Below are 115,343 nucleotides of genomic sequence, written 5' to 3' on the forward strand. Positions count from 1 at the left end.
GGCTTGTATTTGTTGGGAAAGGATATCCCAAATGACAATATTCAAGTAATTAAAGGTGTGAGTGCTCAAAACCTAAATGGATATTCTGATCAGTCGACCTATGCAAAGTTGTCATTCCTCGGTGCCTTTCATTACGATTATAAAAGTAAATATTTATTAGATGCCGTATGGAGAGCGGATGCTTCCTCAAGATTTGGTAAGAATAACAAATGGGGGTATTTCCCATCTGTAGGTGCTGGATGGATTGTTTCGGAAGAACCTTTTATGGAATCTAAAGAATGGGTAGATGAATTGAAACTTCGTGCTAGCTGGGGACGTACGGGTGATGAAAGTAGCATCGGTGATAATGATCGTTATAATGCGTTTATTGCTGGAGATGGCTCTTATCCTGGTAACTCTGGAAATACCTACGGCGGTGGTACGGCAGTTATTCCAAACTATTCGGGTATAACCAATGATAATATTACCTGGCAAAAATCGGATACTTGGAATGCGGGATTTGATGCATACTTATTAAAAGGCAGACTTACAGTCAATTTTGATACTTATGTTAGAACAACAACAGGGCAAATGTTGCAAATCTGGATACCGGAGTACTCCGGCTACCTGCAAACTTTTACGAATGCTGCAGGGGTGCGGAATTCAGGGATAGAGATTAATATCCAAGGGAAAGTATTTGAAAAAAGTAAAGAATTCCAGTGGATTCCACAATTGAATTTATCATTTAACAAAAACGTTGTTACAGCATTGCCTAATGGTAACCGAGACTTATACTATGATCAAGGCGTGTATGTGGTGGGTAAACCCCTGAACATGTTCTATGGTTACCTTGTGAATGGAGCCATTAGTTCATCCAACGATATCATTGTAAACCCATATACTGGTGCGGTAGGAGCAACAAAATGGGGTACACTGAAGCCGGGTTACCCAAATTGGGTAGATGTGAATGGTGATTACAAAATTTCAGATGCCATTGGTGAAAATGATATGACCTTTTTCGGCGACCCGAACCCGAAAGTGACCGGTGGTTTTATCAATAATTTTACTTATAAAGGTTTCTCTTTACAAGTTTTAACAACTTTCACGTTAGGAAGAGATATTATCAACAGTACTTTTGCGCGACGCATGTCCAATGGTTTCTTTTATGGAAGTCCAATAGAGTTATCTAAAGCATCGATCGGAGATTTAGACAAGTATGATTTTTGGCAGCAAGAAGGCGATATGGCTAGATATCCTGCAGCAAATCCGTATATGGGATTGTATGCTTGGAGAGCTGGTCAATCGATGTTTATGGAGCCAGGATGGTATGTACGCATCAAAAATATCAACTTAGCATATCGTTTCAATAAAGGTCAAAATCCTTGGATGAATCGTTTAGGAATTAATTCACTCAGATTATATGGTACAGTGGATAATGTTCACATGTTCCAAAAATTCTCAGGTGTTGATGCCGAAATGGTTGATGCGAGAGGCTTTGATTATGGTGACGGTTATCCATTGCCATCTAAGTATACTTTAGGTGTTCAATTCGAATTTTAATAGCTAGCAATATGAAGATTTTAAAAATAACATATAAAAAGATAGGAGTAGTCGCGACTCTTTTCTCCGCTATGGTTCTAGGATCATGTAACAAGCAATTGGAGAATAATTTAATTAATGATACCTACGCCGACACTTTTTGGAAGAATGAAAAGGATTTTACGGGTGCCACGCTGGGAATGTACAGTTTATTCCGAAAAGCCATGGTTACGAATCAAGCCTTTTTCGCATGGGGAGATACCCCTGTTGGAATTTTAACCACCAGCTCGGGTACGCTGCATTCGGATATTTATACGAGCGGTAGCTTTAAATTGCCTTATCGAGAAGGGGGGGGGCTTAACTGGACAAACTGGTACCGAGTCATAAATGAAGCTAATTTGATTATCAAGAGAATTCCTGAGATTTCGGAAGATAAATTTTCAGCTGGAACCAAAAACTACCTTCTTGGTGAAGCGTATTTTATGCGTGCACTTTCCTATTTCTACATGACCAGGGTCTGGGGCGATCTGCCGTTACAAGCTGAACCGACAGAAACAGCTGATCAAGCGGTATTGATTGGCCGGACTTCAACCGATGATATTCTCAAATTTATTGTTAGTGATGCGCAGAAAGCCTCAAGTTTATTGACTTGGGAAGGGGTTGATGGGCTTGGTCGTCGTCGGGCAAATAAAGCTGCAGCTTTGGCCTTGTTAACACATGCGACTGCCTGGCAAAATGATTATGCTAAAACGGTAACGTACGCGGATTCCATCATTAATCGCCCAGACCTTTTCGTATTGCAGTCAAAAGGAAATGTCCGAAACGTTTTTAAGGAAGCGAGCGCGAAGGAAAATATATTTGTGTTTACAAATAAAGATGCAGAAAATGAATCTGCTTCTTATCAAGACATGGGGGTGTTTTCAGGAGCAGTGGGTTTTATTACGGTAAGTAGTAGTATATACGTAAATATGCCGTCGTTGGTTCCAGTCTATTATGTGACGAATACAAAGTTAGAGGAAATGTATGGTAAGGAGGAAGATGGTGACACCAGAAGAACGGACTTCTTTAGAAATATCACCAATTCGCAAAATAATTCGCTGATGAAGTATGCTGATATTGTCTACAAAAATGCGGCGACAAACTCGGATCCTAGGGTTGAAAGTAATTTGGTGATTTTTAGATTGGCCGATATGATCTTGCTAAAAGCGGAGGCTTTAAATGCGCTTGGAAAGGATGGTGAAGCGCTAACGGCCGTAAATTCGATCAGAAGCAGAGCCGGTGCCAAAACCATGATTAGCAGCGGTGGTGCAAACCTTAAGCGTGATATATTGAAAGAAAGACAACGTGAATTGATTGGTGAGGGGCATTGTTATTTTGATATTGTTCGAAATGCTTGGAAAACGAAGAATAATAATCTTTTCGTACAGTTGGCTTCCTGGAGTATGGATGCTACACGTATGGAACAAAAAGGTTATTTGTTCCCAATCGAGAACAGCATTTTGAACTCGAACCGATTAATCTCTCAGAATCCTTATTGGATGGGTAAATATTAAGCGAATCAACATGAAAAATACATTTATATATTTAAGTATTATTGCTTTGGTAACAATTTTTAGTTGTAAAAAAGAAGCGGTAATAGATGGTGGCCTAAGTGATCCACATGTCAATATGACAACCTATGATTTCTTGAAATCGCATCCACAGCACTTATTCGATACGACCTTGATGATTATCGATAAAGCTGGATTAAAAGATAAAGTAAACAGCGCGGGAACCTTTTTTGTCCCTACAAACTATTCCATTCGTAATTTCCTGTTAGCGAAACAGAATGAATGGCGTAAAAAGGATGAGCGGCTTAACTTTAATCTGGATTCATTGTTTAAATATTATCCCCAAAAAATGCTCCAGGACTCGATGAGTGTCTATCTTTTCTCTGACCGCATCGTTCGGGATAATTTAACCGAATCGGGAACTATATTCCAGACACAAGAACCAACGACAAAACTCTTGGTGACATTGGAAAAATCAACTAATGATGATTATTTGGCGGATGGAATTATTTCTCAGGGGCCTAAATTGCTCTATTTAACCAAGATCTATGGTGAGCGTGATGTCATGAAAAATGGCTCATTATCTGATCCTTCAGGAAAAGCAAATCTGAATGACACCAAATTGCTCTGTCAGACATCAGGTATTATTTCAACGACAGGCATAGTACATGTGTTGAACAACCAGCATATTTGGGCATTTAGAAGATAAATTTAATTGGTATTAATATGAAAAATAGATATAAGATATTTGCATACATCGGCGTATTGGCATCCTTAATGTATGCAGGTTGTAAGAAAATTGAAGTTGGCTATCTGAGTGACAATATCCGTTATGGATCAAATCCTATTGCTGTAGATCAGGGAACCTTTTATATAGCAACAGGAATTATTCCTGATGCATCAACGCCACCGTTTACGGTCACTCTTTTGGATGTCCGTAATAAAGCAACTGGCAAGCGAGAAGAAACTTTTTTTAAGGAATATGACGTTACTGTTTGGAAAGAGAAATATGATCCGAAAACAGATACAACACTTGAATTGATTAATAGTAAACGAGGTATAGAGAAGAAACTGCCGTTTACAGTTTTAGAAAAAAGCGGCCAGTTTATGTTTACCCAAGCGACAGATAATGTACCTACGGGAGAATATGAGGTCGATATACGCGTTCAAAATCCAAAGGGTACAAAAGATTATAAGAATATAACAACAATCAAGTTGTCTGCGGTAAAAGAATACACTTATGAAAATGTTCCTTACTTTATCGCGGTTGAGGCAAATAGCGAAACAGGTATCCGTTTCCCCTATGATGATCAATGGATTGATCAGACCAAAGGGCAGAGTACTAGTTTGACCTTAAATATTAAACGTGTAGCAGATGGTCCAAATCAAATTGTATTGAAAGTTTACGACAAAAATGGAGCATTATTTCCTGGTAGTGCTTTGGACAGAAGACCATCTGGCAATGATTTCCTTAAAACATTAGCGACCTTCGCTTATAAAACAACAGTTACAGATACTGCTGTGGTCTACGATTATGCGCAGGTGAGATTCCCGGATGTATATTGGGATAGTCAGTCGAATGGTATCAACTGCTATTACAGAATCCAATCAAAATGGATTCAGTCAATAGACTATGCGGATACTAAAAACTGGAACCCGCCAACGGATATGAAGTATTTGACTTATGATCAACCTGTTAAACTTAACATAAGATTTAATACGAAGATTTACAAAGCCGGAAAGTATATTTATGAGCTACATTTAAAAGCAACGAAAAATCCCACAGCGAAGTAGGAAGCGTTGTATTTAGATTATAATGAATATATTGAGAGGGAGAGTGTGAAATAATACTCTCCCTTTTTTGAAAAAATCATAACCTTTATTGTGTAATACCTTAATTAATGAAAAGAAAATTTCTTGCCGTTGGACTCGGTCTCATGCTATGCGTCAATCTGAAGGCACAAACCGCTCAGGATTTTAAAAAAACCTACGCTGATCTTTCCGTATTCGAAGATCCCATGGCGTTAACACTAAAAAAGGGGATTAAGAAAAAACAGCTCAGTCAGATTGCTGATACCGCCTTGCGCCGGGTTGCGCAGTCTATACTTGATGGCAACTATAACAAGGATTATAAATATGCAACTTATTATGCCTTGTTGAATCCGACAACATTAGGGCATCAATTAAGTATTGGGGACGGTTATAGTAAATATGAAAATATGACCGGTGTGTATCTTCCCAAAGGGAAGCATATTGTTATCGTGGACGGTATTGCAGTCGGTAAAGAGGTAAACCTTGTTGTACCCAACTGGTTGCGAAAAGCCCCTAATCCGCAGGAGCCTACAAAGGACCCGAAAGGTTGGGGACTGGAAAAACAGGAATTCAGATTGCAGAATGGCGTGAATATTATCCAGCTCGATGATTATGGAAGTTTAGCTTATATCGATTATTTCTCGGAAGAGCCTGAAAAGGAAAACCCGATTAGGGTTCATTTTCCAACTGGACAGGTAAACGGTTACTTTGATCTTAAAAAACAGGGGAATAAGGAATGGGATAGTCTGATCGATCATGCTGTATTCCCGATTATGGATGCAAAAGGCGAGCATATTCAGACCGCTTATCCAATAGAGGCATTGAAACAGTATGCTTATGGAAAAGGCGTCGAGCTAATTCGTAATTATGATTCGCTGGTGTATAGGCAACATCGGTTGATGGGACTGGAGAAGTATAATAAAGTACCTAAAAATCGTATTCTAGCACGGGTGAACTATAATTATTACATGTTTCGTGATGGAGATGGTGTTGCCTATATGGGCGATAAAGTTGGTTACGCGATGAAGATGGTGGTAACGCCGGAATCGGTGATTAAAGGGGATCCTTGTTGGGGGTTCAGTCATGAGGTGGGCCACGTGCACCAGACACGTCCAATGTTTAATTGGGGGGGCTTGGGTGAAGTGAGCAACAACCTGTTCTCCTTATACGTAACACGTTCTTTTGGTAATAAAACACGGGTTTCAGAACAGAACAATTTTGAGAAAGCGAAGGCCAATATTATTGAAAAGAGAATTTCTTATTTGTCCGATCCGGATGTATTCGATCGTTTGATTCCTTTTTGGCAGTTACAGCTCTATTTTGAGGGAGAAGGAAAACGTCCCGATTTTTATGCGGATCTATTTGAAGCCTTCCGTCAACAGAATATGAATAAACCGAGAAGACAGCGTTCAGATTGGAGTTCTGATCGAATGATGGGAGAGCGCAATCCTGCCGTTCATCAGCTGAATTTTGTTAAAACAGCCTGTGAAGTGGCTAAATTGGATTTGACGGATTTCTTTGATAAATACGGATTCTTTTTTGTTGGTACCTTGGAATACGACGATTATGGAAAGTATACCTATGCCATGACGCAGGAAATGGTTGATGCCTGTCGCCTGGCAATTAAAAACATGAACTTGCCCAAGCCTAAGGCTGATCTTACAGCATTAAGAGATTAGGGCATGTAAGCTATAATAACGTCTGAGGCTCCGAATCATCTAAATTGATTCGGAGCCTTTTGTTTGGTTGTTATGTTTTTTGAACCTAGTCGTTATTCTAAACGTGTTACAAGCTGAACGTTTTCTCCTGCTCATTTTCTTTGATCCCATAAACCCTCCAAAAATGCCTATATCATGGCGATTCTGGTTGGATGCAGGGACACTTGTAGGGTTATTTACGTAGTGTTATGTTTATTCGCTTTTATTTAGTTCTTCTTTAAGCTAGATTTTAATTGGTATTTACTTAGCTTTTGGTTAGGGTTTGTTTAGCTATAACCTAAGCTATACCTAAACAAACCCTAACTAAACCCTAAGTAAACCCTAAGTAAAGCAGTAAAAGAGTATGATCATTTAATGGGTAATCCGGAGCCTGTATGCTCTCATTCTTTTGCTGTGCTGCGGTATTCTTCTGATGCCATCTTTCCGACGGCACAATTTTCCGTCTTTCCCGGTATGGATTCTACCCGGGCTACACAGGCTTTTGGCAGAAGGTCCCGCCCGGATTGTGCAGCCGATTATACCCTATCACTTTTATATATATCAATCGTATTAAACTATGCGGTTCTCTGTTCGGCTATGTTTGCATTTTCCAATCTCCCTTTGCTATGTCGGTGGGGCCGTAGACCCCGCAGGTGCAATTCAGGATGTTTTCGTTGCCCGAGGCTGCTATGTGGCCAAATCTGCCGGCCGGATCTGCCATTCCAGCCTTCCGGTCACCTGTTTTACAAAAAGAATCTCGCACCGTTACAGGCAGTTAAGGATAAAATGAAAATAATAAGAACAAAAGGCTTGGAAGTTTGTTAGTAATCTCCCTATCTTTGCACCACTCCGCAAGGGAGGGACGGTTACTTCGAGAGAAGGAATCCTGAAAAAAGAAGGGTTTAAGAGAAGCCTGACAGGATTTAAAATCCCGCCCAGTTTATTTTAAACGCGGAAATCGAAAAAAGGGAAAAGAAAAAAAACTTCAAAAAGTTTTTGGAAGTTCAGAAAAGATTTCTACCTTTGCAGTCCCAACGGAAACGAAGGGAAAAACAAAAAAGATAAAGAGGGGCGCAATGCCCATCGGAATATAGCGGATACGGAAGTTGAAGCGACAAAGTTCTTTAAGAAAACACAATCATGTAAGCGTGACGAGTAGACAAACGAAAGTCATGAACAAATTCAAGTAATTCGTTCAATTCGATCCAAGATCAGAGATATAAAAAAAAGAATTCTGATTATTATAAATAGTTGGAATCAAAAACTTCATTTTACAATGGAGAGTTTGATCCTGGCTCAGGATGAACGCTAGCGGCAGGCCTAATACATGCAAGTCGGACGGGATCCGTCGGAGAGCTTGCTCGAAGATGGTGAGAGTGGCGCACGGGTGCGTAACGCGTGAGCAACCTACCTCTATCAGGGGGATAGCCTCTCGAAAGAGAGATTAACACCGCATGACATATCTGACCGGCATCGGTTAGCTATTAAATATTTATAGGATAGAGATGGGCTCGCGTGACATTAGCTAGTTGGTAGGGTAACGGCTTACCAAGGCGACGATGTCTAGGGGCTCTGAGAGGAGAATCCCCCACACTGGTACTGAGACACGGACCAGACTCCTACGGGAGGCAGCAGTAAGGAATATTGGTCAATGGGCGGAAGCCTGAACCAGCCATGCCGCGTGCAGGAAGACTGCCCTATGGGTTGTAAACTGCTTTTGTCCAGGAATAAACCTAGATACGTGTATCTAGCTGAATGTACTGGAAGAATAAGGATCGGCTAACTCCGTGCCAGCAGCCGCGGTAATACGGAGGATCCGAGCGTTATCCGGATTTATTGGGTTTAAAGGGTGCGTAGGCGGCCTATTAAGTCAGGGGTGAAATACGGTGGCTCAACCATCGCAGTGCCTTTGATACTGATGGGCTTGAATCCATTTGAAGTGGGCGGAATAAGACAAGTAGCGGTGAAATGCATAGATATGTCTTAGAACTCCGATTGCGAAGGCAGCTCACTAAGCTGGTATTGACGCTGATGCACGAAAGCGTGGGGATCGAACAGGATTAGATACCCTGGTAGTCCACGCCCTAAACGATGATAACTCGATGTTGGCGATAGACAGCCAGCGTCCCAGCGAAAGCGTTAAGTTATCCACCTGGGGAGTACGCCCGCAAGGGTGAAACTCAAAGGAATTGACGGGGGCCCGCACAAGCGGAGGAGCATGTGGTTTAATTCGATGATACGCGAGGAACCTTACCCGGGCTTGAAAGTTAGTGAAGAGTGCAGAGACGCACTCGTCCTTCGGGACACGAAACTAGGTGCTGCATGGCTGTCGTCAGCTCGTGCCGTGAGGTGTTGGGTTAAGTCCCGCAACGAGCGCAACCCCTATGTTTAGTTGCCAGCATTTAAGGTGGGGACTCTAAACAGACTGCCTGTGCAAACAGAGAGGAAGGTGGGGACGACGTCAAGTCATCATGGCCCTTACGTCCGGGGCTACACACGTGCTACAATGGATGGTACAGCGGGCAGCTACATAGCAATATGATGCTAATCTCTAAAAGCCATTCACAGTTCGGATTGGGGTCTGCAACTCGACCCCATGAAGTTGGATTCGCTAGTAATCGCGTATCAGCAATGACGCGGTGAATACGTTCCCGGGCCTTGTACACACCGCCCGTCAAGCCATGAAAGTTGGGGGTACCTAAAGCATGTTACCGAAAGGAGCGTGTTAGGGTAAAACCGATAATTGGGGCTAAGTCGTAACAAGGTAGCCGTACCGGAAGGTGCGGCTGGAATACCTCCTTTCTAGAGTATCGAAGATCGGTGCTCGTCACGTTACATATGATTGCAAGAAGAAAAAACATCAGAAGAAAGTGCCCGCCCCGAAAGGAGCAGGACCGAGAGAAAGAGATGAACAAGATAAGCTAGTCCCGTAGCTCAGTTGGTTAGAGCACTACACTGATAATGTAGGGGTCAGCAGTTCAAATCTGCTCGGGACTACGAAAAAAAGAGGGGAATTAGCTCAGCTGGCTAGAGCACCTGCCTTGCACGCAGGGGGTCAACGGTTCGAATCCGTTATTCTCCACATCACCGGTGAAGTGTATAGCGATATACTTCAGGATACCGGAAAAAGAGTTCTTTGACATATTGAAAGAGAAAAAAAATTACAAGAGAAGACAACAGTATAGAGACAATACGTGTATGTGTTTGAAGTAAGGGAGAGGCCCTCGGTGAATGCCGAACGATCCCGAACCTAGCATACGGGTATATATATCAAAAGCAGCCGCATAGTAGCAAAAGGCTATGCCGGTGAAGAAAGTAAATAAGGGCACACGGGGGATGCCTAGGCTCTCAGAGGCGAAGAAGGACGTGATAAGCTGCGATAAGCTTTGGGGATTGGCAAATGCGACTTGATCCAGAGATTTCCGAATGGGGCAACCTGACTATTTGAAGAATAGTCGTATAAAACGCGAACGCGCTGAACTGAAACATCTAAGTAGGCGTAGGAGAAGAAAATAACAATGATTTCCCAAGTAGTGGCGAGCGAACGGGAAAGAGCCCAAACCGATCATGTTACGGCATGGTCGGGGTTGTAGGACCACGAGATTGTACAGCGCTATGAACTGGAAGCAGGTGGGAAACTGCGCGACAAGGGTGAGAGCCCCGTACAGGTAAAGAATGTTGACATAGTGGTATCCTGAGTACCGCGGGACCGGAGAAATCCTGTGGGAATCCACCAGCACCATCTGGTAAGGCTAAATACTCCTGAGAGACCGATAGTGAACCAGTACCGTGAGGGAAAGGTGAAAAGAACCCCGAACAGGGGAGTGAAAAGAACCTGAAACCGTGTGCTTACAAGCGGTTGGAGCAGGCAGGTCCTGTGACAGCGTGCCTTTTGCATAATGAGCCTACGAGTTACTCTTGTCTGGCAAGGTTAAGTCCTTCAGGGACGCAGCCGAAGCGAAAGCGAGTCTTAATAGGGCGCATAGTCAGATGAGGTAGACGCGAAACCTTGTGATCTACCCTTGGGCAGGTTGAAGTTGCAGTAACATGTAATGGAGGACCGAACCGATAAACGTTGAAAAGTTTCCGGATGACCTGAGGGTAGGGGTGAAAGGCCAATCAAACTGGGAAATAGCTCGTACTCCCCGAAATGTTTTTAGGAACAGCGTCGGCGTAGAGTTTGATAGAGGTAGAGCTACCGATTGGGTGCGGGGGAGTCAAATCCTACCAAATCCAGACGAACTCCGAATGCTATCAAATATAGCCGGCAGTGAGGCTTTGGGTGCTAAGGTCCAAGGCCGAGAGGGAAAGAACCCAGACCATCAGCTAAGGTCCCCAAATTCGTTCTAAGTTGAACTAACGAGGTCCGGTTGCCCAGACAGCTAGGATGTTGGCTTGGAAGCAGCCATTCATTTAAAGAGTGCGTAACAGCTCACTAGTCGAGCGGCCGGGCGTGGATAATAAACGGGCATCAAGAACGGTACCGAAGCTATGGATTTGCATTGAAAGATATGCATCTGGTAGGGGAGCATTCCATCGCCGGGGAAGCAGTTTGGCAATGAACTGTGGAGGTTATGGAAAAGCAAATGTAGGCATAAGTAACGATAAGGCGGGTGAGAAACCCGCCCACCGAAAGACCAAGGTTTCCTGATCAACGTTAATCGGATCAGGGTCAGTCGGGACCTAAGGCGCACCCGAAGGGGGCAAGCCGATGGACAACTGGTTAATATTCCAGTACTCTTCATAACTGCGATGTGGTGACGGAGTAGTGACACTGCCGCGAACTGACGGAATAGTTCGTTGAAAGGCGTAGGTATAGGGACGGTAGGCAAATCCGCCGACCCTGCTGAAACCCAATAGTACAGCAAAGCTCCGGTGGCGCTGATAGAGCAGGTAAACAGACTTCCAAGAAAACCCGCTAAGCTTCAGGTTATGAAGACCCGTACCGCAAACCGACACAGGTGGTCGAGGAGAGAATCCTAAGGTGCTCGAGTGAGTCATGGCTAAGGAACTCGGCAAAATGGCCCTGTAACTTCGGGAGAAGGGGCGCTGTCTCGTAAGAGCAGCCGCAGTGAAAAGGCCCAGGCGACTGTTTAACAAAAACATATGGCTTTGCAAAATCGCAAGATGAAGTATAAGGCCTGACACCTGCCCGGTGCTGGAAGGTTAAGAGGGGATGTCATCGCAAGAGAAGCATTGAATCGAAGCCCCAGTAAACGGCGGCCGTAACTATAACGGTCCTAAGGTAGCGAAATTCCTTGTCGGGTAAGTTCCGACCTGCACGAATGGTGTAACGATCTGGGCGCTGTCTCAGCCATGAGCTCGGTGAAATTGTGGTATCGGTGAAGACGCCGATTACCCGCAACGGGACGGAAAGACCCCATGCACCTTCACTATAGCTTAACATTGAGATTGGGTACAGGATGTGTAGGATAGGCGGGAGATGTTGAAGTGGCTTCGCCAGGAGTCATGGAATCAACCTTGAAATACCGCCCTTTCTGTATTCGGTTTCTAACTCCCTTATGGGGAGGACATTGTTTGGTGGGTAGTTTGACTGGGGTGGTCGCCTCCAAAAAGGTAACGGAGGCTTTCAAAGGTAAGCTCAGTACGCTTGGTAACCGTACGTGGAGTGCAATGGCATAAGCTTGCTTGACTGTGAGACCGACAAGTCGAACAGGGTCGAAAGACGGACATAGTGATCCGGTGGTTCTGTATGGAAGGGCCATCGCTCAAAGGATAAAAGGTACGCTGGGGATAACAGGCTGATCTCCCCCAAGAGCTCATATCGACGGGGAGGTTTGGCACCTCGATGTCGGCTCGTCACATCCTGGGGCTGGAGAAGGTCCCAAGGGTTGGGCTGTTCGCCCATTAAAGTGGCACGCGAGCTGGGTTCAGAACGTCGCGAGACAGTTCGGTCCCTATCTGTTGTGGGCGTTGGAAGTTTGAGTGGATCTGACCTTAGTACGAGAGGACCGGGTTGGACAGACCTCTGGTGAACCTGTTATGCCGCCAGGTGTACGGCAGGGTAGCTACGTCTGGAATAGATAAGCGCTGAAAGCATCTAAGTGCGAAACTAGCCACGAGATGAGACTTCCTTATAGGGTCGTAGAAGATGACTACGTTGATAGGCCATAGGTGTAAAGGTTGAGAGACCAAAGCCAAGTGGTACTAATAGCCCGAAGCTTTCTCAAGCAGACAGACACTGTTGTCTTCCTCTTTAATTTTTAAGAAACAAACAGGAAACGAACCTCTTTCAATACATATGTCATTTGGCATGAATCACATGATAAGAATATCATAGATCATCCAATAAAGATTTTTAGGTGCCTATATCGGCGGTGTCTACCTCTTCCCATTCCGAACAGAGCAGTCAAGCCCGCCAGAGCCGATGGTATTGCCGTAACAGGTGGGAGAGTAGGTCGGTGCCTTTTTTTACACGGAAGCCCTTGCTGGAAACAGTCAAGGGCTTCTTTCGTTTGGATACTTCCGTATTTCCCTGTACAGGCTATTGCATATCCTCCGCCTATCGGTTATCGCAGCACAGGACCGTCGGTGAGCCCGGTCCATCGGCAGCTGTTCCGCAACTATCCTTTACTAACCTTGTCAAACGCTATTGCTTTTCAGCAGTATCCTATAGCTGCATATCCGGTACGAGAATATCCCTTTTTCAGATTTTTAGGCCATTAGCTTATTTGAACTCTTCCCTTACAGTGGCGATAACATGAATGAGTCTCAGTACGCTCCGTAAAAAGTCCTATTTTTTAATCCTATATTTTTTAAAAGATATGCCCAAATTGTATTCGCATTTGGAGTATTATATAAAATTATGTTCATTTGTTTTTAATAGAGAAATATACCGTGAAAAACAAAGAGGGACAAAGTGATCAAGACTTATTGTTGGCAATGAAAGATAATAGCCGACACGCATTCGATTGTCTCTATCATCGCTATTGGAATAGATTACTGGATGCAGCGTATAGTAAGCTGGGAGATGCTGATGAGGCGCAGGAGCTGGTACAACAGTTATTTGTGGATCTGTATCGAAACAGGGAAGGTGTTCAAGTGCGTACGACTTTAGAAGGATATCTTCTTGCCGCCCTAAAATATAAAGTCATTGACCGTTATCGGAAGATTATGCGTCAGACAGAAAAAATGGATACCTGGCAGTCTTTTACAAGCCAAGATGTCCCTTCTCCCGACGCCTTATTAGAAATTAAGGAAACAAATGAAAAGTTAGTTCGGATAATCAATACTTTGCCTGAAAAATGTAAGGAAGTATTTCACTTGAGCCGCTTTGAACATCAGTCTCACCAAGAGATTGCGCAGCAATTGAATATCTCCGAAAGCACTGTAAAGAAACACATTCATAAAGCATTGTTTATCTTACGAAAAGAGATGAAAACAGACTTTCTATTTTGTCTGTTGGCCACGATTTTTATCTCCAAATAAGCGTCGATCTCATCAATACATCCATCGTCTAAGTTCTTTTAGCAGTCAATTGGAGGTTTTTAAAAGAAATATTCAAAAAAATACTTTTTGAATAGAACCTCGGCCTCTTTCGTACGACTTATCTATAAACAGGCTAACCAAATGTACAACTATCAACGATTAAAAGAGCTTTTTGAGAAGTTTCTCTCAGGGAATCTAAATGCTTTAGAGCAGCATGAATTGGACCATTGGTACGCACAATCGGAAGATAAGACGTTTTTCGAGGAAAATCCACAATATCATCAAGCAGATATTCGGGATAAATTGCTCGGTAGTATCCACGAGGAACTTGGAATTGGTACTGCACACCGGAGTTTGTTAACGATCAGAAGACGTATAGTCCATTATTGGATTGCTGCGAGTTTATTGGTTTTCTTTTTAACTGGATTGGCTGTATACCATTGGTATGGGAAGATCGGAGCCGAAGTCCAACATCAGATAGCTGCAGAAACAGTAATGCCCGCAAGAGACCAGGCATTGATCCGTCTTGCTGATGGTCAAATAGTCGATCTTGATCAACTGAATCCAGGAACCATGTTACGCGTTGGTAATTGTAATGTGATCAAAAACCGGGATGGCCAGGTTGAGTATGTGGCGGCTAACAGCAATTTGAGCCAAGCGGTCATCAATCAGATCGAAACGCCTAAAGGTGGTACAATTAACTTAAAATTACCGGATGGTACAGAAGTTACCCTAAATGCGGGTTCGACGCTACGTTTCTCTCAGGATTTGGCCAGTCAGGAAATCCGTAGGGTAGAGTTGATCGGAGAAGGGCTTTTTCATGTATCTAAGTTGATGGAAAATGGGCATAAGAAACGATTTATCGTCCATACCGCTGAGCAGGATGTGGAGGTATTGGGCACTATTTTCAATATACAGGCTTATGCTGGAGAAATGCTGACCAAAACAGCGCTTTTGGAAGGCAGTGTTGTGGTAAAGTATCAGCGTGGGAATCGGACCGTCAAATTGAAGCCAGGATATCAGGCTATTTGGGATAGCAATAAAATGGATGTCGATGTCGAACCTTTCGACAATACGATTCAACTCGACTGGCTCCATGGCGATTTTGTCTTTGAGAATGAATCCTTGAAGACCGTGCTCGATAAGGTCTCGCGCTGGTACAATGTGGATATAAAATATGAAAAGAGCTATCCAGATGTCACATTCTACGGTAGCGTCTCGCGTAAAAATAGTCTTGCCGATGTTTTGGAACTCTTGGAAAAAACTTCAAATATCACATTTCGCGTTACCATGAGCAGTCAAGGAGAGAAAACGCTGATTGTTGAATAGACCTAAGTACCTAATCTCATTATACCTAAATAACTATGAAAGAACAGTTACCTAATTTATGGACTGAAAGTCCATTAAGCCCCCCTGTTGGGCGAATGCTCAGAAAGGGCGCACTTGCAATGTACCTTATCGTTCCATCTTTTTTTCCTGGAATTAGCTTGGCCAGCGGACAGTCTATTACGCTACATCGGCAAGGTAAGCTATCGCAGATTTTAGAAGAGGTTAAAAAGCAGACTGGATACGACTATATCCTGACGGGAGAACTTGCCAAAAAGGCTGGATCTGTCGACGTGGATCTCAACAAAGCAACGATAAAGGAAGCGCTCAACACAATTTTTGAAGGGCAGAACCTCGACTACCTGATGGAAGGAAAGTCGATTGTCGTGGTAGCCAAAAAGCCAACAGCTGCGCAGCAGCAAAGCGTAAGTGGTATCGTTGTCGATGCAAATGGTAAACCGCTGGCGGGTGCTACAATTCGTGTAAAAGAAAAGGCGACTATACAGACCAGTAGTGGGTCGCAGGGTGAGTTTCGGATTGCAGCAAAAAAAGGGGATATACTGATCGCCACTAGTATAGGATACCGTACTGTCGAACAAAAGGTTGAAGCAGGAAATGTATTAATTAGAATGACGGTCGCGGATAACGTGATTAATGATGTCGTCGTTGTAGGATATGGTACAACAAAACGTAGTGATTTAACAGGTTCTGTAGCTTCCGTAAATCCATCTGAAATAAAGAATGTACCCTTTACGAGTATTGATCAGGCTTTGTCTGGTAAGGCTGCTGGCGTACAGGTGGTACAATCTGATGGCTCGCCCGGTGCTGTAGCACGTATCAGAATCCGAGGAGGTGCCTCCCTGTTGGGTACAAATGAACCACTGTATATTATTGATGGCATACCTGTCAATGTGCAAAATCGCTATGTGTCGAGCAGTGCAGAAGTTGTTAATCCGATGGAAAGTTATTACGGCGATGATATGGGCAGTATGGTATCGGGATCTTTTAACAGGGGGCTCAATAGCTTGGCAGGCTTAAATATCAATGATATCGAAAGCATAGATATTCTTAAAGATGCTTCCGCGACCGCCATATATGGGTCCAAGGCAGCGAATGGCGTGGTTATTATTACCACAAAAAGAGGTCTTGCAGATAGTAAACCAATTTTGGACTTTAATTATTATACAGGGCTTACTTCTCCTTTTAAGGAAAAGATACTCAATGCAGATCAATACAAGATGATTATGAAGGAGGCAGCCCATAATCTCAATATAGCAAGGAGCAACATGGGGCTTCCGCCAAGCGCGACACCTACAGCCATTGAAAACGATCCTAAGTTTTTCGGAAATAATAATACGGATTGGCTAGGCTTGGTTTTACGGAAAGGAATCCTTCAGAATGCTGATTTATCAGTGCGTGGTGGTGGCATGAATACAAAGTATTATACTTCCTTAGCTTATAATAATCAACGGGGAACAATTATTGGTACAGACTTTAATCGGCTGTCGGGTAAAATAAATTTGGACGCGACGATTGCCCCGCGCTTTCGTATGAATACCAATGTTGATTATAGCTATACGACAAATCATATTACAAATGGAGCCTATACGCAGGCGCTGTTTGCACCGCCAACAGAATCCCCTTACAATGCTGATGGTACTTTTTCGAACTTTGGCTTATTGCACGCGGAATATCAGGGCTATCAAAACCCTTTGGCAATGGCCTCGGGGATCAATCAGGGAAAGACGGGTATGTTGCTGGGTTCCTTAGCTGCAGAATGGGATATCTTGCCCGAGCTGAAATGGCGATCCGTGGGCTCAATCAATTATAGCACTTATAATCAATTGAATTATGTGCCCAGCTATGTGATGATGAGCGGCTTTTATGGTGCTGGGGATTCAAATGGGGGGACAGGAAGTCAGGCTCATACCGAATCGATCAATACATTCATTGAAAACACATTAACCTGGGACAAACAATTTAATGAAGACCATCGTCTGAATGCATTGATTGGGACATCATGGGAAAATTATAAGATGAATTTTTTCTCGGCTTCCGGCGCTGGTTATCCGGATGATGATTTTCTGAACAATTTAAATTCCGCTGCGATTCCAGTAGCTGTTAAGGGGAGTAGCCCTGCACAAAGGAATGCGTTGTTATCGTTCTATTTACGTGCTAATTATACGTGGAAAGACCGTTATCTCCTTACATTCACAGGACGTTCTGATCGTTCATCCAAATTTGCTCCTGCAAATCAGACGGGCTACTTTCCTTCAGGTGCTGTAGCATGGAAAATTTCGGAAGAGGAATTTATGAAAAGCGTCCCTTGGATAGACGAGCTGAAAATTCGTGTCAGCGCAGGTAAAACGGGTACACAGAATATTGGAAGTAATCTTTATAGAACCTTATACTCGCCAGTAAGTTATGCCGGTAAAAATGCATTTATTCCGACACAGTTAGGTAATGACAAAATTAAGTGGGAGGCGACCACTCAGAAAGATGCCGGTCTGGATTATGCTTTCTTCAAAGGAAGATTGAGGGGATCCATCGGATATTATGAAAAGATTACGGACGGTTTATTGCTCAATATCACAACGGCGCCTAGCTCTGCCTATTCGAATGTGGTGCTTAATATTGCTAAAATTCGTAATCGGGGGCTAGAGTTTGATATTCGGGGTGACTTGATTAGAAAACAAGATTTCAATTGGAATTTGGCTCTCAATATTTCGAAGAATAGGAATAAGGTCTTAAATATTAATGGTGGACCGTTTTCGAATCCCAATGATCGTGATGGATTAAATCTAGGGACAAGTATTGTTAAGGAAGGCGAATCGTTAGGTTTGTTATATGGTTATGTAACCGATGGCCTGATCCGAACTGCGGATGAGCTTAAGGCTTATAAAGAAAGTTTTCCTTTCCTAGAGTACATGGAGTATTACATCGGAGTGGGGGATATGAAATATAAACTAGACCCCAATGGCATCGGGGAAGGTGAACCTTTTTACAAACAGGATATTATTGGTAATGCAACGCCGGACTTTTTTGGCGGTATCACCAATACACTCAATTATAAAAACTTCGGACTGACCACACTATTTACATTTTCTTATGGTAATGATTTGATCTATCAGGCGGATATTGCGAATGGCTCTGCTGATAATTTGGCAAATCGAGGTGTGAGCGTATTGGGACGCTACAATGAGGATAATACTAGTGCGAAAAGACCAAGGCTGCTTTACGGTACGGCACAGTTTAGACCATTAGCAGACGTCAATGTGTTCGATGCATCCTATCTCAAACTTAAGTCTATTACCTTGTCTTATAATTTTGGAAAATCTTTGCTGAATGGATTAAAGTTGAGAAGTGGCTCGGCCTATGTTTCGGCTACAAATCTCTTTACAATTACGCATTATCCGGGAATGGATCCCGAGGTTTCTGATGATCCTACGTCAGTCATTGGTGGTGGGCGCGATATCTCTGCCTATCCAGCGAATAGGATGTTTTCCTTTGGACTACGGTTTGGTTTTTAAAACATAGAGCTGATTTAAGAAAATAAATTAAACGAATGAAAAAGAGCTTTCTACTATATTTCCTGTTAGCAGCGCTAATAGGAATGAATACATCCTGTGACAAGACGCTAAATGCGTTACCGACACAGGAAAAAGTTGACGACAATGTCATTGTGGATCAAAAGAGTGCAGAAATTGCATTAAATGGGGTGTATTATTTATTTGTCAATGTAACTGAAAACAGGACAACTGGTCTACCTGGCACTACCTGGGCACCGGCGCATGAAATACTTCCGGCCCAGTTCGCAGGTCTCATTGAAAATTATCAGGGGCCCAGTCGCCCTGAAATGCATACGATGACCGCAAAGGATAATGGCGAAGTCCTGCCGATATGGAGCGGAAATTATAAACTTGCGAATGCTGCCAACGGCGTGATAGCGGGCCTTGAAGCATTGAGTGAAGAGAGATTTAGCGGAAGCAGACGTACGCAGATACTTGGAGAAACCCGGTTTTTACGAGCCTATGCCAATTTTAAGTTATTAGCATACTATGGCGAATTTTTTGACAGCAGCAGCAAATTCGGGGTCATGATACGTACAAAACCTGTTACGGTATCGACAATAGCTACTGTTCGTAAAAATGTTGCCGATAGTTACGCGTTTATCCTGGACGATATTGATTACGCAATAGCAAATGCGCCAGAGAATAATCCAAACTACTATGCAACCAAATGGGCTGCCATGCTACTGAAAATGAGGGTTCTGATGTTACGACAAGCTCCCGCTGACTATACCGCCGTCATTACATTGGCGACTCAACTCATTGAACAATCCCCATATGCCCTTGAAGCCCATGTTGAGGACCTTTTTTCTACAAAAGGGTTGGCGAGTAAAGAGGTAATTCTTGGTACAAAAGCTTTTGCTAACCAAATTGCAGAAATGGAAAAGTATTATTTCCGCGCTAATTATAATTATAATGCAACGCCATTTTTATTGGATCTCTTAAAGAATGATCCAAGGGCCAACTGGATGATTGGCACAGTAGACAAACGTCAGGTTTTTAAAAAACATTCCGGCGGACAAGCGGAAGCGAAGTTTGTATTTCGTTTGACCGAAGCTTATTTACTGAAGGCTGAGGCTCTTGCCAAATCGAATGGCAGCTTGACAGAAGTCCGGGATCTACTTAAAATGGTCAAATCGAAAGCTGGTATTACGGATTTTACAGCATTGAATGCAATGAATACGCGAGAGCAATTGACTACGGAAGTTTTTAGAGAACTCATGCGAAGTCTTGTTGCAGAGGACGGTTCGGACTGGATGGCTTTGTTACGTTTACCTTTTGATACGATTAAACAACTGAATGGTAATATGAAAGAGAGATGGCAGTATATCCTACCTGTACCTTATTCAGAATATGAGAAAAATCCAACGTTTGGAGATCAAAATCCTGGATATGGGTGGTAAAAGTTAGTGGACTTGTAAAATTAGCGCAACATACAAATAAAGAAATAATCAAATGAAACATATACTAAAAATAGCCGCCCTTATGGTAGTTCCTATGATGGGAATGGCGCAGAAAAAGTTTGTTCTGGATGGTGAACTTAAAAATGGGACAACCGACAAGCTTTACCTTTTTTATATGGATGGTCAAGGTAAACAAGTAAGTGATAGTGCTTCAGTTCTCAAAAACCATTTTCAATTTAAAGGCGCGTTGACGGAGCCTACCCTGGTATTTTTGACAAGATCGCCACATCCCGAGCGCGCAGCTGAGGGTGATTATACACAAATGTACCTGGAGCCGACCAAAATGAAATTGGAGTTTCAAGATGATAATCTAAAAAACTATACGCTGATAGGATCAAAATTGGATGCTGAACACAAGCAGTTAGAACTCGAAAAGTCAGCTATCAGAAAAGGAATGGAACCCATTAGTAAGGCTTATGCTGCGAAAAATAAGGAGTATAGTCGTGCTGAGCGAGAACTTGAAGCTTTGGAAAAGAAGGTAAAGCTGCTTAGTGAAGAGGCCGCCAGCATCAAGAATCAATTTGAGCCTTTTAATGAAAAAGCGGCCCAGATTGATATGACCTTTATTAAAAGCCACCCACAGTCCTTTTTGAGTCCTTATTTGCTGATGTTCAGCATGAACAGCCTATCGTTGGAAGAAACTGAAACGTTGTTTGCTGGTTTTTCCAAAGAGGTGCAAAATAGTCGTTTTGGAAAAGACATTTCGGAAAAACTAGCGGAAAGCCGAAGTGGTGCTGTTGGTAAGACTGCTCCCGTATTTAGCACGACAGATATCGAGGGCAAAGCTCTAAGTTTGTCGGATTTCAGAGGTAGGTATGTCTTGTTGGATTTCTGGGCTAGCTGGTGTGTGCCTTGTCGTAAAGGGAATCCACATCTTATTAAGTTGTATCAGCAATATAAAAGTAAAGGTTTTGAAATCATAGGGATAGCAGATGATGACAGTAAACCTGAAAAATGGCACAAGGCGGTTGAACAAGATGAGATTGGCATTTGGAAACATATTTTACGTGGGGCAAAATTCGATGGAACAAATTTTGACCTTAGCAAAGATGTAACGAAGGGGTATGGTGTTAGTTCGCTACCAACAAAAGTGTTAATAGACCCGCAAGGTGTTATTATCGGACGTTATGGTGGGGGCAATGGCGGTTCGGACGAACAGTTGGATGCCAAACTTGCTGAAGTATTTAAATAACAGCATATCCTGTACGTAACGATGTCCTGCGGGATCACCGTTACTTTAGTAGGTATATTGTGTAAAAGAAATAAGGGACTGTCTTTGACAGTCCCTTATTTCTTTTACTTACACGGCTTAGCTTATGAAATCCTTGCTATAAGCTGAGCAAGGATAGCTTTGTCCAGAGGTTTGGTCATGACGCCATCAAATTGATGTAGCTGCCCTTCTGGAATCTGTACGGTTACTTGTGATTCATCTGACGTCAGTGCAATAACTTTGCTATTCCATCCCTTTACACTATTGTTGTCTTTGACCGTATTGAGGATATCCCAACCGGTAGGGCCATGCATTTTGAGATCGGTGATAATAATATCCGTTCTATTTTCCTTCAGATAGGCTATTGCAGTAGATGAATCCTGATAGATTTTCACATCTTCGAAATGTTGCAATGCTTGTTTTACGAATAGATTATTGATCGGATTGTCATCAATAACGACAAAGCGTAGCTCTTTTGAGAGCTTATCCAAGCTCGTAATTTGTTTCCTATTTTTCTTTTCTTCGGTGAATGGAACGAGTAACGTAAATGTTGATCCCTTGCCCTGTTGACTGCTAACACTTAACGTTCCGTTTAGCTGTTCGGCCATGAGTTTAGCAATATGTAATCCCAATCCAAAACTATTCTTGGATTTCTGATCGGTCATATAATACTGTTCGAAAATATGCTCCTGATCTTTTGCCGAAATACCTTTTCCTGTATCGTTGACTAATATATGTAATTTGGATCCCTGGTCTCTGCTGATAAAGGCTTTTACCTCTATCTGCCCCTTATCTGTATATTTAATGGCGTTGCTCAAGAGGTTAGAAATAATCTGTCGTACACGATACGTTCCGCTTTTGATTAAGATGTCGGGATCGATATCAATGTAACTGATGAGTTTTAACCCTTTTTTGTCTGCTTGAGCCTGCTGCATTTTTATGAGGTTCGCGAGCAATTGAGTTGGCGAAAAATACTCAGCCTTAATTTCGAGTGTACCAGACTCTAGTTTACCGAGATTCAGAATATCTTCCACAGTATCATTGATCACATGGATATCTTGTGTAATAGAGTCTAATAAAATAGGGTTGACCCGATTGTTTGCCGCATTGCTCTTTAGCAGATCAATAACACTGACCAAAGAATTGACCGGTGTGCGCACATCATGACTTACATTTGCCAGTATACTGGCCTTCTCTTTCGCTGTTCGCAAGGCATAATCTCTAGCGGCAGTAAGCTTACGCTCATACACAAGTGTATTGTAGTGGTAGGACAACAAGAGTGTCACCATAATAATCATGAGAATAATAGAAGCGATGACCTGTTTGCCAAAAATAGAAGAGTTTTCCCGATAAAGCTTGAAATCTTGAATTTCAGCAGCCCTTAATACCTCATCTTCATGGGTCTTAATGCGAAGTAAGGCCGTACTGATCGTACTGAACAAATTGTAGTTAGACTGTAGAAGCTGTCTTTCCTTTTGTTGCAGCTCAGTAAATGAACGACGGATTTTACTGAAATCTTGCCGGTGGAATGTTTCATTTTGTTCGATCAAATTTTGGATCTGGCTATGTATTGCCTTGATTTGATTAACGTTAAAATTCTGCTCCAGCTTATCAGCAACCAAGGTGTCGTTTTTAGCTTTGAAAATACGTGTAAAGAGTTTTTCTTTCTTTCGCACTATGGTATCCTTCTTACTTACATTGAGTGCTGTATCTCGTAATATTTTATTGACAACCGAATCTGCGAGGATACGATTGTTTCCGGGGCGAATTGTTCTATTCGTTTTCGTTAAGAGTGACAGCGAGTCTTTGGCCAAAAAAATCATGTTGTCAACAGATTTTTTAATGTGCGCGAACTCGTCTGAAAGGGAGATATTTTGTTCCAAGGAAGTATTCGTAGAGAAAGTAAGTCCTTTTTGGGAAGATAACTTCGAAAGGGAATCAATATAAAATCGTAACGTATCTAAACTATTACTGTAATTCTTTAAATTTTCGGCACTGAAGTCCACGGTATAAGAGCGAAAGGCATTTCCGGCAGCATTATACGAGGAAAAGAGTTCGTAAAAAAGATTCGTCAATTGATTTTTAGAACTGTAAGCTTTATTTAAACGGGCTTCGGTCTTTTGGTACTCAATATATTGATAGGTAAATATCGAACCGATATAAACCAAGGAAAGAATCAGGAAAGCAATTAAAACTGTCCTGATAATAAATAATTTTTTACTGTTTTTCACGTTATTGTTCTTTCACCCCAATAAGTTAACTATAGCCTATTTTGTTTTGTCTGGAAGTCAAATTTAATACTAAAAAATGATATCCTCTTGGTGTGCCTGTAGCCAACGAGCTACTTTTTGAAAATCTTACACAATCGTTTGATTGAAAGTTGGAGTAGAAGGATCATTTTTTATTTTTTATTTTGCATAACGAAACCAATAAACGGTCTTTTTTTTGTCTGTTTATTTAAAAATAAAAACTTAAATTTTAATGAAAACACTCCTCTGTTCAGTAGCGTTATCCCTTTTATTTGCGCAAGGGCTGCATGCGCAATCTGGGATTGATATTATCCCCAAGCCTCAGGAAATCAATATAGGAGCAGGCCAGTTTCAGTTGAATCCACAAACTTCCTTAAGTTTTAAGAACTGCGATGTGAAAGATGTGTCTTTGTTTGTTGAGCAGCTGAGAAAAGTAACGCATTATCCCCTGAACATAAAAAAACAGGCGAGCAATAGCATTGAATTTAAACTAGACCCTAAATTGACAACGCCTAATGATGAAGGCTATCAGCTTGAGGTTTCCAATCGGGGAGTGGTCGTGACAGCAAAAAGCTCCCATGGGCTTTTCAATGCAACGCAATCACTGCGGCAACTTTTACCGACAGCTTTCGAGGGTAGTAACCCAACCAAAGAAATAAGCTGGAATATTCCAGCAGTGAAAATTAAAGATTATCCCCGCTATCATTGGCGTGGTTATATGAAAGATGTGAGCCGGACTTTCTTCGATGTGAAAACTGTGAAAAAGTATTTGGATGTCATGGCATTATACAAAATGAATACGTTCCATTGGCATTTGACGGATGACCAGGGCTGGAGGATCGAAATAAAGAAATATCCGAAATTGACCATGGAAAATGTGACGGTATTTTATCGAACAGAAAAACAACCTGCAGAACGCAGTGGATTTTATACACAGGAGCAGATCAAGGAAGTTGTTCAATATGCTCGAGAGCGTAATATTACGATTGTGCCCGAGATTGATGTTCCTGGACATTCATGGCCGACAATATTGGCCTATCCTGAACTTGGGGTCAACAAAAATTCCTACCCGAATCACATTTTTCCTTTTGTGTCATCTTGGGGCTATTGGGGAAATCAATTTACCCCCAATACATTGGATCCGACAAAAGAGTTTACGTATGAATTCTTGAATAATGTGTTCACTGAAATCGCTAACCTCTTTCCGGGTAGTTATATCCATTTTGGGGGGGACGAAGTCCGTCATGACTTGTGGGAAAAAGAGGCGCATGTGCAGGATTTTATGAAACAGCACCAGATTAAGGATGTCAAAGCACTTCAGAGCTATTTTGTTCAACGCGTTTCTGATATCATCGTCCAGAAAGGGAAAAAACCGATCGGGTGGAATGATATCTTAGCTGATGCTGAAAACTTGCCGAAGAGTACGGCAATCATGAGCTGGCTTGGTGAGGAAGCGATCAAGGAAGCGACCAAAGATGGATTTAAGGCCGTAGCCACACCAGCATCGCATCTCTATTTTGATATTACACAGGCCGATCGGAATGATGGTACCATGACTGACCTGGCCTATCCGCAGATAAACTCGCTGAAAAGAGTGTATGAATTTGATCCTTCTGCGGGACTTAGTCCGGCTGAGGATCAGCTTGTCCTCGGTGTTCAGGGAAATATGTGGACAGCGTTGGCTCAGGATATTAAAGATCTGAATGTGCAGAATTTTCCGCGACTGCTTGCGGTTGCTGAAATTGGATGGGCTGCTAAGTCAGCGAAAGATTATACAGCGTTCAGCCATCGATTGGATGCCAATCTTCCAAGATTAGATTCCATGCGTATTGATTATTATCGTCCCGGGGGATATATTGCGGGATCATGGGGACCTAATGATATCAAGGAAACGTATAGTTTTCTAACTTTTGACGTGAGCAGGAAGATTTACGATAATGGACGAGCGCAAGCTGGATTTTTCTTTGTGGAGGGGAAGAATTTTCTGGAGATTGATGCCGTACAATTGCTACAGGACGGGCAGGTCATTGCAGAGGATGGACATCATGCGCTTGCGGATAAATTTAGGGGAACCAACAAGATCAAACCTTTTTACTACAATTTTACGGTAACGAACTATAATCCGCAATCGAAATACGAAATCAAAGCCCGCGTCAGAGGCGCTGGCGGTGTGGATTCAAAAGGAAATTTTACATTTAATTTGTCTCCGAATAGGCCTTTTGATAAGATAGAAAAAAAATAAAGGGTATTACCCTTTATTTTTTACTTATTTGAGTTCGATCATCTTTTGATTTGCATTCTCTTCTTTTACTTCTTGAAGGATTGCAATTTCAATAGGTGCAATCAGACTTAAAATAATCAATGCAATGAAAGCTACAGGGAAAATAATTCCGATGATTACAGCTAATAGCAGGGAGATATTTAAGTATTCTTGTCCATTCTTGGAGGAAACTTTTAAACGGGAGCTTTTGAAGGAATCAAAAAGATCTTGAAAAACTTTAGTAATTGTTTTACTGTTGATGCTGAATGTTGTTTTAGTTGCCATGATGTTTATTTTTTAATTTTTTTATTTCTTATTTGATGACTCAAAGATAGGAAGCAAATATGGCCCTGAAGAGGGGCATTAGGCCAGTCTCGAGACAATCTCGGTAAACGACCCGCTTTTATCGGTTAATACTTTTTTGAAATTAGGGTAAGTGATATGATGATCAATATAGCCGAGGGGGATATATCCTTAAACAAAAAACAGGGGTAGCTTTTTAGGCTACCCCTGTTTTTTGTCTATTATTTTGCTAGCGTGATTATAGACCTACGTGCTCTGTTTTCGATTTTGTTTGTCCCGATGGTCCTTGTTTAAACGCTGGGTCATAGTTCCATTCAATCGTGTCGGTTAATACCTTACCGTCTTTTTGGATTACTTTTGCTTCCACAGCATTCTTTCCCGGTTTTAGCTTTACGTTTTCGAAGATGTAGTGTACATTGGTCTGACCAATTTTGGCTCCTTTGATCGTTTGCCCATTGATGATCAATGTTGGCTCACCTCTGTTCGAATAAACCGTAATAGGCGTAATTTCATTACCTCTATTGATCATACGACGCTGTGTAATATATAACACGGGTTCTTTGCTCCAATTGGCTTTGTACCAATAAAAGCCATCCTTCTTCAGTTTACGGTCAAAGGAAACCAGTCCTTTATAATTCCGGGGGTTAACGTTCAGCGCAGTAATGGGCGTGGCAAAATCGAATGTGTTCCAGACATAAGAACCTAGGAAAATTGGACTTTTGGATATCACGCCCCAATGTACTTCATGAAATTTGGTTGCATATTCTTCAGGGAAAAACGATGGATTGCTCCATTGATTTCCAAAATTTCCAACTTCTTCTGCTTGATCTTCGGGAATGGCTTCTGCACCATATTCCGAAAAGATAATCCGGTAATCTTTGAATTCTTCACTGATACGTTTTGCCCAGGAGGCGACATCATCCTCTTTATCTGATTTATCTTCCAGTTCACCATTGTACCAGCCAAAGTAATGATTGATGCCTTGTACATCTGCATTATTGTTAACTGGATGGTCGATAACATTGTAACCGCTGACAGAAACGGTATAGCGATCAGGATCTTCGGATTTAGCGAGGTCATTTAATTTGGTCGTTAGTTCGACGGTATAGGCAGAAGGAGAGTATACCTCATTGTGCATACCCCATATATAGATGGAAGGATGGTTGAAATTTTGGCGGATCAGTTCTTTCAACTGTTGTTGTGCGTTGTTGTCTTCCAAGGTGGTTACCCGATTGACAAACGGGATTTCGGCCCAGATAACGAGACCCATGCTATCGCATTTTGAATAGAAGTACTCAGACTGTTGGTAATGTGCCAATCGAATCGATGTTGCTCCCATTTCTTTGATGATTGCTAAGTCTTCGTCGTGGTCTGCATTGCTTAGGGCCGATCCTTTACCTAGTCGATCCTGATGGCGACAAACACCATATAGCGGATATTTGATATCATTTAGGAAAAATCCTTCACCGGTTCGTAATTCAAATTTACGAAGACCAAGAGGTGCTGTTACCTCATCAATTACCTGGTTGTTCTTTTTGATCTGTGTGACCACCTTATAGAGATAGGGATCATCTAAACCTTGCCATAAATGTGGACTTTTGACTAGGATTTGTTGCGTAACAGTTTGACGACCTTGCGGTAACAACGTGTACTGTGTGCTTTGTTTGGCTTTAATCGATCCGTCTTTTTCGAAAACGGTTGTCAATAACTCAATTGGTTGTTTTTTTCCGGATTTGTTGTCTATTTTTATTTTTACAGCAACATCGGCTGTTTTCTTGGAGACATTTTTTTGCGTGATATAGATTCCTTTAGCTGCAAAATCATTCACCGCAATATGGATGTCGTCGGTTACAATAAGCTCGACAGGTCTATAAATGCCGCCGTACATGGGGAAAAGGGTATGGTTAACAGGAATGACCTGTGGAGTAGCTTCATTGTTTACCTTCACCAAAATCTCGTTTTCTTTTCCAAATTGGAGCATATTGGTCAGTTCGAATACAAATGCAGAATAACCACCCTGATGTCTGCCCACGAAGTTATAATTTCCATTGCGTTTCGTATTGTCGTAGGTAATATCATTTTTGCCTTCTTTGGTAGGAAGGGGCTGATTGTTTACGTATACTTCTGTGTTGGTATTGACCCCTTCAAATCGAATGAAAATGCGTTTGCCTTTCCAAGCTGTTTCGGGAACAAAAGATTTACGATAATAAGCATCACCGGTATAAAAACGCTCATTTTTTCCTAAGCTACCGGACTTAATCTCTTTGGTCTGCATATCGTTTGCATTCCAGGTGTGCGGTAAATTGACAAGTTGCCATTTCCCTTCAAACAGTTGATTATAGTCTAATGTCGAAGTAGAAAAAGGTCCCTTTTTGAAAGTCCAGCTGGTATTAAATGGAACTACGGTTCGCGCTTGTACGTTCAATAGCAGTATTCCAATAAAGATTAAGGTATAAAAGATCTTTTTTATCATACGGTTTTAACTTAGGGTGTTGTATTTGTGTCTTCAAATATAGCTAACAAAATGATAATGACTAATTGGACTAGCCTCGGTAGAACTGCTATTCGATCTTGTTTTTAATTAATAGTGATCAAAATATCGCTATTAATAATTGTTTTTTCTTTATTCGCTTTGTTGCGTCCATCCACTACAACGTTTTCGAGATTTGCGCAAACGATTGACTATACTTAGACTACAGTAATAAATAATAAATTCTTTACCATTGCATTACAAGATAAACTGTGGACAGAACCGATATAAACAGTTCATACGATGGATTTTCGTATTCCTTTTACATCGCGTGCTGGCTGTGGTGAGCCGATTATAGCACAAACTAGGTTTGAATAATGTAGGATCGAACCTCGTTAGAAACAAATACTTTACACAAGCAGATTTAATCTGATCAGTTGAAAATAACTATAGAACGGATGAAACATAGATTAATAGGAACATTTCTTTTGGTATTCTTGACGATACAGTTTGTGGAGGCACAGGTTGCTATTATCCCACGTCCGCAACAGCAGGAAGCGCGGAAGGGGAAACTGATCCTGGGTAGAAATATAGGCATTATAAGCGATCCTTATTTTGATCCCACGATATTGTATTTCAAGAAGCTCCTACTTGGGCGTTTCGGAATTTCGGCCTATGTTGCGACCAAGGTCGACGAAGCCCAGGTTATGGTAAGCTGGGATAAAACACTTGAACATGAAGCCTATCGTTTGCAGATAGATGCTACTCATATTCGAATTTACGCTTCAGATAAATCAGGACTTGTCAATGGAATTGCAAGTTTAGACCAATTGTTGTCCGTTGCAGCCCAAAGCGGTGATCAGCGTGAGTTGGATGCTGTTGAAATTAAAGATAAAGCACAATTTACATGGCGCGGTTTTATGTTAGATGAGTCGAGACACTTCTTCGGAAAGGAAAAAGTAAAGTCATTGTTGGACTGGATGGCTTTCTATAAACTGAACAAGTTTCATTGGCATTTGACGGATGAGCCTGCGTGGCGCCTTAGTATACAACGTTATCCCTGGCTGGCTCAAATAGGTGGGATAGGCAATTATTTAGATCCCTATGCTGGAGTACAGTATTATACGCAAAATGATATCAGTGAGATTATTGCTTATGCTGATGAACGTAATATTGAGGTCATTCCTGAGATTGATATGCCTGGACATGCAACAGCGGCAAACCGCGCGTATCCGTTTTTATCGGGCGGAGGTAATGAAAAACACCCTGATTTTACTTTTCACCCAGCAAAAAATACGACATATTCATTTTTAAGCCATGTGTTGCGCGAAGTAAAAGCGCTTTTTCCTTCGACCTACATTCATTTGGGCGGAGATGAGGTTGCTTTTGGTAGTGATGCCTGGAACAATGATCTAAAGGTGCAGGAGTTAAAAAAGGCAGAAGGGCTGAAATCCAATAAGGAAGTGGAAGAGTATTTTATTCGACGTATGGCAGATTCCGTTGCCCGAATAAATGGAAAAATCATTGTTTGGGATGAGATGGTAGACGCAAAACTGAACAAAGCGCAGACTGTGATGATGTGGTGGCGCCATGATAGACCCGAACAGCTCAACAAAATTTTGGATAAAGGATATCAGGCAATTCTTACACCGCGTTTACCTTTATATTTTGATTTTGTGCAGCAGGAAAACCATCGGTATGGACGGAAATGGGGCAAAGGGTTTAACCCTATTCAAGATGTCTATAATTTTGCAGGCGAACAGTTGGATAGTTTAGGTGGTCGAAGAAAACAGATATTGGGTATCCAGGCCAATCTATGGACTGAAACCGTGACAAATACCAATCGATTGGATTATCTCGTCTTTCCGAGAATTGCGGCATTGGCGGAAGCAGCATGGACATCTGGCAAGCAACGTAATTTTGACCAATTCACTAAAGTGTTAAAGAAACATTTAGCATTGTATCGGGAACAGGGACTCTATTACTTTGATCCATTTCAGGACAGTAACCCTGAACCGGTCGTCATGAAGAAAGTACAGAAACAGTATATTGATCGTCCCGACTAGTTGCGTTTTTGTCTTTGAATAAGTTGGACTATATAGAATCGTGGTAATAAACAATTAGATAAAATATGATAAGCTATAACAGATTGATGATGCCCTTGCTCTTGGCTGGTGCGCTATTGGCCGGGAAAACTGTTTCTGCCCAATGGACTGGGCCACGCAAAAAGGTGGAGCAAAGAATTGACGTAAAATACGGGCCTTTAACACCGGCACATCGAACCGATGAAGCGATGGAACGTTTTCGGACATATGGTTTAGGACAGTTTATCCATTGGGGGCTTTATGCAATTCCTGGCAATGAATGGGAAGGAGTAAGCGCTCGTAAAGGTGCGGCCGCTTCCGAATGGATTCGTACCTGGAGTGGACCTACTGCACCAAAGGACTGGAAAAACACCTATGATAATTTATACAAGCAATTTAATCCCAAAGGATTTGACGCAAAGCTATGGGCTAAGCAGGCTAAAGAAATGGGGGCAAAATACCTGATTTTTACCACCAAGCATCACGATGGATTTGCCTTATGGCCTTCGAAGTATACAGACTATACCATTAAGAAAAGCCCTTATAAAAAAGACATCGTCAAGCAGGTTGTAGACGCTTACACAGCTGAAGGGATAGATGTGTTTTTGTATTTTTCGATCTTAGAATGGAATAATTCAAACTATATGGGTAAGGCGCCGTCTACACCGGAAGAAAAGGCAAAATTCAATAAGTTTTTGGAGTATACCCGTAACCAATTGTTGGAGCTGCTTCAAAACTATCCGCAGATAAAAGGATTTTGGTTCGATGGTACCTGGGATCAGTCCTGGATTCAGTCCTATGACTTTACCTATAAACTGGAGAAGGAACTCCGCGAGAAACACCCGGGCCTAATCATTGGTAGTCGTTTTCGAAACGATGAATTTGGAAAGCGGCATTTCGACTCGAATGGTGATATGTTGGGAGATTATGAGCAAGGCTGGGAACGCAAAATGCCGAAAGAATTTGAATGGCTAGAGGGGCGTGATTGGGATTGTGTGATGACCATCCCGCCTAACGGTTGGGGTTATATGAAAGATTGGTCGGGTATTTATACAAAGACATCCGACGATTTGATCGATATGTTGATGAATTGTGTGTCGATGAACGGGAATTTCGTGTTGAATTTTGGCCCAGATGGAAATGGTCGGATGCATCCAGGAGAGGATAAATTGGCGAAAGAGATTGGTGACTGGATCAAAATCAATGGTGAAGCTGTTTATGGTGTGAGACATGCAGGACTTGCTCCATCTAAATTGGGTTATTTTACAAAAAAAGAGGACAACCTCTATCTTACTGTCTTTAATCGACCGGTCAATAATATTGTCCGCATTGCTGTACCGAAGAATTCAGCTGAGGTTCCGGTAGAGGCTGTTTTATTGCAAAATGGTCAATCATTAGCTCTTAAACGTTCCGATATTGGTTTGGATCTTGATAAGAATACATATTATGATGTTGTTCTTCCGGCAACGTTTAGTACAGATAAAGCTTTTGTTTTAAAAATGAAGCTTGGTAGGCCAAAAGTACAGGGTGATCAACTCATGGATGCAAAAATGTAAATTTTGGCATTCGCGCGAAGGTTTTCGCGATCTCATCGGCATTTCAAATGTATATGTGCGCTATTCCAGACCACTGGGAGTGATCGAAAAAGGCGGGACTTAAATCAGTGTTGATTTAGGTCCCGCTTTTCTTTTATAGAATTTCCAACAGTTCCTGTGGATGGTGGATAATATGCTGTGCACCGTGTTGTCTTAACTCGCTCTCTTCCCGAAAGCCCCAAGTAACACCGATAGCTGTTACCCCTGCATTATTGGCGGTATCCATATCCACGGATGAATCGCCTACATAAAAGCAATCTTGTTTGCTAACACCGAGTGTTTGGATACTGTCGAAGACAATATCGGGATCAGGCTTGGCGGGGCGACCTGTTCGATGCCCCAGGACGAGATCAAATGAAATGTCGGGAAAGTATTCGGCCATCAAAGGTATCACCGCTTCATGGTATTTATTTGATGCTACCGAGATTAGATAGCCTAATGATTTCAGTTCTTGTAGTAGCGGTATAATCCCTGTGTAGGGTCGTGTATGCGATACAGGTTTTTGTTCATAATATGTCTTAAAAGCTGCAAGTAAGACTGTGATCGTCTCTACTGTCCGTGCTTCTTCGGGTAATGCCCTTTCGATAAGTTTCTGTACGCCATTGCCTACAAATTTCTTATAGGCAACGAGTGGATGCGTTGGGTATCCATGTTGTTCAAGAATAGCATTGCAGCTGTCCCCGAGGTCCTGTAATGTGTCTAGCAGTGTTCCGTCCAGATCAAATAGTATAAGCTTCATCTGATAAATCTAGTAAAAATTGCGGTTGAACCATGGTATAATAATGAGATTAAATGGTAGTTTATATCTTGTGTATAATAAAAGATTACTGAAGACTGGGGGAGATCAAAAAAAGATAGGAGCTCATATATAACGAGCTCCTATCTTTAATTCCGCTTAAGAAGAGTTAATCGGATTTCATTTATATTATTTGACCAAATAGATCAATGTTGGAAAGTGATCTGAGTAGCCATTGATAAATACTCCCCCAGAAAATGTTCGGTGCGGATAACCTTTGTTTCGACCTTCTTGTTGCACCAAAAAATCCCGATTGAAGATTTCAGCTTTGACAAAACGTAAACCCTTATTTTTATTGTCCAATAAAGGTCTGGAAATAATGATTTGATCAAAGAGATTCCATTGTCCCTGATAGCCCAGTGATCCAATGCCCTTATCGTAAAACGTCCACATGGTATTATATAAGCCCTGCGCAGGTACATCCTGCGGATTTTTCTTGGCCTTTAATACTTCCTTTACACTTTTATCTTTGGGATCATCATTTAAATCGCCCATGATAATAATCTTGGCCTCGGGGTTTTCGCGATATAACGAATCGCATATGCCTTTGGTAATACCTGCTGCAAATTCGCGAAGTTCAGAAGATTTATTGCCATAACGCGAAGGCCAGTGATTGACAATGATATGTACCGTATCTCCAGCAATCGTGCCGGATACCAATAGTTGATCTCTCGTCTTAAAGCCAGGGTTTTCTGGTAGGTTGAATGGATGAACCTTGTCATTAAAAGGCGTGAAGAATTCCGGATTGTAAAGGAACCCAACATCCACACCGCGACGGTCAGGAGAATCGTGATGAACGATCTTTAATCCCAGCTCACGGAGCTGGGGATCTCGTGTAAGATCTTCCAAAACCCGACGGTTCTCAATTTCGGCTACCCCCAGAGCAATGGGACCCAAACTAGAACTAGGTGAACCGATGGCACGAATCGCTCGTGCCATGTTTTTTATTTTTTGCTGATACTTAGCTTCTGTCCATGTATTGGCACCCTTTGGTGTAAACTCATCATCATTGATCGTTGAATCTTTTACAGGATCGTATAGATTCTCCAAATTGTAGAATGCGATGGGGTAAACCCGACGGTTGGTTTGTGCGAAACTTGTGTGTACAACAAATAAAAGGAGAAGAAAAATACAGCTGATGTGTTTATAGTTCATCTTTAATTTATTTAGTAACGATAATCGTATTGCCAGAACCGTTTCCGCCAGTTGCGCTTACGATTTTAATATTATCTAAACGGAAGCCAAAGGCATTGTCAGCGCCAGTCATTATAAATTCGACGGTACTTGTCGCTGCAGGTGTAATGTTTGGAATACTGACGGTGTAATATTTATTACGATCATCTGTTGAGTTGATCGCTACTGGTGTGCTTGGAATCGTATAAGTTGTTCCGTTGACCTTCACCTTCATAGCATTGAGGTTGGTCGCTTCACCAACATTGTAAATATTAGGAACAAGCTGGTAGCTCAATGTAAGATCCGTTTTGTTGGCCGTTTGTATTCCAGCGATTTTCAGTGTAATATCTTTGTTTGCCGTAAGCCATACTGAGGCACTGATTCCTGTCGCTGTACGAATATCTGCCGAACCACTTTCCTCGCTGTACGTCACCGGAGCTTTCATATCGAAATCGGTGAAATCTGCAATTTTAGGACGGTTGCCACTTGGGTAGGTACCATTTCCAAATGTCTCGTTGAAAATTGTTCCTCCGGTTTCAGGGTCAGTTGGTGTTGTTCCGGCGTCAGTTCCATCAAAGTCAATCACATCTGTTTTATCGCGCAGGAAGAGCTGCCAGCCTCCATTGTAACGGCCCAATATTCCGACTAATGTTCCATTCCCTTTAGGAAGAATATCTTTAGCAAAACTGGAGAAGTTACTGTTGCGGACATCCAATGTTTTGCCATTCGCATCTTTGACTACTTCGCTAACAGTCGCCGTTCCACCTGCGAAAGCATTGATACCACCATTGTTAAAACGCACATTTTTAATGATAATCAACTTGTTGACCATCGAAGCGTCTAATTTAGAAAGATCAACTTCCAATGGCGTTAAATTGGCCGCATTTGGCCATCCGTTTACTTTGGTATGCTCTTTGAAAATTTCCCAGGCGATACGGTTGGCATTTGTTCCACTGAAACCGATCTGTAGCTCACTACCATATTTCACCATGGACAGGCCTTTTAAGTTGATAAACACTTCCTGGCCTGCGCGGAAAGTTGTGTACATGCTATTTTGGTCGACTCCTAGATTGATGGCAGCAGTTTCATCCTGGATGTACAATTGTTTGTAGATATTACCCGAAATGTCGTTTCCGGTCACCAGTGCTTTAATGATCAGATCCTCATCGATTACTTTTGGATCGGTAATGTTAGCATATTTTTCTTTCAATGCGGCTATCGTTGTGTTGGCATTGGGCCCGTCATAGATCGGTTGAGTCAATAGGGGGGCTTCAGGATCACGCTTACAGGCTCCTGTAAATAAGATGAGTCCAATACAGATAACCGATAGCATCGATGTATAGACAGCTTGTATATTTTTTTTGTTCATTATTGTCGAGATTAAAATCTATAGGATACATTCATAAAACAGTTGATTCCCTGCATGTAATAATATTTGGATGCAAACTTATTTGCTGCAGTAATATCCAAACGTGCATTTTCGAAACCTCCAGTTCTGATGTTTTTGTTATTTAAGACGTTATTGACCGCTAAATTGAAGTTCATTGAATTGCGATTTTTCAGGTAAAGAATTTTACCGATTGATAGATCGACTGATGTGCTATTTTTGAACTTTTCTTGATCAGTAAGGATATGATAAGCATTATCGAGCTCTGGATCGTAAGGATTGATGGTGCTGTAGTTAGATGCCAACTGACGAAGAGGAGCTTTCGATAGATACATATCGCCAGCGTAATTTAAATTAGCGCCAAAAAACCAGTAGTTTACGAAATAACGGACTCCTAAAGTTCCTGCGGTCTGTGGCATTCCACCAACATAGTAGTTATTGAGGTACACCATCTCGCGTTCATTATTGATCAATCCATTTTCGGAGTTTTGTGCTCCCATTGGGTTGTTGCTGTAATAGTATTCAGCCTTTGTTGCTGCGAGATCAATGCTCCAATTGTTGTCAACTTTATAGGTCAATCCGAGCTCTATCCCTCTATTGACCTGGTTCATGTCTTTTAGACCATGGTTGATAAAGGTACGGGCGGCATCGTTATAGTAACTTTGTCTGCTGATGAGATCTGTAAAGTTGGTCTGAAATACCGATAAACGACCATTTAGTTTCGGCAAGGAGAAGACATAACTGATATCTGTAGAGAATATCTTGGCACTTTTGAGGTCTTCAAAAGTAAAGTCACTTACCCTTGGTGAGATATAAGCATCATTAGCCAATGGTGCTTTGGTCTGATAGCTGATTTTGGCGTTTAATAAATGACGGCCATTGAATTTGTAGGTCATTCCCCCCTTGAAAGCATAGTCAAAAAAATGGTGTTCTTGCCCTTTACCATATGAATTGGTCGGGAAGCGTCCATTTTTCATGTAGCCTACACGTTGAAAACTGGTGTAAGAAAGCTGTGTAGCGTAGAAAAAGTCGATGTTCGAATACGTGTATTCGTTTTGTAGCCATGCATTCGCAGACTTGATATTGATGTTGTAACGATATCCAAAAATATCATCTTTGCGTGCCTTAAAGTTGGGATTTAACAAGTCGTTTTGGCTCTGACCTGTATTTTGTCCAAAGTCACGTTCAGAGAATTTGTCAATATCCAGTACATATTCAGCGCCCAGCAGATCCGCTACAGTTTTATATTGTTGGGATTGTGATCCTTTGGCGCCGATACCGAGCGTCAATTTAGCATGCTCATTGATCGTTTTGTTGAGTGTTGTATTGAAACTGCTTTCCAATAGGTCGCTATGGCGTTTCTCCAACATGTAGATGGCTGCACCATCGTTGATTTTATTTTCGAGCTTGTTGACGAGGTATAAATTGTCCCAATCCACTTGCGATACTTTTGCCGATTGCCAAAGGTTGCTGTAGTATTGATTTGTGATGGAATCCGTAAAATAGCTCGGCAAATTGCGGTAATAGTCGGGTCTTGGATCCGGACCGTTGTACCAGTTTAATGCTGTACTGGCATACTTGCCATAGTGCAGCGATATACCTGTCGTTAGTTTTGTATTTGGATCGATTTTCCAGATATGTGAAAGGATTGCGGTAGGGTCATAAGCAGTGACGATACGCGAGTTCCTGATTTTTCCGTCTTGGTAGCCCCAATTGGGGTTGTATAGGTTGTTGTCGAGGAGATCATAGGCTTCCTGGAAAGAACCTGATTGTTGGCCGCGCTCTACCGGTGAACCAAAGGTGACCAGTGATAAACTATGTTTGCCTTGCTGGAATTGTTTTTCGATGGAAAGTGCGTAGGAGAAGTTTTTGTAAAATGTACCTTCAATATTTCCTTTGTCTGCATAACGACCACCGATTAAGCCTGTAAATGCCCAGCCATTGTCCATTAGTCCCGTTGAATAGCTCAGCATACCTCGGCTATAGTAATTGCGGTTGGTGTATGTGGCTGTTGCTTTTGCTCCTTTGGCGAAGGCGCTGGCGCGCATATTGATATTTTCGGAACCGCCGATGGAGCCGAATGTAAAGGTCGAGGCGTCCATAGCATTGTCTTGGTCTCCATTTCGGGTCAAATCATTGATGGCACCGATGGAAGCATAGTTGAAGACTCCGCGCAATTGGTCGTTGAAGTGTACGCCGTTGATGTATTTTTGTTCGTAGCGGTTGTTGTATCCGCGGAGGCGAAAACGGAATTGAGAGAGCTGATAACCAATTTTGTTGATGTATATGTCGTTAGAAAGGATAATCTTGGCTGCAATGTTTTGGTCGAAAGATTCGTTGTCATCATCCAATAGATCATCGGCAGCCATGCTTAGTTGTACCATGTTGTCGTTGTCGGTACTTGGAAGGACGTAGATATCGTCCATTTTGAGCAGGCCGGAGGCCGGGATCTGAACGGTAATTTTGATCTCCTGGATATTACCACCTGTGATCAAGATAGTTTCCTCACCCGAGTTTAACTTCGGTAGACTGAAGTTCCCTTTGGAATCGGTGACGACCGACTTTTGATTTTTCTCAAAGACGAGACGTACATTGGAGAAAGGTTCTTTGCTCACCTGGTTGCGGACAATACCCTGTACATTGGCCCTTTGGGCAAATATAGGTGTACTGGCAGCAGATAAGAGGGCAAAAAGTATGTATTTTTTATACATAGCTTGAGGTTAAATAGTGAAATGTATTTAGATGACAAATGCAACACATTTTAGATGTGTTGCATTTGAAGATGTTTTTATTGTATTTTATTTTTGGCCTTTAAGAGAAATATTGTCAATACGGATACCAACAGTATTATTTGTTGCTGTCGTTGAGAATGTTAATTTGGAGCTAGCAGGAACAGATGTTGCCGCCGAAAGATCAACTTCTACCGTGTAAAAAATATTTGCATCATTATTGTCTTTCGACAATACTTTGGAAATGGCGCTGAATTTTTGGCCATTTAGATCTATCGACAAGTCTTTTACATCGAATTTCGTACCTGCATTGAATACATTGGCTGCGATGTCAAATGTAAGTTTCAATTTAGCAGCTTTTTCTGTATTGATGTTGCTGATCGCTAATTCAGCTTCCTTATTAGCAGGTAGCCATACGTGATTTGTTTGATTTTCTCCACTTTTTAAGTAGCGAATATCAGATACAGCAAATTGATCTGCATAAGTTACAGAAGTATTTGACCAGCCGTTGAATGACGCAATCTTAATGTTTGAGACTGTTGTTTCACCAAAATTCTCTTCATACAATGTTTGTTCTACAGGATCAGTTGTACCGTCGTTATCTTCGTCTTTACCGATCACGTATGAACCCGACGGTACATCGGTCCAGTCTGTAATATTGCCAGAAGCCACAATAGCAGCATTGTTTCCAGCCTGCTCTTGTAAAGTGATATTGTAGCTGTATTTTTTACCCGCTTCGTAAGTTGTTGATGATGGTAAAGTCCAGGTATAGATCTCGTTACCAATTTTGAATTCAACTTTTGCACCGGCAACGCTAGCTACAGGTAATAAGATAGTCTCTGCCGCTGTTGTTGTTGTTCCTGCTGTTGTTTTTGCTTTGATGGCAGCTGGATTAGCACCTGCAGCTAGTGTTCCTGTTGCTAGGTCGAAGTTCGCTGTAGTATTAAATCCATTGTAAGTTACGGTAAGACCAGTTAAAGAGCTTACACCAGTTCCTGCAGCAATAGTCAATTCGACTTTGCTGAGTTTGTGGCCAAATTGCAGTTGCGCATTTGGCTTATTCTTGTTGGCTCCAGTTACGTTATTAGCGTATAACAGATCAATTTTATTTTGTTGGGTTTGATCAGCTACATTAACTGGATAAATGTTGTTTGTGATTGTTGTTTGGTAAGGGTAGTAGGCAATAAAATCTACATTGGAGCCATCAGCTGGATAATTGATTTCTTCTGTAGTGCTATTCGCTTTGAAGTTTCCGTCTCCACTTGTCGTTACATACTGTTTGTTGCTTGCTAATGCATTGCTTAAACCGCTGCCGGTTTTCATGAAAACACCGATTGCATCGTTGCTTTCCCAATTTGCGCCAGCAGCCTTTGTGGTCACTTGGTTAGAGATTGTTGACGAAAAAGTCACCGCTTTGGTGATTTCTTGTTCTGAAACAGGTGCCTTTTGGCAGGAGCTCGTTACGGCAGCTGCCGCAGTCGCTAGGAATAAAAGTTGGTTTACTTTCATAATTAAACTGAATTGATATGACTAAATCGTTTATTAATTATTTCCAAATGGAGGTATTTATGTTCCCTTTTTGTGTATCATTTAGATCAGGAAAAAATGTGAAGCCAGTTGCTTTTTCGAGATCGCTTACGGTTAATCTATAATTTTCGAAGGTTACTCCTGAAGGCGGGGTTTCATTGTTTATTTTGTAGGCAATGGTATAAAATTCGGAACCTTTCTTCATGGCTAATGCTTTGAAGTAATATTTGGGTTTGGCGATATCTTTTCCGTCATTGTCCTGAGCAAAATCTAGGCTATTTTCGGTGCTTGTCTTAGGCATTGCACCAGTTACAATATACATGGTGTCGCACTGTGCCGTCCATGTTCTGACTTTGGTTTCCAGGTTTGCCCAAATTCCTTGGTTAAGTCGAGATACCTGAGCTGTCATGTTGGTAAAATAAAACGTTGTTTTATTTTGGGTTGTATTTAAGTTGCGGTCTGCACTTGGTAACTGGTGACCTCTGTCATAGCCTGTTGGCTGGAAACCTTTAAATAGATTGGGTTGAAACGCAGTAGATACTTGCGGATCATATCCCCATGCATCTGTACGATTGCCTGATCCAAGGATGCTGCTGTATAATGGATAGGCTACCCAATAAGCCATTTTTAACTTTTTATCATAGAGCATCGCGTAATTCCTACTGTCGCTTGCATCAGGCATAAAATGTTGAATAAATACCTCGTCATTGCCTAGGTTACTCATTTTTGGGATTTCCAAATAAGCTTGTGAATCACCGATTCCACCACTTGGCTTGCCATTGTCGATTTTAATATCGAAGCTATATTGATTTCCAGCTATTAAATTTTTTAAATTCTGATTTTGCGGGATTGTCCAGGTATAGGTATCTCCATTAGCGGCCATAAACTTAATAGCTTTTCCTGTAATGTCTTCATCAGGGAGTAGTATAAATTCTATGCGAGCCGTTTTATTGGCATTTACTGATACTTTTCCTTGAACATCTTTTTTCTCCGTCGAATTGACCGTCAATTTTCCTGTTGTTAAGTCAAATCCTCCTTGCGTGCTTATGGACGGCATTTTTACGGTAATCTGGTTTGCTTCCAATGCGGCTGTATTGGTAATGGATAGATTAATGCTGACTTTACTCAATTGACGTACGAAAATAAGGGGGACCGTATTGTTACTCTTGTCGATGTTTTTAGCATTGTTTGCGTACATCAGATCTAAAGCTGTGGGATTAGACTGATCACTTAAATCAATTGGATATTGAAAATCTGTAAGGGATTTATAAGGATGATAGGCTATAAAATCTACTTTTTCAGCAGATAGGAAGATCGGGCGGGCACTTTGGAATAGTGAGCCATTGAAAGTAAATAGCTGATTTTTGACCTGATCAACAATGGAAGCTGCTTCCAGAGGCTGGCCTGATTTGGACATAAATACTCCGATCTGGTCATTCTGATCCCAGGAGGTTCCAGTTGCTTTCGTGTTAATTTGACCGACGATAGTCGGGGTAAATTGTACTGCAGCTTGCTCCATTTTAGATTCTGTTTTCTGGCAGGAATTTAATGTAAGCAATGCAATCATAAAGTAAGCTATTCGCAAGATATTCTGTCTTGGAATAGTTATGATCTTGTTAATCATATTGATAGTTAGTGTGTGTTAATAAAGTAATGACAAAAATACTTAAGTTAAGTTAAATTAATGTGAACCTTTCGTGTTCTTTTGTGTAATTAAATGTTTGTTTGATGTATATATTTGATTTTTAGATATATTTGTTGCGATTTTAATTGTATTTTGATGAATTCTAATGTGTTCAGATTATTTGGAGTGTTTTATTTGCTATTTGTAGTGCTGTTAACTAGTTGCAATGACAAAGAAAATGCTGTAAATGAAAGAGATGGCCGTGTTTTGCTGGTTTATATTGGGGCCAATAATAATTTAGTTTCGGATGCTTACAATAGCATCAATGCAATGGAAGAGGGAATGGTTGGATTAGATGCAGATGTGTATGTGTATGCGACTTTGGCAGGTACTACACCTAAAATTTATAAAATTGTTGCTGACCAGAGCCCGGAAATAAAGAGTACGGTCATCAAATCTTATGGGGATCAAGATTCGGCGAATCCAGTGGTGATGAAACAAATTCTGCAGACCATGAAAGGATATGTTGGTAATCGCCCATCAGGTTTGGTTCTGTGGTCACATGCAACAAATTGGCTGCCGAATGTTGGGGTCAAGTTAATGTCGTTTAATGAAGATCGGGGAAATAAAACGGAGTTGCGAGATTTGCAGGCGATCATTCCTTCTGGGCTTGATTTTCTCCTATTTGACGCCTGTTCCATGGCAAGTGTCGAAGTATTATATGAACTTCGGGATAAAGCAAAGTATACGATAGCTTCTCCAGCAGAAGTGCTTTCAACCAGTATGCCTTATCATTTGGTCTTGAAACACTTGGTCGACCCTGATCTTGAACGGGGGCTGATATCTACTGCGACAACATATTTTAATTTTTATAATCAGTTGACAGGACTCTATCGATCTGCTACTATTTCTGTGGTCAATAATGCCTATTGGTCGGATCTTGCAAAGAACGTTCACGTCGCACTGACCAGAGCCCCGCTCACGGTGATCTATCGCGATAACTTACAGCGATTGGATTTTGATGAAAAATCCTTATCGGCTGGCTTTGATTTTCTTGATTTTGTACATCAGAATATGTTGCCGACTGAGACTACCGCTATCGAGGCTACAGTTTCGAAATTGGTTATTTATAAGGCGAATACAGCAACTTTTTTAGGTAAACCCATTTTGCGATTTTCTGGACTGTCCTGTTATGTCCCTAATGATTTAAATAAGTGGGTACATCCCTATTATAATTCGCTCCAATGGGCTAAGGATAGCGGTTTTAATTCCTTTGTGAAGGAGTAATAGCATCGCATTGGTTTTCTTCATTTTTCCCTGAAATCAGGTAGTAAACTGCGTTCTCGTTTTTAATAAATTTGTCAATAGGAAAAAAATAGCACAATGTTTGCTGTTCATGTCAAAACATATATTGATTTGACAAATTATTAATCGTTACAACGTTGTAATGGAAGAAGTACTTAAAGTGAAAGGAAAATTGAAAAGATTTTATACGATGATCTGTGCCGTTTTAATGGCGTTGACATTATCGAGCTGTTTTGATTTTGTTGAGCAGATCGACTTAAAAACGAATGGTTCTGGGCATATTGCAGCGACATTGAATTTAAGTAAAAGCAAGACCAAGGTAGCTTCTTTAATGAAGATGAAAAGTATCAAGGGAATCCAGATCCCTTCTCAGGCCGACATGGAGAAAGAAATTCGATCTGCTGTTCAGCTGCTCAAGCAGACTAAAGGTATTTCAAATGTACAATACAGCACAGATTTTACCAATTATATCGTTAATATTTCATGTGATTTTAGTCAGATAGAATCGTTGAATGCCTTTTCAGATATATTGGCAAATCGATTCAAAACGAAGATATCGAATTCAAACCGCTATTATTATAATGCACCAAGCAATGTTTTTGAACGCAAATTTGTGGCTTCTGCTGACTGGAAGACAAAATTCAATCAGTTGGGAAGCGATAATACGACCCAGTTTGCAGATGCATTCTATACGCAGATTATTCGTTTTGAAAAACCGATAGCATCTCAGGCAAACGGCCTGGCAAAGGTTGCCGGAAATAAGAAAGGAGTTTTGCTAAAGCTACCTTTTATGGATTTGGTATATGGTAAATCGAGTTTGGCAAATAAAATCACATTAACAAAATAACCTAATAACATTGGTGAAACCAGGACCACATTTAGTTGCTGAAAGCGCTTCTATAGAGTAGGTTGGGTGTAGCTGAAAAATTATTTATAAGATGAAATCAAAAATTATACTGGTAGGATTAGCCTGTTTGTCTTTTGGGACAAGTGTAAAGGCGCAGGACTTGATCAAACAGATCCCTGTAGATGCAGAAATGATTGCGGCCTTTAACGTAAAAGATATTGTACAGAAGGCTAATGCAAATAAGCTGAACGAGTTGCTTCAGAAAGCAGGTTTTTTTGAGAAATCGGGAATTTCAGCGAGCAATGATATTAAAAATTTAGGAGTAGACTTATCCCAGACGGCCTATTTTTATACCAGAAAGACCGATAGTATCAGTTTTACGGAATTTATATTTTCCTTGAACAACAAGGGGCAATTTGAGAAACTGCTTCATGAGGCTGGAGAACCCAAGGCATTTGCCAATGGTTATACGAGCATAGGTCTCAAAGCTGGCAGTATGTTGGTCTATAATGATCGGATTGCTCGATTTATTTCGGCGACGACAAATACCACCTTTTTAGACAATGATTCAATTGCTAGTCGATATGGAATCAAAAAGGTTGATTACGTCGCGCGTCCAGCCGACGACGAAGATACTTGGGCAGATACAACAGTAGCCGCTATGGATTCTGCAGCCGTAGTCTGGGATGCGGATGAAAATCTAGCGGTACCGGTATCCCCACCGGTTGCTATAGCTGTGGAGCCTGATACGATAGCGGCCGCAGCGACGGAAGTATTACCTCCGGTTGTTGATATTGCTGTGGGTGATGCCGTTGAAATGCATGATCCTAGTTATTATGATTCACTTTATACGGCCTATGAAGATCAAAATCGGAAAAACGATTCTATTCGTAACAGCCTGCGCGATAAATGGTTGCTGAATGAGGCTACCCGTTTGCTTTCAGGGAGTTATAAGCCTTTGTCAATTGCAGACCAGGAGAAGGTATTAAAGAATCTCGGGCTTATTCGATTGTATGTTCCTCATGTAGAGGATCTGTACCGTGGTCTTATGCCTTATACCACCTCTCTTCCTTATTATTACATGGGGATCAAACTGGATAATTTCAAGACGGGTTATCAAGACGGTCTATTGGATTTAGTGCAAGAGGGGAATGTGCTGAAATTAAAGGGATCTGTGGGTTTAGATAAGGCCCTTGCTGAGATGACCAAAAGAATGTATGCGCGAAAACCTAATTCGAAGTTCAGTAAATATTTAACGGATAAAACCTTAGGTTTTTTTAATGTGAATATTAATTCGGAGGCTTATCTGAGAGAGATGCCTGCTTATATGGCAAAATATTATAGCGGTTTGTTGGGGCCTCAACAGGATGTTGTAGAATGGGGACTGATGGCTCTCGAAATAGCGCTAGATGAAAAGGCCATTGCCCAGGTGATGCCAGGAGACCATTTGGTTGTCGTGAACGGTCTTCGGAAGTTCAAAAAAGACTATATCGATTACACCTACGACGATGATTACAATGCAACCGAAGTGAAAAAGACGAAGGAAGAAACACTTCCAGTATTTATTTGGATGTTCACATCAAAGGATCAACGTCTGATAAAAAAAGGCTTGGACATGGCTGTTTCAAAGCAAGTTGGGCAGGTCTATGACGGCATTTATGCCTTTTCAAAACAGAAAGCCAAGGATTTTCCAATGTATGTTCTCTTGAAAGAAGATTTGGTAATGGTCAGTAATGACTCATTGTCCCTAAATGATATCCGTCAGAATAAGATGAACGCTTCTGTAAATAAGGATTTTGTGAAGCTTATGAAGCAAAATAAGATGTCTGCGGCTATGGATCTGCAAAAGCTGCCTGGAATGTTAAAGGAAATGGGGGTTGCACCTGGTAAACAATGGGAAGCAACGCTGGAGCAACTCAATCAATATGGCAGTACCGCAATTACTTCCAAAGGTGTTGTTGGCAACCGTGCTGAGGTTGAAATGTCGACAAGATTGCCGCAGACCAGTGATGGTGCGATCAGTTATTTACTCGATCAAATTTTGGTGGAATTAAATAAAAAGTAACTAAAGGAGGCTGTAAAACAATTTTATTACACTATTGTTTGGGTGTTTTTTGTAATATTATGGTTATATTTTTATAATGTTAAAATAATATTAAGCTCGTTTGGCTTGTTTATGGTACTTTTGACGTTTAATAAATTAAGTAAGTAGACTAAAAAACGATTTTATACATTACGGTATGGGGATATTCTCAAAACTGTTTGGAAACAAAACTCAGGAATCAAAAGTAAAGGTTGTCGGTAAATTGGCCTTCTTGGAGGTGGATATGCATAACCATATCCTTCCTGGAATAGATGATGGAAGTCAATCAATTGAACAGTCATTAGTATTGTTGAAAGGGCTTGGCCGAATGGGCTTCGAGAAATTTATCTGTACACCACATATTATGGATGGTGTACATCCAAATTCGATTCGTACGATTGATGCTGCTAAGGACAAATTACTAGCTGGTATGGTTGGGCTGCCTAATATGCCGGAAATTCATGCTGCGGCTGAACATATGATTGATGACGGGATCGTGAATCTCATCGGATCAAATGAACTCTGTGTTATGCCGGGTGGATATGTACTTATTGAAATGTCCTATTTACAAGAATCCAAAGCGTTATTTCAAACGATATTGGATATACAAAATCTTGGTTACCAACCTATTTTGGCACATCCGGAACGTTATAATTATTACCATTATAACTTTAATATGTATAAACAGATTAAGGACGCCGGTTGTATGTTGCAGCTGAACTTGTTATCCATAAGTCGGTATTATGGCATTGAGGTAAAATCGGCAGCTTTGACGATGATTAAATCTGGGATGTATGATTTTGTGGGGTCAGACGCGCATCATGAACGCCATTTGGCCGCTTTGGAAGATGTGGTGGCTAAATATCCTGTACGTGATTTACTCAAAACATGTACCATATTGAATCCGTCATTGCAAGACCATTTGGGAAGTAATAAGAATGTGATCGCTACCGGCTAGCATCAAAATATATTAATTGGAGAAAGAGATACCTTTTTAGGTATCTCTTTTTTTGTGATAATTTTATCTTTCCTGGCAGATACCGCCTGCTTTTAGTCCAGTTAGTCTGCTTTGCTGTAAGGACGTATTTTAAAATTTCACGAGGGGTTCTTGGCTGTTATTTGCTGTTTGCGGTTGCTTTAACTTATGTAGATTATTTTCGTCCGCGTTTGTGTTTTGCCCGTATGGATATTTCGAAAATTTGGCTACTTTTGGTTTTAGCATTTTTCATATGAGAGGAAACAGAATTTTTATTCAAGACTGGATAGCACACCATACTTATCAAAAAACAAACGAAATAGATAGTTATTACTTACGCGTTGCAAATGAAATCAATGATAGTTTATCTACACTCTGGTTTGAGGAGCAAGAGACAAATGATCTCATCCATACCGATGCTTTAAAGACATTGAGTATCTATCTAACGTGTTACTTAGAAGACGTTATTGCGAAAACAGGAATTTTTGCTGCTTTTAGAACGATCCATACAGAACTATACAATCAACTTTTGCCTTTTTATAATGATAATGACCTAATGGATTATTATGCTGAGGATATTAATAGTGAAGATATTGCTGTATTGACCTGGTTGTTTTTCAGTGAACGTAATCCACATTTATTTATTGATCCCCGTGGTCGTTTGATCCAATTGGTTACAGATTTGGCCTATTCGATCTTGGAAGAACATTATGAAGTTGCTCCTGAAAATGAAAAGTTAAAACTAGAATATGTTTTGGACGAAGGGGCGAACTATTTTGAAGTCCGTAATTTTATTGAAAAGCTTGTTGCCACAAATTACCTGACAGCGGGTGAATATAACACCAATCTCAATCATTTGATGCAAGTTGCGGAGATAGGGCGATATCAGCACGATCAGAATCAGTTACAACAGATGATCTATCGCGTTCGAGATAACCATTTCAATAATTATAGACTGCATCTGTTTGCATTGAAGGCATCTGAATTTGTAGCTGAGGTGGTTGGCAAAGAACATGCGCTATATGGTATTGTCAAAACTTTAGGAAATCGTATTAATAGCTTTTTTGAATATGTAAAAACGGACGAGCTTTATGTGCATGTAAAACATATCGGTACAAAGACTGCATTTAAAATCTTTAAGGACTCTATACAGCAATTTGTTGAACCTACGGAAACCTTATCTTTCTATATGGAAATTGTGCCATGGAAAGATGCCTGGAATCTCTCTGGAATCATGACCGTTGTGAATAGCGATGAGGTAAATTTTGATTTACCGGAGCAGTATGAGATGACTTATCGTATTGAGGCCTTGAATGGTAAGGATAAGAGCTTAAAGAAAACGGAAAAGCAGCTGAAAGATATGGGCAAATTGTTCCAGTCAGAGCATAAGGCAGCTGTTGCGTTTATGGAAGGAAAAGAAGTGAAGGAATTTGCAACAGATTTCTTTAAGAAGTATCAACAAAAATATCCGAGCAAAGAAGAATCTCCACTTCCAGAATCAAATTTGGATCTTACGGAAGATGCCCAAGTTACGGTGTTCTTTAATCCAAAAACGGGTTTAGAAGTTTTTGGCGGTATAACGGAATTTTTTCCATTAAAGAATAACAACTTTGTGGAGAAAGATGATCAAAGTGAGGTACCTTATGCACGGTATTTTTTGAATCTTTTGGTTGAAGATTTTTTCCCAAGCGAGTTGCCGAAGTACTATGTTAATCTATTTAAGGCGGAGGTGGATAAGCAGTTCTTCTTTCCAGTGGACGATGCGGTACTTGATTTCTTTCTCCGTTTCTATAAGCGAGGAACTTATTTCTTAGGGCCATTTCCGTTGTTAAAATAACTTGTGTAGTCGACTAAAGAAATATAGAAATACATAAAAAAGTTCCATTGCATACCTGCAATGGAACTTTTTTATGTATTTAAGTCAGGCTATTCTTTGTTGTATAAGATTGCGCGGTCCTCTGGCTATTATTTTGTTGATCGAATATCCAATGACACTCGTGTTAATTTAGTATAAATTCATTATAATTAAATTGTTACCACTTGTTTTGCTTGAGCTGACATGTCACACATCCTACGCATTTGATGGGCATATTTTAAAAAATTCTCACTAAACTTGTAGGATCAATTATATGTGATGAAGAATGCCTATTGAAAATAATAATGCCCTGGATTTTAAAACTTTCTTTTTGTCGTATAAGGACAAAGTGTATAAATATGCTTATTTACATCTGAAAGAAGAGCCAGCTGCCGCAGATTTGGTCCAGGAAGCATTCTCCCGAATTTGGAAAAAATGGGCGGAATTAGACGGTAATAAAAATCCGCAGTCTTACCTCTATACGATTGCCCGAAACCTTGTGTTTGACGAATTGCGGAAACAAAAGGTCAGATTCCAATTTCAAGCTTCAGATATCGATCAGACCAAATTGGTAGACAATTCGAATGAGGAAGCTATTCGGTTTAAAGATTTGGAGCGAGTTTATCGTGAGGCCATTTCAAAACTCCCAAAAGCGCGACTCGAAATTTTTCTTTTGAGTAAAGAAGAGTTTTTGGATAATCAGGAAATTGCAGATAGGCTTGGGATTTCCGTTAATACCGTCCGTGATCAATTGGTCAAAGGCAATAAGTTCGTTCGGCAATATATTATTGATCATTTTGAGATTTCAATAGCCCTATTGATTTTTTTAAATATTTTTTAGAGCCGCATCGTCTTTCGGTCATCTAGTTACGTATATGTATTTAAAGATGGGCATAGATGATGAATTCCAAAATAGCTGCTTTATATAAAAAATTCCTTAAGGGAGAACTTAGTCCCGAGGAAAACGCCATATTTCTTGATTTACTGACATCTTGTGACAGGGATGAACTTCCAGGTGTGGAGGAAGTCGTTTCGCTGGACGATCGCGATTGTGAACTAAATAAAACAACTTCCGAGGATATCTTCTTTACAATTACAGGGACCTCGTTGACTCAGCCAGTAATACCTATTTGGAAAAGGCGTTGGTCTGTCATTTCTGCTGCCGCCTGTTTACTGTTGATCGGTCTCGCCTGCCTATTCCAATTTAAATTTAAGGAACAACATGGGACGACAGCTTCTGAAATTGTTTATTATTCCAATCCGACAAAATTTGTTAAGCGCCTTTTATTGCCAGATGGTACACATGTTTCTCTTCGACAAGGGGCAGAGATTGAATTGTTGTCAGATTTCGATACAGACAGTTTACGTCGGATAAAGCTTTCTGGGGAAGCATTTTTTGAGGTAGCGAGGAACCCGGAGCAACCTTTTGTTATTGCCAGTTCTGGCGACTTTGATGTACGTGTATTGGGTACAGCATTTAATTTAAATTGTTCTGAAGGACGTAGCAGCCTGGTGTTGAATCATGGTAAAGTACGGGTCTCACGTGCCGGACAATATTCTGTTGTTAGTCCCGGTGAGAAAGTCGCCTATGATAAGCAACACAAGCAATTTGATGTATCCAAGGCCGATACAACTATAGCCTCAAATTGGAAAAGTGATCTTTTGTCATTTAATCAAGTTCCACTCACGCAGATCGTAGCCGATCTAAATAATCTTTATCCTGATAGTCATCTCGAATTAATCGATTCTTTCCGGACTGAAAGTTATACCGGTTATCTACCGGCTAGCGATTTGGAAAAATCTCTCAAGATGCTTAATACTGCATTTAATCAAACAATTATCCATAAAAAGTAATTTATGAAAAGAACCAATTACTATTTAAAACTTATGGGAAGTGCGCTGCTCTTTCAGTCGCTCGCACTTCAGACCATGGCCTCACAATTTTCAACCAGTGAAGGAATCGGGAAAATCCTCACGCGAATGGAACAGAAATTCAACGTCAAATTTGGTTATGACGCTTCGATCTCGAACCAAAAGATCAATGAAGCCGCTGACCTTGATAAATTGAAAAAGGAGCAAATTGTTCAATTTATCCAGACAATTTCAGACGGAAATCTTGAGGTCAAAAAAATTGATGAGAAGCTTTATGTGATATCGAGAAAAACTGGCAATGATACTAAGGTGAAAAACGACAAGCCAGTTTCTAACGCCGCCAAAGAGATCCGAGGAAAGGTTGTCGATCAAGAAACGGGACAGCCTATCGCTGGTGTGACCGTACGGGTTAAAGGGACTGCCATTGCTGTAACTACCGACGGAAGCGGGATCTTCAAACTGCCAGATACTGCTGACGATGCGATCCTCCAGATTTCCTATATAGGGTATGAAAGTATTGAAATTTTGTCGACACAAGCAGGCACTATTAAACTAGTCAAATCTTCCGAAGCATTAGAAGAGGTTGTTGTTACAGCGTTGGGAATAAAAAGAGAGCAAAGGGCTTTGGGGTATTCAACTCAAAGTGTGAAGGGAGAAGATTTGACTCGTGTGAAAGGAGTAGATGTCGGAACGACTTTGACTGGACGTATTTCTGGTGTACGTGTTATGAATAGTACAGAATTTAACAAAACACCACAAATCGAAGTACGTGGACTGACACCTATTTTGGTCATTGATGGCGTGGCTTACGAAAATATGGACCTAAGGGATGTCCCTGTCGACAATATCCAGGATATGACGGTCTTGAAAGGAGCTACCGCTACCGCCCTTTATGGAAGTAAGGGACAAGGAGGAGCAATCATGATCACGACCAAAAAAGGTCTAGCAGAGAAAGGAACAGAGATTACGGTGAATACCAATAATATGTTCTTTTCAGGCTATCTTGCGTTGCCTGAGGTACAGCATAGCTATTCTTCGGGCGAGTCCGGAAAATTTAACAATGATGATTATGTCTGGGGGGATAAGTTGGATATTGGCCGAACTGCCGAACAATGGAATCCAATTAGCAAACAGTATGAAGTAAGTGAGCTTACGTCAAGGGGTAAGGACAATTTTAAAAACTTTTTGGAACCAGGCTTCATCACCAACAATACAGTCAGCTTTACTAATCAAGGGGACCATGGAAGCATAAGAACATCCATTAACCATATTTATAATAAAGGACAGTATCCCAATCAAAAGTTGAACCTGACAAATATTTCGGTGACAGGAACAACCAAGATCAGCGAGAAATTTGACTTGGAAACTAGGCTTGGTTATAACCGAAGTTCTTCCTCTAATAATTTTGGTTCTGGCTATAATGATCAAGGATACATCTATAATATCTTAGTGTGGACCGGCCCTGAATATAATTTGAAAGATTACAAAGACTATTGGCTGGTGAAAGACCAGTCTCAAAATTGGATGTATAAAGGATGGTATGACAATCCATACTTGATCGCGCACGAAAAAACTACTCCCGAATTAGTCAATAAGGTGAATGCTGCTGTTACCTTGAATTATAAGGTTAACGATTGGGCGAAATTCATGGTGCGATCTGGTTATGATTATTATGGCAAGTCAAGGACTCAGCAAAATCCGATCGGAATATATGGAACACGGGGCGGATTTGAAGATTTTGGTGGATTTGATAGTAAAGGGAAGTATATGAAAGCCGATTATGATGGCTTTGCGACGACGAATGATGCGATCTTTACTGCCAAGAAAAATTTTGGCGACTGGGGAGTTGATGGATTATTAGGGGGGTCTATTTTCTATAGCAAGGATAATAATTTGATCGCGAATACGGTTAACGGTTTGTCAATTCCAGGATTTTATTCATTACGGAATTCAATCGATCCGGCAAAGGCGGTTGAGTCGCGTGTTAAAGAAATGCGGAATGGCCTTTATGGACGTCTTTCTTTGTCTTGGCGAAATGCGATCTTTTTGGAAGCTACTGGACGTAATGATTGGGTATCAACGTTAACGAAGGATCATCGCTCTTATTTTTATCCTTCAGTTTCAGGAAGTGTTGTTGTTACGGACCTACTTCCATCAAAGCCTCTCTGGTTGGACATGTTCAAAGTACGGGGATCTTGGGCTATTACAAAATCTGTACTGAATCCATATGAGATAAATTCAACTTTTACGGTAACAAGCAATGTTTGGAATGGCTTGCCAACAGCCTCCTATCCGAATATTATCAAAGACTATTCGATTTCACCTACGCAACGCGATTTGACGGAGTTCGGGTTTGATTTCGCGGTATTGAACAATCGGTTGTATGGTAATTATACCCGCTACTATCGTTTATTGCACAATCAGATTGTCAAAGCTAAGATTTCAAAAACTACAGGATTTGAGGAGCGTTTGATAAATACAAAGGAAGAGGAGATGACTAAAGGGCATGAAATCACATTGGGAGGTACACCGATTAAGCGTGAAAATTTCCAATGGGATATTACGATGAACCTTTCTCAGAACATGCGCTATTTCCAAAAGTTAGATCCTCAATATTCAAAAGATGCATTATATGTTAAGGAAGGATTGCGGGCCGATTATATCGAATATAAGGACTGGGAGCGTTCTCCGGATGGACAGATGATACTAAATAGTTCTGGGATGCCAATTTCAGCTCAGTATGCCAATCAATTAATAGGATATACTGCGCCAAAATGGTTTTGGGGTTTTTCAAATCAGTTTCGTTATAGAGACTTCTCATTTGGTTTTAGCCTAGATGGTCGAATTAAAGGGATGTCCTACTCAACAATGAATGGTCGTTTATGGCAGACAGGTTCTCATCCTGATTCAGATACACCATACCGTTATGAGGAAGTGGTTAATGGAAATAAAACCTTTATCGCTCCGGGTGTTAAAATTGTTTCCGGTAGTGTGACCTATGATAAATACGGTCAGATTACAGAGGATACGCGTGTATTTGCTCCAAATGATAAAGTGGTTTCATATGAGGGGTATTACAAACGAGCCTATTCAGGCCGATGGAATTATTGGGACGAAACATTCATTAAACTTCGTGAATTGTCGCTTAGTTACCGAATGCCCGATAAGATCGCTTCGAAGTTTAAAGCGAAACGCGCCAGTGTCGGTTTGACTGGGCAAAATTTATTGTTGTGGACCAAAGAGTTCCGTTTCTCAGATCCAGATGTTGGATCTGAAGATTTAAGTTCACCATCGATGCGTTACATTGGTTTCAATATTAACCTTACTTTTTAAAAATTACATGACAAATATGAACATGAAAAGATTATTGACGTATATCACCCTTGGTACTTTGGTGATGTCGACAAGTTGTTCCAAATTTGATGAGATCAATACCAATCCTGAGACACCATCGGTTGTTAAACCTTCCATGTTGGCTACTCGTATAATATTAAATTTGGCACGCCAATCCTCAACTAAAGGTTTTATGCAGCCTTATATGCTTACCAAAGAGATTGCTTGGACAGAATTAACAGAGGGATATCAATACAATAGCCTCGGCGAATGGGATATCTCGATGACCTCGATCAACGATGCTCATTTTATGGGAGAGTTTGCAACAAGCGAAAAACTCAAGAACTCGTATAATGGTCTGATGTATTTTGCTCGTGCCATGAAGTTTTACGAGGGGACAATGAGTGTTGGAGATATTCCCTATAAAGATGCATTAAAAGGGGAAACGGATAAAGTTTATTTCCCTAAATATGATACTCAAAAAGATGTTTTTCTGGGTATTTTGAACGAGTTGGAGCTTGCAGATAAGCTCTTTTCGGAAGGTGAAAAATTTGATGGTGATCCATTGTTCGCTGGAGATGTCACGAAATGGCGCAAATTGGTAAACAGCTTTGCATTAAATGTTCTTATTCAATTAAGCAAAAAAGAAAGTGATGCCGATCTGAAGATAAAAGATCGTTTTAAATCAATCTTGACCAGTAAACCGATCTTTGGTAGTAATGCAGATAATTTTCAAGTCGTTCATGAGGACAAAGCCAGTCAAACTTATCCTTTTTATAAGATTAGTAATAGCTTTGTTATTTATCCTATTGTTTCGACAGAGGTTATTGACCGATTGAAACAATATCAAGATAGAAGATTATTTTATTATGCGAATCCTTCCGCATTACAGATCACAAACGGCAAACAATCTAATGATTTTAGCGCTTACATAGGGACAGATCCTTCTCTTTCCTTTAGTGAAATTGCTGAGTTAAAGAAGAAAAATGATTATTCTAAATTGAATGACCGTTATACGGAACTAGTTAGTGGTGAACCAACACAACAATACAGTTATGCACATCTATGTTTTGTGATAGCTGAAGCTGCCGCACGGGGCTGGGTTGCCGAATCTTCCGTTAATTGGTATAAGAAAGGAATTGAAGCCGCAATGAAATTTATAGCGGATAATACGCCGAATACGGCTCAATATACTCATAATATGCCATTGGATGCTAACTACATCAATACAGCAGTAGCAACTTATGGAAATCAATTTCCGGTCGTACTCGAAGCACAACTGGAGGCTATTATGACACAAAAATATTTAGCCAGTTACTTGCAGGGACGTATGACTCCATATTATGATTATAGAAGAACGGGCTATCCTAAATGGAAAATCAATCCAACATCAAGTTTGAATTCAGTCGCACCGGATAAAATACCGATGCGGTGGCGTTACCCATCATTAGAGTACAATTATAATTCTGCAAATTTGGACGAGGCAATGCAGCGCCAATATAAAGGCAATGATGAGATCAACCAATTGATGTGGCTTTTGAAATAAGTCCTTCGAAAAAAAACAATCCCCGCAAATGAGATCAATCGTTTGCGGGGATTTTTGTTAAAAACGTTACATTAAAAACGACAGCGAATGGATATATTCGCTTTAGACCATTGAATTTAGTAGAGAGATAACAAATTTATTTATGGATAGCAGAAGAGATTTTATCAAGAAGGCTTCATTGTTAGCTGGTGTTTTTGGCTTACAGAGTGCTATGCCAGATGCCATACAGCGCGCATTGGCGATTGAACCTATAACAGGAAGTACCTTTTTAGATGCCGAACATATTGTATTATTAATGCAAGAGAATCGTTCTTTTGATCATAGTTTTGGAACACTTCGTGGGGTTCGGGGATTCAATGATCCACGGGCGATTAAATTACCTAATGGTAACCCTGTATGGTTGCAGTCCTCGGCTGCAGGTAAGACCTATTCGCCGTTTCGACTGGATATCAAAAATTCAAATGCTGCCTGGACCGGAAATTTACCACATTCCTGGGAAAACCAGATGGCAGCCCGTAATCAGGGAAAACATGATAACTGGATCGAAGCGAAGCGTCCGGGGGGAAAGGTCCTGAAAGAGATTCCTTTGACGATGGGTTATTATACACGTGAAGATATTCCTTTTTATTATGCATTGGCTGATGCTTTTACAATCTGTGACCAGCATTTCTGTTCATCTATTACAGGTACAACAACCAATAGGCATTTCTTTTGGACGGGAACCTGTGTGCCTCATAAAGGGGCTAAACCATTGGTGCGGAATTCAGATATCTATTTTAACCGTTGGGCACATTGGAAGACTTTTCCTGAGCGCTTGGAAGAAGCAGGGATCTCCTGGAAAGTCTACCAAAATGAAGTCAGCATAGAAAGCGGCTTAGACGGTGAGGATCTGTTGGGAAATTTTACAGACAATAATTTGGAATGGTTTGCACAATATCATATTGAATTCAAGAAAAGCCATCTTGATTTTATGCGTAAACGTGTTGCAGAATTACCCGCTGAAATTCAAGAACTAGAAAAGGCATTAGCGAATAATAGCTCTGAGAGTGTTCAGAAAACACAGAATAAACTCAAGCAGAAGCGGGAGCAGCTGAATAGCTATCAAAAACATTTGGCACGTCTTACGGATCATGCTTTTCAGCAGCTTCCTAAAGAACAGCGTGCCTTGCATGAACGCGCTTTTCAGACGAATGAGGGTGATTCTTTCTATCGTGAGACAAGCGTGGTGACACAGGAGGGTGAAAAGATTACTGTTCCTAAGGGAGATGTTTTACACCAATTTAGACATGACGTGAAATCTGGGAAGTTACCTGCCGTGTCGTGGCTTGTAGCACCACAAAGCTTCTCAGATCATCCGAGCGCCCCTATGTATGGAGCTTGGTATGTTTCGGAGCTTTTGAATATTCTGACAGAGAATCCCGAAATCTGGAAGAAGACTATTTTTATTCTGAACTATGATGAGAATGATGGTTATTTTGACCATATTCCTCCTTTTGTAGCACCTAACCCAGCAGATAGCCATTCAGGAAAGACTTCGCCGGAATTAGATTATAGTGGTGAATATGTGAGTTTAGCACAGGAGCTTGCCGACGGTGAAGAAAAAGATAATGCAACGGAAGGCCCAGTGGGGCTCGGTTACCGCGTACCTTTGATTGTGGCGTCACCTTGGTCAAAAGGCGGTTGGGTCAATTCGGAGATTTGCGATATCACATCGACGATTCAGTTTATGGAGCATTTCTTTGAGAAAAAGTTGGGCAAGCATGTGAAAGAGGAGAATATCAGTTCGTGGCGCCGGGCCATTACAGGTGATTTGACATCGATATTTCGGAAAGCTGAGGGAGCGAATGCTGTTGATTTGCCTTTCCTTGATCGGAATCAGCAGATTTATGCCATTGATCAGGCAAAATCGAAACCACTACCTAATAATTTTCATGTTTGGTCGAAAGAGGATGCCGCAGGATTGCGGTCTAAAGGTCATTCCACTTTACTGGCAAGACAGGAGAAAGGTCAGAAAAACTCCAGCGCGTTGGCTTACGAGCTTTATGTCAGAGACTCATTTGCTAAGGAACACAATCAGATTCATCTGACACTAGAGGCCGGTAATAAGGTCTTTGGTAGTAAATCGCTAAACAGCCCATTTAATGTCTATAGTGGACCGAGTTATAAAGACGGAGTGAAATTTTGGCCATTTGCAGTTGTCGCTGGTCAGGAACTAAGCTTTGACTGGAACTTGGCGGACTTTAAAGATCACTACTACGATTTGACTGTGTACGGACCTAATGGTTTTATGCGCGGATTTAAAGGACAGGAAGAACCCTTATCTGTTGGAGCGACCTATGAAATCGGGAAGAAAGGTTTGTTGACGGGTAATCTTGTACTGGAGGTTCATAATCACGGGGAAAAATCATTCCGTGTACATGTAGAAGATAATGCTTATAGTACATGGAAGAAATCGATTGTACTTGCGGCAGGGAAATCTACGAAGTGGATTGTGGAATCTCATAAAACCCATGGTTGGTATGATGTGACGCTGCATGTTGAGGGAACCAAATTTATACGTCAGTTCGCTGGTCGCGTAGAAACGGGTAACCATTCGAAAACTGATCCTCAGTTGGGTTGATTATGATTCGTTAAGTATTTAAATAATGAGTAGATGACTCATACGCTGACTTTATAATGGAAGATCCCAGTTTTATCTACTGGGATCTTTTTGTATAGGTAGGCTGTAATTCGGTTTTTATTTTTTACTCCATTCTTCGAGTAGTGCCTTCAATTTAGGGTCGCTTGGTCTCGGACTATCGGCTGAGATCAGGTTGCCAGATTTGTCGATGAGGATATAGCGTGGAATCGAGTTGACTTTATAGGCGTCTGATAGGGTATTTCCAGATCCTGCGTTTAATTGGATACCTTTTAAGTTTTTTTCCTTTACATAAGCCTCCCATTTGGGTTTATCTTGATCAACGGAAACCCCAACAAAAGCAACTGATTTGTTTTTGAATTCCTCGTTCAATTTTTCCCAATGTGGTTCTTCTGCACGACAGGGACCACACCAGGTTGCCCACATATCGATTAAAACAACTTTACCTTTTAGGTCCGCAAGGCTAACTTTTTGACCACTAATATTCGGATAGCTAAACTGAAATGCAGGTACACCAGTTTTTGTCTCTACAAGCTTAGCTTCAACAATCTTTGCACGTTCAATCTGCTCAGGTAAAGTAAAGTATTTTCTATAAGTATTATTCATTTCCTGAAAGTCGCTGTAAGAGCGTGCTCCTTCGAGACGTTGTAGCACATATTGTCCTTTAAGCACATCGGGGCCTATCGCAGTAACCTGTTGATCAAATGTCGGTTTCGTTGCCAAGTCTAACTTCCTGTACACCATATTACTCATGAAACGATCTCCGTAAGGAAATTTAAGAAGCTCAGTTGTGAGAAAGCGATCTGCATTAAATTGCGTATAATAGTCGCTCATTTCCTCTTTGCTCGGGTGTGCCGTACGGGGCATGTATAAATAGGAGATCGCATAATAAGCAAAATCGTAATCTACTATTTCAGGGAAAAATTTATCGAAGTTTGTGTTTCCGGTTTTAACTGCTTTTTTGATACCATCGAGTTTTCCTTTGAATTGTTCCACCTCAGGAAAGAAATCTACATAGGTACTCATACCACCCGGTGTTGTTCCTTTATCATGGAAACTTTTTGAAAGTTTGTCCCAATGATAAAGCGCCTCATTTTCGGGACTATTCTTGCCAATAAGTTCATATTCACTCGGTGTCAATTTTAAATTAAGTTCCTCACTGCCTTTGAAATAGAAGCGGAACAATCCCTGTTGATTTTGTGCGGTTCCGCTACCAATCGAATATAAGCCTTCATACTCTGGTGTGAAACGGAATCCAAATCGGCCACCAGCATCCGGAATAGCTGTTGCAATTTCTTTTAGTCGTCCATTGAGTACTTTGAATAGGCCTACACGTTTTACTTTAATAGGATCTGTTGTTCCGGTAACATTGCTCGGTTGTTGTGCTAACACAACAATCGATGAAACGAATGTCGTCAATAATAAAATGGTTTTTCTGATCATGATTGAATTGGTTTAACTAAGTGTAAATGGAATAATTTTCTTGATATCTTTCGCTTGAAATAAATCTGGATTCTTTTTATCTATAGCATCTTTCAAGGCAAGTATTTCTTTTTTTAGTGTGGAATGATTGGAGCTAGACAGATCAGCGTTTAAGAGTGTCTGCACAGATTTTGTCGCGTTTTTAAAGTCTTTTAGATAGTAATAAAGTAAGGTCAAGCGGTAGTTGTCGATGACATCTAGTCGCCCTATACTTTGCTGTTGCTGGTATTCGGCTAATATTTTATTTAGTATTTTAGGCTCCTTCGCTTGGTCTATGATGACTTGTCCCAATGCATTGCTTCTAAGATCCCAAGTCGTGTAAAGATTGAATTGCGTGATCAATTTCAAATAGGTATCGGCATCTTTGGAGCTTGTGTAATAATTGGAGATAAACGCGGGTAAGAAGGTATCCCATAATTTGTCATTAAAAGTTGGACGAATATAAGTGAGCATACTTTCTAAGCTGTCCAGCTGTTGCGCAGAACCATATTGTTTGCTTTTCTTTGATGCCATTGCTGAAATTTTATTCCGAAGTAGATTACTACCGTACATCTTGATGAGTTGAGGTAGGTGTGTGTAAACCCAATCGTTGTATTTCGGGAATGAGGTAACGCTATTGGCTAAAAATGCTGCTTCGCCGAAAAGGTCTTTTTGTTGATCCAGATAGCCTTCTAATTCTGCAAAATCGTGCTTCTCACCAGTCTTGATAAACCGCTCACTATAGGGCGCTGGATAGTTATTGTCCAGACTATTATTAAAGGCTAGAAATAATTCGGATTTGCTGCGCTGAACGGCTTCTTTTAAGAATGGGACAAATCGGTCTACCCCAAAGAATCCTGATTCGGTCAATAGCGTTTTTCCATCTGGATTTACAATAACATAAGTTGGGAAACCGGGGGCACCGTATTTTCGGGCCAGTCTTTTGCCGTCCATCTCCTTCATCACGTCGGTTTTGTAGAGAATATAATTGGCTTTGAGTTCACTGACCACAGCAGGGTCTGGGAATACTTGCTTATCCATTTCCGCACAGGGCATACATCCGACAAAGTAAAGGTCAATAAGGATAAGCTTGTTCTCTTTTTTTGCCAGCGCTTGACATTCGGCATAAGTTCCTTGAACTATTTTTTCCTGCGCATGCAACAGGCATGATAAGAGCAGACCACAACAGGTTGTGACCATATAGAAGATCTTTTTTTTCATCTAATCTGTGTTTTGAGCGATTGTATATTTAGGGCCTCTCAGTTGTTAAATTGTAATCGTTTTATTGTCGGCAACAGTAATGACAATGGGCTGTTCCTTTGCTTTTAGTCTTATTTCTTCAATCAGCATCGGTTTTTTCTTCAGTTGATCTTCGGTGTAATTGTCGACCCTTTGAATTATGGTCCCTGCTTTTAAACCATCGGGGTTTTCAAGGGCACCTATTATTCCTAAGGCTTTCAGTCGACCAACATTGTCCCATCCAAATTGATAGTTTTTTACCAGAAAGTCTTGCGGGGCGGTATGTAGCTTATTCGGTGAAAAATGGACCTCATTATCTGCTAGATTGATTGTGATATTGTATCTGCTGAGGAGTCGGACGCCTATGGATCCGTCAAATCCTGGCTTCCATTGCTCGTTTGCGGAACTACCTCCCATTAATGTAATGGGTAAACCTTTTACGGCGGGTAGTGGTGAAATAGCAAATTGATAACTGTTACCGGAGAAGGTCGGTGAAGAGACGCCCATGCTTACGGTTGCTGCCTGAGCTTCGGGCTTAAATCCACTAACAAGTAACTTATTTTGGCGTACAAAGGGACGGAAACAGATGAGGTCATAGGATGCTCCGGTATCGAATACAAAATGTCCTGTATACGTTTTGCCTTGTATGATTTCAAGTTGGCCGGGAAGAATCATTACTCCCGCGGGCATTGTAATCGGAACGGTAGTTCCTTTGTCTTTATATTGAAAATCTCCAAAATCATAGAGCGAAATTAAGTTTTTGTCGTAATCGATGTGGGTAATAAATTGACGAATCAATGTATTACCAATGATACCATCACCTTCTTTCCCCATTTCTGGGAATATCGCAATACCCTGTCCGTTTAATTTTAAAGTATCTAATAGAATGCTGTTATTGTCCGATACTTGAATTTTGGTATTGCCACCAACCACAGAAGCATTATTCTCTCTTGTGACCTTTAGGCCAATAGCATTGGCTAATTGTTGATTTACAGCCATGCCGTCCGCTCCAGTATCAAACAATAGTCGTAATGGTTTTTCGTTTCCGTTGATTTTGACCTGGAGATAAATGGAGCCGTTTTTGTTTTCGAAGGGGATAATAGCACGTAATTTTGTTTTTTCCATGCGCTTGACCCCGTAGAGTTCGTCGAATAATGAAAGATGTATTAATTTACCAGATGAATCTAGTAAAGCTTGTGCATGCACCGTTTTATTTTCCGCACTAATTAGGTCTAGGTTTATTAGAGAGCCTTTTTTTGTTTTTTTATCTGTTTTTGACTCAATTTTTGAAACTGGATAATTTTTAACAATTTGGTTCAAACGAAATCTGGCTCCAGCATCTGTATGTCCTGCTATTGAGAAGTTGGGGGCCAATTCTCCAGCTATGAAAGCGGTGTCTTTCTGCTGGAAAGTTTGGAAAAGGGTTTTAGTAAAGGCAGTCCCGGATTGAGCGTGACAATAGAATCCTGTCAACGCATATAATCCAAGCAAAAATGACCTTTTAATTTGTAGATATTGCATAAAATCGCTTATAATCTCTATCATGCCCCTATGCTCATTGGCTTGAAGGATGATTTAATCTGTTTAGTGTAATACAAGGGTTATTGACTTATCGATCAAGCTCGTAATCCATTTCGGACTGAAGCTTGTTGAAATTCATACTATTCCCTCAAATCGATATATGGGAATAGTATGAAGAAAAATATATTTTGACATTTAGCGTTCGCGATAAGTTAAGCTTTTGATTCGGCCAAAACCTGTATATGATTTATCTAGCACAATGTTTGCATTTAGCCCTGGAACGTTATAAATGTTTAAGCTCCCTTCGGTACCATCTGCTTTGCTAGGGTTATAAAAGCCTACCATGAGTTTATTCCCACTAGTATATTTTGTAGTATTTTTGAATTCATAGAAATTCAAATAACTAATTTTTTTATCCCCTAGGTCCACCATTAGTTTGGAGGTTTTGTAGGTCATGTCGTATTCATAAATTTTACTACCAACATTGTAAAATAGGTATCCGAATTCGGGGTTAAATGCAAAGAGTTCTGCTTTATCTATGTCTGTGCCAATTATTTCGCTGTAGTAAGTTTGTGCGGTGCTGACAGCGTTGAACCTCACAAGGTATTTTTTTGACCCATTGGGCTCTTTTAGGATAGCGAAGATCTCACCACCATTGTAGGCCATCCAGCGCATATACAGCATATCTAGACCTGTATTAAAACTGAATAACCTAAGATCTTTTTCTGGGTCGAAAAGAGTAGTACAAGTTGAGGCAGTGGATACATGACGCACAAATCTTCGATTCGTTTTATCATATAATATAATGGGATTGGAGATGTCTGTATGCCGTCCCCCTATGAAAGGGGCTACCTCAAATCCTTTTTCTTCGGCAGCAATGTAATTGATCGGAGTCGAGTAAAAGATATTGAGTGCCCGTTCGTAAAAGTAGGCATTTCCGTCACCTAATAAATAGGACGATCCGCCATTTCTTTGTTGGATTACATCGGCATAAAATCCGGCTGGAATTGTGCCAATCATTTCATAGGACAGTCCCATGGTATTTGTCCATTTAAAGGTATTGGGATCTACCTTGGTTGTGCCGGTTGTTGTGCCCAAATACAGCCCATAGCTGATCTTGTCTGGTCCGAGCAGTAACCCCGTTGCGTATGTGTAGGTCATGACAGGTTTGCCTGTTAATGTGAGCTCCGATCCAGTATATGCTAAAATGTCGTTATACACATCAAAGGTGTTGGATGAATTTAACACGAGCATATCAGCTCTGGCCTTTCCATTGGCTTCGTTCATCATAATCCAACCTTCATTGATTTCGTTGACCACTTTAAGTTTGAAAGGACGTGTATATTTTATTCCAGTCTGTTTGTCTGTGACTGAAAAATATGCCTGATAGCTTCCTGCAACGAGATTCATTTTAATGTTCAGATCTTTTTCTTCACTTAGTGAGAATATTTCCTGACCTCCCAGACCATTGGAGCCAATGTAAGCCCACTGGTATTGATAATTATCTTCAACAAACTTACTGTCTTGCGTAAATTGTATTTTGGGGTTTAACTTCAGGTCCTTGCCGATAAGGGCAGTGACTTCATTGGGTAGTTCTGTAATCGTATCCAATTCATTTATTTGAGAATAATTATAATTTCCAAGATCCTTTTTACAGCCTCCCAAGAACATACATGTGATCAAGAAGCTAATAATTGAATATGAGATGTTTATTTTCATTTTTTTTATTTTAAGTCTGTAAGCTATTGCGCGGAACTACCCATGTTCATCGGTTGGCCATCTTCGTCTAAGATGAGGTTGCCCGCTGCTTTCTGCTCATTCAGATACCGTTGCATAAATTTACCATAAGCCAATGTTTCAGCAATTGAAATATTGGTATCCATATATTGTGGGTCGACATTAAGGACTTCAACCATTAAGTTGAGTTTTTTACGGGAAAAAGTCCCGAGATAGAAGTCCAGCCAACGCGCCGGCTTTTTTATTATATCATTAATAAACCATCTATAATTAATAAAATGCAGCTTTTGACCAGTTGTCTGGTTCGTCACTTTATACTGCATATCGGCTGAAAAATTTTCATTTTCGAGGAGGTCAAAACTGAGTATGAAATTTTGATCCTTCATATCAGGAGTTCTCATAAATCTGAGCCATATCGTATCCCGAAGTTGATTCTTTTTGATCGATAAATCTTTGGTTATCATTTGATAGTGCTTGCCTTCGATTGCAGTAGAAGATGAATTTATGGCTATTTTATAAGGCCGATCTTTATCTACTGAGTTTCCTATTGTGGCAATGACCATATGCACAAGCGAATCGACTGTTGTTCCTTTAATCAGGCTGAAAGAGATCACTGTAGAATCTTTAAGGACCTCTGAAGAATAGGCGAGGGGCCGTGCAGTTTCATTAAAATAAACGGTAGGTTTTCCTTCATACTTGTGGAGCTCTTTTTCACATGAAAAGAGGCAAGCAATAGTTGCGCAAGCTAGGAATAGGTAGTGTATATTTTTCATGGTTAGCATTTTATTGTCTATAAATAGATTCAGAGTCTGGGAGAGGAACGTTGTAGTTTATCGTTACGTTGCCACTTGTTGCAGAGCCATTGGCCACGGAGGTTACGTTTCTTCGCTTGTAGTAATAAAAAAGCTGTCCTTCTCCGAATAAATCCTTTTGATACTCTTTTTGTAGCTCGGTCGAAATGTTTACAGTTGTTGCCAAAGGTAATAAGCCCCGGTTGGCGCGGACTATATTGAGCAGAGCTATTCCGTCGGCAGTATTGGGCTCACATTCGGCTGCGATATAATATATTTCGCTTATTTTGAGCAGTGGAACGCTAAAACGAAAAGTTTTGGTCTTGTCGACGACATCTGCGTATTTAAGAAAAGTTTTATATGGTTTTGATCCATTGGAAGGCATCTGCCAGTTTAAATTGTATCGATAATCATTTTCATTATTTTCATATACGGTTGCTAAGCGACTTGGCGTTGGAGCCAATATTTGCCTTTCACTAATTGAAGGATCGAACCAGGTTAGATAACGATTGTATAGTTGGGAGTTCATCACGCCAAATAGCATTTCTGTTGAAAATACACGATCAGGATTTTGTTTTTCAACTAAAGCATTGGCGGAAGTCGTCCATGGAAACTTGTCGCTTGCAGCGATCACCTCTTTAGCTGTAGTTAATGCACTGGCTTTGTCACCACGATAGAGATAAGCTCGCGCCTTGAGGCCTTTTACGGCGTAATAATTAAGCCTGTAATTTCTGTTATTGCTTAGAAAATCGACGAGATCTTCTGGTTTGGCAACGTTTACCCCCTTTGTGATAATAGGATCGTTTTGAAGTAAGGTTTCGGCAATGTTTAAATCCGCTAATACGATGTCCATAAATTCATTGGCGGGTAATAAAGGATTTACTTCAGTTTTACTGTTTTTATAATAAGGTAAACTCTGCTTGGTAGAATCTGCCGTTGAGTATCGAGGGCCATATAAACGTAATAGATCGAAATGCAGGAATGCGCGCATGGCAATTGCCTCCCCCCGATAGTTATTTTCTGTGGATTGATCCAAAATACCTTTGTATTTATCCAGATTCTCCAAAAAGACGTTAATATTTAAAATGGTCGCATATGCATTCGACCAGATGTTCTCCATACGGTCTACAGTTGGTTTATCTTTGTAGGCATAAGTTGAAGTCTTATACTGATTGTGCTCAGAACTAATATTGTAGCGCTGACCGAGGATTTCGATGGTAGAAAGTGTAAGATTATCTCCATATAACTGGTTTCCTGCAAGATCTAAATAGATACCATTGAGTACGGATCTGATGCCGTTTTTGGAACTGTATAACTCAGATTCGGAGACTTTGTCTTCTGGTTGGACATCTAAAAATTTTTTGCAGGAGAAAAACGTTATAGTTGTCAACAGAATTAGGAGAATTTTAATAGTGCGTTTCATAAGTCAATAATTAAAATGATGCTCTGAAAGAGAAGGCGAATGTTCTAGCATAAGGGTAGGATATACCGCGTTCTCTTCTGACGGTAGAAAAATAAAGGAAGTCATTGGCCATCAAGTTGACAGACAGTGATTTTAGTTTCATGCGCTGTAGCCAAGGACCTTTGTCAAAGAGATAACCGATGTTTAAGGTTTCGCTACTGAGCGTGTTTAAGGATTGGACAAATCGTGACGATATCGGTGTAGTTGTCGTTTGGGAGATTGCTTTAAATTGTGCAATATCTCCTGGTTGTTGCCATCGGTCATATAGTGCACGTTTGTCCTGGTTATTTACAATGTTGGTGAAGTTAATATTCTCCACTTTGTCAAATAATGCAGTATTGAAGATATCGCCGCCTAGTCTATAGCGGAGCCCTAGTCCAAATGTAAATCCTTTGATTCGAAGGTTTGTAGAAATTACCCCTTCGACTTTAGGAGCGGTATTTCCGACATTGGCTACGTCAGCACCGCTATAATCAAAAGTGTATTGTCCATCTTTAGTCAAGAAAACTTCTTTTCCTGTGGTCGGATCAATCCCCAGGGATTTGGTCGCCCAAATAGCTTCAGCACTATTTCCGTCTATATATCTGATTAAGGATTTGGATGTTTCCTGCTGTTTGTTGAGGGTTCTTAGAATGTCTCCAAATCCGCCATATTGGCTCTTGTAGCTTGCGGCGGTAAGCCCAATATTCCACGTGACTCCTTTTTCAAGATTATAAATCGGATAAATCGTAAGTTTAGTCTCCAGTCCTTTATAGGTTAGACTGCCAATATTATAGGGATAGGAAAATACGCCTGTTGAGGACGGTAAGTCTACCGGAACGATTAAAGGATCTGTTTTCTTGTTATACGCATTGATATAACCTGTAAAACGATTGTTGAATAGGCTGAAATCTAAAGAGGTACTGATCTGTTGTGTTTTTTGGGGCTCTAAATTGGGATTCCCCAACATATTAAGTGTTACGCCCTGACCGAACTGGTTATAATTTGTACTGGTATAATTGTATAATGAAATTGAGCTGATGTTAGCGAAATTCTGATTACCTGTGACACCCACATTTCCGGTTAGCCGTAACGAGTTTATCCAGGGCATTTTTTTTGCGAATGCTTCTTTGTGGATATTCCATCCTAAACCGACGGCATAATAGGGAGAGAATTGTTTATTACTTCCATAAGCCGTTGATCCATCAAGCCTGTACACGATATCAAATAGGTAGCGGTTATCATAAGAATAATTTGCGCTTAGTGTTGTATTGACCGTACGATATGTGCTACTTGATGCTAGTGGAGCGCCATCGAGTAAATAATTATAGGCAAAACGCGGATTGCCCGTGTTTCCTGCCGGAAATCCTTCAGCTACAGTTTGATAGGCATCGTTTTTGTTTTCAGCGATTGTATTGCGCCAGTTTGCATTTAATTGATGCTTTTGTGCGAAGGTTTTATAAAAGGTCAACATAAAATTTCCTTGATAGGAAAAATTGTTATTTCGACTGTCCGTATATCTTCCTTTCCTTAAGGTTGGTGTTTCGAAGAAATCGCTCATCTCGGGCGATTTATAGATTTTTCCTTCTGTTGTCCCTTTTGTTATTTGTAACGCAGCATTTGCTCTTAGATAACCCGTAATGTCATAGTTGGCATTAAAGTTATTCTGTACCTCTAGGTTTTTGGATTTATTATATTGTGGCAGCATAGCATCATATAATGGATTGGCAACATAGAAGTCGACAGAGGAGTTTGATTTACGACTGATTTCCAAATATGGGGTTTCCAAATTTTTTTCATAATAGGGATTTGTATTTACCCAGGTGGAAAATGAACCATATTGAGATTCGGTTGTCTTGTTCCCTCTGATGTAGGTAATATTGTTGATATTTACCTTATTTTTTCGATAAGTTAGGTTGATACTACCACTATAGCTATCCCTTCCTGATCCAATCATGGCTCCTTTTCCTGTCCTATAGTTTAAGCCAAGGTTGTAGATAAAGGTCTCGTCTCCACCAGCGGCATTAATTGAGTTATTGGTTGAGAAACCATTTTGTAACGGTTCACTTAACCAGTAACTATCAACTCCTTTTTTTACAAATGAAAGGTGTTGATTGTATAGGCTATCGAGATAGATTTGATGTGTGGGGCTTACCGATGAATTGTAACGCCCGGAGAGTCTTTCGAATTCCAATTTTTCGGTGGCATTCATCATATTGTATGCGGACAAATCGGGCATTTCGAACCTAAAATCCTGTGTGTACGTAAACTGTAGCTCACCTGGTTTTGGTTTTATAGTCTCTATAACAACAACGCCGTTAGACGCTTGTGAACCATATAACGCTGTTGAAGCAGCATCTTTCAATATGGTTACTGATGCGACACGATTCATGTCAAGATCAACAATAGTCTGTATTGTTGTTGGAAACCCATCCAATACAAATAATGGCTGATTGGGATCAGCCCCAAATTGGTCTGTAAGTGTTGAGCTGGGAATACTACTCTTGCCACGTACTTCAATCACTGGCATGACATTGGGATTCGAACCTGCTAGATTGTTCTCAATTTGCAGAAAAGAAGGATCTAAAGTTTTCAAACTTTGAATAATGTTGTTGTTGCTTACTGCTTTTAATTCAGTACCAGAGAATTTTGTGGTCGTACCTGTAAAGCTGTCCTTATTTCTATTGATTCCTGTTCCTGTAACTACGACTTCTTCGATCATGTTGTCCTGCCTGCGAAGTTTAATAACCATTCCGTTGATAGACAAGTATGCTTTGATTTCCTGATTTTCGTAACCAATGAAGGAGACAATGAACATTTCATTCAATGAAGTGATAGGCAGAACGAATACTCCATCCGTATTGGTTTTAACGGATTTCTTATCATCATTTTTTTGCCGTATGGAGGCACCTTCAACGGGTTTTCCGTTTTCATCAAGTACCTTCCCAGTAATGTACTGTTGCCGGATTTCGCTCACATTGCTGTTATTCGAGGACTTTTTGGGCGCTGGTTTAATCACCACTGTCTTATTAACAATCTCATAGTCGAGGCCATTCGGTTTTAGAATGGCATCCAGTGCCTGCTGTAAGGTTCCGTTTTCAAATTTAACACCGGTATCCTTGATCTTTTCGAGTACAACGTCTTTATAGAAAAAACTATAACCAGATTGTTTTTCCAGTTGTTGAAAAACTTGTTTGACGGACGATTTGTTTGAGTTGATAGAGATGCGCTGTGCATTTGTTGTACCATAGAGCTGCATCAAGCTGATCGTCAAAAGTGCCGAAACAAGGTGAAAACGCAGTTTGTTTTTTCGGTTAAATACGGGGGGTAATTTGCTGTCATTACTGCTCTCCAGAATAGCCCGAGGCCAGGTGATGGCATCTGAGTTTGATGAAATTTGGACATGGTTATCCCATGGGACCGAAGGTTTGGCCTTCCTATTGTTTTGCATTAGGTTAATGTTTTTTAAGTTCAGTATTAATAATTTAGTTTTTCAGTAGGATTGTTTTTTGTTGATTTTTATTCTGTACGATGTCGAAATTCAATCCAGCAGTTTGGAGGACGGTTAGGATTTCCTGCAAATTCATCTGCTTATTGATTTTTCCACTAAATCGTTCGTTTATTTCGGAGTCGTCAAGACGGACGTTGAGATCGTACCATCTTGCTAACTGTTGCATGATTTCATTTGCTGTGGCATTATGGAAGGTAAAATAACCTTCACGCCAGGTTATATACTCCGCGGCATCCACATTTTTCTTACTAAGAGCAGTGCCTTTAAAATTCGCTTGCTGGTTGGGTGTCAAGAGTATTTTCTGCTGCTGATGTTGTACTTCAATTTTACCTTCAACAAGTGTTGTTTGCGTCGTAAGATCATTATCATAGGCATTGATATTGAAATGGGTACCCAAAACTTTGACTTGTTGATCAGTTGTTTTTACAATGAATGGTTGTTCTGGATTTTTGCTAACTTCAAAATAGGCTTCACCATGTAATTCAACTAAACGCTCTGGGCCTATGAATTTCGAAGGGTAGCTCAAGGAGCTATTCGCATTCATCCATACTTTGGTCCCATCTGGAAGTACAATTTTAAATAGTTGCCCTCGAGGTGTTGAAAGCGTATTTTGAACGATGTGATTTGCATTGTCATTATAGACAAGTTCTCCGTTTTTGATTTCCTGAACGCCTTCAATGGCTTGGGTAGCTTTACCTTGGTTGTTGAGTATGACGACTGCTCCATTTTCAAAAGTAAGTTGTACATTTTCCTGAACGGGGCGTATCATCGCTACTTGCGCAGGTGCTATTTTGTCGAACACTGCATGCTGATAGTAGAAGTAGCCCATGGCAAAACCGAGCGCAATCGTAATCGAAGCCGCTATACGAATCCCATACCTATAGCCAATTGATTTAGGTTCGGGGAATCTCATACTATGATTTAGACGTTGTAGTATACGGTGCTGAGTTGCTTGAATATCGTTATCCTTGGGCATGTTGTTTGCCTCAGCTTCTTCAAACCATTTTTTCAAGGTATCGTATTCGGCTTTATTTTCGAAGCCCAATAGATAGTTTTTGATTAGTTTTTGCAGCGTATTAGGTACTTTCATCTAGTTAAATCTATTTATTCATTTGTAAGCAGTCTCTTTAAGAGATTTATGTTGCCTTCGACTGTTTCAGCTATGATTGAGTTATCAGTGATATGCATTATCCTGTATCACTTGAATACATCATGATGACTTCACAGGTCGTTTGGTTAGCCTTGTATAGATATAGTCATCGAAAAAACTGAAAGCACCTACGCTAAAATGAAAAAAAATTAAAAAAATGAGAGAAAGGTGTGGAAGTCTTTGGTAACTAGGCGTAAACGTTTTAGAGCTTTGTTTATTTGATTCTCAACGGTACTTTTTGATAGGCCGTATTCAAGGGCTATCTGGTTGATGGATTTGTGGTTGATGCGGCTTTCATTGAAAATAATTCGGCAACGTTCAGGAAGATTTTGTATTTCTTCTTGAATGAGGTCCAATAGATAGCGGTAATGTAAGCGATCTTCGATTGGCGCATCATCGAGGATGATATCTACTTTATCGATATCCACCCTATGCTGTTCGTGATTTTTATTGAAGTAGGAGAAGGTGAGGTAGCGTGCGCCAGTTTTGAGGTAGGATTCGATATTATTGATTTCTTGCAATCTACTCCGGTTTTTCCAGATACTCAAGAATAAGTCATGCAGGATATCTTCAGTTGCTTCGGTGTTTTTAGTTTTGGGGTAGACGTATTGGTAAATTGTTTTCCAAAAATGATTATATAGTGCATCGAATGCAGTTCGGTCGCCTTCTGCGATTTGTTTCAGCCAAAGTGCAATTGTACTATCCATTTTAGTTTCCAATTATGGCACAAATGTATCTAAAAAAAGATAGTTAAAAAAGGTTAGCGGGGGAACTGCTTTAGAAGCGTTTCCCCGCTAACCTTTTCTGTTGTAATCTGCGAGATCAAAAAATGCATGTAAGGAAATCGCTGTTATTTACCTTACCAAGTATCGTCGCAATAGTTATAATTTTGTTGGCATTCGCACTATTTGCTATAGTTCTGTTCTGTAAATGCAGTATAGAAATAATCGATGGAAACTTGTACAGGTTTGTAAACAGTTCTGTATTTGACTGTACTTGGACTTACAATGTTTTTTAAGCTTGCAAAGTCCTCATAGGGGGTAATGCGAACTGTCGTGGAATCTCCTGAAGTGTTAAGATAAGTAACTTCCGTAAACTGCATTGGGTAAAATGTGCCCTGTCTAGGTAGGTTGTTCTCTCGCGCCAACACTAGGAAATGCTCGCTGGTATTTGATTTGTCAAATTTTGAAAATGAGCGATTTACAAGGGTCCGTATATAACTCTGACCGTAAATAAACTGACTCGAGGTTACTGATCGAGAACTATCACCCTGACTGGTAAATGAATAAACGTTTGCAGTATATGTTGCTTCCGAAAGTGCATCTAAGGTGATGAGTTTGATTTTACCATGTTCGCTACCTTCTATCGGATAATTTTTTACTTCTGGCGTAGGCGAGAGACTGCTCCTTAGATAGACTCTAACACTATTCACTTTGGGGTCTGTCGTTACCTTAAACCGTAGTATCCCTCTTTGGTTACCGGGGATAATAGATAGCGAATCTATCCGGCCCGGATAGTAAATTTCCCCATTTTTTAGGTATTCCCCATAATAGTAGTCTGACGGCTTGCAACTGTAGGTTAAAAGGACAGTACCCAATACGATCAGCATATAATTCAATATCTTTTTCATAATTTATCAGTCTACGTATTTTCCATATAATTTCAATTCTGATATAGCAACTGTGAGGGCATTACCTAGTGGTTGTTCTCGAACGCCGTTCCATGTACAGTTTACTTTTATGCGGAAATATTTGAATCCGCTCGGGTTGTCCCAGTTTACTTCAAAATCTTCTCCCTTACGTGCATAATCTTGATCCTCACTATTTGCGTTAGTGCCAAAGGCTAGGCCGGATGGACGGACGCCTTCAAATGTTCCAAGTAATGTCCAAGAATCCCAGGAGCCATCTTGTGCAGGTGAATTACTGCCATAAAGTTCGAATTCTTTTGGGTGTGTAGCTTGAAACAATAGCCCATAATTGTCGTTTCGACCCCAAAGTTTGACCCGACTTACCTGTGCCTTTTTACGGGCATCCAACGTGAATTGGAATGGGATCGGAGCAGCCTTCCTCCACCACTGCTTGTTTGTGATATAATATGGTGATCCTTCAATTCCATCAAATAGTGATACCTGCATTTCGGCACTTCCGCCTTGTGCATTGTAATTGCTGATGTAATCACCATTTCTATTCATATCGCTATAGGCAGTAATGCCGTTGTAAATTAATAAATTGTTGATTTCATATTCTTCTTGTGGTGTTAAATTGCGACGAATGGTGTCTGATACGTTACCCCATTGATCGCGTATTACAATACCGTAGGTTGTTGCGATCGGTTGTTCTCCACGAACGCGAATAACACCTTCTTTGGATTTTGTATAGGTCTCGTTTAAGACATTCCAACCGATCTCTTTGGTGGTTGGATTTTCCCCATATTTGAATACACTTAAAATAATATTTGCCGCATCTTTATTTTCAAATTTGAGGTTTACGCCACCAAATGTGCTATAGAAAAAATCATTAGATTTAAACGATTCGGCTAAAATGATATAATTGGGCTTTCCTGTCTTGATTTTAATGGTAACAGGATCAGACTCCACATCACCAACCGCAACAGCAACAAGCTTAACTTCGTGTTCACCTATCGCAGCATATCCTTGCACAGCAAGTTGGTTATCGTATATGCTGGCCTTAGTGACCATTTCTTTCCCATTTTCCAATGTATAGGTTGCCTTCACATAGCGTAAGTCGGCTGAAGTCGGTAAATCGTAGCTGATCTTTGCTCCGCCGGGAGCTTCTTCATAGGCAAGATTCTTTAAGGTATTCGGTTTTTCTCCTTGTCTTGCTGCGGTAATGCCTATGTCTTCCTTGCAACTTGTCCATAGTAATGGAGCCATCAAAAGGATTGCTAGCATGATTGGAGCGGTTTTATTTATTAAATTTTTCATTATGCGATATTTGTAATTTAAATTACCATCCTGCACTTTGGACAAGATTTGGGTTACGTCTTCTTTCATTTAAGCTCAATGGCCAAAAGTAATCCCGATCCATGAATGACCGTGTATATAATAGTGTTGTCCGATAGTAAGAGCCTTCGGATGATTGATTGATATCCCATCCTAAAATTGGATTGTTTAGTTCTTTGACTGCATCTTTCCAACGGCGAAGATCCCAAAAACGTACACCTTCCAAAGCAAACTCATTTGTACGTTCACGTTTGATAATTTCACGAAGTCCATCTTTTGTTGCAGGTTTGTTTGGCCAAGAGGAGAAATTTTGCCAAGATTCTACTACACCTTTAAGACCACTGCGCGTTCGGACAGCATCAATGAAGGAATATACCTCTGCTGAGGGGCCATTTGCTTCATTTAGTGCTTCTGCATAATAAAGGTAAAGATTGGCTAAACGCATAATGGGATGGCCAAACAACCGCGCAGTATATGCATTACTTGCACCGACTGTACTTCGATAATTATAATGTTTTTTTGAGGCGTATCCTGTCCAATTGAATCGTGTGGGGTCCACTTTTCCTGAAGATCCCGAATATTTGAGATCAATATTGTAGGCATTTGCGTCCGAACCGGCTTGCAACATAAAGACACGTCCGGCATCAAACATTAAGGTTCCATAAAACCGGTTTTCTCGATTTAAATTCATTCGGGCTGTTTGTTTCCCGGCGACCAAATCATATTTATAAGCATCTGTGTTGGGAACTGTAATCAAATCAAATCTCGATGTATATGGATAAGTAATATCTTCCTCAATAGGTACTCCATTGTTGGAATAGAATTTCTCCACAATATTTAGAGTCGCAGACATAAAGCCCAACAAGGTTCCCGACGTTGCATTGGCGGTATATCGAGGCAGCATAAAATAACCTTGAATGGTTCCATTGGCTGTTGATTTCGTATCTAGCCATAATACTTCAGGGTTGTCGGTATTTTCGTTATATGCTTCTCGAATATTCATTTGAAACTGTGTACTCGCTTGAGGTGTGAATCCTCCAGTGGGCGTCCAGGTATGCAATTTCTTGCCATGTTCAGTAGCAAAATCGATGGCTTCTTTACAAGCTTTTGCTGCCAATTGCCATTTTTCAGCCGAATAGGTATGGTTAAATAACTCTTTCCCATCGCTGTTTTTAATAGAAGCTTCCGTACCAACATTTCCATTGAAAAGAGGGCTGGCGGCATAAACCAATATCTCAGCCTTCATTGCTTTGGCGACGATTTTTGTGATGCGTCCTGTTTCACTGTTCACCGCAGTAACGTCATCCATTAAATTGGGGATGGATTCATCAATCATACCGATAACATAGTTGAAGCATTCATCTACACTATTTCGAGGCAACTGAGAAGATCCCGGGCTATCATAGATAGGGATATTCTTGTCTCGGATAGGTACTGGACCATACTGTTTCATTAGGAGAAAGTGATAGTAGGCTTTCAGAAATTTGACTTCTGAGATCCACATCTGTTTCTCTTCGTCTGTCATATCCGGTACCGACATAATATTGTCGAGAAATGTATTACAGTTTGTGATACCCACCCAAAGATTTGTTGCACCATTGTTCCCATCCCAAGCATTTAATAGGGGGGTGTCGCCATTTTGGTTACCCAAAGCGATTCTCCAATTGAAGTACCCCGAATAGGTCGATTCGGAGTTTAACCAAAATTCATCTCCAGAGAGCCAGCCTGGGTTATTGGTCATCGAAAAGCTTTGTGGTAATTGACTATAGCAAGTCACTAAATAACGCTCGGCCATTGTACGCATTGCAAATGCTTGGTCGAGTACAGGTGCATTATCTGGAACAACATCCAGAAACTTATTACAGGAGGTCGAAAGACCTACGAACAACCCTAGCGCGATTATACTTTTCTTAAATCTCATTTTCATAGTTTCTTATAAATTAGCATTAATACCAATGTTAAATACCCTTTGCAGCGGATAGTTTAGCGCATTACCACCCATTTCAGGATCCCATAATTTGAAAGAGCTAAATCGCAATAGATTTGTTGCACTGGCATAAATACGTAGGTTTTTGAATTTGTATCGTTGCGTTAGTTTTTTGTTGAATGTGTAGCCTAATTCGACTTGTTTTAACCGAAGCAGACTGCCATTACGCATCCAAAAAGTACTTTGAACCGTATTGTTGGCCATTGGCATTACGCTTAAACGAGGCCATGCTGCATAGATATTTTTATTGTCTTCGGACCAATAGTTATTTGCCCATTCTTGGAAGACAGCGTTGGGTGATGTTTCAACACCGAATGGAGCAATTCCTCGACTCAATGGACTGCTCGTATTATTCGTTGTTGGATTAATAAATAACGATGTTCTTCCAACTCCGCTAAAAAAGAACGAGCAGTCGAAACCTTTATAGCCAGTGCTTAAACCAAATCCATAATTTATTTCTGGAGTCGTAGGATAGCCAATTGGCATGCGGTCGTCGTCATTGATTAAACCATCTCGGTTAACGTCCAAGTATTTGATATCTCCACCACGGACTGTTGATCCGAATTCTTGGGCAGGACTATTATAGACTTCGTTGTCATCAATAAACAAGCGCTCCGCTATATAACCGAACTGATTGCTGACAGAAGTTCCTTGACGTTGACGGTACTCGTTTTTATACGCGGGCTCTTCGAAAAATGCATATTCCCCAGTTGCAAAAGTGAATGTTCCTCTACCTTGGAACCATAAATCACTGTTAACAGACTTATTGTAGACCAATTCTCCGTCAAATCCCTTACTCTTATATTTCCCGACATTGGCAAAAACAGAGGCGGTTAGACCATTGATTGAGGATAATGAACGTGCTTGAACGATATTGTCGCGTTCTTGCTGATAAAAATCACCTGTAAATGTTAATGCGCCTTTAAATAAGCTTAAGTCAATTCCTAAATTGGTTTGTTTGGAAATTTCCCATCTAATGTCGGGGTTGGCATACCGATTGACCACAATACCGTTGACGGTTCTACGCCCTGACTCGGCAGGTAATCCAAAGGAATAACCATAGTCTGTGCTATTAAGGTTGACATCTGAAAGATAGAAGAATCGAGTATCAAGTATCTGGTCATTCCCGAGAATACCACGAGTGAAGCGGAATTTTAAATTACTGACGACGTCCTTAATTGGTTCGAAAAACTGCTCATTGGAGACATTCCACGCTAAACCGAAGGAAGGGAAAAATCCCCAACGAAATTTGTCCGAAAACTTCTCCGAGCCATTGTACCCAAAAGCAAATTGAGCGTGATAACGATTATCATAACCATAGGTGAAACTACCTGATAAGGACACATTTCTGTTTGGAAGCGTATTGATTAGGGAAATGTTATTGTCGACGGGTGTTTTGACATTATCCCGAATGGTGTTGATCAACATTCCAAATACATTATGCTTCTCATTAAAGGTCCGTTGATAGGAGAGCTGATTCTCCATATAGAAAACAGCGGATTGGGTTCTTTCTCCAGGAACAAAGTCGAGATATTCTGTTCCTGTTTCAGGATTGATCTCGCGAAAGAGCAAAGAGTTGTTTTTTGGATCGGTTCCTATTGGCTCATAATAAAACGGGTTGTACTGGCGTGATTGGGCAAAATAAGAATTTCTGCTTAGATTAAAGAGTCCTCTATAATTTAGACCTTCCAAAAGAATTGTTGAAAAATCTTGTTTTAATTCCAATTGTACCTGAATATCACTTCGCTTTCTTTCCGAGTATCCGCGCATAATCTGTGCGTAAGGGTTGGCATACTGTCCCTTATCGGCATTTCCGAAGAGTGGATGCTGAATATAGGACTGACTAGGACCGGCTTGATATACAGGGAGAAATAAAACAGGATTTGCACGAAGTGCAAGATTGTAGGCCTCTGCTCCATTTGTCGGTGGACCACTGTAGTTTTGCAGATTGGCCACGGTGCGAACCATAGCGAATGTTGATTTGGTTAAGTTGATACCAATATTGCTCCGCAGGTTCATCACTTTGAAATTAACGTTATTGTTAAAGTTGTTCAAAGCATCCATTTTAAGTAGACCATTGTCATTGGTAAAATTTCCACTCACGTTATAAGTTGCAATTTGTCCACCACCAGATACACTTAAGTTGTAGTTTTGGGTTGTTGTGGTCTTCTTAGTGAGGGCATTGAGCCAATCTACTGCTGGGTAGGTGATAGGATCATCTCCAGCAGCGGTGCGTTCAATTTTATATTGCCCATAAGGTTCTACTCCCAAGGGGTCACGAGTTGTAACAGCTTCGTTGTACATTTTCATCCAAGTGACAGGATCAGCAAATTTCAACGTTTGGGTAGGTGTTGATATTCGTTGTTCGGCTCTAAAGCTGATCGTTGCAGGTCCGTCACGTCCTACCTTTGTTGTCACGAGGACAACTCCGTTTGCTCCACGAGAGCCATACACGGCTGATGCGGTGGCATCACGTAAGATCGAAAAGTTTTCGATGTCATCAACTGGGATACGTGCCAAATCATCCGCTGTGACCTCCATGTTATCGACAAGGATTAACGGCTTGTTATTTGTTCCAAAAGTTCCTACACCTCTGATGAAGAAATCGGCATTATCGCCTCCCGGCTCTCCGCTACGTTGAAATGAAACGACACCGGCAACTTTGCCTTGTAATGCTGCCGTAAGATTGCTTACCGGTGCACGTAATTCTTTGGGGCTAAGTGATGAAACGGAACCAATAAGGTCGCTCTTCTTGGAGCGTTGACCAAATGCTGTAACAACGACTTCATCAATGGAACTTGATGCAGATTCTTTTAATATGATGTCAAATTTTGATCTTCCGTTAATAGCAACTTCCTGTGGGTCATATCCAACCATTGTGAAAATCAGGGTCGCATTGGCGGGTACTTTTAGTACAAAAGCTCCATTGATATCTGTTGCTGTACCATGGCCTGATTTCCCTTTGATACTTACACTTACACCGGTAAGTTTTCTACCTAAGGTGTCACTGACAGAGCCTGTTACTTGAGTTTCTTGCTGTAGGTCTAAACTCTTATTGATTATTGGTTTGCTAATAATCTTGTTAAGGTCATCTCTCAGCGGTTCATTTTTTTTCTTAATGACAATTGTTTTGTCAAAGAAATCGTAAGTAAAATTTGCATTCCCCAATACAATTTTTAAAACCTGTGAAAATGGCTGGTTTTTTACATCGATAGAGATGTCTTTATTGGCGGATATTTCATTCTTTTTATAGAAGAAAGTATATCCACTTTGTTTCTCAAGATCTTTTAAAATAACTTGAAGACTCGCATTATGCTTTTTAAGCGTAATTTGCTGTGCATAGGTATGAGCATCCACTTGGGATAGTCCTATGCCGATCAATAAAGTGATTAAGTTGACCCTCATAAGAGATCTAGGTAATGGTCGCGCAAAAAAAGGTATTTGTTTTTCACTTTTAAGGCTTTTATTAGGCGTCATGTGAACGCCCAACAAACCTTCATGAAAATCCCTCTCCTTCTTCATAAACGGAGTTATTGAAAATTTCATTAAATTCGTTTGGTTTTAATGTATTAATAATTGAGATGTTATACGATGCTTTAATACCAATTACTACTACGGATTCTGCGCCAACAGGGTCCGTTTTTTATTGGTATATCAATAAGGATTTATGGTGGCAGTTTTGTACTTGTCATAATTTTAGCAATTGGTTATGTAATGATTAATTTAATTCGGCTGTTGTCACCCACCAAAGCTTTTGTATTGATATCCGCAAAATTGAGCAGCTCAATCAATTTGTTTAAGCTTAGATTGCGGGGAATTGTACCCGTGTATTGTTCTTTGCTTTTACTTCGTCTGTACGTAATGTCAATATTATACCAGCGGGCAATTTGTTGCATTACCTCTTCCGTGTTATTACCATTGAAATAAAACTGACCTTTTTTCCAACTTAATACTTCTTCGAGATCTATGTGGCGGGAATTTAGTGTGCCATGTTGCAGAGTAGCCTGCTCATTTGGTTTTAGGTAAAGATTGGATTGAGGTACATCTTGTGCTGAGACTACCACAGAACCTTCCTCTAAGGTTGTTTGTGTTCTATCTGTTTCAGGGTATGCGTTGACATTGAAGCGGGTTCCAAGAACTTCAATTTTCTGACCACGTGTTTTAACGATAAATTTGCTTTGATTGGTTGTTTTCTGTACATGAAAGTAGGCTTCACCCTGTAATTCAACTTCTCTGTTTCCATTATCAAAGGAGGTAGGGTAAGAGATTTTCGAATCAGCATTTAGTGTCACTAATGTGCCATCCGATAAGGTCAGGTCATAGGTGGCACCCTTTGGCGTATACATGCTATTTTTTTGTATACTTATTTGTCCTGTTTTAACATCATGATAGCTGATTTGTCCCTTACCATCCTTTTTTATAATGACATCGCCTGTTTGTATACTTTGATTGAGCGAAAGATGTTCGAGATCTATTCGTTTACCATTTCCCAAGATAATGATTGCTCTTTCTTTACCGGGCGGGATTGATGCCAATTGCGCTGTGGTCGCTAAGATCTCGGGCTTTGGCCAGAATTGTAAGATCGAAAAACCAATCAGCAGTATGCTGGCGGCGATTGCTATATACCTGACTGTACGAAGCTGTATAATCTTTCTTGTCGGATTTTGTATTTCCTTGATAAGGCTCTTTTTTGCATTATTTTGAATATCCGCAAATTCGGTCTCAGAAATGCCATTTTCGGACTGTTTTTCAAACCAGTCGAGTAGTTCTTTTCTATTTTGAACAGTATCCTTCCTGTTCAAGAAGACGGAAATCAGCTTGTATATTTCGTTCATTTGATTCATAACAGGTTCCATTGGAATGGTCAGTTACTATACAAGTGTGTAAAATAAGGTGGAACCTCTAGTCGAAAATGAAAAAAAATGTTTTTTTTAAAATGGGTAAAATATCTATGAAAATGCCTGTTAAAAAGGGGCGGGTGTTGACTAGAAAAACAGTGTAAAATGAAATAAATGGCTTGTCGCTGCTCGAAGATGTTTGATTGCTTTATTAATGTGTTTTTCAACGGTAGACTCGCTGATATTAAGCTGCTGGGCAATAGCTTTGTTGCTCATGTAGAAGTCACGGCTCAATTTAAATACTTCTCGGCACTTTTCGGGAAGGTTTTCGACTTCTTTGGTGACAATATCGATGATATAACGGTAATAGAGTTTATCTTCTATTGCAACGGTTTCATCTTCCAGTTCGAGCTCCTCAAAATCGAGAGATGATACCTTTAATTTTAAATTTTTGCGATAATGAGCAAGGATGAGGTATCTACAGGAGCTAAATAGATAGGCCGGGAGAGATTCTATTTGTTCAATCATTTCCCGATTTTTCCATACTGACATAAAAAGGTCGTGCAGTATATCTTCAGCGACTTCACTGTTAGCAACTTTTTTTGCAATAAAAGCAATTAAATCGGGCGTAAATAGATCATATAATATAACAAATGCTCGTTGGTCCCCTTGGCGTATAAGAGGGAGAAGTTCGTGATATTGATATGATTTTTGATTTTTCATGGGTGTACTCGGGCAGTAAACTTAGTGAAAAAAATATGATTTCTTGTCACAGGAAAGATAATCTGTATTTTTTAGCGGTCTTACTACATTGCTATATTTTCAGTGACTTTAATCATTTTTTGGGGAATAACACTCAGTTAGCTACTCCCCAAACCTTAGTTTTATTTTTTGTGCGTGTTTACACTTGTCAATGGGAAAATACCACTTTCGACATGCGCTTTTTCAATCAGCTGACGTAATTCTTTTACTTTCGTTGGGTTTTCCTGGGCAATATTGTGTTGTTCTTTTGGATCTTGTTTGAGATTATATAGTTCGGCTGTAGGTTGGCTACTTGTAACTTTTTGTAAGATAAGTTTCCAATCTCCTTGGCGCAGGGCTTGACGACCCCCATCTTCATGAAATTCCCAGTACAGGTATTGGTGCTGTTTTTGTTGTTTGTTTTTACCTAGCAGCGTTGGTAAAAATGAAATTCCGTCTGTATAACGCGGTTTTTTTGTCCCGGCAAGCTCGACCATCGTAGGCATAATATCCCAAAAAGCGCCCAGGTAGTTTGAGGTTTTCCCTTCGGCAACTTTTCCATGCCAATAAACAATGAAAGGAGTCTTGATGCCACCTTCATAGAGGTCGCGTTTGTTGCCGCGTAACCCGCCAGAGCTATTGAAAAAATTGGGATCGGCTCCGCCTTCCTTGTGCGATCCGTTGTCGCTCGTGAAAATGATAATTGTATTATCCAATAGCTTGTTCTCGCGTAACCTATCAACAATTTGACCGACATAAGCATCCATACGGCTTACCATACTCGCATACATGGCATGCGGTTTTTCTACCGAAGCGTAACCGGGAACAGTCGCTTGTGGGCCATAGTCATTTCCTTTATGTGGTTTTTCATCAAACCTGTCTGCATATAATTGATAATATTTGTCATCCGGACCTGATAATTCGGCGTGAGGAAGAACTGTAGGTACATAAAGGAAAAAAGGTTTTTCTTTATTTTCATCAATAAATTTCAAGGTCTTTTCTTGGATTAATGCCGGTGCATACTGCCCTTGGGCCATTAAACCATTGCCATGGAGTTCTATCCTTTCGTTATTATGCCAGAGGTGAGTTGGGTAGTAGCGATGGGATTGACGTTGGCAGTTATAGCCATAGAATTCATCGAATCCTTTTTGATCAGGAGCACCTGTTGTATGGACCATGCCAAGTCCCCATTTTCCAAAGGCACCGGTTGTATATCCTGCCTGTTGTAGAAGCATAGCAAAAGTTTGTACAGAGTCGGCTAGAGGTTGTTGTCCTTCGGGCTCAATTTCTTTGTTACCGCGTATATAGGTATGGCCGGTGTGCTGTCCTGTCATTAACGATGACCGCGACGGAGCGCATACAGATGTACCAGCGTAGAAGTTATCAAATTTCATTCCTTTAGCAGCCAATGAATCAATATGCCTCGTTTCAATTTTTTGCTGACCATATACCCCAAGGTCTCCATAACCAAGATCATCCGCCATAATAAGTATGATATTGGGTCTTTTGTCTTTCTCTTGCGCTACAGCCATAGCTGTTAACATCATCAGAAAAGATAACATAAAACGTGTTTTCATTTGCATCTAGTTCATTCGTCAAATCAAATCTCTTTGTTGGTTAGGATAGGCCACTAATTTAGATAATGGTCATCTTAATCTTTTAAGAAATTCTGATGGTTATCAATAATGGTTTGTATTCCTTTTTTATACATCTATTTGTAATAGACATTTGCTATTCATAAAGAATGAAGTTTAAATCTAAGCAAAAATATCTTTTAGGTCATATCGGTCTTCATTCATAGAAGTATAATAGTGTTAGTTAAACAGTCTTCATTGTCAATCTGATCCTTTTTTGACTCCCGCGCACACGATTGTGTAATAATTTATTGTGTGCTATCAATTGTAATCTCCGATATGTTCATATTTATTTTCTAATTTCACCCTAATTTTATGAAAATGCTCTTATGGCCAAATCAATTAAAGAAATAGCACAGGAACTCAATGTGTCTAAATCAACTGTTTCGTTAGTCATTAACCACAAAGCCGAGCGAGCACGCATTAGCAAGGAATTGGAAAATCGCGTACTTGCATACGTTGAAAAAGTTGGCTATAAACCCAATGCTCTCGCTAAGAGTTTAGCAACGGGGCGGTCAAATACCATTGGGCTAATTGTAGAGAATATTGGGGATTCTTTTTTTGGTCCATTTGCACTGTATGTAGAGGAATTGTTCCGAAAGAAAGATTATCACGTCCTCTACAGTAGTACGCTTGGAGATTCGCAAAACGCACGCGATATCATCGATTCGATGTTGGAAAAGAAAGTAGAGGGTATTATTTTGGCCCCGACAGTAGATCTGGAAGATTATCAGCGCAAAATATTGGAGCATAAGGTCCCGTTGGTAGTTTTTGATAGAAATTCTCCAACAGTGGAAACCCATTATGTACATATTGACAATGAAGTTAGTGGGAAGAATGCATGTGACTATTTGAAATCTATTGGTTGTAGAAATTTTGGACTGGTAACCATCGATTCGGATCAACCACAAATGCTGGCGCGTAAACGTGCTTATTTGGAGTTTTGTGATACATACGGAATGGAACCTCGCATATTGCAATTAACTTATCAGCACCTGAAGCAGAAAGGTTCACGTATGTTGAAAAATTGGGCAGCTAAGCAGATAGGCTTAGATGGTCTATTTTTTACCACAAATTATCTTTGTATCCTCGGATTGAAGGTATTACGGTCGGCACCTGAGAATAGCTATAATTTTCCGATGTTTTCTTTTGATGACCATGAATTATTTGATATTTTGAATCCTAAAATTTCCTGTATTCAACAACCATTGGAAGCTCTGGCTAAAACTTGTGTAAAAGTTTTGTTAAAGGAAATAGATCAAGGGATATCCACACCAAAAGAATATATCATCTCAGCGAAATTGATGCGACGCTAAAATGGGACAACAAAAGAATATATAGAAATTGAATTGTAAAAATCATAAGACGTGTTTGTCCAATTCCAGGTCTTTATTTTGATTTAATATTCTTTTTTATATCTTTACTAATACGTTTTAGTAGAAATATTTTTATATATCCTAAATAATGAAGAAATCTTTAAGTGTTTTTCTAGGGTCGTTATTGTCTTTGGGTTTGTTTTACGCAAAACCGGTTTTGGCTCAGAAATTTAGAGGACAGCAGCTAGAAGCTGTCGATCTTGTTAATCCATTAATGGGTACCGAATCCAAATTTGAGTTGTCCAATGGTAACACCTATCCCTCGATTGCGAGACCTTGGGGAATGAATATGTGGACACCACAAACAGGGAAAAATGGCGACGGATGGCAGTATCAATATACCGCTGATAAGATTCGTGGTTTAAAACAGACTCACCAGCCATCACCCTGGATGAATGATTACGGTGTTTTTTCTATCATGCCTGTAACTGGAAAGCCTGTATTTGATCAAGATGAACGTGCGAGCTGGTTTTCGCATAAAGCGGAGATTGTAAAACCGTATTATTATTCGGTTTATCTAGCGGATCACGATGTGACTGCAGAGATGACACCAACAGAACGCGCAGCCATGTTTAGGATCTCGTTTAATAAAACAGACGATGCTTATATTGTTTTGGATGCTTATGAAAAGGGATCTGAAGTTCAGATTATTCCAGAAAAAAATATGATAATTGGTTATTCTTCGAAATATGCACGCGGTCCACTGCCAGCTAATTTCAAGAATTATTTTGTTTTGGTTTTTGATCAACCTTTTGCAAGTGTCGCTACTTGGGAAGGCAAAGAGAAGAAGGATGGACAACTTCAGATCAAAGGTGATCACACTGGTGCAATCGTCGGGTTTAAGGTAAAAGACAAAACAAAACCAGTGCAGGTGAAAGTAGCGTCTTCCTTTATCAGTGCCGAACAAGCCTTATTAAACTTAAATGAGTTAGGTAACAAATCTTTTGATCAAATAAAAGAAGACGGACGTCAGATCTGGAATTCGACCTTAGGGAAAATTAAAGTAGAAGGTGATGATATCGATCAGTTGCGCACGTTTTATTCGACCATGTATCGGACTTTATTTTTCCCGAACAAGTTATATGAAATTGATGCGCAAGGAAAGGCTGTACATTACAGTCCATATAATGGAAAAACACTTCCTGGTTATTTATTTGGAGGGACAGGCTTTTGGGACACTTTTAGAGCGTTGTACCCATTCTTAAACTTTATGTATCCTTCCATTAATAAGGAGATGCAAGAAGGTTTACTTAACGCGTATTTAGAAGGGGGCTTCCTTCCTGAATGGAGCAGTCCAGGATATGCTGATATCATGGTGGGTAATAATTCCGCTTCGGTGGTTTCGGATGCTTATATGAAGGGATTGCGCGGTTATGATATCAATAAGTTATACGAGGCTTTACAACACGGTGCTAATAACGAAGGACCAATGAGTGCGGTTGGAAGAAAAGGGGTGGAATATTATAATAGTTTGGGTTATGTGCCATATGATGTTAAAATCAATGAAAATGCAGCGCGTACATTGGAATATGCCTATGACGATTTCACGATCTACCAATTGGCAAAAGCATTGAACCGTCCGAAGGCTGAAATTGATTTGTATGCTAAGCGTGCACAGAACTATAAGAATTTATTTGATCCATCGACCAATCTTATGCGTGGAAAGAATAAAGATGGAAAATTCCAGGCTCCTTTTAATCCATTAAAATGGGGTGACGCATTCACAGAAGGAAATAGCTGGCATTATTCGTGGAGTGTATTTCACGATGTTCAGGGGCTGATCGATCTGATGGGAGGAGAGAAGACTTTTGTGAGCATGTTGGATTCGGTGTTTGTTCAGTCGCCAGATTTCGACGATAGCTATTATGGTGGTATTATCCATGAAATACGTGAAATGCAAGTTGCGAATATGGGGCAATATGCACATGGTAATCAGCCAATTCAGCATATGCCATATTTGTATAATTACGCTGGCCAACCTTGGAAAACACAATATTGGGTGCGTCAAGTGATGGATCGAATGTATAAACCTACACCTGATGGCTATTGTGGTGATGAAGATAATGGTCAAACCTCTGCATGGTATGTCTTTTCAGCGCTTGGATTCTATCCGGTTTGTCCGGCGACGGATGAATATGTGCTCGGAGCTCCATTATTTAAAAAAGCGACCTTAACATTTGAAAATGGTAAGACATTGACCATTGATGCACCAAAGAACTCAGCTGAAAATGTATATGTAAATACATTGCAAATGAATGGTAAGGATTATGGTAAAAACTGGTTAAGTCACAAAGCATTGCATGAAGGTGGCACACTTAATTTTGACATGGCGGCAAAACCCAATTATACGAGGGGATCGTCCAAAAATTCAGCGCCTTATTCAATGACAACGGATTTGCAAACAAATATCAAGTTGAAATCGAACAAAAAGAAATAATCACTGGGTTATGATAAACTTTAAAAACTTAAAAGTAGTTGTTACCGTATTTGGCTTGGTATACTCTTGTTCACTTTTCGCGCAGGACAACTGGAAACATACAGAAAACGACCGCAAGGTGGCTGTGGATGTTGATAGTATCAGTAAAGGTGGATACACCCTGATTTGGATAAATAAAGACAAAGATTTTAGTGCTCCCTTAAAAGAAAGGTTGGTGGCGGCATATTTTACAAACTATCCTAAACTAGCCAAGAAATATAATAAAAAGACCATAAAAAAGGTGTCTTTCGTTATTGATCCGGACTATAAAGGTGTGGCAGCGACAGCGGGCGGGATTGTCCGTTACAGTCCAGCTTGGTTTGCCAAAAATCCGGGCGATATTGATGTGGTTACCCATGAGGTAATGCATATTGTCCAAGCATACCCCGACGGGGCGGGCCCTTGGTGGATTACCGAGGGGATAGCTGATTTTGTGCGATTTGATAATGGAATAGATAATGCTGGAGCAAATTGGAAGCTGCCAGAATATAACGAAAAGCAGAAATATACAGATTCTTATCGTATTACAGCGCGCTTTTTGTACTGGATCAATCTACATGTAAAGAAGGATTTTGTCAAAAAATTGGATGCGGCGATGCGTAGCAAAAGCTATAGTGATGCTTTTTGGAAAGTGGAGACGGGTAAAACTATTGATGAGCTGTGGGCCGATTATAGCCAAAATCCCAAACTATAATTCATAAGCGATGAATATCAGAAGTTTAGTCTTTTTGGGATTAATTAGTGTCCCATATCTTTTAAAGGCACAAGAAACTAAATTAGTTCAGTATGTCAAACCGCTCATCGGTACGGCGAAAATGGGGCATACTTTTCCGGGGGCGACAGTTCCATTCGGTGCTGTACAATTAAGCCCTGATACGGATACATTATCGTATGCTGTAAATGGGCGATATAACGGTGATGTTTATAAATATTGTGCTGGTTATCAGTATGATGATCCGACGATTGTCGGGTTTAGCCATACGCATTTTAGCGGCACAGGTCACTCCGATCTTGGTGATATACAGATCATGCCGACACAAGGAAAAGTCCAATTAAACCCGGGTACAGCTGATCGACCACAGGATGGTTATCGATCACCATATTCCCATGCCAACGAACGGGCTGAGGCCAACTATTACAGTGTTTTACTGGATAAACATCAGATTAAAGCTGAATTAACGACAACAACACGTGTAGGACTGCACCGTTATACGTTCAAAGAATCGGATGCTTCACATCTTATTGTAGACTTAACTGCTGGGATCTATAATTATGACGGCAAGAATGTTTGGACCGTTGTCAAGGTCTTGAACGATTCAACCCTGGTAGGCTACCGCCAGACAAACGGTTGGTCAAGAACCCGCACCGTATACTTTGCGATAAAGACATCAAAAGCCTTTAAGAATTACGGCGCCAAATATGAAGATGGAAAATCTGTCTATAATGGTTTTTGGCGTAAGTTTGATCAACAGAACAATTTCCCTGATCTCGCAGCACACAATATTAAGCTTCACTTGGATTTTGATACAAAAGCACAAGAAGCCATCCTCCTGAAAGTAGCTTTGAGTCCAGTAAGTATGAAGAATGCATTGGCCAATATGGAGGCTGAGGCTCCGGACTGGAATTTTGACGGCTACGTTAAGCAAGGGCAAAATGCCTGGGAAAAGGAGTTGCATAAAATAGAAGCCGAAATGTTGAACAAGGAAGACCTTGTTAATTTTTATACAGCTATGTACCATGCAAGCTTAATGCCGACGGTGTATATGGACAGCAATGGTGAGTATAAAGGGTTGGACCAGGAGGTGCACCGTGCTGAAGGCTTTACGAATTACACCTCATTTTCTTTATGGGATACCTTTAGGGCCTTTCATCCGCTGTTGAATCTAATAAAGCCCTCTCGTAATGCAGATATTGTGGCATCCATGATGGCTCATTATGATCATAGTGTATTGAAAATGTTGCCGATCTGGTCCCATTATGCAAATGATAACTGGTGCATGAGTGGCTATCATTCCGTATCGGTTATTGTTGATGCTATCCTCAAAGGTGTTTACAAAGGTGATGCGGAAGCCGCGTTAGCAGCTTGTGTGCAAACAGCAAATAAACGTCAGTATGAGGGTATTGGGGCTTACATAGATAAGGGATATGTTCCTGCAGATGTATCGGGAACATCTGTTTCTAATACATTGGAATATGCGTATGACGATTGGTGTATCGCGCAATTAGCGAAAAAATTGGGAAAAGAGGATATTTACACGACCTTTTCCAAAAGGGCCGAAAGTTGGAAATCACTCTATGATTCCGCTATTGGATTTATGCGTCCGAAGAATTCGGCGGGTAAATTTCAGGAGAAATTTGATGTTTTGGATACACATGGACAAGGATTTATTGAAGGTAATTCATGGAATTACAGCCTGTATGTACCGCATCAACCTACTGAAATGATGGCATTAATGGGAGGTAAAAAACGTTTAGAGTCTTATTTGGATTCACTGTTTACCATGGAATTACCGGATAAATATTTTGAACATACGGAGGATATTACCCGGGATGGCATTATCGGAAATTACGTGCACGGAAATGAGCCTTCACATCATGTGGCATACTTGTACAATATAACCAAGAGCCCCTGGAAAACTCAGGCACGTGTAAGACAAATCATACGGAATCAGTATCATAATGGTCATGCGGGCTTAGGGGGAAATGATGACTGTGGACAAATGTCTGCTTGGTATTTATTTACTGCATTAGGCTTCTATCCGGTGGCACCTGGGGAAGATAACTATTGGATTGGCAGTCCTTTGGTAAAATCGGCAAAAATTAATCTTGAAAACGGACGCAGTCTTTCTATAGTTGCCCGTAACCAGTCTGAGAAGAATGTTTACGTTAAATCCGTTTCCTTAAATGGGCGGAAATTGGCTGATCTTCTATTACCCTATAGCAGCATTATAAATGGCGGTGAATTAATCTTCGAGATGAGCAATAAACCGAATAAATAATAGTCTGTTTGCAAAAATGAGACGGTCAGGTGTATATAAATGGATAGCTATCTGTTGCTTAGTTTTGTTTTTGATATTACAATATCTCATGATTGCAAGATCATATGAGATCAAAAGAGGCGAACTATTTCAAAAAGAAAAAAAGGAAATTAAGGTTGTTTACGATAAGCATATTTCCAACGATAAGATATTCCCGGGCGGACAGAAACTTGTCGATTCAACCTTAATGCCTCATTTAGTTCGTCTGAGAGCTTATTATCAAGACGATAGAAATGCTTTCAATAGTCTGAAAGATAGTATCGCGAAGACCTTGATAATGAGGCTTCGAAATCATCCTGCGATGGATAGCCTATTCCAGGTCATCAGATCCGAAGTCAATTTGGGCGAAGGCTTTGGTTATGCCATTGTGTTGAGAGATGTTTCGGTGACTTTTGATGCGAAGACCTTTATACCAATCCTGGACTTTGGCATAGATCAGCATATTCCTATTGGAGGGGAATTTAGATTTATTGACAAAGACAATCTAGTATCGTCGATTGCAATAACTGCAAATAGTAAGATGTCAAATCGTGTGGCTTTTACGTTGTACGTTGGAAATATTGATACAAATTTTTCTGTATTAAGATCCATTTTCCCATTATTATTACTGTCGGGCTGCTGTATAATTGGTATTGTTTGGTTGTATTTGATGACATATAGTAGCTGGATAAAGCAAAAAAGAATGGCAGAAATGGCTTCTGACTTTATTAACAATGTCACACATGAGTTCAATACACCATTGACAACCATACGAATTGGTTTAACCAATTTGGCGGTAAAAGTTTCGAAAGATGATAAGTTAAAAATGTCAACAACTTTGGACACCTTGATGCGTCAGATAAACCGTTTGGATCGATTAGTTAACAAAGCGATTGATTTGAGTGTGTTTAATCAAGAAGAGGTGAGTCTAGAGGAACACTTTTTGGCAGAACTTATGGATCAATTAGAACAAGATCTTGCGATTTTAGTATCAGAAAGTGCGGCGATTCAAATCTTAGTGGATCAAAACGTTAAAGAGGCTAGGGTGCTTGTCAACCCATTTATGTTTGTTACCGCGGTAAACAATTTGGTCGATAATGGCCTGAAGTATAATAAAGAGCGAATAAAGCGTATTCATATTCGTTTGAGTATTGGTGCTAGAGATACGGTGGTGATGACTGTACAAGATAATGGAATAGGTATTCCACATAACCAATTGCCGTATATTTTCACGAAAGGATATCGGGGTAAACAAGAAGCTTCTTCAAATGGGCTGGGCCTGGGGCTTTTTTTCGTAAAGGAAGTCATGCGGATTCATAGATGGAAAATTGACGTTAAATCAGATACCCAACCTGGAACAACATTTTCTATTTCAATACCAATAATAAAATAGATGACACCAAAATATGGACATATATTGCTGATTGAAGATGATCTTGATTTAGCGACAATGCTCATAGATTATCTGTCAAATTTCGGATTTGATGTTAGTCATGCAATGTCTGCTGAAGAGGGAATATCTTATTATAAGATTGATAAATATGATATACTTGTAGTAGATATACAACTTCCCAACTGGGACGGGTTTCAATTCGTTGAATATATTTCTCAGTTAAATAAAAACCAGTTTGTGCTTTTTCTTACAGCAAGACTGTCTAAACCAGATCGATTAAAGGGCCTCCGTCTAGGGGGCAATGATTATATAACAAAGCCGTTTGATGTTGAAGAATTGTCTCTGAAACTTCAAAATTATATGGTTAAGCAACATGTTGTTTGTCAATTACAACTCAATATTGGTGACATTAAACTTAACCGTAATTTACTCGCAATAGAATTTAATGATAGATCTCGGCAGGTAGTATCACCACGTGAATTCGAACTTTGGGCATTCCTAGCAAATAAACCGAATGTTGTTTTGAAAAGAGAGGAGATCTTACTCGCTCTTTGGGGAGATAACGATTATTTTTTGGGACGAAGTCTCGATGTTTTTATATGCAAGATTAGAAAAATGCTGAAAAGATCGCGGTATGTTGCTATTAAAACTGTTTACAAAGTGGGATTTATTTTAGAGGTCGATTTCAATAATTGTCATTAACAATCGATTAACAACTTTCTCTTTTCTTTCTTTTTAATTTTACTAAAACGAATTAGTTTATCAGCTTAATGTTGTTTTCTTTGGAGGAGTGTTCATTTCAAAGAAGTAACTGATTGACGACCAATTGTTGTATTAGTAAACCAATCATTAATTATTATTTATGAAAAGAAAGGTAATTCCATTATTTTTTACGCTTTCGGTGTGTAGCACGTTCAATTTGTGGACCGAATTGAAAGCTGCGTCTAGCCACTTCAGTTTCCGACAAGAGGGTATTATTGTAGAGGGAACAGTTTTAAACAGTTCGACAGGGAAAGTTTTGCAAGGTGTCACCATTGTGGTTAAGGCGAGTGGCAAATCAACGAAGACAGATGCATCAGGTCGATATCGAATAGAAATTCCCTATAAGGATGCGGTATTGACCTTCTCGTATATTGGTTTTCAGCCTCAACAAATTGTGGCGGGCGGAAGGTCAACGTTACAGGTTAGCCTAGTAGAAGATGTAAAAGCACTAGAGGATGTTGTGGTTGTTGGATACACAACACAGAAGAAAAGAAATGTTGTTGGCGCCGTCGCAACGATTACGACTAAGGATCTTGTACAGAGTCCTGCAGCAAATATTAATAACATGCTTGCAGGAAGATTACCAGGACTGGTTGTCAACCAATATGCTGGAGGAGAGCCAGGAGTAGATCGTTCAGAATTGTTTATTCGTGGTAAGTCAACTTATGGTAATCAATCCCCCATTGTAATTGTGGATGGAATTGAACGCGATATGAGCTATTTGGCTCCAGATGAAATTGAGACTGTTTCCATTTTGAAGGATGCAGCAGCTACGGCACCCTACGGAATTCGTGGAGCGAATGGGGTTATCGTTGTTACCACAAAACGAGGACAATCCGCCGATAAAGCAACCGTAGACTTCAAAGCGTCTTATGGACTAAATACACCTGCACAATTGCCGAAGCTTTTAGGATCTGCAGATTACGCGACTCTCTACAATGAAGCGTTAACGAATGATGCGAAGCTGTCTGGTGGAAATATCGATAACTTGAAATTATTTAGTAAGGATGCTATAGACAATTTTCGAAGGGCAAAGGGTGATAATTCGGACGGGTTAGGTTATAACTGGGACTATTTCGATTATATTTTTAGAACTGCACCTCAGCATGAATATAATCTATCAATACGGGGTGGTAATGATATTGCGAAATATTTTGTGATGGGCGGTTATATGGGACAAGATAATAATTATGACCATGTTGATTTATCTAAATATAATGTTTCTCCTAAATTTCAGCGCTATAATTTTAGGTCCAATATTGATGTCAATATTACTAAAAACTTGTGGGTAAAGCTCAATTTAGGGGCTCGTATTACCAATCGAACTTCACCTGGAACTTCCGCAAGTAGATTGATGACTCTGGCAATGACACAGCCCCCTTATTTACCCATTATTCTCGAACCCAATAGCCAACCTTCTACACAGGGGTATCTGCTGAATAATCCCTCGGGCTTGTTGTTTGGTAATCAAATTTACCGATTTAATGTTCTTGGGGAGTTGACTAGATCAGGATATCATACAGAAAAAAACACCTATCTGGAAGGAAGTTTTGCTGCCGGCTGGAATATGGATTTTATTACCAAGGGGCTTTCTGTTGACGGAATATTTTCCTATGATGCTAGAGAGCAACAATGGGTCCGACGCGAGCTGGGTACCTATAGTGAAGGATATAGGGTATATCCCAATTATGCAACTTTTCAGCCTACAGATGGTATCGATCTTTTTATGAATCCGCAATACTATGAGGGTACTTACAGAAATGGGAACAAATATACGGTAGATCAAACCGTTGGAAATTCATTTACACAAAGTAGTCCTTTTAATAGAACTTTCATTCAAGGAAAAATAAATTACAATCGTCTATTTAACGATAAGCATAATGTGACTGGGATGTTGCTTTTCAATCGCTCAAGCCAGTCTGTCTATGATGCGACAAATTCAAGAGCCAGTGTTGATATTCGTTATCAAGGTATGACAGGGCAGTTTACCTATAATTATCTAGAAAAATATTTAGCGGAATTTAACTTTGGTTACAATGGATCTGAAAATTTTATAGAGGGAAAACGTTATGGATTTTTCCCTGCTGGAGCATTGGGTTGGGTGGTTAGCAAAGAGAAATTCATGTCTAATACCAAAGACTGGCTTAGCTTTTTAAAGCTTAGAGCCTCGATGGGGCTTGTGGGCAACGATAAAATGCCAGGTGACGCTCGATTCGGATATCTCGCATTTTTTCAGGGAGGAGATGGTTATAGTTTTGGGGAACAGAATTTTAACAATGGACTAAGTGGCCTTCGTGAAGGACGCCTGGCAAACGAAAATATAACATGGGAGAAATCTAGAAAAACCAATATCGGTCTCGATATGGGCTTTTTAAAGAATAAGATGAACTTTAGTATTGATGTTTTTGAAGATTATCGTTATGATATTATTACCGAACTAGGAGCGGATGACATTGGTTTTCCTGGCGTAGTTGGTAAAGGCTCTCCGCTGATCAATATTGGAAAGGTCCGCAACCGTGGTATTGATATTGAGATGAGTTATTCCGACATGATTGGGGATAATTTCAGATTTTCTCTAAAACCTAATTTCACCTTTTCCAGAAATAAGTTGATCTACCGACAAGAGGTGCCACGACAATATGAATACAGACAAGCAACGGGCAAACGACTTTATGAAAATTTTGTCTATGTTTTCGATCACTTCGTTAGAGATCAGGCCGAGGCGGACAAATTAAATCAGAGTAATTTTCAACCTTGGGGAACAGTAGGACCAGGCGATGTCGTATATAAGGATTTGAACGGTGATGGTAAAATTACAGATTTAGGGGATCGCACAGTGATGGGAAATCCTAGGAGCCCGGAGATTCAATTTGGTTTACCAATATCTCTACAATACAAGGGTTTTGATTTTAGTCTTTTGTTTCAAGGAGCGTTAAATTCTTCAATTTTATTGAAAGATGCGGCTGTATGGGATTTCCCGACTTTTGATCAAGATAAACTCGGCTCCGTTCGACCAATTCATATGGGACGTTGGACACCGGAAACGGCCGAAACGGCAACTTACCCCGCTCTACATATTGGCAATTCCGAGAATAATAAAAATAGCAACAGTAGTTTGTTTTTATATGATGCTAAATATTTAAGGCTCAAAAATATAGAGATTGGTTATAATTTACCGAAAGATCTTATTAAAAAAATTGGTTTGAACCAATTACGCGTTTATGCGCAAGGGATGAACCTATTTACCTGGTCAGGTTTAAAGGATTTAAGTATAGATCCTGAGATGGGAAATACGAGCGGTTATTGGTACCCGATTCTCAAAGTCTACAACTTTGGAATAAATCTTAATTTCTAATCTTATGAATGTATTGAAGATGAAAAGAATACTTTTTTTTACGGCAGGTGTGGTTCTTACTGTGATCGCAAGTTGCAACAAATATTTGGATAAATTACCCGACGATCAAATTCGGGAAGATGAAGTTTTTACTCGTTATGAGAAAGTAAATCAGCTCGTTACGGATGTGTATGCTAAGGCTAAAGGTGTCAATCAACCTATTTCGTGGTTCTATCATTTTTCGAGTGCTGCAATAACCGATGAGGCCGAAGGTTCTACAGTAGAGGGAAATATTACGAATAGATATAATACCGGCGATTGGAATATCAATGAACTACCAGGAGACAACGGGCAATTTTGGAGTAGTATGTTTGACGGGATCCGTAGAACCAATGTCATTTTGGAAGGAATAAAAAAGTACAGTACACCAGACGATATCCTGGAACCAGGCTCACTTCCTATGCGCGTTGGCGAGGTCTATTTCCTAAGAGCTTACTTTCATTTAATGGCTGTTCGTATATATGGTGAGATTCCTTATATAGACCATGTAATTACGGCGACTGAAAATATGAACTTCGAACGTGAGTCAGTTCATAAAGTTATTGACAAAATTGTTGCTGATGCAACAACAGCATATAATGCTGTCCCGGAAAAATGGGAGGGGCAGAATTTTGGACGTATCGATAAAGGGGCATGTCTTGGGCTGATTGCAGAAGCACGGTGGATGGCCGCTACACCACTTTGGAATGGAGCTGCCGCAAAAGGTTATAATGGGACACGTAAGTTTGAGTCCGAATACGCTACATATGATCCTCAGCGTTGGGTGAAAGCTAAAGAGGCTGCTAAGGCAGTTCTTGAAAGTAAGGTTGCAGGTGGAAAACGTTATAGTCTTTATCAGAAATATTCAAATACCGATTTTGGCGATAGTGGTGGTCAAAACACGAGCAACTCAACAGTTTATACACGTCTCTGGCAGATGTTCTATGATATGGAGGCGTTCAAAAATGAGTATGTTTTGTTTTTTACGCGCTATAAAGGAGAGGGGTGGTTTGGTGATGTATATCCGCCAAGTCGAGGCGGCGGAGCTCGTCAGATGCCTGTTCAGGAGCAAGTAGATGAGTATGAGTATCTGTCGCCAGACGGCTTTGGTTACCCGATTTATAGTGCCAAGGCTAAACAAGATGGATATGATGATGGAAATCCTTACACTTCAGTAAAAAGGGATCCACGCTTTTATCGCGACATTATATTTCATGGTGCAGCATTCCGCGGAGGTAACAATAATCCTTCTCAGACAAATATTGCGAATGGAGCCGATCAGATTGGTGCGAATAATGCAACCCGTACTGGATATTATCTGAGGAAATTTTTGCAGGAAGCCTGGAATAAGAATGGCAGTGTTATCATTAGTGCGCCTCCAGTTTGGCGTTTGCCAGACTTTATTTACATTTATGCTGAGGCGGTTAACGAAGTTGATGGACCAACACAAGAGATCTATGATTTAATTAATCAGGTAAGATCTAGATCCTTTATGGCACCGATGCCTATTACAACACTTGCTGATAAAAATTTGATGCGTGAGTACATTTACCGTGAAAGAAGGGTCGAATTCTTCTATGAGAATAAGAGAGCTTTTGATAGTCGCCTATATCTAGAACCCAGTAGTTCGGTGGAGAAAACTAAATACCAGACCTTTACTGCATCAGGTAGTACAAATAGCGAACGAAGTATAAACTACTGGAAGAATAATAATACAGCTTATCCGAAACTTCAAAATATGATTAATGGCATGAGAGCTGTTGAAGATGTAAATGGTAAAATCCAAATCGGTGATAAACGTTATAAAATGGAACGTTTCTTTGTTGAAAGTAGAGTTTTTACTGCTCCAACTCATTACTTATTTCCTATTTTAAACTCAGAGATCCAAAAATCCCCCTCGTTAGGGCAGAACCCTGGATGGTAGTATTTGTGTGATATAAAAACCGCAATCATTTGATTGCGGTTTTTTTGTAACCATCTTGTGAAAAATACCTTGCCATCTTCTATATTTAAATTTCTTACCTATATTTACTAATACGTTTTAGCTTTTTTGCTAATAATTTTAAGCTTAACCAAACGCTTCATTTATGTTTAATATTAAAAAACTAACAGGTAGTATTCTTTTTCTATTCGCGACGCATGCTGGAATGGCGCAACAAACCTCGCCTGTTGATTTCGTTAACCCTTTGATCGGTACTGAATCGAAGTATGAATTGTCTAATGGCAATACTTATCCTGCGATCGCTCGGCCTTGGGGTATGAATTTTTGGACCCCGCAGACTGGAAATATGGGCGATGGTTGGGTATATACTTACACGGCTGATAAAATTAAAGGATTTAAGCAAACGCACCAGCCAAGCCCTTGGAACAATGATTATGGTCAGTTTTCAATCATGCCAATAACAGGCACACCGCAATTTGATCAGGAAAAGCGGGCGAGCTGGTTTTCACATAAAGCGGAAATTGCAAAACCTTATTATTATAGCGTCTACCTTGCGGATCACGATGTGACAACAGAATTGTCTCCATCACAACGGGCAGCAATCTTTCAGTTCACATTCCCCAAAACAGACAGTGCTTATGTTATTATTGATGCATTTGATAAGGGGTCTTATATTAAAGTAATTCCGCAGGAAAATAAGATTATCGGGTATTCAACAAAAAATAGCGGTGGTGTTCCGGAGAATTTCAAGAATTACTTCGTCATTACTTTCGATAGGCCATTCTCCTACAAAGCTGCTGTTAAAAGCGGAGCGATAAGTAAAGACGAATTGGAAATTCAGGACAATCACGCCGGAGCAGTCGTTGGTTTCTCTTCCTTGAAAAGAGGGGAAAAGGTCACCGCCCGTATTGCTTCTTCCTTTATAAGTTTTGAGCAGGCAGAACTTAACCTGAAGGAGGTTAAATCGAAAACATTTCAACAGGTTGTTGACGAAGGTAAGGCACAGTGGAACGAAATCCTCGGACGTGTACAGGTTGAAGACCATAACATTGACCGGTTACGTACATTTTATTCCAGCCTCTATCGTTCAACACTTTTTCCAAGGGATTTTTCTGAAATTGATGGAACAGGCAAACGTATGCACTATAGCCCTTACAATGGGCAAGTCCTGCCTGGGGAAATGTTTACGGATACAGGTTTTTGGGACACCTTTAGAAGTTTGTTTCCGCTGTTGAATTTATTGTATCCGTCGATGAATGATCGGATGCAGGAAGGTTTGGTGAATGCGTATAAAGAGAGTGGTTACCTTCCGGAGTGGGCCTCGCCGGGACATCGTGCATCGATGATTGGAAACAATTCCGCTTCTATTGTAGCAGATGCCTTGATGACTGATCGCAAAGGCTATGATAAAGACCTGTTATGGGAAGCGCTCAAGCATGGGGCCAATAGTGCCTATCCGAAACACTCTTCGACGGGACGCTTCGGTTATGAATATTATAATAAATTGGGCTATATACCTGCTGATGTAAAAGTAGACCAAAATGTAGCACGTTCACTGGAATATGCATACAATGACTGGTGTATTTATGAATTTGGCAAAGCATTGGGCAAACCGGAAGCTGAAACAGCTATTTATGCAACACGCGCGATGAACTATAAAAATCTGTTTGACCCAAGTACAAAACTTATGCGTGGGAAAAAAGCAGACGGATCGTTCGTCTCAGATTTTGATCCAAGTGCCTGGTCAAGAGAATATACGGAAGGAAATGCTTGGCATTGGAGTTTTTGTGTGTTCCATGACCCTCAGGGTTTAATTAATTTGATGGGTGGTAATAAATCTTTTGTGTCCATGTTGGATACGGTGTTTGTGATTCCGAGTTATGAGGGCATGAAAAGTCGCGGAATGATCCACGAAATGCGTGAAATGCAGGTTATGAATATGGGGCAGTATGCGCATGGAAATCAGCCTATCCAACATATGCCTTATCTGTATAATTATGCTTCAGAGCCCTGGAAAGCACAATATTGGGTGCGCAAAATAATGGATAAACTTTATTTGCCTACACCAGACGGCTATTGTGGTGATGAAGATAACGGGCAGACTTCAGCCTGGTATGTCTTTTCTTCGCTGGGATTTTATCCCGTTTCTCCTGCCTCGGGCGAATACGTGATTGGTTCACCACAATTCGATAAGGTGACACTAAATCTCGAAAATGGGAAAAAAGTGAATATCCAAGCTAAACAACAGGGAGCAAATCAGGTCTACGTAGATCAATTAACTTGGAATGGAAAGCCTTATAGGCATAATTATATCCGTTATAAAGATTTATTGCAGGGTGCCAAACTTGATTTCAAAATGAGCGAAGCACCGAATAAAAATAGAGGTACAAAAAAAGAAGATGCTCCATATTCCTTTAGTAACGAGAAAATAAAAGGAAAATAAAGATTGAGTTCTGATAGACAATAATGAATTCAATGATGATACTTTAGTTCTAAGTAATTGTGTCGACTGTTTAATTGATCTTTTAAGGTTTGTAGCTGAAACCATGAACATTACTTGTTTTTTGAAAACCATGACTGCTAATTTTTTAGGCTGTCATGGTTTTTTTACACGAATAAAATAATCTTAGCTATTTAAAGTCATACCTTTGTGATTCGAAATTTCGATATGTTAGGCAAAATATTTCATTTTTTAACACTCTTTGCATACCTTAATCTGTTGACCTATGAGTCTTTCTCCTCGGCAACCGGACAGGTGCTGCATGCAGGTGAGACCATTGTGGAGTATTTTCTGGATGACGTATTGGATTTGGAACCCATTCATTCTTCCCAAGAAGAAAAAGTACTATTGCAAGATGATTATCGTATATTTTCACTCAATAGTCAAGTACTACCAATTTTTATTTTTGTTTTTGGAATCGTCTTTACTGCATTATGTTTTGCAAAAGATGATGAACATCCTTTTTACCGATCTAAAACCCTATGCTTACCAGGGTATTATCGCTTCCTATCCCGTTTTAGGCCATTCTAGTTACGCTCCTCTAATTTTCTAGCGAGGCTGCAACAATTTAGTTTTATTTCTATATATGGTATGGAAGGCTTTGGGCCGCTCTTTACGCTATAGAATTGCTGTAGCTCCCATCTAACACATTCTCCTAACGACTGATTTTAAAATACCGTAGGAGGGTTTAACATTTTACATTTTTTATCGTTTATGAAGAAATTACTTTTACTGTGCCTTTTCGTGGGTATGGTTGGGATGCTGGCTTCATGCCATTCATCCAACGCTAACGCTGATTCGAAAGAAGAACTCAAAAATATACCTGTAGTACCTTTAATGGTAATGGATACGACTGTTTATCAAGAGTATATTGCGGATGTTCAAGCCTTAAAAAACGTCGAAATTCGTTCCAAATTGAATGGTTTTTTGGATAAAATTTATGTAGACGAGGGGGCTTGGGTAAAGAAAGGCCAAATGCTGTTTAAGTATAATAATGAGGAATATCGTTCGGAATTAGCCAAGGCTAAAGCACAGTATGATAATGCCATTGCCGAAGCGCAAAAGATCAAGCTGGAAATGGAACGAACTCAAAAATTGGTTGACAAGAATATAGTGAGCTCTTCCGAATATAATTTATTAAAAATTCAATTAAAAGCGGCCAATTCTAAGATAGAAGAAGCCCGAGCTTTGGTTAATCAGGCACAGACAAGATTGGACTATACTGTTATACAGGCTCCTTTTGACGGCCGTATAGACCGTATCTTATTGAGAGAAGGCTCTTTATTGACCGAGGGTAGCTTAATTACGACGATCTCCGATTTAAGCAAAGTGAACGTTTATTTTGATATTTCTGAAAGAGAGTATCTGACACTTATGCGTGATAAACTGGACGGTAAGGAAACGCAAAAATCGGTCAAGTTAATTTTGGCCAATGGTGAGCTGTATCCACACGAGGGAATTGCCCATTTGGTAGAAAGTGAATTTGAAGCCAATACGGGATCCATTGCCCTTCGGGTTCAATTTCCCAATGCCGAGCATATCCTAAAGCATGGTGCAACAGGTAAGATTGCAGTGCCAATGCAGACAGGGGAACATACCTTTGTACACCAAAAATCAGTATTTGAAATTCAGGACAAGACATACGTTTATACTGTACAGGCAGATAGTACCGTAAAAATGACACCTTTTACAGCGGGCCCGCGTGTGGGGCATTATTACATTGTGGATGGAGGTTTAGATCCCAAGGCCAAGATTGTCTATGAGGGAGTCCAGAGTTTGCGTAGTGGAATGAAGATTAATCCAAAAATGAGGAAACTGTAGGGGAGGATAAATTATGTTTGAAACATTTATAAAACGGCCCATATTGTCGTTGGTTATTTCGGTGTTTATTACACTTTTAGGGTTGTTGGCCTTATTTACATTGCCCATCACACAATTTCCGGACATTGTACCACCTTCGGTAGTCGTCAATGCCAATTATACAGGTGCCAATGCTGAGGTGAGTACAAATGCCGTCGCTATTCCTTTGGAAAAAGCAATCAACGGTGTAGCTGGGATGACTTACATGAATTCAGTGTCTACCAATAACGGCAGCACGGTTATTCAAATCTTTTTTGAAGTTGGTACAGATCCAGATATTGCAGCTGTAAACGTACAGAATAGGGTAACTACTGTATTGGATGAACTCCCTGAAGAGGTCATCAAAGCAGGGGTAACCACCGAAAAAGAGGTCAACTCCATGTTGATGTATCTGAATGTTTTTACCGATGATGAAACCGCGGATGAAAGATTCATTTACAATTTCGCAGATATCAACATTCTAAAGGAACTGAAACGGATCGAAGGTGTCGGTCTCGCTCAGATTATGGGAATGCGTGATTATGCGATGCGTGTATGGATTAAACCTGACCGTATGGCAGCTTATAATATCTCTACGGAGGATGTGGTCGCCGCATTACGAAAACAGAATATCGAGGCTGCGCCTGGACAAACCGGTATCAGTTCCGATAAAATGCGTAACATGCAACAATATGTATTGCGTTATCCAGGTAAATTCACTGAAATTGAGGAATATGCCAATATACCTATTCGAGCTACTTCAACTGGTTCTATTATCCGTATAAAAGACGTAGCAGATGTTGAATTTGGTTCATTGGATTATGAAATGGTATCCAAAACTGATGGACGTCCATCCGCATCCATCATGCTAAAGCAATTGCCGGGATCAAATGCACAAGAGGTTATTCAGCGTGTAAAAGACCGCATGGCAGAATTGAAACAAACGCAATTCCCGACTGGCATGACCTATACCATGGGTTATGATGTGTCGCGGTTTTTGGATGCCTCAATTTCTTCTGTCATCAAAACCTTATTGGAGGCGTTTCTTTTAGTTTTTATCGTTGTATTTATCTTTTTACAGGATTTTAGGGCGACTATTATACCAATTTTGGCTGTACCAGTATGTTTGATTGGGGCATTATTTTTTATGCAGATGTTAGGTTTCTCAATCAACCTGCTGACCTTGTTTGCCTTGGTACTGGCCATAGGTATTGTGGTAGACAATGGAATTGTCGTCGTCGAGGCTGTATATGCAAAGATGGAAGAAGAACATCTTCAACCTATGGAAGCCACATTGGAGGCAATGAAAGAAGTCGGTGGCGCTGTTGTGGCCATTACGTTGGTGATGTCTGCTGTGTTTGTTCCAGTTGCCTTTCTTTCAGGGCCGGTAGGGATATTTTATCGTCAATTTTCATTGACGCTCGCGGCTGCCATTGTTATTTCAGGTATCAACGCGTTGACATTGACGCCCGCTTTATGTGCGCTTTTCCTAAAATCGCCCCATGACCGTAAACCTTCGAATAACTGGTTGGACCGTTTCTTTAAAAAATTCAATGCCATTTATGACAAGACTGCCTTCGGCTATAAGGGAATTTTGGTAAAAACCAGTGCGCGACGTGGACTGACTCTCCTTCTACTTGGAGGATTCTTTCTAGCGACCTGGGGAAGTAGTGCCATCTTACCCTCAGGTTTTATTCCAACCGAGGATCAAGGAATGATCTATGTCGCTGTAACAACCCCACCGGGAGCAACCGTAGACCGTACAGAACGCGTTTTGGATAAAATTGACTCCGTATCACGGAAACTCGATATTGTTGAAACGGTCTCTACGTTGTCCGGTTATAGTATCATTACAGAAGTATCCGGTGCTTCCTATGGGATGGGGATGATCAATCTTAAACCTTGGAAAGAGCGAGATCAAACGGTAGATGATGTCATTAAAGAATTGCGGGATAAAACAAAGGATTTTGCTGATGGAGAGATTGAATTCTTTCCGCCGCCGACAGTTCCCGGTTTTGGTAACTCTTCGGGTTTTGAATTACGTTTATTGGACCGTAGCGGTAATGAGGATCTCAACAAGACGGCCGAAGTATTACAGAAGTTTATGGACGACATGGAAAAAAGTGATGTTGTTCAGGATATCAACTCCAGTTTTGATGTGAACTTTCCACAGTATATGCTGAAGGTGGACTACGATATGGCTGCAAAAAAAGGAATATCGGTGGAGAATGCCATGAATACGCTGCAGACCTTAATGGGAAGTCTTTACGCGACAAATTTCATCCGTTACGGACAGATGTATAAGGTCATGGTACAGGCTGGTCCCGAATATCGCCAAAGACCAGAAGATGTATTACGCTTATATGTAAAGAATGAGACGGGTGAGATGGTACCATACAATGCCTTTATTTCGATGGAAAGAATTTATGGTCCTGAACAAATTACCCGTTACAATATGTTTAGTTCAGCCATGATTACTGGACAGTCTTCAGCCGGTTTCAGCTCCGGGCAAGCCATCGAAGAAGTCGAGAAAATTGCATCATCTTTGCCGCAAGGGTATAGTATCGAATGGTCGGGGATGACTCGCGAACAGAAAATCTCCGGAAACCAAGCCTTGTATATTTTTGCACTCTGTCTTCTATTTGTTTATCTGCTGTTATGTGCACAGTATGAAAGCTTTCTGTTGCCTTTACCTGTTCTGCTCTGTCTTCCGGCAGGGATCTTTGGTGCATTCATCTTCTTGAAGGTCTTTGGATTGGAAAACAATATCTATGCGCAGGTGGCATTAGTCATGCTGATTGGTTTGCTAGGTAAGAATGCAATCCTGATTGTGGAATATGCCAATTTGAAATATAAGCAGGGAATGGATATCGTGACCGCTTCAATCGAAGGAGCTGTTGCCCGTTTGCGTCCGATATTAATGACTTCCTTTGCATTTATTGCAGGTCTAATTCCCTTGATGATGGCCAGTGGAGCAGGAGCATTGGGTAATCGAAGTATTGGTACCGCTGCGGTGGGAGGAATGCTTATCGGAACCATACTCGGAGTAATTGTCATCCCGGGATTAGTGATCTTATTTTCAAAAAAGGATAACAAGAAACAGGTCGTTAAAAAAGCTTCTTTAGTCATAGCTGCACTTATTTTATTTGGTAGTTGCTCGGTTCCCAAAAAAACGCTTCAACCGGAGAAATTAAATGTACCGACTTCTTTTTCCAAACATCTTTCTCCAGATAGTTTAAATGTAGGAAGCCGGTCTTGGAAGGAAATTTTTAAAGATCCGAAGTTGGTTTCTCTAATTGATTCTGCGCTGCAGAACAATTTAGATATTCGTCAATCCATTTTGCGGTTGGAATCTGCACAAGCGTATTTTAAACAACGGAAGGCGGCCTTGGGGCCAACTGTAGAGGCTGCAGTAGAAGGAGGAATTCGGAAATATGGGCATTATACAGAATCAGGAATAGGTAATTATGATTCAAATTTTTCGGAGAACTTGAAAAGTGATGAAAAATTGCCCGAACCATTTATCCCAGATTATTTTATAGGACTTCGTTCGTCCTGGGAGATTGATCTTTGGGGAAAGTTGAAGAGTCAAAAGCAGGCCGCTTATTTTAGCTTTTTAGCTGAGCAGGAAGGCAAGCGTCTATTAGAAACGGAATTGGTATCCAATATTGCGACAGCTTATTATGAACTAATTGCTTTGGATCAAAAGATAAAAGTTTACAATCGGAATATTGAATTACATAAAAATGCACTGGAGGTTGTTGAGGTAAAAAAAGATGCCGGTTATGCGACTGAACTTTCTGTGCAACAATTTAAAGCACTATTAGCCAACTCGAAAGCTGCCAAAGAACAATTGAGTCAGGAAATAGCACTTTGGGAACACCATATCAACGGCCTGTTGGGGCGTTTTTATCAACCTATTGTAAGAAGTACATATACCGAAAATGCAGATTTGTATCATGCAATGCGTTTTGGTACGCCAGATGATCTCGTGAACCAACGCCCAGATATTAAAGCCGCTTATTTGAAAGTCATTGCATCTTCGAATAATCAGGAAGCATCACGTTTGGCTTTTTTGCCTTCTGTTGCAATAAGTCCATTTATCGGATTACAGAGCTTTAGCTTTAACAAGTTATTTAATTTGGATAAATCTATTGCGTATAATTTATTTGGCGGTATTACACTGCCGATATTTAACCAAAGACAGCTTAAAACGCAGTATGAGATCGCGAAAGCAGATTATGGAATTGCGTTTGTAGACTATGAAAAAGCAGTTGTAAACGCTTATAACGAAGTTTCCAATGTTGTCATGACGCAAGAGGCGATCGTCAAACGACGTAGCTTTGTCGATGAACATGTTCAAGCGTTAAACCTCTCTATTGAAGCGGCACAGGAACTATTTATTGCGGGGCGGGTGACTTCTTTAGATGTTGTTACGGCCCAAAAAGAGTCTCTGGAAGCCCAAATCGGAAAAGTAGAATTGGAGAAAGAGAATACTTTAAATCAGATTCTACTTTACAAAGCCTTGGGAGGAGGTTGGAAATAGGTGATTAAGGATTAAAAAGAAAACTATTTTTCATGCGATAAAGAATTAACTTGTTAATTCTTGGACCCTTAACTGGGTCAGGGGAAGAGGCCGTCGTGAGACGTCCTCTTTTTTGTTGTTATTTTTATGTAGTTTAGTCTACACTATCTTGAACCGATTTTATTATGTTGCAGCGTATTTTTCTTTTTATTCTTTTCGCACATTTTGGTCTTTACCTATCTGCACAAGTGGCTTCCGATAGCACCCGGGTTTTGCAACGATTGGAATATCTGATGGAAAATCAGAAAATTTACATCAAGAACCGTGAAGATAAATTGGAGAAATTAAAACAGGAGGCAAAAGCATTAGAAGGTAATCCCGCTCAATTTTTGAAGAAGAACTACGAAATCTTTGAAAATTATAAGAAGTTTGATTCTGACGCAGCGCTTACTTATATTTTACTGTGTCAAAAGCTCGCTCCACCGCATAATGACTCCTTGCAGGCAGTGATTCATCTCGATTTGGCCTGGGTGTATTCCACCATCGGACGGTATATAGAAGCTTCACAATTGTTGAAGCAAGTCGAGTCTGCTCATCTTGGCCAGGATCTCCTGGCAAAATATTACGATACCTACAGCTCCTTTTATAGTCATTACGGTCAGAGCAATAATCGGTCAGAATATTACCAGGCAAGTGAAAAGTATCGTGATTCCTTGTTAACGGTACTACCAAAGTCGTCCTTGGAGTATCGTACCACCATTGCGATAAAAACACTTTTTAACGGTAATCGTGAGGACGCTAAAAAGCAATTACTGGTCCTTTGGAATGAGAATAAAAAGGATATTGAGCAACGCGCGCTGATCGCCTATTTTATGGGGCTCATTTATAAATATGAAAAGGATACGAAAAGTCAAATTTACTACCTTTCAATATCGGCCAGTGCAGATATTGAAATGGCAAATCGTGATAACGCATCTTTTCATGATCTTGCGCTAACATATTATGACCAACAGGATTTTGATCGCGCTTTTCAATTTATTGAAAAAGCCATAGACGATGCGATGTTATGTAAAGTACGGTATCGCATTATTGAGGGGACCTCTTCTTATCCCATTATCAATGCCGCCTATCAGCAGAAAATCAGTAGTCAAAATCGACAATTGGTTGGACTGGTCATTATCGTTAGTATTTTATTGATCGGTGTCATTATTGGACTTGTCATTATCTATAGACAGGTGCAACATTTGAGAAGGATACGGTCGGAATTATCGGCTACAAACCAACAACTTCGCTCATTGAATAACGAAATTAACCAGACTAACCTTAAATTGTCGGAATCCAACCATATTAAAGAAGAATATATCGCCCAATTCTTTGACATGTGCTCGAGTTACATCGATAAAATGGAAGATATCAGAAAGGCATTACTGAAAAAAGCGACGAATCAGCAATGGGATGCACTGCGGGAACAGTTAAAGTCAACGCAAATGGAAGAAAGGGAAGTGCAGCAGCTTTATGTTAATTTTGATCGTATCTTTTTAAATCTATATCCAACCTTTGTTGATGAATTTAATGCACTACTTCAGGACGAGGAGAAGATCTATCCCAAAAAGACAGAGTTGTTAAATACTGAACTTCGGATTTTCGCATTAATTCGATTAGGGATCGATGATTCCGTGAAGATTGCAAGTTTCCTGCGATACTCGCTTCGAACGGTTTATAATTACAGAACAAAAGTACGGAATAAAGCCGCGGGAAATCGTGATGCTTTCGAGACGGCTGTATGTCAGATTGCGGTGATCGACCGGGCATAAAATGTGCTATAATACCCGAAAATTAGCTATGTTAAAGACAATTGTACGCTCCTTTAGGTACTTTTTAAGGGTGTATATTTTTTATAGATATCTTGTTTTTAGTTGTTTATATTTTTTCTTCGGTACTTTTTAAGTACTAGCTCTTTTTTCTCCGTCTTGGTGATCTTAGTTTTGTTTTGAGCAATGAAGCAGGGGAAACTCATTGCCATTTTGGAATAACCAAAAGATTAAACAATAACCAATTTTTTTATTTCATATGATTTACTTTACACGAAAAGTTGCCTTTTCAACGGGGTTAGCTTTCTTGTTTACTTTGGTGAATTTGGTGTTTGCCCAAGACCGAATTCAAGTTAGTGGACGTGTCTTGGATGCCCAAGATCAGAAACCACTCTCAGGAGTAACCATTACACAAAAAGGAAGTAATAACGCAGTCTCCAGTAACGGAGATGGACGTTTTCAAATTTCAGCTAGCACGGGCAGTATACTCCAATTTACTTTTGTTGGCTACGACAGTAAAGAACTACCTGCCAACAGTACCATGATTGTCCAATTAAATTCCTCAACCAATTTGCTGGAGGATGTTATTGTAATCGGTTATGGTAGCGTGAAAAGAAAAGATGTCACGACTGCAATCTCTTCAGTTTCCACCAAAGACTTAGAAAAGAGACCCGTTACTAATTTTGGGCAAGCCATTCAGGGTAAAGCTGCCGGGGTCACTGTTATTCAGCCGAGTGGTCAGCCAGGTGCAGCACCTCAGATACAAATTCGCGGAATAACGTCTTTTAATAGTAATACCACTCCTTTGTATGTTGTTGATGGAGTTCCTGTGGAAGATATTAAGTTCTTGTCTCCGAATGATATCACAGATATTCAAATTCTAAAGGACGCGTCATCGGCAGCGATTTACGGCTCGCGTGGTTCGAACGGTGTTATCTTGGTTACGACAAAATCAGGAAAAGCCGGAGAAGCAAAAATTACACTGGGAACACAATGGACAGCCAATGTTGTCAATAACACGGTTAAAGTTTTAAATACCAGTCAATACAAAGATTTACAGGATGAAATAGGCATGATAAATCTGCCAGAGGGATTGTTGGATCAAACAGATTGGTTTAAAGAAACCTATAAGACGGGGATCCAACAAAATCATCAAATATCCGTTTCGGATGGCAATGAGAAGCTTCGCTATTATTTGGGTGGGGGATATTTGAATGAAAAAGGAACACTACAGGGATCCTTCTTTAGACGATATAATTTTCGTGCTAATATTGATAACCAAGTCCGAAAATGGCTAAAGGTGAATGCGAATATCAATTATTCCGATAACAATGATAATGGAATTACCTCAGGATTGGGTTCTAACCGTGGGGGGGTAGTTACATCGGTGATTACAACACCAACCTACGCGCCTGTATGGGATCCAACCAATCCGGATCGATTCTATAATAATTTCTATGGGATCAACAACATCACCAGTCCTTTGGAAAACCTAGCCCGGACAAGAAATAATAATAACCGCGAAAACCGACTTGTTGCCACAGGAAGTGCACTGATTTCTTTTATGCCTAATTTAACTTGGAAAACTGCGTTTTCATTAGATAGAAGATCAGGTGTGATGACGACCTTTTTGGACCCTTGGACAACAGCTTGGGGAAGAAACCAATTCGGGGAGGCTTCAGATATTCGTAATACAAATACCGTGTTGACTTGGGACAATTTCTTGACGTACACGAAGAGCTTTGGAAAGCATAATTTGGAAGTAATGGGCGGTTCGTCATGGACAGATTCCAAGTACTCCAGAAGCTATATCTATGGTTCAAACTATGCAAATGGAATCATTGAGACACTTAATGCGGCAAACAAAATCTCTTGGGATAGAACAGGATCTACAGCATCCAACTGGGGGATTATGTCCTATTTCGCCCGCGCAATGTATAACTACGATGGCAAGTATTTATTGACCGCAAATATGCGTGCCGATGGTTCTTCGAAGCTGAGTCCGGAACGTCGCTGGGGGTATTTCCCATCGGTTTCAGCTGCATGGAGAATCTCTTCTGAAGACTTTATGAAAGATGTAACCTGGATAAACGACTTTAAAATCCGTGGCGGATGGGGACAGACAGGTAATCAATATGGATTAGGTGATTATGCGTACCTGCAATTGAGTGGGATCCAACGTCAACAGTGGTTCGTTGAGGGAAAAGACAATTCATTGCCAAATATCAATAAGCCAACAATCTTAAGGGCGAAAGACTTGACTTGGGAAACGACAAGTACAACCAGTATTGGTTTTGATATCACGATGTTGAATAATCGACTCAGCATCAGTGCAGATTATTACAACAAGGATACGAAAGATCTTTTAATGAATGCAAGTTTGCCCGCAGGACAGCAAGCAACCACAATCCAAAGAAATGGTGGCAGGTTGAATAACCATGGTTTTGAATTTGCGGTAAATTCAAAAAATCTGACCGGAAACTTGACTTGGAATACCGATTTTAATATTTCTTTTAACAGAAATAAACTGAAACAACTGGATCTACAACAAGTGTACTACGATGTAAAGACAAACGATTATGTCAATGATTTTGTCGTGAAGAATGAGCCAGGAAGATCACTTGCAGGATTCTTCGGTTATATCTCTGATGGTGTAAACCCTGAAACCGGCGAACTCATGTACCGCGACTTGAATGGCGATGGAAAGATTTCATCGAGCGACCGTACATATATCGGTAATCCTCTTCCAAAGTGTGTCTATGGTATGACAAACAGCTTCTCCTGGAAAAATTTCGACCTCAGTATATTTATTCAGGGAACTTACGGAAACGATATCTTCAATGCGAGCCGCATGGAAACAGAGGGGATGTATGATGGCCGAAATCAAACTACTGTTGTATTGGATCGTTGGCGTGTACCGGGACAGATTACCAACGTTCCGAAAGCTGGGTTTGACATGAAAAATTCAACTTATTTTGTTGAAGATGGTAGTTATTTGCGGATGAAAAATGTTTCCCTAGGCTATTCCATTTCTCCCGAGAGACTGAAACGTATTGGTATCCATAAAATTCAGCCTTATCTATCTGTAAGTAATCTATTTACCTTGACTAAATATTCCGGTATGGATCCCGAAGTAAACCAATATTCCGGCGGATCTGATTCCAGAATCCAGGGTATTGATTGGGGAACCTATCCACAGAATCGTTCATTTGTTTTAGGTCTTAATATTGAGTTTTAATTGTCTGTATCATGAAAAAATATATAAGTAACGCTCTTTCTTTGCTAACCGGCTCTTTGTTTTTATTTTCTTGCTCTTTGAACCGTGATCCACTTTCAGATTATTCGGATGTTAGTCAAGGAAAGACAGAGACAGGAACGCAGATTGTTTTCAAGAACAAAGCCGAAGTTGAAACTTATTTGGCCGGAATTTACCAGCAGATGAAAGATCGGCAGGAACATTGGTATCTCGACCTCCTCTTGATTGGCGATTCGCACGCCGATAATTCCTATGCTGGAACAACCGGAGCGGAAGTTGTACCTTTTGAAAATAATTCTATTGAAGGGTCTAATTCTGTGGTTGACCGGGATTGGGGAAGATATCTGGAAGATGTTGGACGTGCAAATCGATTGATCATTTATGTGGATAGTGTCGCCGATAAATCGGTGAGCGATACAGAAATTAGGACTTATAAAGCACAAGCTAAACTATTCAGAGCATTGGCGATGTTTGATATGGTCCGTATATTCGGATCTATCCCTGTCATCACCACAATTGCACCCGATATTACCGGTGATAATGTCAATGAAGTTTATCCGCAATATTTTCCAAAACAAGCTACCGAAGAAGAAGCTTATAAGCAGATCGAAAAAGATTTGATGGATGGATTGGCTGATGCACCAGCCAACAATAATGGGAATAAAACTTTATTTACCAAATCCGTAGCACGAGCTATGCTGGCAAAGATCTATGCCGAAAAACCAATTCGCGATTATGCTAAGGTTATTCAATTTGTTGACGCATTGACTGCGGATGGTTTTGATCTGAATACCAATTACTCGGATTTATATGCAATGAATGCAAGCAACACCGATCTTGCGCAACGGAATACGAAAGAATCGATTTTGGAGGCACAGTTTACTTCAGGTGGAGGTAACTGGGCGACTTGGATGTTTGGACGGGATTTGTCCAATTATGATAATAACTTCACATGGGCAAAATGGATAACCCCATCACGGGATTTGATACAAGCATATACGAATGAAGGGGATCAGATTCGTTTGGGGCAATCTATTGTCTATTATTCCACTACTTGGAGCAACTATTATCCTTCCAATCATTATCCATTCATGTTTAAACTGCGGTCTGCATTTAATAGTATTGTCAAGCTTCGTTACGCAGATCTTTTATTGCTTAAGGCAGAAGCTTTAATTCAACAGGGATCAGATTTGTCCGGCGCAGCAGACATTATTGACAAAATTCGCACACGTGTTAAATTACCAAAATTGTCAACTGCGATACGTTCAAATAAGGATGCTTTATTAGATGCTTATTTGAAAGAACGTCGTCTGGAATTAGCCTTCGAAGGACAACGCTGGTTCGATCTTGTGCGCTTGGACAAGGTGGAATCTGTCATGAATGCGGTCTATGCAAAAGACGCTGGAAGAAAGGCACAGGTGTATCCCTTCACGAAGAACTCTTACCGTTTACCGATTCCGCAACCAAAAATTGATCAGAATCCTAATCTAGTTCAGAATCCGGGGTATTAATTGATTTAACAAGTGGAATCCCCCATCTGATGGATGGAGACAAATATATTAACAGATGAAACGTACTAATAAAAAAACTATGATATATACATTCTTGTTGTCCTGTCTAGTGACGGCAACATCTTGTAACCGTGACAGCTATACACCTTCGCAAGGTGATGAAATTAAAAAAAGTGGTGATGTTACCATTTATACGACGACAGGCAGTCGGTCTTTGGATTTTGGAAAGCGCTTTGTTGATTTCAGCTCCAAATTTAATATGTCGCCCAATACAATTACGCTAGATCCTACTAAGAAATTCCAGACGATGGACGGCTTCGGTGCAGCCATCACAGGCTCAACATGTTATAATTTAATGAAAATGAGTAAGGAAGATCGGACAAAATTCCTTACAGAGACTTTTTCAGATAAAGATGGAATGGGAATGAGCTATATCCGTATTGCTATTGGATGTTCCGACTTCTCTTTGAGTGAATATACCTGTTGGGACAAAGAAGGAAAGGAAAATTTTGGATTGCAGTCTGAAGAGACCCAATATATCATTCCGGTGCTTAAAGAAATACTTGCTATCAATCCATCCATAAAAATCATGGGCTCCCCATGGACTCCACCGAAATGGATGAAGGTTAACAACCTAACTGATTTAAAGCCCTTTGATTCATGGACCAGTGGTCAGTTAAATCCAAAATATTATCAGGACTATGGTTGGTATTTCGTTCAATGGATCCAGGCACTGAAGAAAGAAGGCATTAATGTTTATTCGATTACTGTTCAAAATGAACCATTGAATAGAAAAAATTCCGCTTCGCTTTATATGTCATGGCAGGAACAACAGGCTTTTGTCAAACAAGCTTTGGGCCCGCAATTAAAAGCGGCTAACTTATCAACAAAGATCTATGCATTTGATCATAATTATAACTATGATAATATTGCCGATCAGTCTGATTACCCAGTAAAGATTTATAACGATGCCGGAGCAGCTTCATTCTTCGCCGGAGCGGCGTACCATAATTATGGTGGGGATAAAGCTGAACTTATTGATATTCATAATCAACGCCCAGACAAGGAATTGGTATTTACGGAAACATCCATTGGGGAATGGAATGATGGACGCAATCTTGAAAAACGTTTGATGGAGGATATGCGTGAAGTGGCTCTCGGTACAGTGAACAATTGGAGTAAGGGGGTTATTGTATGGAACCTGATGCTTGATACTGACAAAGGGCCAAATCGCGAAGGTGGCTGTCAGACATGTTATGGCGCCGTGGATATTAGTAAGGCAAATTATAAGAATATAACGCGCAATTCGCATTACTATATTGTTGGTCATCTTTCTTCGGTTGTCAAATCAGGAGCCTCGCGGATTGGTACTTCTGGGTATACAGCAGAAGGGCTAGTTTATACAGCCTTTCAAAATACAGATGGGACCTACGCTATTGTTCTGTTAAACGAGTCGGAAGATAGCCGTAAAATTACCGTCGCAGACGGTAAACATCATTTTAGCTATGATGTGCCAGCTAAATCGGTTGTTTCTTACCGTTGGACCTATTAACTGGAGGATGATAAACCCTAAGCGCTATCACATTGATAGCGCATAAATTATGAACAAATGAAAAGATATCTCATCAATATACTATTGGGAACTGCTGCTATTACTGCAGTTAGTTCCTGTAAAAAGGATGAAAAATATACCTATCAAATAGGGGATCCTAAAATCGAATTGAAATCGCCTATCTCGGCTGCAAATTTTGGGGATAGTCTCGAGTTTCAGGTCCATGTGTCGGATAGTGAAGTTGCGCTGTCTACTGTTAAAGCACAATTGTATTTTACAGACGACAAGGTAACAGAAACCGTCATCCGTACCAAACAAAATGGAGACTATGCTGGAAAAATTTATGTTCCGTTCTTGAAAGATATTCCCGATGGAAAAGCAACCCTTAAGTTTGTCGTACAGAATATTAGCCAAAAAATGACCGAACAATCTTTTGATATTAATCTGAGCAGACCCGACTTTCCATATTTAACTTTAGTCACAGAATCCAAATCCTATCGCATGGAAAAGGTAGGGCGAAACCAATATGCGGCAAAAGAAAATTTTGCAGCTGAGGTAAAAGGCTATATTCAAGCGCCAAAAGTAGGTACACAAGGTAATGCGATGAATTTTGGTTGGGTCAATAATGTTATTAACTTGGGGTCTACCGCTGAAATTCCTTTTTCAAATTCGACTTCTGGTGTATACCCGATTCAATTTAATACATTAACATTTCAGGCATCTCCATTTATTGTTGTACTGCTAAATGGAT

General features: G+C 40.3%; 65 protein-coding genes, 2 tRNA genes and 3 rRNA genes (2 of these 70 running past the window's edge). 45 read left to right on the plus strand and 25 right to left on the minus strand.

Features of this window, described 5'->3' with window-relative positions:
- From K2F45_RS01655 to K2F45_RS01725, 15 genes are all read left to right on the plus strand, one after another.
- Positions 1-1,539: the end of a SusC/RagA family TonB-linked outer membrane protein gene (locus K2F45_RS01655; RefSeq protein WP_248932924.1), read on the plus strand. Its footprint begins 1,635 nt before the window's first position; the window shows 1,539 of its 3,174 coding nt (coding positions 1,636-3,174); its start codon lies beyond the left edge, outside the window; its stop codon occupies positions 1,537-1,539.
- 11 nt (positions 1,540-1,550) lie between these two features.
- A complete protein-coding gene (locus K2F45_RS01660) occupies positions 1,551-3,071 on the plus strand; it encodes a RagB/SusD family nutrient uptake outer membrane protein (protein ID WP_248932925.1) in 1,521 nt (506 codons plus the stop codon).
- Between the two features lie 10 nt (positions 3,072-3,081).
- Positions 3,082-3,777 (plus strand): hypothetical protein, encoded by a 696-nt coding sequence (locus K2F45_RS01665; RefSeq protein ID WP_248932926.1) that lies wholly within the window; start codon positions 3,082-3,084, stop codon positions 3,775-3,777.
- Positions 3,778-3,794: 17 nt separating this feature from the next.
- Positions 3,795-4,862, plus strand: coding sequence for a DUF5007 domain-containing protein (locus K2F45_RS01670; protein WP_248932927.1), 1,068 nt, complete (start codon positions 3,795-3,797; stop codon positions 4,860-4,862).
- 107 nt (positions 4,863-4,969) lie between these two features.
- Complete coding sequence (locus K2F45_RS01675; RefSeq protein ID WP_248932928.1) at positions 4,970-6,559, plus strand: M60 family metallopeptidase; 1,590 nt, start codon at positions 4,970-4,972, stop codon at positions 6,557-6,559.
- 1,291 nt (positions 6,560-7,850) lie between these two features.
- Positions 7,851-9,379, plus strand: a 16S ribosomal RNA gene (locus K2F45_RS01680).
- A 121-nt stretch (positions 9,380-9,500) separates the two neighbouring features.
- Positions 9,501-9,574: transfer RNA gene (locus K2F45_RS01685), tRNA-Ile, on the plus strand.
- Between the two features lie 11 nt (positions 9,575-9,585).
- A tRNA-Ala gene (locus K2F45_RS01690) sits at positions 9,586-9,659 on the plus strand.
- A gap of 227 nt (positions 9,660-9,886) precedes the next feature.
- A 23S ribosomal RNA gene (locus K2F45_RS01695) occupies positions 9,887-12,768 on the plus strand.
- Positions 12,769-12,896: 128 nt separating this feature from the next.
- Positions 12,897-13,008, plus strand: a 5S ribosomal RNA gene (gene rrf, locus K2F45_RS01700).
- The 16S, 23S and 5S rRNA genes sit together here with 2 tRNA genes alongside, the layout of an rRNA operon.
- A 427-nt stretch (positions 13,009-13,435) precedes the next feature.
- The gene (locus tag K2F45_RS01705; protein ID WP_248932929.1) at positions 13,436-14,026 is read left to right on the plus strand and encodes an RNA polymerase sigma factor; all 591 of its coding nucleotides are present in this window, start codon (positions 13,436-13,438) and stop codon (positions 14,024-14,026) included.
- Between the two features lie 141 nt (positions 14,027-14,167).
- A complete protein-coding gene (locus K2F45_RS01710) occupies positions 14,168-15,355 on the plus strand; it encodes a FecR family protein (protein WP_248932930.1) in 1,188 nt (395 codons plus the stop codon).
- Positions 15,356-15,390: 35 nt separating this feature from the next.
- Positions 15,391-18,882 (plus strand): TonB-dependent receptor, encoded by a 3,492-nt coding sequence (locus K2F45_RS01715; RefSeq protein WP_248932931.1) that lies wholly within the window; start codon positions 15,391-15,393, stop codon positions 18,880-18,882.
- Positions 18,883-18,917: 35 nt separating this feature from the next.
- Positions 18,918-20,324 (plus strand): RagB/SusD family nutrient uptake outer membrane protein, encoded by a 1,407-nt coding sequence (locus K2F45_RS01720; protein WP_248932932.1) that lies wholly within the window; start codon positions 18,918-18,920, stop codon positions 20,322-20,324.
- Positions 20,325-20,376: 52 nt separating this feature from the next.
- Positions 20,377-21,576, plus strand: a complete 1,200-nt coding sequence (locus K2F45_RS01725) for an AhpC/TSA family protein (protein WP_248932933.1) — start codon at positions 20,377-20,379, stop codon at positions 21,574-21,576.
- Positions 21,577-21,698: 122 nt separating this feature from the next.
- Here the strand turns inward: K2F45_RS01725 and K2F45_RS01730 are convergent, their stop codons facing one another.
- The gene (locus K2F45_RS01730; protein ID WP_248932934.1) at positions 21,699-23,825 is read right to left on the minus strand and encodes an ATP-binding response regulator; all 2,127 of its coding nucleotides are present in this window, start codon (positions 23,823-23,825) and stop codon (positions 21,699-21,701) included.
- A gap of 250 nt (positions 23,826-24,075) precedes the next feature.
- Here K2F45_RS01730 and K2F45_RS01735 point away from each other — a divergent pair, with 250 nt between their 5' ends.
- The gene (locus K2F45_RS01735; RefSeq protein WP_248932935.1) at positions 24,076-26,085 is read left to right on the plus strand and encodes a beta-N-acetylhexosaminidase; all 2,010 of its coding nucleotides are present in this window, start codon (positions 24,076-24,078) and stop codon (positions 26,083-26,085) included.
- Between the two features lie 24 nt (positions 26,086-26,109).
- Here the strand turns inward: K2F45_RS01735 and K2F45_RS01740 are convergent, their stop codons facing one another.
- On the minus strand, positions 26,110-26,388 hold the full coding sequence (locus tag K2F45_RS01740; RefSeq protein WP_075990719.1) for a DUF4342 domain-containing protein: 279 nt from the start codon (positions 26,386-26,388) through the stop codon (positions 26,110-26,112).
- Positions 26,389-26,644: 256 nt separating this feature from the next.
- Complete coding sequence (locus tag K2F45_RS01745) at positions 26,645-28,879, minus strand: glycoside hydrolase family 2 protein (RefSeq protein ID WP_248932936.1); 2,235 nt, start codon at positions 28,877-28,879, stop codon at positions 26,645-26,647.
- A 455-nt stretch (positions 28,880-29,334) separates the two neighbouring features.
- Between K2F45_RS01745 and K2F45_RS01750 the strand changes: the two genes are divergently transcribed.
- The gene (locus tag K2F45_RS01750) at positions 29,335-30,942 is read left to right on the plus strand and encodes a beta-N-acetylhexosaminidase (RefSeq protein WP_075990721.1); all 1,608 of its coding nucleotides are present in this window, start codon (positions 29,335-29,337) and stop codon (positions 30,940-30,942) included.
- A 65-nt stretch (positions 30,943-31,007) separates the two neighbouring features.
- Complete coding sequence (locus K2F45_RS01755) at positions 31,008-32,516, plus strand: alpha-L-fucosidase (protein ID WP_075990722.1); 1,509 nt, start codon at positions 31,008-31,010, stop codon at positions 32,514-32,516.
- Positions 32,517-32,649: 133 nt separating this feature from the next.
- Here K2F45_RS01755 and K2F45_RS01760 read toward each other — a convergent pair whose 3' ends face one another.
- From K2F45_RS01760 to K2F45_RS01785, 6 genes are all read right to left on the minus strand, one after another.
- Positions 32,650-33,294 (minus strand): HAD family hydrolase, encoded by a 645-nt coding sequence (locus K2F45_RS01760; RefSeq protein WP_075990723.1) that lies wholly within the window; start codon positions 33,292-33,294, stop codon positions 32,650-32,652.
- A gap of 186 nt (positions 33,295-33,480) precedes the next feature.
- Positions 33,481-34,506, minus strand: coding sequence for an endonuclease/exonuclease/phosphatase family protein (locus K2F45_RS01765; protein ID WP_075990724.1), 1,026 nt, complete (start codon positions 34,504-34,506; stop codon positions 33,481-33,483).
- 7 nt (positions 34,507-34,513) lie between these two features.
- Positions 34,514-35,893, minus strand: a complete 1,380-nt coding sequence (locus K2F45_RS01770; RefSeq protein ID WP_075990725.1) for a DUF5689 domain-containing protein — start codon at positions 35,891-35,893, stop codon at positions 34,514-34,516.
- An 11-nt stretch (positions 35,894-35,904) separates the two neighbouring features.
- Positions 35,905-38,622 carry a TonB-dependent receptor gene (locus K2F45_RS01775; protein WP_075990726.1) on the minus strand — a complete coding sequence of 906 codons (2,718 nt, stop codon included), beginning with the start codon at positions 38,620-38,622 and terminating at the stop codon, positions 35,905-35,907.
- Positions 38,623-38,709: 87 nt separating this feature from the next.
- The gene (locus K2F45_RS01780) at positions 38,710-40,149 is read right to left on the minus strand and encodes a fimbrillin family protein (protein WP_075990727.1); all 1,440 of its coding nucleotides are present in this window, start codon (positions 40,147-40,149) and stop codon (positions 38,710-38,712) included.
- 37 nt (positions 40,150-40,186) lie between these two features.
- Positions 40,187-41,791 (minus strand): fimbrillin family protein, encoded by a 1,605-nt coding sequence (locus K2F45_RS01785; RefSeq protein WP_248932937.1) that lies wholly within the window; start codon positions 41,789-41,791, stop codon positions 40,187-40,189.
- Positions 41,792-41,947: 156 nt separating this feature from the next.
- Here K2F45_RS01785 and K2F45_RS01790 point away from each other — a divergent pair, with 156 nt between their 5' ends.
- The 10 genes from K2F45_RS01790 (at position 41,948) to K2F45_RS01835 (ending at position 58,228) form a co-directional block, all read left to right on the plus strand.
- Positions 41,948-43,078 carry a clostripain-related cysteine peptidase gene (locus K2F45_RS01790; protein ID WP_248932938.1) on the plus strand — a complete coding sequence of 377 codons (1,131 nt, stop codon included), beginning with the start codon at positions 41,948-41,950 and terminating at the stop codon, positions 43,076-43,078.
- A 160-nt stretch (positions 43,079-43,238) separates the two neighbouring features.
- Complete coding sequence (locus tag K2F45_RS01795; protein ID WP_248932939.1) at positions 43,239-43,943, plus strand: hypothetical protein; 705 nt, start codon at positions 43,239-43,241, stop codon at positions 43,941-43,943.
- 91 nt (positions 43,944-44,034) lie between these two features.
- Positions 44,035-46,008: a DUF4836 family protein gene (locus tag K2F45_RS01800; protein ID WP_248932940.1), complete on the plus strand. Its 1,974-nt coding sequence runs from the start codon at positions 44,035-44,037 to the stop codon at positions 46,006-46,008.
- 175 nt (positions 46,009-46,183) lie between these two features.
- Positions 46,184-46,984, plus strand: coding sequence for a tyrosine-protein phosphatase (locus K2F45_RS01805; protein ID WP_248932941.1), 801 nt, complete (start codon positions 46,184-46,186; stop codon positions 46,982-46,984).
- Positions 46,985-47,255: 271 nt separating this feature from the next.
- Positions 47,256-48,839 (plus strand): DUF3843 family protein, encoded by a 1,584-nt coding sequence (locus K2F45_RS01810; protein WP_205400043.1) that lies wholly within the window; start codon positions 47,256-47,258, stop codon positions 48,837-48,839.
- Positions 48,840-49,143: 304 nt separating this feature from the next.
- Positions 49,144-49,698 (plus strand): RNA polymerase sigma factor, encoded by a 555-nt coding sequence (locus tag K2F45_RS01815; protein ID WP_248932942.1) that lies wholly within the window; start codon positions 49,144-49,146, stop codon positions 49,696-49,698.
- 56 nt (positions 49,699-49,754) lie between these two features.
- Positions 49,755-50,711, plus strand: coding sequence for a FecR family protein (locus K2F45_RS01820; RefSeq protein ID WP_248932943.1), 957 nt, complete (start codon positions 49,755-49,757; stop codon positions 50,709-50,711).
- Positions 50,712-50,714: 3 nt separating this feature from the next.
- Positions 50,715-54,062 carry a SusC/RagA family TonB-linked outer membrane protein gene (locus K2F45_RS01825; RefSeq protein WP_248932944.1) on the plus strand — a complete coding sequence of 1,116 codons (3,348 nt, stop codon included), beginning with the start codon at positions 50,715-50,717 and terminating at the stop codon, positions 54,060-54,062.
- Between the two features lie 22 nt (positions 54,063-54,084).
- Positions 54,085-55,608 (plus strand): SusD/RagB family nutrient-binding outer membrane lipoprotein, encoded by a 1,524-nt coding sequence (locus tag K2F45_RS01830; protein WP_227550089.1) that lies wholly within the window; start codon positions 54,085-54,087, stop codon positions 55,606-55,608.
- A 142-nt stretch (positions 55,609-55,750) separates the two neighbouring features.
- Entirely contained in the window at positions 55,751-58,228 is a 2,478-nt protein-coding gene (locus K2F45_RS01835; RefSeq protein WP_248932945.1) for a phosphocholine-specific phospholipase C, read from the plus strand.
- Between the two features lie 117 nt (positions 58,229-58,345).
- On the opposite strand, the gene K2F45_RS01840 is transcribed toward K2F45_RS01835, so the two are convergent.
- The 16 genes from K2F45_RS01840 to K2F45_RS01915 all read right to left on the minus strand — a co-directional run bounded on the left by K2F45_RS01840 (position 58,346) and on the right by K2F45_RS01915 (position 83,202).
- Positions 58,346-59,689 carry a TlpA family protein disulfide reductase gene (locus K2F45_RS01840; protein WP_248932946.1) on the minus strand — a complete coding sequence of 448 codons (1,344 nt, stop codon included), beginning with the start codon at positions 59,687-59,689 and terminating at the stop codon, positions 58,346-58,348.
- A gap of 12 nt (positions 59,690-59,701) precedes the next feature.
- Positions 59,702-60,928, minus strand: coding sequence for a thioredoxin family protein (locus K2F45_RS01845; protein WP_248932947.1), 1,227 nt, complete (start codon positions 60,926-60,928; stop codon positions 59,702-59,704).
- Between the two features lie 45 nt (positions 60,929-60,973).
- Positions 60,974-62,491, minus strand: a complete 1,518-nt coding sequence (locus tag K2F45_RS01850) for a retropepsin-like aspartic protease (protein WP_248932948.1) — start codon at positions 62,489-62,491, stop codon at positions 60,974-60,976.
- A gap of 171 nt (positions 62,492-62,662) precedes the next feature.
- On the minus strand, positions 62,663-64,186 hold the full coding sequence (locus tag K2F45_RS01855) for a PKD-like family lipoprotein (protein WP_083663459.1): 1,524 nt from the start codon (positions 64,184-64,186) through the stop codon (positions 62,663-62,665).
- Between the two features lie 23 nt (positions 64,187-64,209).
- On the minus strand, positions 64,210-64,977 hold the full coding sequence (locus tag K2F45_RS01860; RefSeq protein WP_172840637.1) for a DUF4843 domain-containing protein: 768 nt from the start codon (positions 64,975-64,977) through the stop codon (positions 64,210-64,212).
- 10 nt (positions 64,978-64,987) lie between these two features.
- Positions 64,988-66,418 carry a RagB/SusD family nutrient uptake outer membrane protein gene (locus K2F45_RS01865; RefSeq protein WP_075990741.1) on the minus strand — a complete coding sequence of 477 codons (1,431 nt, stop codon included), beginning with the start codon at positions 66,416-66,418 and terminating at the stop codon, positions 64,988-64,990.
- Between the two features lie 10 nt (positions 66,419-66,428).
- Positions 66,429-69,887, minus strand: a complete 3,459-nt coding sequence (locus K2F45_RS01870) for a SusC/RagA family TonB-linked outer membrane protein (RefSeq protein ID WP_248932949.1) — start codon at positions 69,885-69,887, stop codon at positions 66,429-66,431.
- A gap of 34 nt (positions 69,888-69,921) precedes the next feature.
- Positions 69,922-71,037, minus strand: a complete 1,116-nt coding sequence (locus K2F45_RS01875) for a FecR family protein (protein ID WP_248932950.1) — start codon at positions 71,035-71,037, stop codon at positions 69,922-69,924.
- Positions 71,038-71,246: 209 nt separating this feature from the next.
- Positions 71,247-71,804 (minus strand): RNA polymerase sigma factor, encoded by a 558-nt coding sequence (locus tag K2F45_RS01880; RefSeq protein WP_075990743.1) that lies wholly within the window; start codon positions 71,802-71,804, stop codon positions 71,247-71,249.
- A 197-nt stretch (positions 71,805-72,001) separates the two neighbouring features.
- The gene (locus K2F45_RS01885; RefSeq protein ID WP_248932951.1) at positions 72,002-72,727 is read right to left on the minus strand and encodes a DUF4998 domain-containing protein; all 726 of its coding nucleotides are present in this window, start codon (positions 72,725-72,727) and stop codon (positions 72,002-72,004) included.
- 6 nt (positions 72,728-72,733) lie between these two features.
- A complete protein-coding gene (locus tag K2F45_RS01890) occupies positions 72,734-74,008 on the minus strand; it encodes a DUF5000 domain-containing lipoprotein (RefSeq protein WP_248932952.1) in 1,275 nt (424 codons plus the stop codon).
- 55 nt (positions 74,009-74,063) lie between these two features.
- Positions 74,064-75,980 (minus strand): RagB/SusD family nutrient uptake outer membrane protein, encoded by a 1,917-nt coding sequence (locus tag K2F45_RS01895; protein ID WP_248932953.1) that lies wholly within the window; start codon positions 75,978-75,980, stop codon positions 74,064-74,066.
- Positions 75,981-75,992: 12 nt separating this feature from the next.
- Positions 75,993-79,451 carry a TonB-dependent receptor gene (locus K2F45_RS01900; RefSeq protein ID WP_248932954.1) on the minus strand — a complete coding sequence of 1,153 codons (3,459 nt, stop codon included), beginning with the start codon at positions 79,449-79,451 and terminating at the stop codon, positions 75,993-75,995.
- Between the two features lie 302 nt (positions 79,452-79,753).
- On the minus strand, positions 79,754-80,881 hold the full coding sequence (locus K2F45_RS01905) for a FecR family protein (protein WP_248932955.1): 1,128 nt from the start codon (positions 80,879-80,881) through the stop codon (positions 79,754-79,756).
- 150 nt (positions 80,882-81,031) lie between these two features.
- The gene (locus K2F45_RS01910; RefSeq protein ID WP_248932956.1) at positions 81,032-81,607 is read right to left on the minus strand and encodes an RNA polymerase sigma factor; all 576 of its coding nucleotides are present in this window, start codon (positions 81,605-81,607) and stop codon (positions 81,032-81,034) included.
- 161 nt (positions 81,608-81,768) lie between these two features.
- Positions 81,769-83,202, minus strand: a complete 1,434-nt coding sequence (locus K2F45_RS01915; protein ID WP_075990747.1) for an arylsulfatase — start codon at positions 83,200-83,202, stop codon at positions 81,769-81,771.
- Between the two features lie 386 nt (positions 83,203-83,588).
- Between K2F45_RS01915 and K2F45_RS01920 the strand changes: the two genes are divergently transcribed.
- From K2F45_RS01920 to K2F45_RS02000, 17 genes are all read left to right on the plus strand, one after another.
- Positions 83,589-84,575, plus strand: coding sequence for a LacI family DNA-binding transcriptional regulator (locus K2F45_RS01920; RefSeq protein ID WP_075990748.1), 987 nt, complete (start codon positions 83,589-83,591; stop codon positions 84,573-84,575).
- 148 nt (positions 84,576-84,723) lie between these two features.
- On the plus strand, positions 84,724-87,072 hold the full coding sequence (locus K2F45_RS01925) for a GH92 family glycosyl hydrolase (protein ID WP_201666723.1): 2,349 nt from the start codon (positions 84,724-84,726) through the stop codon (positions 87,070-87,072).
- 10 nt (positions 87,073-87,082) lie between these two features.
- A complete protein-coding gene (locus K2F45_RS01930) occupies positions 87,083-87,805 on the plus strand; it encodes a basic secretory family protein (protein WP_248932957.1) in 723 nt (240 codons plus the stop codon).
- 10 nt (positions 87,806-87,815) lie between these two features.
- Positions 87,816-90,110 (plus strand): GH92 family glycosyl hydrolase, encoded by a 2,295-nt coding sequence (locus tag K2F45_RS01935; RefSeq protein WP_248932958.1) that lies wholly within the window; start codon positions 87,816-87,818, stop codon positions 90,108-90,110.
- 88 nt (positions 90,111-90,198) lie between these two features.
- Positions 90,199-91,521, plus strand: coding sequence for a sensor histidine kinase (locus K2F45_RS01940; protein WP_248932959.1), 1,323 nt, complete (start codon positions 90,199-90,201; stop codon positions 91,519-91,521).
- Positions 91,522-92,223 (plus strand): response regulator transcription factor, encoded by a 702-nt coding sequence (locus K2F45_RS01945; protein ID WP_248932960.1) that lies wholly within the window; start codon positions 91,522-91,524, stop codon positions 92,221-92,223.
- Positions 92,224-92,383: 160 nt separating this feature from the next.
- Positions 92,384-95,638, plus strand: coding sequence for a SusC/RagA family TonB-linked outer membrane protein (locus K2F45_RS01950; RefSeq protein ID WP_248932961.1), 3,255 nt, complete (start codon positions 92,384-92,386; stop codon positions 95,636-95,638).
- A 19-nt stretch (positions 95,639-95,657) separates the two neighbouring features.
- Complete coding sequence (locus K2F45_RS01955) at positions 95,658-97,580, plus strand: RagB/SusD family nutrient uptake outer membrane protein (RefSeq protein ID WP_248932962.1); 1,923 nt, start codon at positions 95,658-95,660, stop codon at positions 97,578-97,580.
- A 163-nt stretch (positions 97,581-97,743) separates the two neighbouring features.
- Positions 97,744-100,041, plus strand: coding sequence for a GH92 family glycosyl hydrolase (locus K2F45_RS01960; protein WP_276521440.1), 2,298 nt, complete (start codon positions 97,744-97,746; stop codon positions 100,039-100,041).
- Between the two features lie 225 nt (positions 100,042-100,266).
- Positions 100,267-100,629, plus strand: a complete 363-nt coding sequence (locus K2F45_RS01965; RefSeq protein ID WP_070561742.1) for a hypothetical protein — start codon at positions 100,267-100,269, stop codon at positions 100,627-100,629.
- A gap of 183 nt (positions 100,630-100,812) precedes the next feature.
- The gene (locus K2F45_RS01970) at positions 100,813-101,919 is read left to right on the plus strand and encodes an efflux RND transporter periplasmic adaptor subunit (RefSeq protein ID WP_075990761.1); all 1,107 of its coding nucleotides are present in this window, start codon (positions 100,813-100,815) and stop codon (positions 101,917-101,919) included.
- Positions 101,920-101,932: 13 nt separating this feature from the next.
- On the plus strand, positions 101,933-106,483 hold the full coding sequence (locus K2F45_RS01975; RefSeq protein WP_248932963.1) for an efflux RND transporter permease subunit: 4,551 nt from the start codon (positions 101,933-101,935) through the stop codon (positions 106,481-106,483).
- A gap of 164 nt (positions 106,484-106,647) precedes the next feature.
- Positions 106,648-108,276: a DUF6377 domain-containing protein gene (locus K2F45_RS01980; RefSeq protein WP_248932964.1), complete on the plus strand. Its 1,629-nt coding sequence runs from the start codon at positions 106,648-106,650 to the stop codon at positions 108,274-108,276.
- 256 nt (positions 108,277-108,532) lie between these two features.
- On the plus strand, positions 108,533-111,511 hold the full coding sequence (locus tag K2F45_RS01985; RefSeq protein WP_248932965.1) for a SusC/RagA family TonB-linked outer membrane protein: 2,979 nt from the start codon (positions 108,533-108,535) through the stop codon (positions 111,509-111,511).
- An 11-nt stretch (positions 111,512-111,522) separates the two neighbouring features.
- Positions 111,523-113,040: a RagB/SusD family nutrient uptake outer membrane protein gene (locus K2F45_RS01990; protein ID WP_248932966.1), complete on the plus strand. Its 1,518-nt coding sequence runs from the start codon at positions 111,523-111,525 to the stop codon at positions 113,038-113,040.
- A gap of 79 nt (positions 113,041-113,119) precedes the next feature.
- On the plus strand, positions 113,120-114,592 hold the full coding sequence (locus tag K2F45_RS01995) for a glycoside hydrolase family 30 protein (RefSeq protein WP_248932967.1): 1,473 nt from the start codon (positions 113,120-113,122) through the stop codon (positions 114,590-114,592).
- 57 nt (positions 114,593-114,649) lie between these two features.
- Positions 114,650-115,343, plus strand: partial view of a DUF5125 domain-containing protein gene (locus K2F45_RS02000; protein WP_088159983.1) — the 5' portion only. It continues 644 nt past the right edge of the window; the window shows 694 of its 1,338 coding nt (coding positions 1-694); the start codon lies at positions 114,650-114,652; its stop codon lies beyond the right edge, outside the window.

Source organism: Sphingobacterium siyangense (assembly GCF_023277505.1).
GTDB lineage: Bacteria > Bacteroidota > Bacteroidia > Sphingobacteriales > Sphingobacteriaceae > Sphingobacterium > Sphingobacterium siyangense.

Excerpts from the sequence above, each read along its gene's own strand:
- K2F45_RS01660 (WP_248932925.1), top strand. The coding sequence starts at position 1,551 with ATGAAGATTTTAAAAATAACATATAAAAAGATAGGAGTAGTCGCGACT.
- K2F45_RS01665 (WP_248932926.1), top strand. The coding sequence starts at position 3,082 with ATGAAAAATACATTTATATATTTAAGTATTATTGCTTTGGTAACAATT.
- K2F45_RS01670 (WP_248932927.1), top strand. The coding sequence starts at position 3,795 with ATGAAAAATAGATATAAGATATTTGCATACATCGGCGTATTGGCATCC.
- K2F45_RS01675 (WP_248932928.1), top strand. The coding sequence starts at position 4,970 with ATGAAAAGAAAATTTCTTGCCGTTGGACTCGGTCTCATGCTATGCGTC.
- K2F45_RS01710 (WP_248932930.1), top strand. The coding sequence starts at position 14,168 with ATGTACAACTATCAACGATTAAAAGAGCTTTTTGAGAAGTTTCTCTCA.
- K2F45_RS01715 (WP_248932931.1), top strand. The coding sequence starts at position 15,391 with ATGAAAGAACAGTTACCTAATTTATGGACTGAAAGTCCATTAAGCCCC.
- K2F45_RS01720 (WP_248932932.1), top strand. The coding sequence starts at position 18,918 with ATGAAAAAGAGCTTTCTACTATATTTCCTGTTAGCAGCGCTAATAGGA.
- K2F45_RS01725 (WP_248932933.1), top strand. The coding sequence starts at position 20,377 with ATGAAACATATACTAAAAATAGCCGCCCTTATGGTAGTTCCTATGATG.
- K2F45_RS01735 (WP_248932935.1), top strand. The coding sequence starts at position 24,076 with ATGAAAACACTCCTCTGTTCAGTAGCGTTATCCCTTTTATTTGCGCAA.
- K2F45_RS01740 (WP_075990719.1), bottom strand. The coding sequence starts at position 26,388 with ATGGCAACTAAAACAACATTCAGCATCAACAGTAAAACAATTACTAAA.
- K2F45_RS01745 (WP_248932936.1), bottom strand. The coding sequence starts at position 28,879 with ATGATAAAAAAGATCTTTTATACCTTAATCTTTATTGGAATACTGCTA.
- K2F45_RS01750 (WP_075990721.1), top strand. The coding sequence starts at position 29,335 with ATGAAACATAGATTAATAGGAACATTTCTTTTGGTATTCTTGACGATA.
- K2F45_RS01755 (WP_075990722.1), top strand. The coding sequence starts at position 31,008 with ATGATAAGCTATAACAGATTGATGATGCCCTTGCTCTTGGCTGGTGCG.
- K2F45_RS01760 (WP_075990723.1), bottom strand. The coding sequence starts at position 33,294 with ATGAAGCTTATACTATTTGATCTGGACGGAACACTGCTAGACACATTA.
- K2F45_RS01765 (WP_075990724.1), bottom strand. The coding sequence starts at position 34,506 with ATGAACTATAAACACATCAGCTGTATTTTTCTTCTCCTTTTATTTGTT.
- K2F45_RS01770 (WP_075990725.1), bottom strand. The coding sequence starts at position 35,893 with ATGAACAAAAAAAATATACAAGCTGTCTATACATCGATGCTATCGGTT.
- K2F45_RS01775 (WP_075990726.1), bottom strand. The coding sequence starts at position 38,622 with ATGTATAAAAAATACATACTTTTTGCCCTCTTATCTGCTGCCAGTACA.
- K2F45_RS01780 (WP_075990727.1), bottom strand. The coding sequence starts at position 40,149 with ATGAAAGTAAACCAACTTTTATTCCTAGCGACTGCGGCAGCTGCCGTA.
- K2F45_RS01785 (WP_248932937.1), bottom strand. The coding sequence starts at position 41,791 with ATGATTAACAAGATCATAACTATTCCAAGACAGAATATCTTGCGAATA.
- K2F45_RS01790 (WP_248932938.1), top strand. The coding sequence starts at position 41,948 with ATGAATTCTAATGTGTTCAGATTATTTGGAGTGTTTTATTTGCTATTT.
- K2F45_RS01795 (WP_248932939.1), top strand. The coding sequence starts at position 43,239 with ATGGAAGAAGTACTTAAAGTGAAAGGAAAATTGAAAAGATTTTATACG.
- K2F45_RS01800 (WP_248932940.1), top strand. The coding sequence starts at position 44,035 with ATGAAATCAAAAATTATACTGGTAGGATTAGCCTGTTTGTCTTTTGGG.
- K2F45_RS01805 (WP_248932941.1), top strand. The coding sequence starts at position 46,184 with ATGGGGATATTCTCAAAACTGTTTGGAAACAAAACTCAGGAATCAAAA.
- K2F45_RS01810 (WP_205400043.1), top strand. The coding sequence starts at position 47,256 with ATGAGAGGAAACAGAATTTTTATTCAAGACTGGATAGCACACCATACT.
- K2F45_RS01815 (WP_248932942.1), top strand. The coding sequence starts at position 49,144 with ATGCCTATTGAAAATAATAATGCCCTGGATTTTAAAACTTTCTTTTTG.
- K2F45_RS01820 (WP_248932943.1), top strand. The coding sequence starts at position 49,755 with ATGATGAATTCCAAAATAGCTGCTTTATATAAAAAATTCCTTAAGGGA.
- K2F45_RS01825 (WP_248932944.1), top strand. The coding sequence starts at position 50,715 with ATGAAAAGAACCAATTACTATTTAAAACTTATGGGAAGTGCGCTGCTC.
- K2F45_RS01830 (WP_227550089.1), top strand. The coding sequence starts at position 54,085 with ATGAAAAGATTATTGACGTATATCACCCTTGGTACTTTGGTGATGTCG.
- K2F45_RS01835 (WP_248932945.1), top strand. The coding sequence starts at position 55,751 with ATGGATAGCAGAAGAGATTTTATCAAGAAGGCTTCATTGTTAGCTGGT.
- K2F45_RS01840 (WP_248932946.1), bottom strand. The coding sequence starts at position 59,689 with ATGATCAGAAAAACCATTTTATTATTGACGACATTCGTTTCATCGATT.
- K2F45_RS01845 (WP_248932947.1), bottom strand. The coding sequence starts at position 60,928 with ATGAAAAAAAAGATCTTCTATATGGTCACAACCTGTTGTGGTCTGCTC.
- K2F45_RS01850 (WP_248932948.1), bottom strand. The coding sequence starts at position 62,491 with ATGATAGAGATTATAAGCGATTTTATGCAATATCTACAAATTAAAAGG.
- K2F45_RS01855 (WP_083663459.1), bottom strand. The coding sequence starts at position 64,186 with ATGAAAATAAACATCTCATATTCAATTATTAGCTTCTTGATCACATGT.
- K2F45_RS01860 (WP_172840637.1), bottom strand. The coding sequence starts at position 64,977 with ATGAAAAATATACACTACCTATTCCTAGCTTGCGCAACTATTGCTTGC.
- K2F45_RS01865 (WP_075990741.1), bottom strand. The coding sequence starts at position 66,418 with ATGAAACGCACTATTAAAATTCTCCTAATTCTGTTGACAACTATAACG.
- K2F45_RS01870 (WP_248932949.1), bottom strand. The coding sequence starts at position 69,887 with ATGCAAAACAATAGGAAGGCCAAACCTTCGGTCCCATGGGATAACCAT.
- K2F45_RS01875 (WP_248932950.1), bottom strand. The coding sequence starts at position 71,037 with ATGAAAGTACCTAATACGCTGCAAAAACTAATCAAAAACTATCTATTG.
- K2F45_RS01880 (WP_075990743.1), bottom strand. The coding sequence starts at position 71,804 with ATGGATAGTACAATTGCACTTTGGCTGAAACAAATCGCAGAAGGCGAC.
- K2F45_RS01885 (WP_248932951.1), bottom strand. The coding sequence starts at position 72,727 with ATGAAAAAGATATTGAATTATATGCTGATCGTATTGGGTACTGTCCTT.
- K2F45_RS01890 (WP_248932952.1), bottom strand. The coding sequence starts at position 74,008 with ATGCTAGCAATCCTTTTGATGGCTCCATTACTATGGACAAGTTGCAAG.
- K2F45_RS01895 (WP_248932953.1), bottom strand. The coding sequence starts at position 75,980 with ATGAGATTTAAGAAAAGTATAATCGCGCTAGGGTTGTTCGTAGGTCTT.
- K2F45_RS01900 (WP_248932954.1), bottom strand. The coding sequence starts at position 79,451 with ATGAGGGTCAACTTAATCACTTTATTGATCGGCATAGGACTATCCCAA.
- K2F45_RS01905 (WP_248932955.1), bottom strand. The coding sequence starts at position 80,881 with ATGAACGAAATATACAAGCTGATTTCCGTCTTCTTGAACAGGAAGGAT.
- K2F45_RS01910 (WP_248932956.1), bottom strand. The coding sequence starts at position 81,607 with ATGAAAAATCAAAAATCATATCAATATCACGAACTTCTCCCTCTTATA.
- K2F45_RS01915 (WP_075990747.1), bottom strand. The coding sequence starts at position 83,202 with ATGAAAACACGTTTTATGTTATCTTTTCTGATGATGTTAACAGCTATG.
- K2F45_RS01920 (WP_075990748.1), top strand. The coding sequence starts at position 83,589 with ATGGCCAAATCAATTAAAGAAATAGCACAGGAACTCAATGTGTCTAAA.
- K2F45_RS01925 (WP_201666723.1), top strand. The coding sequence starts at position 84,724 with ATGAAGAAATCTTTAAGTGTTTTTCTAGGGTCGTTATTGTCTTTGGGT.
- K2F45_RS01930 (WP_248932957.1), top strand. The coding sequence starts at position 87,083 with ATGATAAACTTTAAAAACTTAAAAGTAGTTGTTACCGTATTTGGCTTG.
- K2F45_RS01935 (WP_248932958.1), top strand. The coding sequence starts at position 87,816 with ATGAATATCAGAAGTTTAGTCTTTTTGGGATTAATTAGTGTCCCATAT.
- K2F45_RS01940 (WP_248932959.1), top strand. The coding sequence starts at position 90,199 with ATGATTGCAAGATCATATGAGATCAAAAGAGGCGAACTATTTCAAAAA.
- K2F45_RS01945 (WP_248932960.1), top strand. The coding sequence starts at position 91,522 with ATGACACCAAAATATGGACATATATTGCTGATTGAAGATGATCTTGAT.
- K2F45_RS01950 (WP_248932961.1), top strand. The coding sequence starts at position 92,384 with ATGAAAAGAAAGGTAATTCCATTATTTTTTACGCTTTCGGTGTGTAGC.
- K2F45_RS01955 (WP_248932962.1), top strand. The coding sequence starts at position 95,658 with ATGAAAAGAATACTTTTTTTTACGGCAGGTGTGGTTCTTACTGTGATC.
- K2F45_RS01960 (WP_276521440.1), top strand. The coding sequence starts at position 97,744 with ATGTTTAATATTAAAAAACTAACAGGTAGTATTCTTTTTCTATTCGCG.
- K2F45_RS01965 (WP_070561742.1), top strand. The coding sequence starts at position 100,267 with ATGTTAGGCAAAATATTTCATTTTTTAACACTCTTTGCATACCTTAAT.
- K2F45_RS01970 (WP_075990761.1), top strand. The coding sequence starts at position 100,813 with ATGAAGAAATTACTTTTACTGTGCCTTTTCGTGGGTATGGTTGGGATG.
- K2F45_RS01975 (WP_248932963.1), top strand. The coding sequence starts at position 101,933 with ATGTTTGAAACATTTATAAAACGGCCCATATTGTCGTTGGTTATTTCG.
- K2F45_RS01980 (WP_248932964.1), top strand. The coding sequence starts at position 106,648 with ATGTTGCAGCGTATTTTTCTTTTTATTCTTTTCGCACATTTTGGTCTT.
- K2F45_RS01985 (WP_248932965.1), top strand. The coding sequence starts at position 108,533 with ATGATTTACTTTACACGAAAAGTTGCCTTTTCAACGGGGTTAGCTTTC.
- K2F45_RS01990 (WP_248932966.1), top strand. The coding sequence starts at position 111,523 with ATGAAAAAATATATAAGTAACGCTCTTTCTTTGCTAACCGGCTCTTTG.
- K2F45_RS01995 (WP_248932967.1), top strand. The coding sequence starts at position 113,120 with ATGATATATACATTCTTGTTGTCCTGTCTAGTGACGGCAACATCTTGT.